This window comes from Nocardia brasiliensis, assembly GCF_042691675.1.
GTDB classification, from domain to species: domain Bacteria; phylum Actinomycetota; class Actinomycetes; order Mycobacteriales; family Mycobacteriaceae; genus Nocardia; species Nocardia brasiliensis_D.
Window position 1 is genome coordinate 1932364 of record NZ_CP170507.1, and the last position, 113600, is coordinate 2045963.

Below are 113600 nucleotides of genomic sequence, written 5' to 3' on the forward strand. Positions count from 1 at the left end.
AGCCCGGTGTGCATCGACCCCATCACCACGCGATTGCGCAAGGAGGTGAAGCCGAGATCTAGCGGTTCGAACAGATGGGGAAAGGAACTCATGCCCGTGCCTCGCTGACGCTCGGCTTCGGCATGCGTTCCGCACGCTGGCACATGATTCGCTCACTCATGGGCGCGTCTCACCTTTCTCCGATACTCAATCCGCGCGCGGGGCTGTCGCAGGCGGGTGCAGGGCGTGTAGAACTTCGTCGCACCACTCGATGAACCCCGACTCCACGCGGACGCCCGCGCGCAAGACGAGGTACTGGTGCAGAGCCGTACCGGAGAGCTGATCCGGTGCCGGGAAGTCGCGTTTCTCGATGAGGCGATAGACGTCGAGGCGCTGGGCGTGTTCGTCGCGATGCCGGGCGACCTCGGTGCGCAGCGCGTTGATATCGCCGTAGGCGGCGGCGCGGATCTTGACCGCGAGCTCGTTGCGCGGCGTGCCGGTGTCCGAGGGCTCGGCGATCCAGCGGGCCAATTCGGCGCGCCCCGCCTCGCTCACCGCGTACACCTTCTTGTCCGGCCTGCCCTCCTGCGTCACCGACTCGCTGTTCAGCCAGCCGGACTCCTCCATCCGCTTGAGCACGCGGTAGATCTGCTGATGCGTCGCGCTCCAGAAGTACCCGATGGACTTGTCGAAGCGGCGCGCCAGCTCATATCCGGAGCCGGCGCGCTCGGTCAGCGATACCAGCAGCGCATGCTCGAGGGCCATGCCGCAAGATTAACCGTAACACCCAGTACTATGCAACTGGGTGCATACGCTCAGCCCTGGCGCCACTTCTCGTCGGTGAGAATCCCGCTGGCCTGCGGACCCATCAGCAGCATGCCGCCGTCGACGACATACGACGCCCCGGTCACATAGCTGGCGGCCGGGGTGGCCAGGAAGGCGACCACCGCGGCGACTTCGCCCGCGTGTCCGGGGCGGCCCAGCGGGAAGCCGGGGCGGGGCTGCGTGCGCGGGTCGACATCCTCCTGGCCGGTGATCGGCGTCGAGATCTCACCGGGCGCCACCGAATTCACCGTGATGTCGTGCTCGGCCAGTTCCAGCGCGAGCACCTTGGTCAGCGCGCCCAAGCCCGCCTTCGCGGCACAGTACGGCGCTGAGCCGACGCGAGGCGCGTGCTCGTGCACGCTGGTGATGTTGATGATCCTGCCCCCCTTGCCCGCCTCGATCATCCGCTTGGCGGCCCGCTGCGCGCAGAGGAACGCGCCGTCGAGATCGACCGAGATGACATGGCGCCAGGTGTCGAAATCCATGTCCATGGCCTTCTGTGCGGAGCCGACGCCCGCGCAATTGACCAAGACGTCGATGCCGCCGAGTTCGTCGGCCAGTTCATCGACAGCCGCTGTGGCGGTGGGCAGATCACCCAGATCCAGTCGGCGGATCGCCGCTTGGGCACCGCGCTCGCGCACTTGCCGAGCCGTGTCCTCGGCGCCCTGTTCATCGCTGTGGAAGGTGATGCCGACATCGACGCCGCCGCCCGCCAATGCCACGGCTATCGCCTTGCCGATGCCGGAGTCGGAACCGGTCACCACCGCGCGCAGCGGCGCGCCGGCCCGGTCTTGCGGTAATGGAGCGGTAGTAGCCATGTTGGCCGACTACCCGGGTGCACCAGGCCGAATCAGCGGTGCGGTACGTGTGTGGCCCACTCGTGGCGGTCCGGCGGTTAGGCTGCGCGGCATGAGCGAGGTGGACGCGCGGGCGACCGTCGGGCAGGCCGCCGGGCGCGGGCAAGTGCTGGCGTGGGGGTTCTGGGACTGGGGATCGGCGGCGTTCCACGCGGTGATCCTGACCTTCGTGTTCTCGGTGTATCTCACCGACAAAGTCGGTGACGATCTGCCCGGCGGGATCTCGGCGAGTGCGTGGCTCGGCTGGTCGCTCGGCATCGGTGGCCTGGTGGTCGCGGTCACCGCGCCGATCTTCGGGCAATGGTTCGACGCCACCGCGAAACGCAAACGCTCCCTTGCCGTGCTCACCGGACTCACCGTGCTGTCGATGGCCGGGATGTTCTTCGTCCACGACGACTACCGGGACCTGTGGCTCGGCTTGGTGTTGCTTGCCCTCGGTGCGGCGTTCTTCGAGCTGGCCAACGTGCCGTACAACGCGATGCTGCGTCAGGTCTCGACCCCCGCCACCGTTGGCCGGGTCTCCGGATTCGGCTGGGCCATGGGGTATTTCGGCGGCATCTTGCTGCTGCTGATCTGCTACTTCGGCTTCATCTCCGGTGACGGCGACAATCGCGGTCTGCTCGGTGTGCCTACCGATGACGGGTTGAACATACGGTTGGTCGCGGTGGTCGCCGCGGTATGGTTCGCGACTTTCGCGCTGCCGGTGTTGTTCTCGGTGCCCGAATTGCCGCGCACCGACGCTGATCCCGGCGCGGCGAACGCCGGGTTCTTCGGGTCGTATCGGGTGCTGTGGCGTGACCTGCGTGAACTGTGGGTCGTCGACCGGCGTGCCGTCGGTTTTCTATTGGCGAGTGCGGTCTTTCGTGACGGGCTCGCCGGGGTGTTCACCTTCGGTGCCGTGCTCGCGGTTCGGGTGTACGGCATCGCCGACTCGGACGTGCTGCTCTTCGGTATCGCGGCCAATGTCGTTGCGGCCCTTGGCGCGGTGGTTGCGGGCCGGTTCGACGATCGCGGTGGACCCAAGATCGTCATCGTGGTCTCATTGGCCTCGATGATCGTCTGCGGCGTCGTGTTGCTGCTGGTCTCCGGCCCGTTGATGTTCTGGATATTCGGCCTCCTGCTGACCATTTTCGTCGGCCCGGCCCAGTCCGCGGCCCGCTCGTTCCTCACCCGCCTGGCCCCACCCGGTCGCGAAGGGCAATTCTTCGGCCTCTACACCACCACCGGTCGCGCCGTAACCTTCCTAGCCCCCACCCTTTTCGGCCTTTTCGTCTGGCTCTTCGATGCCGACCGCGCCGGTATCGTCGGCCTTCTGGTGGTGCTGGCCCTCGGCCTGCTCGTCCTGCTTCCGGTGCGCTCGCCCGACCCGACGGAGGTTGTCTCGGCGCCTCGGAAGCCCGCCGAGTAGCAGGCGTCCACTACGAAAGCGCCTGTCTAGCATCGGTCCATGACGCTTTCCTATGTAGTAACCGGTGGTGGCCGGGGGATCGGGCGGGCGATCGTGGAGCGGTTGCTCGGCGACGAGAATGTTGTTGTGGCCGTTGAACGAGATGCCGAGGCGCTGGCGTGGGCGGGCGGCCGGGTGATTCCGGTGATCGGTGATGCCGCCGCTGAGGAGATTGCCGAAGAGGCCGCTGATTTCGCGGAGCGGGCGGGGACATTGGCGGGGTGGGTGAATAATGCGGCGGTATTTCGGGACGCCTCAGTGCATTCCGCGTCGGCGACTCGCGTCGTCGAATTGATTACCGCGAATCTGGCACCCGCGGTCGTCGGCTGCACCACCGCGGTCCGACGCTTCTCGAGTACCGAAACTGCTGGCGCGATCGTCAATATTACGTCGCACCAAGCGCAACGAGCGGTGCCCGGTGCGCTGCCCTACAGCACGGCGAAAGCCGCGATCGAGGGCCTGACGCGGGCGCTCGCGGTGGAGTACGGCGCGCGGAATATTCGGGTGAACGCCGTCGCGCCCGGGTCGGTGGCCACCGAGCGGTATGCCGAATTCCTTGCGAGCCTTGATCCTTCGGCGGCGGAACGGGTCGAGCGGCAAATGGCGGACCTGCATCCGATCGGCCGGGTGGCGACCGCCGCCGAAGTGGCGGCGGCGGTGGCGTATCTGCTCTCGGCGGACGCGAGCTTCGTCAACGGTGCGGTGCTGCCGGTGGATGGGGGCCGCTCGGTGCTGGCGTTCGATCCGGAGGCTCGTTAGTAGCAGGATCATGCTATCCGCCTGGCGAAACCAACTCTTCGGCCTGTTCGGCCGGGTCTCGGCAGCGACCGCGCAGGCATCGTCGGCCTCCCACTGGCCCTGTCCTCGGTCCTGCCATGATGCTGCTGCGCTCGCCCGCTCCGACGTAGGTCGTATCAGGCGGTGCTCTGCCTGCCGGATGAGGACACCTGTCCCGGATAACCAGGCGATATCCCTACTCGACAACGCCGCGCTGGATCGGCATTCACCGTACTGCCGGACGCTTCGGTGAATTCATGCTAAACGCATAAATGCGCCAACTCGCAAACGCTCGGCGATCGCAGACACCTCGGTTTGTTTTCCGTTGTGGCGCACCATAATCGACATCGCACTCTTGACTCCGCCGCGGGTGCGGTCGTATGGTCATCCCACGGCCTTATACGGTCGCAGGAGGGTCGGTGGGGATACCAATACCCCCTCCATTGCGGGTACAAACACACGTCCGTTGGCAGCTGTGTCAACAAAGATGAGCGCGACGCCGATTCGAGCCTTCGCCACGAGTCGGCGCATAAAGTCGAGTCAGCACGTATTCATAATTGGACAACCCTTTGGGGGGTAGTATGACAACGTCGGTAGCAATCGGCCAAAATCTATCGGCCATCGTTCAAGAAATCCAATTCGGCTCCGCGCGGGCCATTCACGATCAGTTCAGCGGCGACGCTGCTGCCGAGTCGGCGAACATGCTGAGATCGGCCGCCGAGGAGACTGTCGAGCGGGCACGCAAAGGCTCTACCGGCGCCTTGACCGAGTTGCATCTCGCACTGGAGGCTATTCACCGGTCGTATTTCGCGAAGCCGCGTCCCAACGAGTCATGGTGCAACCGGAAGGGAATTCTCGATCCGGTGCAGGCCATCCTCGAGGATTTCGTCATCGAGTACGAAGACCAGTGGATGGATGAGGGAGAGATTCCGTTCACCGACGATCCTGATCAGTTCGTCCAGCAATTGAAGGAAGCGGTCCGCGCCCACCCCGCCAACCGGCATCCCTTTTATATCGACTTTCTGCCGTTCAAAGCCGGCATCGCCGATATTCGATACTATCTCGCCCAGGAAACCGCCCTGGATCCGCGGTTCGACGATTTCATCGCATTGATGCAATTGGGTTGCGACAGCCAGCAGAAGTTGGAGTTGGCCGGCAACTACTGGGACGAGATGGGCAACGGCAACCCCGACCAGGTCCATACATCGATGTTCGAGAACGCGATGCGTGAGGTCGGGGCGGATCCCGAGTTCGTCCGCACGCATCGGTTGGTGGAGACGCTCATCTGCGGGAACCTCTCGGCGACGCTGGCGGTGAATCCCCGCTTCTACTACCGGTCCATCGGCAGCTTCGCGGTGACGGAGTTCTTGTTCCCGCGTCGCTGCGCCCAACTCCTCGAGGCGTGGCGGCGGAACAACCTCTCCGAGCGCAACGGCGACTACCACAAGGAGCACATCGGTATCGACGCCCGGCATGCGAGCGGCTTCTTCAGGAACGTCATCAAGCCCGAGATTCGCAAAGATCCGAGTGCCACCGGTGATATCTACTGGGGAGCGATAGCGCGGATGAACTCTTCGCAACGCTATCTCGATGCGCTGCTGAACGAGCTCGTCTCATGCTGATCGAGGTCGATGACAACACGCTGGCGGTCCGGAAGGGTGAGACCAGCGTCGAGTCCGCCGCGTTCCATGCCTGGTGCCTGTCCATAAATATGCAGACCACCGAGCTACGCGTATCGGCTACCGCGGCGGATCTCGACGACAACGAAAGAGAACTCGTCGTCGCCATCACCGAACTGTCCGATGTGTTCGACGTTCCGTGCACCATCACCGTGCCGCCGTCGTGTGCACAACTGATCAACCAACTACCGCTCGAAACCGACTTCGTCACCGTGCGTATTTCCGGCTGACCGAGCTATATAACCAGCCCCCGACGAGCGGGCTGCACACTGAAAGGAAAGACCTGTGTCCGAACTGCAAGATCGTGGATTCAAGTTTGTCACCCTGCCACCGATCGGTGACGACGTACTGGCCAGCTACGAAGAAATCGAGCTGGACCCGTACATGGCACACGGCACCAGGTACAAGCGGTTCTCGCAGTACCGGCTGACCTTCTCCGGCGACGAGGGATGGCAGTTCGAATTGTTGCCGCACCGGGCTTACTCGGCATTCAAGAAATTCAATAACGTCGCAGGCGGCATCCTTCGTGAGTACACGCCGATTGCCGTGGATTTCGTCAGCACGATCAAACACATCATCGACCAGGAGCGTTTCCTCGACGAGACCGTCGATTGGCAGATCAACGTTCACCAGAACCGCAGCAAGACCACGACCGAAAAGTCGGCGGAGCTCACCCCGGAGGGGATCCACCAGGACGGGCACGAGTTCGTGATCATCTCGATTTTGAGCAGGAACAACGTGCGGGGCGGCGAAATGCGGCTGTGGCCCGCGAAAGACGCCGACCCGATCTGGCGCGGCACACTCGGTGCCGGTGACGCGGTAATCCTCGATGATCAGCGCGTCTATCACGATGTGACGCCGATCGAACCGGACGGTTCGACGACCGGCACCCGCGACATCCTCATCGTCTCCTTCTCCCGGTGGGACGAACGCTGGTACGGCGAGGAACACGAACGCGCGGTCCTCTCCGATGTCGGCTGAATCCGGTGACGTCGCCGCCGCCGACCCGGTTCGGTCGCCGATAAGGCTGGTCCACGGTGCCTGTCCACTGGATTGCCCCGACGGCTGCAGTTGGACAGTCACCGTCGACGGCGACGAGCCGGTGAAGCTGGCCGGGCGTAAGGACCACCCGTTCACCGCGGGGGCTCTTTGCGTCAAGGTCAACCAGTACCTCGAACAGGCCCGGTCACCGTCGCGGCTGCTGAATCCGAAACGGCGCGTGGGACCGAAGGGGTCGGGGATATTCGAAGATGTCGATTGGCCGACGGCGATCGACATGATCACCGACCGGCTCGAGAACGCGATCAATCGGTGGGGTGGGGAATCGATCTGGCCGTACCAAGGCACGGGGAACCTCGGCTACATCCAGGGCTTGCAGGGCAAGGCGGGTCGACGGCTGTGGAATGCGATCGGCGCGTCGCGCCATGACATGACGATCTGCTCGATCGCCGGTCAGGAAGGACTCGCGCAGTCCACCGGTACCTCGTTGGGGATCGACCCCGAATCGTTGGCTGCGTCTCGGCTGGTGCTCATGTGGGGTGTCAATACGCTGACCTCGGGGCACCATCTCTGGAAATTCGTTCTGCGCGCGCGTGCTCAGGGTGCGTGGATCGTCGCGATCGACCCGATCAGGACCCGGACGGCCAGGCTCGCCGACGAGCACATCGCGCCCCGTCCCGGCACCGACGCTCATCTCATTCTCGGCCTGATCCACGAGTTGGTCGCGCACGAGGCGATCGACGTCGATTACCTCGAGACGATGACCAACGGGTGGCCTGATTTCCGCGGCCGCCTGCCCGAATTCGCGCCTGCCGCAGTCGAAAAGACAACCGGCGTACCCGCATCGGTGATCACTCGCCTTGCCGCGCGGATCGCGTCGTCGCCACCGGTCGGTATCCGCGCGGGGATGGGGTTGCAACGCCATGCCGGTGGCGGCAATGTGCTGCGATTGCTGGCGTGTCTGTCGGCGGCCACCGGCGACTGGGGCCGCTACGGCGGTGGCGTGTCCTATTCGACCGACGGCTATTTCGGGCTCAACCGGGCCGCCCTCGACCGCGACGACCTGCGGACACGGCCGGTACGGGGACTATCCATGACCCGGCTCGGTGACACGCTCAACGATCCGAACCTGTCGCCGCCGGTCAAGGTGCTGTTCGTCTATGGCGCCAATCCCGTAGCCAGTGCGCCCGGCCAGGCCAACATCATCAGTGGGTTGTCGCGCGAAGATCTCTTCACTGTGGTTGTCGACCATTTTCAGACCGACACCTGCGATTATGCCGACCTTGTTCTGCCCGCGACGATGCAGACAGAGCACCTCGACATTCACGACGGCTACGGCCACATGTACATCGCATGGAACGAACCCGCGGTTGCCCCGGCGGGCCAGGCGCTGTCGACGACCGAAATATTCCGTCGAATCGCCGCCGGGCTACGGTTGCGCGAACCGTGCCTCTACGACAGCGATCTCGAAATAGCTCGGCAGCTGATGGACTCTACGCATCCGTCGCTGGATGGCATCACCATAGAATCATTGCGTGAGCGCGGATGGCAACGTCTGAATTACCCGGACGAGTTCATCCCCTTCGCCGATGGGTTTCGCACCGCGAGCGGAAAGTTCGAATTCCCGACGAATGCCGACTTCAGTGCAGAGGTCGGCGCGGAAACGTCGGGAAGAGACGGCCGGTACCCGCTGTCGCTGCTGGCGACAGCATCGCATTACACACTCAACTCGACGTTTCTCAACAATGAATTGCTGGCCGGTAAGTCGAGTGGGACTGCGGTCACCCTGAACCCCGCGGATGCCGACTCGCGCGGAATCGGTTCCGGGGCCCGGGTCCGGGTCTTCAACAGCCGAGGTGAATTCAGTACCTGCGCCGAGATCAGTGATGCGGTCCCACCAGGGGTGGTCGCGATGACAAAGGGAAGCTGGCCTAAGATCGTCGGCGGCCCGACCGTGAACGCAACGGTCGAGGAACGCGATGCCGACCTGGGCGGCGGAGCCGTATTCCACGACAACAATGTCGATGTTCAGCTACTCGACCGACAGGATACCGATGATTGACTGGAATTTGTTCTGGCCGTTCATGCTCGCCGCGGTCGTACTGGTGGTCATACCCGGCCCGGATATGATCTTGATTGTCACGCTCGGCACGCGGCACGGCAAAGCCGCTGGGGTGGCGGCGGCCGCGGGGGTGGCGGCCGGGCTCGCGGTCCATATCGTCATCACGGTGCTGGGCTTGTCCGCACTGGTGCACAAGTTTCCCGCTGTGTATCAGGGGTTGAAATGGCTCGGCGTCATCTACCTTGTCTACCTTGCGATCTCGTCGTTCCGAGCCGACCCAGAGCCACCGCTCGATGAGATATCCGACACGAAGATACTTCGTAAGCCGGTGTTGGCATCCTTTCGGAGCGCTGCCATTACCAACGTGTTGAATCCCAAAGTGATTCTTTTCAACCTTGCCTTTCTGCCCCAGTTCACCAACCCTGGTCTGGGGCACGTGCCGCAGCAGCTCGCCATTCTGGGACTTGTCCTCGTCATCGTCGATTTTGTCATCGACGGCCCCATCGGTTACCTGTCCGGAATGTTCGGTAACCGAATCGCCGAAACCAGCAACAACTACGGTCGCCGCATCAATAACGTCGCCGGGACGATATTCCTCTGCCTGGCGGGCTGGCTGGCAACCACGTGAACCCGGAGTGAAAACTGATGGTCCCATTCACCAAGATGCAGGCACTGGGTAACGATTATCTCGTGGTCGAACCCGACCGGCTCGAGCGTCCGATGGACGGCGCACTCGTCCGGCACTTATGCGACCGGCACTTCGGTATCGGAGCGGACGGAGTACTCCTCGGTCCGACCGAACGGATAGGCGAGAGCGGCGCCGAAACATCGATCGGCCTGCAAATTTTCAATTCTGACGGTTCCGAGTGCGAAAAGAGCGGTAACGGACTGCGTATGTTCGCCGCGTACCTGCGCCGCAACTATCTGCGCTCCGATAAATTCGTGCTCGAGGTCCTGGCGGGCGACTGCCCGGTCGAGATCATCAGCACGGATCCGTGGGAGGTGTCGGTGGATATGGGGATGGCGGAGTCCCTGGGTGATATGGAATTGGAAACCCCCGAGGGCGCGGTTATCACCTTCAATCGCGTCGACATCGGAAATCCGCACGCCGTCGCCTTCGTTCCGGACGCCACCGAGGAATTGGCGCGAAGTGTCGGTGCCTGGGCTGCCCATCACCCTGTATTCGGTCCACACGGCACCAACGTTCAGCTCTGCACTGCCGTCGACAGGCAAACGTTGAAACTTCAGATTTGGGAACGCGGCGCGGGCTATACGCTGGCATCGGGAAGCAGCAGCTGCGCGGCCGCGTACAGTGCTTTCCGCGCCGGATACGTCGACCGGTCGGTCACGGTTACCATGCCGGGCGGCGACGTAACCGTGCTCATCGACAACGACCGGATTCATTTGCAGGGGCGCTGTGAGTTCGTCGCCCACGGCAGCACGTTTGACAGCTAGCGCGCAAGGTGATCATCTGGGTGACGGCAACGTCGCCGTAGCGAAGGGACGCTCAGATTTCGGATACCGGTGGGGTTTCGGTGGCAAGCGAGATGAAGCTGTATGTCGTGATCAACCGGGTGCTTCGCGATGACCCCGGACGGGCGATCAACGTCGCGGCTCATGCGATGGCGGGACTCGTCGCCAAGGCGGCCTGCAAGGCGCCCGACTTGCTCCAAGCGATGGAATTCATCGACTACCCCGACGCGTCGGGGACCTCGCACGACTTCATCTCCGCCCACGGCCTGATCGTGCTGTCGGCCAAAACCGGCCAGCTGAAGACACTTCGGCGCACGTTCGCCGAGCAGGATGTCCACTCGATCGACTTCTGTGACGGCATGCTCGACGGATCGACCGAAGAACAACTTGCCCGTGTCGCCGCAACTTCCGCGGAAGACATCATCCCGCTCTGTGTCGCGGCGTTCGGACCGGTGGACACCATCGACCCGCACACCCGCCGACTGTCACTGTGGCGATAGCGCGGGCCGTGCCGGTCCAACAGTCCTGACCGTCAACGTTCTTTCGGCGGCCACCACGCGCCCATGCCCAGCGCGATCAGTCTGACCTGTTGCACCGTGCGATCGATGATGACGTCCTGCTCGCGCGACGGCGCCGAAATGTAGGCGGCGATGCCGTCGGTGACCGTCGCGACCAGCAGGTCGGCGGCGATCTCCAGATCCGGTGGCGTCCAGGAGTCCAGCGCGGGAACGCGGGAGAGATCCGCGACGAGCTCGCGAACGATCAGCTGGAGTTCCAGCGCGATCGACTTCCGCAGCGCCGCCGAGCCGCCGTGCCGTTCCCTGGTCAAGAATCCGAACAGTTCCCGCTTCGGCCCGACTTGCGCGAACACGAAACGCACCGTGTCGGACAGGCTGGCGTCCGGTTTGCGGCGCACCTCACGCAGCGCGAGCCGCAGCGCCGTGATGCCGTCGTCGACCAGTGTCGCGCCGAGGTCGTCCAGCGAGGCGAAGTGCCGATAGAAGGCGGTCGGCACAATGCCCGCCGAGCGGGCGATTTCCCGCAGACTCAGCGCGGCGAAACCGCGCTCGGCCGCCAGCGCCAGGGTGCCGTCCAGTAGCGCCTGTCTCGTGCGCTCCTTGCGCTCGCCTCGGGTTGCCGCCTGCTCGCTCATCACGGTGAGCATACATCCGTTCACCATTCGCCTAATCCCAATGTGTTGTTCGCGTCACATGTTTTGCCGGTTGACACCGGGGCCCTGCTATCAGTCACACTAGTTGAGTGTACAGACGTGCACTGAAATTGGAACGCAACGTCGCGGCTCCTGCAAGTCGATCAGCCCCGACAAGAGGCACGGAGTAACGAATGGTGGATCTCATCAACCTGGTGCAGACCCTGACCTCGCCGCATCCGCTGGACCGGTATCTGGAACTCGTGCGCCCCACCCTCACCGCGCGGGAGATGCGCGCCGAGATCATCCACGTCGACCGCTCGGTGCCGGGATCGGTGACGCTCACCCTGCGCCCGACCCGACAATGGAAAGGCCACGCCGCCGGGCAGTACGTCCAGATCGGCGTGGTGATCAACGGTGTCCGGCACGCCCGCTGCTATTCGCCGGTCGACCCGGCGGGCCGGGGTAGGCAGTTCCAGCTCACCGTCAAGGCGCACCCGGACGGCTTGGTATCGCAGTACCTCTACCGCAATGCCGAGCCCGGCATGGTGGTCGACCTCGAGCCGGCCGCCGGGGTATTCCGGCTGCCCGACCCGCGCCCGGAACGGGTGCTGCTGATCAGCGGCGGCAGCGGCATCACGCCGGTGCTGTCGATGCTGCGCACCCTGGCCGACGAGGACTACCCGGGTGATGTGGTCTTCCTGCACTACGCGAAATCGCCCGAGGTGGTTCCGCACCGTGCGGAACTCGACGCGATCACCGAGCGGCACAAGAACTTTCGTATCGAGCTGCGTCATCCGTGGCGGGCCGACACCACCCGCGTCGACCCGGCCGCACCGTGGATCGATGTGGCGCCGGCGAAGACCAGCGGGTACTTCGACTACGACGAACTGGAGCGGGTGGCACCGTGGTTCGCCGACGCGCACACCTTCGTCTGCGGCCCCCAGTCGCTGATGGACGCGGTGCGCAAGATCTTCGAGGCCGAACAGCTCGACGACCGGCTGCACACCGAGGAATTCACGCTGTCCCTCACGCCCGTCGACGCCGACGAGGCATTCGGCACGGTGCGCTTCTCGGCCAGCGGCGTCAGCGCGGACAACAACGGCGCGCCCCTGCTGGAACAGGCCGAATCCGCCGGGCTCACCCCGGAATACGGCTGCCGGATGGGAATCTGCTTCTCCTGCACCGCGGTTCGCCGTACCGGTTGCACCCGCAACCTGCGGACCGGGGAGACCGACAGTGACCCGGATCAGCCCATCCAGCTCTGCATCAACGCGCCCGTGGGCGACGTCGACATCGACATCTGATCAAGCAAAGGATTAATCGAATGACAATCCTGACCGAAACCAAAGACGGCCCGCTGGTACTGAGCCCGGACCAGATCGAAGAATTGGGCAAGGCGCTCGACGAGCTGCGTGCCAGGATCGTCGCCGACCTGGGCGACCGAGACCGCGAATACTTGTACTCGATCATCAAGGCACAGCGTGGTTTCGAGGTCGCCGGGCGCGGCCTGATGTACCTCGGCTTCCTGCCACCGGTCTGGCTGGCCGCCGTCGCCGCGCTGAGCGTGTCGAAGATCCTGGACAACATGGAGATCGGCCACAACGTCATGCACGGCCAGTACGACTGGATGCGTGAGCCCGGCCTGAATTCCCGTGTCTTCGAATGGGATACGGTCTGCCCGGCGGACCAGTGGAAGCACTCGCACAACTACCTGCACCACACCTACACCAACATCCACAACAAGGACCGCGACATCGGTTACAGCATCCTGCGGATGGATGAGAGCCAGTCGTGGAACGTGCTGCGCCTCGGCCAGCCGCTGTATGCCTTCGCGCTGATGATGCTGTTCGAGTGGGGCGTGATGGGCCACGACCTCGAGATCGAGAACGTGCTGAGCGGCAAGCGGAAATGGTCCGACGTCAAGCGATTGGTGCGTGGCCAGCTCCGCAAGGCTGGCAAGCAGGCGCTCAAGGACTACCTGGTGTTCCCGGCACTGACCGGTCCGCTGTTCTTCAGCACCCTCGCGGGCAATGTCACCGCCAACCTGGTCCGCAACGTGTGGGCCTACTCGATCATCTTCTGCGGTCACTTCCCCACCGGCGTACAGACGTTCACCGAGGAGGAGACCGCCGACGAGACCCGTGGCGAGTGGTACATCCGGCAGATGCTCGGCTCGGCCAATATCAGCGGCAGCCGGCTGTTCCACATCATGTCCGGCAATTTGTCGCACCAGATCGAACACCACCTGTTCCCGGACATCCCGGCGGCCCGCTACCCGGAGATCGCACCGGAGGTTCGGGCATTGTGTGAAAAGTACGGGCTGCCGTACAACACGGGCCCGTTGAGCAAGCAGATCGGCTCGGTGTGGTGGAAGATTTGCAAGCTCGCACTGCCGCCGAGCTTGGTCAAGAGCGAATCGTCTCCCGGTGTTATTGTGATGCGTCAGCGAAAGGCAAGCGAAGTGGGCGTGTGAATGATCGGGAAATTCGAAAGTAACAAGGACCTCATTCAGGAATTGACGTCTTCCGGCGCGAAGCATGTCGGCAATATCGCCGGCATCATCGCGGGCACCGTCGCGGAGGTCACCAAGGAGATCGGTGAATGGTTCACCGACGCGATCGAGATGAACGAGGCCGCCGCGGCCGCCCGGCGTGATGCGGAGGCGCGGCGGGCGGCAGATCTCGAGCACGACGAGCACGAACCGCCGGCACCGAAGCCGACGGTCGCCGATCCGGTGACCACCGAGACGTCGTTCGTCGACGCCGAGGTGGTCGAGCCGGGAGTCGACGAGACCCGCTGATCACCACACCGGCAGCCGGCGGCGGTGCTCGGCGACATCGGTAATGAGGTCCCGGTAGCCGTCGGTCAGTTCGGCGAGCCTGCACCACTGCAGGTGGGCTTCCCCGTCCACCTGCACGGTGTGTGCCTGCCGCCGTGGCGTCTTTCGCAAAGCCCGTTGTGCGGCAACCCATTTCGCGGCCAGCCGGTCGATCACCGCGCCGAGCGTCTCGGTATGCAGCGAGGCGCCGCCGCGGTGCTCGATATTGTCGGCCACCCACGCGTCGATCCGCCCGATGAGTTCGGCCCGATCTCGATCGATGTCCTCGACCAATTTGCTGCACGCCGCGACCCGCCCGCTGAGTGCGTCCGGCGCGTGCGCCGCTTCGACCGTCTTGTGCCGTCGCTCATGGCATTCGACGAGTTCGCGCGCCGCCCGCAGCACGATGTGCTTGTGCCGATCCGGATCGTCGCGGAAGGCGCGCAATAGTTCCATGGGTGATGGCAGCTCTTCGGTCCCGATACGGACTGCTGCGAATTCGGTCGGCATATGCGCACACCCCTGCGGTAACGATCCATTGGATGCGCCAGGGCCGAGGGGGATTTCGGGGAGGGGCACCCCTCGGCTCCGGCGCAGCCCCGAGCTCGGACGTCGCCCCCCACAGTCCACCAGCACGGCAAAGAAACCGGGAAATCCGCGACGATGCGATGAGGAAGACGCCCCGAGAAATCGGGACTCTTTCAGGAAAGCGCGGTTGCCTAATCGGCGCAATAGTATGGTGTACGAATCCGAAAGCCGCTTGTAAATTGTTATGATCCGTCACGGATCGGTCACATCAGTGCACCGTCGCCGAGGCCGACATGAAGGCATGAGCGCATGGGCAGCAACCGATTCGGCGCGGTGGCTGCGCGGCGTCGTTGGATAGGCTAACCTCGATGTTCGTGCCCGCCTACGTGTCTTCACCCGAGCTGACATTCGGGTTCATGTTCGCGCTAGAAGACCCCGAGCGAATCGGCGAGGTGGTCCGCACCCTCATCGTGCGCAAGACCGTATCGGTCTTCCGCCTGGCCAGACTCTCCGACGATGACGGGCCGCCCGAGCGCTATGTGGTGAACTGGGCCGCCATACCCCAGATTTCGATCACCACCGCCGTCCCCGAGACCGACGAGCTGCAGGCGCAACGGATCATGCTGGTCAACGCGTTCCTCAGCGAGGATGGCGAAGTGAGCCTGTACTCGGCGCAGGGGAGTGGGCCGGGCTAGTCGGCCTGCCATTCCGGAACACCGAAGAGCGCCATGGTGATCTGGTACAGATGTGCACTCAGCGTCGGCAGTGCCTGGGGTCCGGGACCCTCCAGGCAATCGCGGATGCGATCGTCCACGGCGCCGATGAGCGCGTCGAAGATGTCCGCCGGAATGTCCACCGGAATATCGCCCGCGGCGCGGCCGATCCGGAAGGCCGCGCGCATCCGGTTCGCCAGCAGTGTCTTCATTTGACGGCGTTGTTCGGCGACGATCGGGCCGGCCACCAGGCACTCGATATGCAGCGCGCGGGCGTAGATGCCGTTGTCGGCCAGCACCTGCAGATAGGTCTGCAGCGTTGTGCGAATAAGCGCCCGCCACTCGGAGCGCGGCGTGGCCTGCACGCTGGTGTCCAACTCGCCGAGCACCAGGCCGACCGCGGCTTCGAAGGCCTCGGCGAAGCAGTCGTCCCGGCCGCGGAACAACTCGTAGAAGGTGCGCCGCGAGACGGTGGCGCGGGCCACGATATCGCCGACCGTCGTTGCCGCGTAGCCGCGTTCGGCGACCGCCTCCAACACCCCCAGATACATCCGCATGCGCTGCGAATGAGCGACCGCCTCCGGCGCCATGCCGTGGGTGCCGCGGGGCAGGCGACCGCGATCGACACCGGCTTCTAGTCCCATTCCCCGAGGATAGCCACCGCTCGGCGGTGACCAGATTCATACTTGCCCGCTTGCTGTGGTCCCCGTTACTCTCGCGTCCACCATAGGTACGGCAGTGTTTTTAAGTGGTGCGGCAGAGAGGTCGAGGTCGATGAGGACAGTGCGCCGGGGGTTGAGCCGCGTTGCGGTGCTGGTGGTCATCATGGCCATGACCGCGTTGTGGGTCGTGCCGAGCACCGCTGTGGCGGAGTCGGCGCCGGATGGTGGTGAACTCGCGAAGGCGTGGACCGCAGCGCACGATGGCCCGGCGAAGTACCCCGGCCCGGTGCACATCGACTTCGACGTGCCGATCACCATGACCGACGGAACGGTGCTGAAGGCCAACATCTATCGACCGGTCGACGCGGCCGGGCGGATCGTGGAAGAACCGCTGCCCACCATCATCAACCTGACCCCGTACACGAAATTCGTGGCGCTGCTGGCGGATCTGGCCCTCAACATCCCGGTGCTGTCGGACGCGCTGATCCAGCTGGTCGACCGGTTCGACTTCGCGGGCACGCCGTTCGACTCGATCACCGATCTGACCAAGGCGCTCAGCGGCGGCGCCGCGCGCACCTTCGGCGCGGACCGGAAGCTGGTGCAGCAGGGTTACACCTACATCGTCGCCGACGTGCGCGGCACCGGATATTCGCACGGCGCCTGGCAGTTCCTGCAGAGCAGGGAAACCCAGGACACCCTGGAAATGATCGACTGGGCGAGCAAGCAGCCGTGGTCGGACGGCAAGATCGGCATGTCCGGCATCTCGTACTCGGGCATCAATCAATTCAAGGCGGCCGAACAGAATCCGCCCGCGCTCGAGGCGATTTTTCCCGTCGAGGGCAGTACCGACACGCTGACCGATGTCGCTTTCCCCGGCGGCGGATTGGGTTTGTTCGGACCGCTCTATATCGCGGGGGTCGACCTGATCTCCAATTTCCCCGACCCGGTCGGCATAGCGCTCGGTCACCTGGACCTGAAATGGCTGCTGGACCGCGTGGCCACGCCGCTGGAATTCTTCGATTACATCCTGATGGCCTTGGCGCTCAATGTGGATTCGGTACCGGAACCGCTGAAGCAGCAGCTCCTGCCGGGTAGCCCGCTGCGCTCGGCGTTCACCGACAGCCACCCGGAGCGGATTCGAGTACCAACGTTCGTCTACGGCGGTTGGCAGGACATCTTCGCCTCGTCCAGTGCTCGCTCGTTCGCCGACATTCCGTTGCCGCCGGACCGCAAAAAGCTGATCATGGGCGACACCTACCACTTCAATCCCGGCTCCGGCCTGGGTAGTCCGGGCCGACCGCCGCGGCTGGACGTGCTGCAGCAGGCCTGGTTCGACAAATGGCTCAAGGGCATCGACAACGGCATCGACGAGTACGGGCCGGTCGCGCTGTGGCAGCAGGGCGGCGGCTGGACCACCACGTCGGCCTTCCCGCGTCCCGGCATGGACTACCAGCGCATGTACCTCTCGCCCACGCCGAGCGGCACCGCGACCAGCGTCTACGACGGCTCGCTCACCGCGCGAACCCCCGAGGGCGCGGCACGATTGACGGTCTCGCCGGTCACCGGGATCACCTCGCTGTGCTCCCGCGACGCCGCGGTCGAGTCCGCCGGCGTCATCGGCTTGGCCAATCTCTGCGGCCGCGACGACCGCATCCACGAGCTGGGTGGCCTCACCTTCACCGCGGCGCCGGTCGATGAGCCCACCGTGCTGTCCGGCCCGATCACCGTGCACCTCAACACCGTGTACGACAACATCGAGGGCTACTGGGCGGTCAGCGTGAATGACGTTGCGCCGAATGGACAGTCGACGGTGCTGGCCAGCGGCCAACTGGCCGCCTCACTGCGTGCGGTAGACGAGGCCAGGAGCGCGAAGGACGCCGACGGGGACTACACGCACACCGTCTACAAGCTGACTCTCGCCGATCGCCAGACCCTGGTGCCGGGACAGCCGACCACCCTCGACGTCGCCGTCAACCCGCTGGACGCGGTGCTGCAACCGGGACATCGGTTGCGCGTCAACGTCTTCGCCAGCAACTTCCCGCGCGGCTTCCTCGCGCCACCGATGCTGTTCGACGGCGGAATTCTGAATGCCCTTGCACCGCAACACCTTATTCTCGACTCCGCCACGCCGAGCTTTGTGAACGTGCCGTTGAGCAGGCCGCTGAACTGACGGCACCGCCGAAGCCGGTGCGCATCGCCGGTCCGGCGGTGCCGAGGGCCTGGCCCGGCGGGCCGAGGTCGCGCCGCCGGTGATGCGGCGAGGTCGACGCCGGGCTCGATGACGGCGGAGTTTGCGACATGCCATTTCGGCGGCGGCTATTCGTTTGGCGTGTCGGTGCCCGATCGTGGCTCGGCAAGCGGCCGAGTACGCGACAATCAGGATATTCCGCACCTGGTTTGTGGCGTGGATCGACAGCATCTGAAAGGAGCATCGATCATGGAACCCGAAAATCCTGACAAAGCCGCCGAGTTGGCCTATCCGGTCAATCCTGTTCGGGTCCGAGGGGATCTGGATCCCGCGCTGTCCCGATGGATGTGGCTGGTCAAGTGGCTGCTGGCCATTCCGCATTACATCGTACTGTTGTTTTTGCACATCGCCTACTTCGTCCTCACGGTGATCGCGTTCTTCGCGATTCTGTTCACCGGCAAATACCCGCGGGCATTGTTCGACTTCAATGTCGGTGTCATGCGCTGGACTTGGCGGGTCGAGTTCTACGCGCTGGCCGTGCTCGGCACCGACAAGTACCCGCCGTTCAGCCTGAAGTCGAACGCGGAGTACGCGGCCGATCTCGAGGTCGACTATCCGGAGCGGTTGCATCGTGGTCTGGTGCTGGTGAAGTGGTGGCTGCTGGCCATTCCGCACTATCTGATCCTGGCCGCGATGTCGAGCGGCGGCATGACGCTCGTCATGTACAGCGACGACGATTGGTCAGGCGTCGGCCAAATTCCGTTGATCAGCATCCTGGTGTTCATCGCGCTGATCGGGCTGCTGTTCACCGCGCGCTACCCCCAGGGCTTGTACGACTTCGTCCTCGGAATCAGCCGCTGGGCCATTCGGGTGCAGGCATACGCCACCCTGATGCGCGACGAGTACCCGCCGTTCCGGCTCGACCAGGGTGCCCGCGAGCTCGAAACACGGTGAACCACAGCGCAATCCGAATCCGCCCGCGGAATCAGCGGGCGGATTCGTATATTCGGCGGACCACGTCCTCGATCTCCGGTTCCTCGATGGACAGATCGCGCACCTCGGCGCGGTCGGACACCGCGGCGAGCAGCTGTGCGGCGGTGGTCTTTTCCGGATCGAAGGCCAGCCGCTGTCGCATCCCACCGGCCTCGGTCTCCAGTAGTTGCGCGCACGGCAGGTCATCGATGTCCGGCGTCGGCTCGGCCAGATCGACGACGAGAACACGCCGCGCGCCGACGGTGGCCGCCAACCCGGTCAGCGACCCGTCATAGACCAGGCGGCCGTGATCCACCACGAGCACACGGCCGCAAAGCCTTTCGATGTCGCCCATATCGTGCGTCGTGAGCAGCAGGGTGGTGCCGCGGTCGGCGCGCTCGGCGCGCAGGAATTCGCGCAAGCGTTGTTTCGACAGCACGTCCAAGCCGATGGTGGGTTCGTCGAGGATCACCAGCTCGGGGGAATGCAGCAGTGCCGCGGCGACTTCCGCGCGCATGCGCTGACCGAGTGAGAGCTGACGAACCGGGGTGTCGAGGGTGTCGGCCATTTCCAACTGCTCGATCAGTTCGTGCCTGCGCTTGCGTGCGACGTCCGGCTCCAGCCGATGGATGGCCGCGAGGATCGAAAACGATTCGCGCAGCGGCAGATCCCACCAGAGCTGGGAGCGCTGCCCGAACACCACCCCGATCCGCGCGGCGAGTTCGCGCCGTTGCCGGACCGGTTCCAGCCCGCAGGTGCGCACGCTGCCGGAGGTCGGCACCAGGATGCCGGTGAGCATTTTGATGGTGGTGGACTTGCCTGCGCCGTTGGCGCCGATGTAGCCGACCGCCGTGCCGGGTTCGATCCGGAAGGACATCCGGTCCACCGCGGTCAGTGTTTCGCGCCGCCGCCGCCAGCGGCGGCCGTCCGTGCGCGACAGGGTGAATTGCCTCGTCAGATCCTCGATCTGGATGATCGCCTGCGATGAGCTGGAATTCGCCACGTTATCCGCCCCCTCCCTGATAGTGCCGAGTACCGAACCGCCAGAAACTCAGTGCGAGCAGCCATACCCAGAGTGCCGCGAGCGGGCTCAACCAGGCCAGCCACGCGGGCAACAGCGCCGGGCCGGGCAGCCGCAGCAACTCGATGGTCGGCAGATACGCGGTGAAAGCGACCGGGATGGCGAAGCCGAACAGCAGCCGCAGCGGTGTCGGAAAGACCGTGGCCGGTTGGACCGCGGCGAAGGACCCGCCGTAGGTGAAGCTGTTGGTGAGCTCGGCGCCGTCGATCAGATAGAACTGCAAACCGGCCGCGCACACGAAAATGCCGCCGAACAGGGCAATACCGCTGAGCATCGTGAGTAGCACCAGCGCGACGGTGGCCGGACCCCAGTCGATGTCGTTGCGCAGGAAACCCAGGGCGAGCACCACCAGCGCGACCGACGCGCGGGCGAAGCGCCGCAGCGAGATATCGCTGGTGATGAGCTGGAGCAGCAGCGGCTGCGGGCGCAGGTGATACGCGTCGAGCTGACCCATCCGAATCAGCGTCGGCAAGGTGTCGAGATGGCCGAAGAGAACCTGGGCCAGTGCGAAGGTCGACTGACCGAACCCGAACAGCAGCAGTGCGGCATTCAGGTCGAGGCCGCCGAGCACCCGTACGTTGTGGAAGATCACCCACACTTCAGCGAACTCGACGAGGCCGATCAGGAAGGCGCCGAAAACCTCGCTGGCGAAGGACAGCCGGTAAGCCCGCTGGGCGCGGATCCGGGAGCGCAGTACCGCCGCGTACGGGGTGAACCAGGTCCCGGCCCGTGCCGTGCTCGGCTCAACCACCCTGCACCTCCAGTTTCCGCCGCCCCGCCGCCAGCAGAATTCGGCCCGTCGCGCCGATCGCGAGCACCCAGAACACCTGGACCGCAACCACGCTCACCGCCTCCGCGCCGGTGATCCGACCGGACAGGACATCGATCGGCGCTTGCAGGATCGAGGGGAACGGAGTCGCCATGGCGATGGTGCGCAGCCACTCGGGAAACATGTGCACCGGCACAAAGAGTCCGGCGAGGAAGGTCCCCGTGACCTGATACAGCACCCGGATGCCGCGGGTCTCGACCACCCAGAAGCCGATCAGCGCGACGGCGAACAGGCACAGGAACGAGATGGCAACGGCGAGCACCACACTCACCGTCCCGAGCAGATAGGGGCCGGGTGTGGTCGGCATGGCGAGCCCGAAGGTCAGCAGGCCGACCAGCACACTGGGCACCCCGCGCGGCAGGATGGTGCACGCGGCGCGGCCGAGATCGGCGGCGAGGTAACCGAGTTGGACGTCGACCGGACGCAGGAAGTCGATCGCGATGTCGCCGTTCTTGACGCGATCGGCCAGGTCCAAGGGCGGTCCCATGAACTGCATCGCGCCGAGCAGCCCTTGCGAGAGCCACACATAGGCGCCGATGGAACCTTCGGTGTACCCGCCGAAATCGCCCGCGGCGCGCACCGCCGCGAGCATCACCGCGGCGCGCACGAACCCGAATACGCAGTTGGTGAACAGCCCGGCGAACATGGCCAGCCGATACTGCGATTGGCGGCGAAATCCCGCTCGCGCGAGCTGCCCGTACACCATGATCACCCGCAGCGGATGCGCTGCCGCGGCGACCCGTCCGTCCCCCACCGCTCTGTCGCGCACAAAGAGTCGAGCCTAATGCCGACCGGGAGGCATGCGGAAGCCCTCCGGGGAATCTTTGGAAAAGTGCTACATCTGTCACCGGTCCCGGGTGGCGCGCACGACCAGCACATGACACGACGCGCATCGGTTGCCATACTCAGGCGGCACGGACTAGCGACGATCGGGCGCAGGGTGTCCAGGTCGCGCAGTAGGCTTGTCATCGAATCATGTCGCGGTAGCGAAAGACTGGGAACCCGGGAGGGGAACGGTGGACACGCTGAACCTGGATCCGGCGGCGGTGGCCGCTTACACCGCGATCGCGGACGCGGTTTCCCAACAGCTGGCCTCGGCGGCGGCCGTCGCGTCCGGGGCGGTGGATCCGGACCAACTGACCACCGATCTCGGTCTGGTCGGCGCCGATTTCGCGGCCCGATTCGCCGCCGCGGTTTCCGAACACGCCCAGGCGTTGTCGACCGCCGGGCAACTCGTCGGCACCTACGGTGAGATCCTGCGCGGCTACAGCACGGACATGCAGGGCGTCGATGCCGACACCGCGGGCGCCATCACCCGGACCGGGGAGACGCTGACATGAGAAGCCTTTCCGGACTACGCAGGCGGCCCGCGGCTGCCCCGGCCCGCAATGAAGCCGCCCCGGCCCGCAATGAAACTGTCGCGCCGCCGACCAGCTACCTCGACCCGACCGTAGATCCGCCGATCGTGGCCGCGCTGGTGCGCCCGCTGCTGCAGTTGCGGTCCAGCCTCGGCACCGGCGTCGGCGTCCCGAACCAGACCGCGACCAATGCGCTGTCGGCGGCGTCCACCCAGGCCGCCGATGTGGAGGGACCGCACCGCGACGGTCTGCACGCACTGGAGTCGACCTGGACTTCCCGCGGGGCCGACGCCGCGGTGCCCGCGCTGCGCACCACCCAGACCGAGATCGGCGAAATCTCCGACCGCGGACCGGCTTACCTCGGCGTGCTCGGCGACGCGCACGCCACCAGTGCCCGCGCCGCCCGGACCGTGGACCAGATCATCGCGGACTTCCGGCGCGACGCGCGCCAGATCCTCGGCAACGCGACCGCGGCCCCCGACACCGATGCCGTGATCGCGCGGGCCACCCAGGCGTTGCGCGATGCGCTGACCACGGTCACCACCGCGCGTACCGAGATGGACGACCACAGCAGGCGATTGGACGCGATGGGCCCACTCACGGTCACCCAGCCGTCCGGCGTCACCACGGCGCAGGCCGGGACGGGCCAGTTCGTCCCCGGCGGCACAAGCCAATTCGTCCCGGGCAGCACGGTCCCCGGTATCGGCGGGACGACGACGGGGCAGCCGGTGGATCCGGCGCTGGCCGCCCAACTCCAGCTGCAGCAACAGCTCATCTCGGCAGGTGTGCAGATCGGTACCGCCGCCATCAACGCGGGCGTCGACATCGGCACGAACATCATCGACAAGATCGCCGGTGTCGGCACGCATATCGTCGACAAGGTCGCCGAGGTCGGCACGCACGCCATCGACACCGTCGCGGCCTCGGCGGACAAGAACATCCAAGAGGCGATCCGCCCCGGCAGCACGAGTGCCGATCAACCGAGCGGCTCGCCCAATTCCAGCAACTCGCCGAAGCTGTTCGACTTCGGCGCCGGAGCCAGGCCGTCCGTCCCGTCGCCACCGACCGGTCCCGGCACGGTGATCCCGCCCGCGCAGAACGGGTCCGCGCCCATGGTGAAAGAGGACGCACCGAAACCCGAATCCAGGCCCGCGCCCGTGCAGACGCCGCCGCCACCGGCGCCGGCGGACGTGCCGTCGCGGTCTGTCAACCCGGACCAGCCGAGCCATCCCGGGCCGACCGGTGGTGTGGCGATGCCACCGCCGCCGCGCGCGGACGATGAGGAACACAAGCCTCGGGACGGTCAGCTCGGTGTCACCGTTCCGACCGCGACGGTCGCCGTGACCCCTGTTCTCGGCGACTACGACGATGACACCCTCTGAGCCGAACTCTCCGAGTCGGCAAGAGGGGCAGGGTAATCCGTTCGACACGGGTCTGCCCATGCTGCGCACACCCACCGGCAAGGCACGGAAGCGGCGGCGTCCGTCCGTCCGCCGCGGCCCGGGGCGGCGCCGAGATCCGGAGGTCGCCGTGCCCGAGTCGCCAAACCCGGATCGGCCCAGACGGCTGACGGGGGATTGGGAACAATGGCTCGATCCGCCGCGCGCGGCCGATCCACTGCCGGAGCCGCCGGTGGCACCGGACCGGCGCCGGACCCGCACCGACGAGTTCGAGCCGGAAGGTTACGACGAGAAGGCCGCCCCGCCGCCCGCGATCATCAATCGGTCCGGCATCCACCCCGGCACGCCACTGCGTCATCCCACCCGCCGCCGCGAGCAGCAGCCGCGCGGCAACAAGGTGCTCGCGGTACTGATCGTGCTCGGTGTCGGGATCGCGGTCGTCTCGATCCTGCTCGCCGCCGTGAACGGGTTCGGCGAACGCACGCCGTCCGTCGCGGCCACCCGAACGGCCACCGTGCCTGCCCGCAGTTCCGCCGAAATCGCCTCGGCGACAACAACATCACCCGCCCAGCCCGCGGCGATCGCGACCCAGGGCTGTGAACAGAAGCGCACCGCCGACATCGTCTCCGGCACCGATCCCGGCGGCACCGCCACCGGCCCCGACGCCATCCTCGCCTTCGAATACGCCTACTACGTGGAGCGTTCCGGCTATCGGGCCCGCGCGGTCGTCGCCGACAACGCCATCGTCTCGCCCGCCGAGCAGATCCAACGCGGCATCAATCAGATCCCCGTCGGCACCCGGTACTGCGTGCTGATCACCCGAGCCCGCGACGGCAACGACGGCCTCGCGCACTGGGAAGTCAAACTCACCCAGCAATACCCCGGCGAGCAACCCCGGACATTCACTCAGCTCATCACGACCCGCACCATCGCCTCCCGCACCCTCATCACCGCCATCGCCTCCGCCTGACTCGCGACATACCGGCACCCGTTTGTGTGAGTTCCGTCCCGGTCTGCTTCAGTGCAGGTAGAGGGGGTATTGCGGCCTAATGGCCACCACTTTGAAGCGGGCTGTGAGCACACCCCTGCTGTATTTCTTCATCTTGGGCGACGTCCTCGGGGCGGGGGTGTATGTGCTGGTCGGCTCGGTCGCCCAGGAGTCCGGTGGCGCGGTGTGGCTGCCGCTGACGCTCGCGCTCGGCCTCGCCACGCTGACCGCGGGTTCCTACGCCGAGCTGGCCACCAAGTATCCGCGAGCGGGTGGCTCGTCCCATTACGCCACCGCGGCGTTCGGTCCGGCGGCCGGTTCGCTCGTCGGGTTCTGCATGCTCGCCGCCGGGGTCGTCTCGGTGGGCGCGCTGGCCAGGGCCTTCGCCGGGGACTATCTACAGGAGTTGGTTTCGCTGCCGACCCTCGCGGTCGTGGTGGTATTCCTGGTCGCGTTGGCGCTGCTCAATATTCGTGGCATCAAGGAATCGCTCGGTGCCAACGCGGTGGCCACCCTGATCGAACTCAGTGGACTCGTCCTGATCATCGGCCTCGGCGCGTGGGTGATCGTTCGCGGTGACGCCGACCTGGACCGGCTGACCGAGGTGGGCACCGCCGAGCACGGCGTCATCGGCGCGACTCTGGCCGGTACGGTGCTCGCCTTCTACTCCTTCGCCGGGTTCGAGACCTCGGTGAACCTCGCCGAGGAGGTCAAGGATCCGCGTCGGTCCTACCCCCGGGCGTTGTTCGGGGCGCTGCTCACTGCCGGTGTGGTGTACGTGCTGATCGGGGTGGTCGCCAGTGCGGCGGTACCCACCGACGAGCTGGCGCGGTCCAGTGGGCCGCTGCTGGAGGTGGTGCGGCTGGCCGGTGGTGTGCCGGAGGGGCTGTTCAGCGTGTTCGCGTTGGTCGCGGTGGCGAACGGCGCCCTGCTCACCGGCATCATGTCGTCCCGGCTGGCCTACGGCATGGCCAACGACGGGCTGCTGCCGCCGGTGCTCGCCCGCGTGCTGGCCGGTCGCCGGACCCCGTGGGTGGCCATCCTCGCGACCGGGGCGGTCTCGCTGATCTTGGCGTTGACGGGGGAGGTCGCCTCGTTGGCCGAGACGATGGTGTTGTTGCTGCTGGTCGTCTTCTCCTCGGTCAACGCCGCCGTGCTCGTTTTGCGCCGCGACGAGGGCGAGCCGGACCACTTCCGGATACCGACTGTCGTGCCCTGGCTGGGACTGGCGTCCTGCCTGTTCCTGTTCACCCAGATCGGCGGCGATATCTGGCTGCGCGGCCTGATCCTGGTGGGCCTGGGGATCGTCCTCGCGGCCGTGAATGCGATCCGCGCGCGCCGCACCGCTCGGGAAACGGTTTCGTCGAACGCCGGGTGAGCGCCGATTCGGCCGTCCCCCATAGTGTGGGCACGAAAAGTCTTGGCTGGGAGCGTCCTTCGGGTGTCGATACCGTTCTGCGTGGAGAGAAGAGGAACAGGCATGCGTATCGACAAACAAACGGTGGCCGAAATCGCGGTGGTGGTCGCGTTCATCCTGTCCGCGGTGCTGGCTTCGCCACCGGCGCACGCCGAGCCCGTGATCGGCCCGAGTTCGGGCGGTGCGCAGTTGCAATCGATACCGGAGTACAGGCTTACCGTGGATTCATGACGTTGATCGGTAATCCCGCTGATTGGGTGCCTGACTCGTGCACCCTGCCCACTGTCGAACAACCACTGCGGAACGCGGAGTTCGACAGATTCTTCGCCGAGTCGGTATTGCGAACGCGCCGTCCATTGCGGACCCAACTGGACCTGGTCCTCGCCCCGGACGCCGAACCGGTAGGCCAGGACCTGGCGGCCCGCGAAGTGGAATGCTGTTCGTTCTTCGGCTTCACCTTCACCTCGGTCGACGATGCGGTGATCATGCGGATCACCGTCCCCGAAGGCCAGGTCGATGTCCTGGACGCGCTCGCGGCCCGGGTGGAGGTCGAACGCCATGAGTGACAAAGGATTACGGACGGGACAGGTGGCCGCGGCGGCCGGGGTGAACGTGCAGACCCTGCGCTACTACGAGCGTCGGGGATTGCTCCACGATCCTGATCGATCGCTGGGCGGCCACCGGCTGTATCCACCGGAAACGGTGACAATGCTGCGCGTTATCAAAACCGCCCAGCGCCTCGGTTTCACGCTCGAGGAAGTCGCCGACCTACTCGAGATCACCCGATTCCGCGGCCGTCGTACCCATGCCGGATTGCAGGCGCGTGCGACGGCGAAACTGGCCGAGGTCGACGCGAAACTGGCCGAACTGACGGCGATCCGAAAGACGCTGACCGCGGCACTGGATGCAGGCTGCGACGATTTGCTCGTCTGTGCTGAAAGCCCGCACTGTCCAATGCCTTTCACGCCACCTGAGCTCGACAGGTAGGCACTGCGGGCCCGGCGTGGTCCGCAACCGCAAAGAAATACAAGACCGTGCGGTATCCGGCATACTGCTGATCGGACGCAGTAACGGTTCGCCGGGGTGCCGGCCCCACCCATCGGTCGCTGCTCCGGGCAACGGAAGGCGGACCCATGGCGCACGACGAGCACCTCGACGCGACCGGTCCGATCGAGCGCCGCACCATCGAAGTGATCCCCGACGCCGAACGGCACGGCACGCCGCGCAGCCAGTTCACCCTTTGGTTCGGGGCGAACATGCAGATCACCGCGATCGTGGACGGCGCGCTCGCGGTGGTATTCGGCGCCGACGCGCTGTGGGCGATCATCGGCCTGCTCATCGGCAACATCCTCGGCGGCATCGTCATGGCCCTGCATTCGGCGCAGGGTCCTCGGCTGGGGTTGCCCCAAATGATTTCCAGCCGAGCGCAATTCGGTGTCCTGGGCGCGGTGCTGCCGCTGCTACTCGTCATCGTGATGTATCTCGGGTTCGCGGCGACGGGCACGGTGCTCGCCGGTCAGGCGGTGAACAAGATTGTGCACATCGACAACCCGACCGTCGGCATTCTCGTGTTCGGTGCGCTCACCGCTGTTATCGCGGTGACCGGCTATCGGCTGATCCATCGAATCGGCCGGATCGCCACCGTGGTCGGCATCATCGGCTTCACCTATCTGGGTGTCCGGCTCTTCACCGGATACGACGTCAGCGCCTATATCGGGGTCAAGCCGTTCGATATGGCGACCTTTGTGCTCGCGATCTCGCTCAGTGCGGGTTGGCAGCTGACCTTCGGGCCCTATGTCGCCGACTACTCGCGCTATCTGCCCCGCTCGACCAGCGACCGGACCACCTTCTGGGCGACCTTCGCGGGCAGCGTGCTCGGCTCGCAATGGTCGATGACATTCGGCGCGTTGGTGGCAGCGGTCGCGGGTAAAGCCTTCCTCGGCAATCAAGTCGGCTTTATCGGCGATCTCGCGGGGCCATCGGTGCTCGCGCTGCTGATCTACCTGGTGATCGTGGTCGGCAAGCTGACGGTGAACTGTCTCAACGCCTATGGCGGGTTCATGTCGATTCTGACCTCGGTCACCGCCTGCAACGGACAGTCGCGCACAACACCGTTCGCACGGGCCGCCTACATCGTCGGGTTCACCGCGGTGTCGATGCTGATCGCGATCGGGGCGAGCGCCGATTTCCTCGGCAATTTCAAGAATTTCGTGCTCACCCTGCTCATGGTGTTCACGCCATGGAGCGCGATCAACTTGATCGACTACTACCTGATCTCCCGCGAGCGCATCGATATTCCGGCCCTCTACGACCTGAACGGCCGGTACGGCCGCTGGAATCCCACCGCGCTGGTCTGCTACACCTTGGGCGTCCTGGCTCAGATCCCGTTCCTGGCGCAGCAGCTCTATACCGGGCCGATCACCGAGAAGCTGGGCGGAGCGGACATTTCCTGGATCGTCGGCATCGCCTTCACCGCCGCGATCTACTACCCCCTCGCGCGCCGGACCAGCAATCCACCGGATCAAATGATCTATCCCGCGGGCACCGTGGCGACCATCGCCCGCGTGTAAGACCAGCTGTCACCGACGAATGCCCTGCGGGGTAGCCGCTGCCCGATGTCAGTGCGTATTTCAGCTCAACCGAAGATCGGACAGCCCGAGCAGTTCGGTTACCTGCTCGGCGGGCATGGGGTAGTGGAAGTGCCAGCCCTGGGCGGTATCGCAGCCGAGGTCGCGGAGTTGGTCGGCCTGATGGCGGGTTTCGACGCATTCGGCGGTGACGGTGAAGCCGAGCGCGTGGGTGAGGTCGATGATCGTCTCGAGCAGCAGCAGGTCGGTGGGGCTGGCGGTATCCGGGGTGCGGATGCGTTGGATGAACGGGCCCGCGAGCTTGACCACGTGCAACGGCAGCTGGCCGAGGTAAGCGAGGTTCGAGTAGCCGGTGCCGAAGTCATCGATGGCGATGCGCACGCCCGCGTCGGCCAAGGTGTGCAGGGCGCGCAGCGGCCGCCCGGTGGTTTGCATGAATGCCCGCTCGGTCAGCTCCAGTTGCAGCAGGCTCGCGTCGATGCCGGTCTCCGCGATGATCTGCTGGACGTAGTCCAGCCAGGCCGGATCGGCCACTTCGGCGGCGGAGACGTTGACGCTGACGGTCGGCGTGTGCGGGTAGCGGTCGTGCCACTCCCGGCTGGCGCGGCAGGCCGTCTCCAGGACCACGGCGCCGAGCGCGCCGATGTAACCGTTGTCCTCGGCGAGCTCGACGAATCGAGCCGGGCTGAGGATGCCGAGCTCCGGATGTCGCCAGCGCACCAGCGCTTCGACGGCCACCGTCTGCCCGTCCGCGAGCGAGACGATCGGCTGGTAGTCGAGGAAGAATTCGCCGTGCCGTAGGGCGGACGGCATGGCCGCCGACAGTTCGGCGCTGGTGTGCTCGCGGCGGCCACGGTCGGCGTCGAAGATCGCGTATCGGCTACGCCCCGCGGCCTTGGCCCAGTACATGCTGGTGTCGGCCGCCTGCACGAATTCGCCGGTGGACAGGCGGTCGGCGCGGGCCTCCATCACGCCGATGCTGGCGGTGACGGTCAGGTGGTGTTCGTGCACGTAGAAGGCTTGAGCCAGCGCGTGCAGCACCGTCTCGGCCACGCCCGCCATTTCCTCGACACCGCTGGAATGCGGGACCAGCACGACGAATTCGTCGCCGCCCATCCGCGCGACGAGCTGGTCGGGCCGGGTGACGCAGGCATTGAGCCGGGCGGCGACCTGCGCGAGCAGTTCGTCGCCGACCGCGTGGCCGAAGGTGTCGTTGACGGTCTTGAAGTGGTCCAGATCGATGTAGCAGAGCCCGACTCTGGTGCAGTCGGCGAAGGCCGCGGTGAGCGCGTCGAAGAAGCGGGAACGGTTCGGTAGACCGGTCAGTTGGTCGTGGTTCGCGCGGTAGTGCAATCGTTCGCGCAGGGCGCGCCGCTCGGAGACGTCCTCCACCAGCACCAGCGTGTACTGCGGCCGACCCTGCTCGTCGCGGATGAGCGAGACGTTGATGTTGGTCCACACCGTGCCGCCGTCACGGTGCCGGTAGGCCTTCTCCAGTTGCACGTTGTCGTATTTGCCCGCGAGCACACCCGCGTACTTCTGCCACATAGCGGGACTGTCATCCGGGTGCGTCAGATCGGTGACCGACAGCTGACACATCTCCTCGGGCCGGTAGCCGAGCATGGCGGCGAAGGCGTTGTTGACCTCGATGATCCGTCCGGTCATATCGGAAAGTCCGGTGCCGATTCCGGCCTGCGAGAAAACCGCCCGCAGCCGTGCCTCGCTGGCGCGCAGTTGTTGTTCGACCACCCGCCGGGCGGCGATATCGGCGGCCCGAACGCTTTCCTGCTCGGCAAGCAGCCAGGCGCGGAAGGCACGCAGATAACCGGTGGCAAAGGCGGCCAGCAACTGATCGGCTCGATCGGCCGGTACCTCGCACGCTCCGACCAGGTACGCGTTGAGTACGGCGAGACTCCGGCCGAGTACCTCGTCGCCGACAAAATGGGATCGGGCCAGCTCAGCGCCGAGTTCCGCGACCCGATCGGCGGAGTCGTCGGTGCAGGCGGCGGCGACGAATTCGCGGGCCAATTCGGTCAGCAAATTGCGGGTTTCGGTGGAGCTCATGGGCACGACGTGATTTCGCGGCCCGCCACCGAGTGCGGCCGCCCATTGCCCGGCCAGTTCCGCGTGCGGTCCGCCAGGATCAGAACCGCTCCCGGCATCCCACGCCATAAGGCTGATCGTAGTCCGGTTCGCGGACGTCCGCCCAACTGCGGGCACTCGCGAACCCCGCTACGATGGCGGTGCTTTCGCCGCTGGCGTGCGATGTTTCGAGAAGGGTTGGCGATCGATGACCAGACCGAGTTGGGCTCCCGAAGGTATCGATCTGGATCGCCCGAGCGCCTCCCGTGTCTACGACTACTTCGTCGGCGGCATGCACAACTTCGAAATCGACCGGACGCTGGCGCGGCAGATCGAGGCATTCACGCCCAACGTCGCGGAGACCATGCGCGCCAATCGGGATTTGCTGCGCCGATGCGTGCGCTTTCTCGTCGACGCCGGCATCCACCAGTTCCTCGACATCGGCTCCGGCATCCCGACCGTCGGCAACGTGCACGAAGTGGCGCAAGCCGTAAACCCTTCGGCCCGTGTGGTTTACGTCGATATCGACCCGGTCGCCGTCGCGCACAGCCGCGCCATCCTCGACGGCAACCCCGCCGCCGCCGTCATCCAAGCCGATATCGCGCACCCGGAAACCATCCTGGCCGACCCGCAGGTGACGGCGCTGCTCGACTTCGACCAGCCGGTCGCTGTCCTCCTGCTCGGCGTGCTGCATTTCGTGCCCGACGACGCCGACCCCGTGGGCTGCGTCGCCCGTCTGCGCGATGCCGTCGCCCCCGGCAGCTACCTTGCGATCACCCACGCCACCGCCGACGGGCAACCGGCCGAAGTCCTGGAAGCGCAAAAGCTTTCCGGCCGCACCTCCACCGAAATCGTGCTGCGCGCCAAGCCCGAGATCGCCGAATTCTTCCAGGGCTGGACCATGCTCGACCCCGGCCTGGTCCACCTGCCCCTATGGCGCCCGGACAACCCCGCCGACATCGGCGATCACCCCGAACGGTCCGGCGCCTACGGCGGAATCGCCCGCAAGGACTGACTGCTCGGGTGAAGATCGACTCGGCGGAAGGGATCTCGCGCCGGGGAACCTCAGGATAGGTCGCTGACTGTTCAGGCGATCGCGGTGCGCAGCGCGAACCAGCCGGTGTCGGGGTCGGCGAAGCCGTGGTAGGTGAGGCGGATTCGTTGGTCGACGCCGAAGTGGCGGTAGACCGCGAGCATGGCGCGGCGCATTGCCTCCGCTTGGAAGTCTTCGGTGCGGCGGAAACCGATCGGGCGTTCGGGGAGCAGGGCCAGGCGGGTCATTTCGGCGGGGTCGTCGATATCCAGGCCGACCGGTGCGGTGTCGGTGATGTGGCGGTCGTGCAGGATCGCCCGGATCTGGCCGGGATCCGGCAGACCGGAAACGAACGTTCTGAATTCGGTGCGCACCAGCGGTCCCGACTGGGTGGAGTCGTCTTGCACCAGGTCGACCAGTTCGGTGTCGGGACGGGGCGCGCCGCTGTTCTCGGCGAGTGGTGCCTGTTCGATGAGGTGCAGGATGCTGCCGCCGGGAATCAGTGGCTCGGGGGCGAGGAACAGGGTGACGGTGGGGCAGGTGCAGCCCCGGCCGAGCAGACAGATCTTCAGGTGGGATGGATCGGGCATTCCGCCTCCTCCATAAGCGGGCCGAATGCTCGGCCCTGGGTGGATCGGGACTTCGCTTCCTGCCGATCGCTGAATTGCCGTGGCGCTCCTACGGTCGACCGTGCCGCAATTACCCAGTGTAGGAGCCACGCCAGGCCTGCGTACAGGCTTCCGCGACGCGGAGTCGGCGGACCGTCAGCGCACCGGGAAGTCGAAATAGGTCTTCGGGAAGGGCTCGTCCTTCAGGGTGAAATGCCACCATTCTTCGGCCAGGTTGGTGAAGCCGTGTTCTTCCATCAGCTCTGCCAGCAGGGCGCGGACCGCTCGCTGGGTGCCGCCGACGGCCGGGTTGGCGGTGTGCGAGGCCGTGTCGAAGCAGTCGTAGCCGGTGCCGAAGTCGAGAATGTTGTCGCGGAACCGCTGATCGGCGGGGAGGAAGCATTCGCGCAGCGGATCGCCGTCGCGATACGGTTCGGGTTCGGCCGCGGGTAGCGCGACGATGGCGAGATCCACTGTACTGCCGCGACTATGCCCCGACTTCTCGGCAATATAGCCGTCGCGGAACAGATTCGCCTTGTCCACCGTGGGGTAGAACTCCTTTTTCATCTTCTGATCGCCGAGATCCTTTGCCCAGGAGACGAAGTGGTCGACGGCGCGCTGCGGCCGGTAACAGTCGTAGGTCTTGAGCGTGAGGTTCATCGGCCGCAACTCCTGCTGCACTCGCGCAAGCGCGGTCGCTGCCTGCTCGGTCAGCAGACACTTGGGCGCCTCGTAACCGGCGACCCGGGTGCCGAGGAAATTGTGCTCCCCGAAGTAGCGAGCTTCGACAACGATCGTCGGATCGATATCGGTGACGGAAACGAACGCCGTCTCATCGGCAACAGGTGCACTGCTCGTGACTGCCGTTGTCGCGGGTGCATCGGCCCGGCGATCCCCGCACGCCGCGATGCTCACCACCACAGCGCAGGCCAGCGCCGGTGCGCCGAGACGCCGTGACCAAGGAACCGAGCTCATGGCTCTCCTCACGATTCAGTTTGGGCGCAACCACTTTCGCCGCTGGCTGATCCTGACGGACATGAGCATGGCACAACGAGCCGGACGGGTCACGTCTCGCGAGCTCACTGCGTGGTACTACCCAGCGTGGTGTTCATCGCGGCGACCGAAATGTCGATGAATTGCGCGAAGAGGGTTTCCTTGGGCGTGTCGAGGGCACCGTCGACCCACGCAAGCATGGATTCGAGCAGTCCGCCGACGATGGTGAATGCCGCGAGTTCGACGGAACCGTCGGTGGGGGCGTGGTCGGCGCCCCCCTTGACCGCGGCGGCGAGGACGGCCGCTCCGGAGTGCAGCGTTTCCACTCGGCGTCGCATCAGCGCCTCGCTGCCCCACGCCTCGACCAGTGCCACGCGCATCGAGCGAGGGTCGTCCAGGGTGCGTGCGAAGGCGGCCACGAACGCGGTGAGCGTCTTGCGGACGTCGCCGTCGGTGGGCAGCTCGGTGAAGGCGCGGGCCAGGAATTGCTCCATGACGTGGTCGAATACGGCGACCTGGAGTTCGTCGATGTTGGCGAAGCTTTCGTAGAAGTAACGCTGACTGAGGCCGGCCTTCTGGAACACCGCGCGCACGGTCATCGCGTGCGCGCCCTCGGTGCCGAGTAGATCGAACCCGGCTTCGATGAGCGCCGCTCGCCGCGCGGCCTTGCGCTCGTGCGCGAGCTGTCCCGCGTACGGCCGTTCGATGGTCACAGCGTTCATCTTGACAAACCCTTCCAGGGGTCTGATTCTGGATATCAGTGTATCCAGAGAGTATGCACGTACCCAGATAAGGGGCGATCATGACCGCGTCAACGTCGACGGCAACAACCCACCCAGCTCTGCGGCCCGCGCATGAGGTGCCCGAGGAGGTCACTCTGCGCGTGACCGGGCAGCTTCCGCGGGAGCTGCGCGGCACGCTCTACCGCAACGGACCCGGCCGATGGGAGGGTGGCGGCTTCGTCGCCCGGCACGCGTTCGACGGTGACGGCCTGGTGTCGAAGTTCGTGATCGACGGGGGAGCGGTGCGGTTCCAGAGCCGGTATGTCCGGACACCGAAGTTCCTGGCCGAAGAAGCCGGGCGCGGCACCGGGGTTCGCGGCATGGGCAATCAGCGCCCGGGTGGTGTGCTCGGCAACGTGGGACGCTATCCGGCGGACAGTGCCAACACCCACGCGATCGTGCAGGCGGATCGGTTGCTCGCGTTGTCCGATGTGGGTCGTCCATGGGACATCGATCTCGACGATCTGACCACCCGCGGCAGCTGCGATTTCGACGGCACATTGCCGATGCTGTCCCGTTTTTCGCCGCACCCACGGCTCGATCCGGTGACCGGCGAGTGGTTCAACTTCGGCGTCGACCTGGCGCCGCGTCTTGCGGCCGCGCTGCCGATCGGCCTGCGGTGCTACCGGGTGGACCGGGCCGGGCGCCTGCACATCGAGGCGACGGTTCCCCTGGCACATGCCCACATTCAGCACGACTTCGCCATTACCGAGCGCTATTTCGTCTTCGTCCTGGCGCCCATCGTTCTCGATCCGATCAAGGCCATGCTGGGCCTCAGCACGGCGGAGGGCGCGACCACCTATCGGCCGGATATCGGCACCAAGATCGTGCTGGTACCCCGGCACGGCGGCAAACGCCGCGAAATCGACTGCCCGCCATTGATGTACGTGCATATCAACAATGCCTTCGAGGACCGCGGCGACGTCGTGGTGGACCTGGTGCGGTACGACGATTATCGCGAGTTCTTCGATCCCGCCCGCGATTTCCGTACCCCGTCCATCGTCGGCGGATACGCGTCGCGACTGCGCGTCGGCCGTGCCGACAAGGTGACCATCGCCGACTTCAGCGAGCAGCGGACCGAAATGCCACAACATGATCAGCGCCGCACCGCGAGCCCGTACCGCTACGGCTACCACGCCACGCTCGATTCGCGCCCCGACTCGTCGAACCGAATCAGCAAGATAGACACCGAGACCGGTCGGCATTGGGAGCACGTCTTCGAACCGGGTGACGCCGTCGGCGAGCCGATCTTCGTGCCCCGCTCGGCCACGGCAGCCGAGGACGATGGATGGCTGCTGACAGCGGTCTACTTCGCCGCCGAAAACCGTTCCGCGCTAGTCGTTCTCGACGCCCGCGACCCCTCGCGCGCGCCCATTGCCGTCGCCAGGACGGACCACCACTTCTTTCCCGGCTTTCACGGCAGCTTCACCGACCGCGTCGCGGTAGCACGGCATTGACCGATAGTCTCCGTGCGGCTGATCGTGGGTATGTCCGCGATCGCCGCACACCTCGGCGCCGAGGGGACGGAAATGGCGGCGATCCGAGCCCGCGACCGCCGCTTGTACCGGCGGTATCGCCTAATTTCTGGGTCGGGTTCCGAAGTGGGAACGTTTCGGCGGATACTGAGCGGGTGACGCTGGGCGACGAGATTTCACCGGAGGCGGTGACCGCGATGGAGGAGACCATCGGCATCGACGCGTGCGCCGAGCCCGGGTGGTTTCGATTCTGGTTCGCCGACCAGCGCTGGGAATGGTCCGACGAGCTCGCCACGATGTACGGCTACGCGCCGGGCACGGTAGAGCCGACGACCGACCTGTTGTTGTCCCACAAACACCCCGACGACCGGGAACATGTCGCCAGCTGCATTGCCGCGGCCGCCGAAACCGGCCAGCCGTTCTGCGGTCGGCACCGGATCATCGACACCGAGGGGGAGGTGCGGGAGGTGGTCGTCGTCGGCGACCTCATGGTCGATGCGGACGGCACCGTCACCGGGACCGCGGGCTACTACGTCGACGTGAGCGAACGGCTCGAGGAGCAGCGGCAGGAGGTGCTCGAGGAGATCCTGCCCGAGGTGATCGAGTCGCGGGCGCTGATCGAGCAGGCCAAGGGCGCGCTGATCCTCGCTTACGGGGTGAACGCGGAGCAGGCGTTCCGGGTGCTGCGCTGGCGTTCCCAGGAGACCAACACGAAGCTGCGCGACCTCGCCGCGCAGTTCGTGCACGAGCTCAGGACGATCAGCAACGAGACCGCGGGGTTCCGCACCCGCTTCGATCATCTGTTGCTCACCGTCCACGAACGCGTCGACGCTTCCTGACCTCACCGCCCGGTGGGCAGCCCACCGGTAGCCAGCGCGAGCAGCAGCGGCAACGACACGAGCGTCAGACAGGTGACGGCGTTGGTCCATTTGTAGGCGACCACGATCGCGACGAACTCGCGCAGGATCGCGCTCGGCAGATAGTAGAAGGCCGTGCGGGCGCCGGTGACCTCCGCGTCCAGCTTCAGTCTGCGAGCCAGAATCGCCGTGCGCAGGACGTGGAAGTTGCTGGTCACCAGCACCATTCGGGTGGTCATCCCGCGGTCGCCGAGCAGGCGTTTGATGAACAGCAGGTTCTCCCGGGTGGTGGTCGACCGTTCCTCCCGCGCCACGCTCTCCTCGGGTACGCCTCTGGCGATGAGATAGTCCGCCATCGCGGCGGCTTCCGACACCGCTTCATCCGAGCCCTTGCCGCCGCTGGTGATGATCACCGGTCTCCGGCCTTCCGCGACCTCCGCCCAGTAGATCCGGATCGCTCGATCCAACCGGCTCGCCAGCAACGGCGGCACCCGCGCGCCGACCAGCCCGGAGCCGTGGACGACGATCGCATCCATGCCCGGCCGGTACGGCAGCCACCCGTAGAGCAGCGAGTACAGCACGAAGCTGGTGAACACGAACCCGAAGTAGCTCACCGCCATGATCAGCGACGCCAGCAGAACCGACCGGAGGCTGCCGGTCGCGATGGCGACACCGAGCAGCACATAGGGCACCAGCAGGACGATCCCCGGGCCGATCGAGAGCAGGTTCGCGATCCGGACGCCCTCACGCCGCACCATCTGCATGCCGTTGGCGATCAACAGGCCGGCCAGCACGAGCACCACCAGCGGGGAGAGCACCACCAAGAGCCCGAGTAGCACGCGGGTCAGATTGGCCTGGTCGCCGGAGCCGATCGCCCCCACCGCGGTGATCGCCGCGCCTAGCAAAAGATAGATTCCGTTGCTCAGCCGCCGGCGATCCAAGTGGAACCGCAGTGCGAACACACCCAACAGAACCAGGCCGACCGTGAGCAGGATCACCCGCGCACCGTAGCGGGCAGGCGGCGCCCGTTCGCATCGGGGCCTGCCTTGTCGTATCGATCGCGGACGGATTGTCCGATACGTCCCAACGGCTTTCGTCCGGTTCGGAACCGGGGGCGGGGGATCGGTGCTGGTCAGTGCTCGGGGGTCGGCCCTTTGTGCGGGTCGGTGTGGGTGTGCGCGATGTGCAGCAGATAGTCGACTTTCGCGCGTAACTCCGGCGGAGCGAGGTCGAGCGCGGGAAGTTCGGCGATCAATTGCGCGGCCAGCGCGCGGAGCTTGGTGTTGGTCGCCTGCGAGCGGCGGCGCAGCATGCGGAACGCCTGCTCGGCATCGACGCCGTAGACCAGCATCAACGCGCCCTTGGCCTGCTCGATCACCGCCCGTGCCGCGAGTAGTTCGGGGGAGGCACGCCCGAGGGACGGCTGGCCTCGTTCCTCGAATGCATCGCTCATACCGGCGGACTACCCAGCGAACCGGTTGTTATGGGGTGCTCGGCCCCTTCATTATCCGGAGCCGGTAGGCGGCTACGCCTCGACGCGTTCCAGGAGCCAACCGGGGCCGACAGTGGTTGCCCCGAGCGCCTCGACGCGGCCGCGGAGTCCACGGTCCGCGGTCACGACGGTCATCGCGCGCGCGTTGTCTTCGTCGACGGCCGCCGCTACGACGCCGACGATCGCGTCATCGCCGGAACCGTCCGCCAAAACCACGCGGACACCGTGCATTTCCGGATCCGCCGTCGCGTCGACCGCGGCTTTCGCCGCTCCCTCGAGCACGACAACCACCTCAACCGGTTGCTCCAGGCGGTCCGTCAGCGTCGTCACCTGGTGGAGCAGCCGTCGAGCGGCACCGGCACGATCGCGCCACCAGCCGTTCGGCCGCGAGCCGACGACATTCGCGGCATCCACCACGATGAGCGGAACCTGGTTACCCGTCACGCTGCCAGTCTCCTCCCCACGATGACCGCTCTTCGGTTGTTCAAGCGTCTACGCGTACGGGTCGGTGATCTCGCGGAGCTCGGTGAGCGCCGCGCGCAGCTCCCGCATCCGCCGTGCGCCGAGATGTGCGGCCCACTCGGCTTCGAGTGGCTACTTGCTGGCGTGGGATCAAACGGTTAGCTATCTATACGATCGATCGCTCTCATTGTATAGTCGGAGTGGTAGCACACCTGACGCACGCAGATCGTTCAGCGCGGCGCCCGAATCGAACGGAGTGACCATGCCTACGCTGCTTCCCAGCTATCACGTCGGAATCGTCGTCGCGGACCTCGCGCGCGCCATGGCCGAGTTCGGCAAGCTCGGCGTGGAGTGGCACGCGCCGGTCAAACAGAACAGCGATGTGTTCGTCGACGGTGCGACCGTCACCATCACGCCCTGGATGGTCTACTCCAAGCAGGGGCCGCCCTATCTGGAACTGCTGGAACAAGTCCCGGGCACCATTTGGGCCGAGACCGGGCTGCACCACCTCGGTCTCTGGGCCGATAACGTGCCCCAGGAGTCCCAGCGCTTGTCCGACGAGGGCCTGCCCCTGCTGGTCTCGGCACACGAAAACACCGCCGACGCGCCATTCTGCTACCACCTGACCGCTGACGGTGTTCGTCTGGAGTTGATCGACATCGGCCGAGCAGGGCCGGGAAATGCCGTCTACCTCAGCGGTGCCGCCGACGAATACCTCGCCGACGCCGCGCAAGCCTATTTGAACGGTGTTGCCGCGCAAGCTGTCTCGGGTGCAACCCGTACGTGACAACGGGCGTCAGCTGAGCAGGCAGAACTCATTTCCTTCCGGATCGGCGAGTGCGACATGTTCCGGATGCTCGGTCAACACCCGAGCACCCAAGCCGACCAGCCGTTCGACCTCTGCCGCCGGGTCATCGCTCGCCAGATCCAGGTGCAGCCGGTTCTTGACCACTTTGGTCTCGGGGACGAGTTGGAAGAACAGGCGTGGTCGAATGCCCGGGCCTGCCTCGACCAGCACCGTGGGATCGTCCTCCGGATCGTCGATCCCGACGGTGCGCAGACGTGCGAGTTCGGCCTCGTCATATGCGGCAACGTCGTAGCCGTCCAGCGCGGCCGCCCAGAACCGGGCAAGTGATGCGGGGTGGCGGCAGTCGAATACCAAATCACGGATAACGGACACAAACCAATGGTGTAGCCGAGCCGCCCGTCTTGCCACCGTTCGCAGACCGCTACGCGTGGTTGAACGCCGTATCCAGTTGGTCAGAATGGGCCAGCATTCCCGGCCCTGAGACCGGTCAGGAATCGAGAAGCGCCAGTGTCCGAACCGGACCTAGAGTGACCGCCATGAACACAAAATTGCAGGTGAGCGTCATTATGCTCGGCGTCGAAGACGTGGACCGCGCGAAGAAGTTCTATGTCGAAGGTCTGGGTTGCGAGATCGATCAGGACTTCCCCGGTTTCGTCAGGTGCAGTCTGGGCGAGGGGTCGTCGTCACTGGCGCTCTACGAATGGGACGCGGTCGCACAGGAAGCCGGTGTCTCCGCGTCGGGCTCCGGGTTCCGCGGCTCCTCGTTCCACTTCATCACCGACTCCCGGGACGCGGTGGACGAGGTCATGCGGACCGCGGCGGCCGCGGGCGGCACTGTGGTCAAGGCGGCGGCCCCGGCCGAGTGGGGCGGGTACTTCGGCTACTTCAGCGACCCCGACGGTCATCTGTGGAAGGTCGCGACCACCGCCTGACCACCGGCGTCACGCAGGGGGCCGGGGCTGCGCTGCTGCCATCGGCGGGCAGCCCGCGGTCATGCGGGTATTGCCTCGATGAGGCTGAACGGAGCGGCCTCGGCCAGCGGGGTCACCGAGACCAGGGACAAACCCGCTCTGCGGCACAATTCCGCGAAGTCGGCGCGCGTCCGTTCCCTGCCGCCCACATTCACCATCATGTTGAGGTCGCTGAGGTAGGTGGTTCCGGCGGTTTCGGTGTCGACGACCTCGGGCAGAACGGGCTCCACGATCAGGACGCGTCCCGTGGGCGGCAGCACCGCGCGGCAGTGGGTCAGGATTGTCACTGCCTGCTCGTCCGTCCAGTCGTGCAGGACGCTCTTGATCAGGTAGAGGTCGGAACCTGCGGGCACCGAGCGGAAGAAGTCTCCCGCCACCAAGGAGCAGCGCGTCGTGAGCCCGTGTCGCTCGAGGGTCGTCGGCGCCTGGGCCAAGCCCTCCTCGGTGTCGTAGACGACCCCGGTGAGGGTCGGATGTTCGCGGAGTACACCGCTGAGCACGGTGCCGTTACCGCCGCCGACATCGGTGACCGTGCTGAACCGACCGAAGTCGAAGGCGTGCGGCAGCGCGGCGGCCGTCTCCTCGGCGGCCTGGCTCATGGCGGCGTTGAACTCCGCGGACAGGTCGGGGAGTTCCTCGAGGTGGCTGAAGAAGTCCTTCCCGAAGATCTTGTCGAAGGCGATGTCGCCGGTTCGGACACTGTCGTCCAACTGCTCCCAGGCACGCAGGATCACCGGTTCGGTGAACATCCGTACCAGTGCGCTGAGCGAGTCGGGCCGCTTGGAGTCCAGCAGGGCGCCCGCGGGGGTCACCGAGAAGGAGCCCGCGGTGTGTTCACGTAGCAGGCCGAGGCTTGCCAGAGCGCGCAGCAGCCTCGTCATGGACTGTGGTTCGGCTCCGGTATCGGCGGCCACGTCGACCGCTGCCCGCTCCTCGTCGCCGATCAGTTCTATTACTCGTAACCGGATGGCCGCGCGAACGGTCTGCGCGGCCATGCTGCCGAATATGAGTCGCTCGATCAGATCACGGGCGTCCTGGGTGTTCGTCACGTCGTTGGCTGTCATGGTGCTGCCCCTTCGGTCTCGGCGGGCGCCGTATGTGTCACGGCGCGTGCCCAACTTTCGCCGGAGTCCGCAGCGGTTGTCTTGGACGAATGTTCCCGACGTGCTGTCATCGATTTGCCTGCGGTGCTAGGGGAGTGGCCTTGTCGCTGTGCGGATCTGAGCCCGGGCCCACCGCCCCAGCGGTGTGCGACGCCCACAAACGCCGCGAGAGTTGGCCCGCCAGGCAGGCACCGGCCGCGTTCAACAGCACGTCGTCGACGGATGAGTGACGGCCGATGCCGAGGGCGAACTGCACAGCTTCCACCGTGACCGAAGCTGCCGCGCCGACCAACAGGATGCGGTACCAGCGAGCGAACCAGGATCGGCGCACCGGTAACAGAAGACCGAGCGCGGCGAAAACCAGCAGATTCCCGCCGATCTGCTCGATCACCCGCCCGTCGGCCAGTTGCGCCGCCAGATCACGCAGCGGCACCAGATTCACCGAACGCCCAATTCCATTCGGCGTGAGGATCATCCACACCCACGGCGCCGTACCCGTCACCATCCCCACATCGCACAGCGCGACCCGCCACCCCCACCACCGAGCGACCCACCAGGCCACCACACCCGCAACCGGTATAGCACCGATCGCGACAACCACAACCCCACCCCACATCTCCCATGTCCCGTCCACCCCGCCAGTCTCCCCCAAACCCCTTGCGCCACAGCCCGGCTCCACAAATCATCCCCAAAACCCGTACCGCACGAGCGCATCCGTTATCGCTCGGCCGCCAACAGGGGCATGCCCATGTCTACCTCTTTGTGAACTGATCGCCCGGTCCGATCGACCCATCCAGTCGGGTCGGCCGCAACGAATGTTGTCCGGGTGACCGATTGTCCGGACGGCGAGAAAGGGTGGTCTGTAATGAGGGTAACGGCTTTTCGCATTATGGTGGTGTCCGCGGGAATTGTGTTGGCTGCAGCGTTTCCGCAGGTAGCGGGGGCTGCGGGGCCTGGGTTGCCCAGCGGCCCGGTCAAAACTGCCAAACCGGACAAGGACAAAGGCGCTAGGTATCAATCCATCCTCGTCCAAATCCCTGGAGTGAAATTTCCAGAGGCCAGGAGCTTGATCACACCGAACCAGATGTACTACGTCGGCGAGGCGATGTGCACCAATGATGATGTGGGCCAGGGAGTTCGCGACGATCTGAACAAGGAACTGAAGAACTTCTACATCGAATTCGGCGATCCGGCACGTCCGGACGACATCGTGGGGAAGATTTGGAAAGAGGTATTCGGGGAAAGTAAATACACCGAGAAGGTGCGGCATGGTATTTGTGCGGTTGTCGGCGACGACGAGAAATACGCGGACTATGTCGCCACCGCCAAGAAGATCGTTTCAGGCTATGGCGAGAACGTCCGGGTACAACCGAAGTATGCGGGGGAGGAGGGTGCGGACGACAGGCGCGACTTCTGGGCCGAAAAACTCGGTACATTCGGCACCGCTCTGAAACCCTGGCTCGCGATTGATCTCAAGGCGGCATAGCAATCACACTCCTACCGCCGACGGTCAGGTGACGAGTGCGCAGTTGATGTAAGCGCTAAGTCAGCTCGCGTCGAACAGCGGAAGCTGTTGTGCGTCAATGTTGTTCCCGCCAAGTCGGCGCAGGCACCGGGCACAGGTGATCTCGGCGCGGGTCGGCTCCAACGCCGTGGGCGACCACCCGGACACACCGGTGTGACACACCAGCTCCGGTACCTCTTCGTCGCCGACCCATTGCCCGAGGCTGACCGCGTGCACGGTGCGCCCGGCCCGGACGACGGCGTGCACGCCAGGGTCGCCGAACGCCGCCCGGGTAGATGCGGCCAGCGGAGCGATGTCGGTCATGTGTCCAACCATACGATCGCCCACCGACAGCGGAGCATCACTGGATGCCCGTCCGGCTTATTCAATCGGACTGTTCGGGCAGGAAGAACATCAAGGCCCACATTACGATCAAGATGCCGCCGACCCACCAGAGCACGCCGGTGAACGCGTCACGGTTGAGCGCCCCGTCCGGTGATCCGCCGGTGGCGGCGAAGAACACGAGCCCGGTCAGGGCGACGCCCAAGGCGGCGCCCAGCTGTAAGGCGGTGTTGAACAGGCCCGAGGCCGAACCGGCGCTGTCGTGCGGGACCTTCGCCAGAGTCAGGTCCGCGATCGGTCCGCCGATCATGCCAAGACCGAACCCGAGCAGCAGAACGGGGACCGCCATCGCGAGCAGGGTCAGGTCGGACCGCCCGCCGCTGATTTGGAACCCGTAGGCCATCATCGCGGCGAGGGCGATCAGGGCTCCGGTCTGCGGCAGGCGCCGCGCGAAGCGCCCGGCGGTCTTCGTCGCGGTCATCGCACCGGCCAGTTCGCCGAGCGAGAGCAGCACGAACGCCATGGCTGCCATCAGCGGGCTCATGCCGAGGCCGCGCTGCAGGTACAGCGTCCAGGTCAGGAAGAACAGGCCGCACAGCAGGCCCACCATCAGCTGCGCGGACAAACCACCGGAGAACTGCTTGCCCTTGAACAGCGACAGCACCACCAGCGGGGCATCGTTCTTGCGGCGCTGCTGGTGACGGAGGAAGACGCCGAGCATGAGCAGTCCGCCGACGAACATGGCGAAACTCCACAGCGGCCAGCCGTTGGCGTGGCCCTCGGTGAGCGGGAACACGATCAGCACCATCGCGATCGCGGACAGCAGCACGCCCGCGAGGTCGAGACGGTCGGCCTTCGCCGCGGTCGACTCGGTGATGAACTTGCGTCCGAGGATGATCACGGCGAGCCCGATGGGCACGTTGATCAGGAAGATCGGCCGCCAGGACAGTCCGAACAGGTCGGCTTCGGTGAGCACGCCGCCCAGAACCGGACCCAGGACGTTGGCCATCGCCAGGACCGCTCCGAAGAGGCCGAAGGCCCTGCTGCGGTTCTCGCCGTCGAAAGTGACGTGAAAGGTAGCCAGGACCTGCGGGATCATTACCGCGGCTGCACCGCCTTGGAGCACGCGGGCGGCGATCAGCATGCCGGGGTCGGCCGCGATGCCGCACAGCAGCGAGGCGAGGGTGAACCCGGCGGTGCCGAGCAGGAAGATCTTGCGTCGGCCGTAGATGTCGCCGAGCCTGCCACCGGTGATCAGCCCGAGGGCGAAGGTCAGCGCGTAGCCCGCGGTCAGCCACTGCACCGCGGCCGGTCCGGCGCCGAGCGATCGTTGGAGAGTCGGGATGGCGGTGAGGACGACCGAATCGTCGAGGATGTTCATGAGTTCGCCGGTCAGCAGGACCGCGAGGGCGATCCTGGCGGCCGTTGTCATCTTCGACGACGCGGCGGACGGGGTATGAGCCGAGGGCTCGGGGGTTTGCTCGGACTCGTTGTCGAGCGCGGGGGAATTCACGGTAGGACTCCTGGTTCAGGAATCGGGGAACTCGCCGTCCGCCGCACGGAAACACGAAACCCGGGGCAGTCGGCAGAGCTGCACCCGGAAAGGACAGAAAGCAAGATTGGGTGACGCAACTCAGGCCAGCGCGGCGTCCGCCCCCGGACACGTTCAGAAATCAGGACGTGGGGGCACACGGACGGCTACATGGCCTGGGATATAAGTCACCACCTCGAATCCATTACCGAAAGAACTAGGGAGTCCGTACTGCCGCCGAAGGAATCTTCGGTGCAGGGACTCGACCACGGTACGCCACTCCCTGGGCCCGGCGCACGCCAGATATGCGGATGTCCTCCGCGAGGAGACCGGCGAGCAGAACCCCGAAGGGGGACATACGGAGGCACGCATCGGCCATGCGCGGGCTGTTGGGAATGCCATACGAATCGACCCCCGACTGTGACCTGTCCCGCATATGGCGGCGCTACACCCGTTCTCGCGTCCACACCGCTTAACGTCGCCAAGGCACGACAGTTGGTAGGGAAGGTGGCGGCGAGCGTGGTAGATACCCAGGCGAAGCTCGATGAATTGGTCAAGATCCTGGCGATCGCTGCGGAACCGGCAGGTGAGGCCGGTATTGCCAAGCGAGCGAAGAAGGGCGTTCCGAGCGTCCGCGAGCGGGTGAACATGCTGCTCGACCGCGGGACGTTCATCGAGACCAGTGCCCTGGCTCGTCAGCCCGACCAACCTGACGCTCTCTACGGAGACGGCCTCGTCACCGGTCGAGGGTTGATCGGTGGCCGTCCGGTGGTGGTGATCGCCCACGATCAGACCGTGTACGGCGGGTCGGTCGGTGTCACCTCCGCCCGAAAGTTCATGCGGGCACTGCAGTTCGCGTTCGACAACGCGTGCCCGGTGGTGACGATCAATGATTCCGGGGGTGCGCGGATCCAGGACGCGGTGGGCTCGATCGCCTCGTTCGGTGATATTTCCCGAGTGCTGGAAAGACTTTCCGGCTATGTGCCGCAGGTGTCGATCATTCTCGGCAAGTGCGCCGCGGGTTCGGTCTATGGCCCGATCAACACCGACGTGCTCATCGGCACCCGGGATTCCTACATGTTCGTGACCGGGCCAGAGGTGATCAAAGCCGTCAACGGCGAGGACATCACGGCTGAGGAGCTAGGTGGCGCCGAGGTTCAGGCCAAACGCGGCACCCTGCACCACGTGGCAGACAACGAGCAAGAAGCCTATGACTGGGCCCGCAAGTACCTGAGCTACATGCCGACCAGCTGCCTCGAGCAGCCGCCGGTCGTGAACCCTGGCCTGGAGCCGGAGATCACGGCTAGCGATCGGCAACTCGACGCGATCATCCCGGATTCCGATCGCGCCGGGTACGACATGCACGAGATCCTGCTGCGGATCTTCGACGACGGTGAATTCCACGAGGTCCGCGCCGCGTTCGCGCCGAACCTGATCACCGGATTCGCTCGGGTCGATGGATATCCGGTCGGTGTGATCGCGAATCAACCGCTGGTGCTGGGTGGTTCCATCGATGCCGCCTGCTCGGACAAGTCGACCTACTTCATCCGGCTCTGCGACGCGTTCAACATTCCGCTGGTGTTCGTCGTCGACACCCCGGGCGTGCTGCCGGGCCTCGAGCAGGAAGCCAACGGCGTGATCATCCGCGGCGGCCGGGTCCCGCGCGCGATCATCGAGGCCACCGTGCCGATCATCAACCTTGTCGTGCGCAAGTCATACGGCGGCGCTTACGGCATGATGGCGGCCCGGCAGGTGGGTGCCGATATCAGTTTCGCCTGGCCGACGGCCCGGATCGCGGTGATCGGCGCCGAAAGCGCGGTCGACCTCATCGGTAAGCGGCAATTGGCGGCGGTACCGCGAGAGCAGCGGGCAGCCGCGCGCGAGTTCATGGTCAACCACTACAACGAAACGATCGCCACCCCGTGGATCGCCGCCGAGCGCGGCTACATCGACGCCGTCATCGAACCCGCGCGCACCCGCCTGGAGATCCGGCACGCCCTGCGCTTGTTGCGCGACAAGCCCCCGGTCAAACCGGGATTCAATCCCCGCAAGCACCCGGTGTACCCGATGTGAGAATGGTCGCGTGCGGTTGTCACGCTGGGTTTTCGGGGTCGGCGGACGGCCAGATGGCGCGTAGTGGGCGCATGCCGTCCTCGACGTAGTCGGCGATGGGGCGGTTGCCGCCGTCGAGGTACCACTGTTCGAGGGCGGCGAAGTAGCCGAAGACCAGGGCGTTGGTGGCGACGCGTGCCTGTGTTTCGGTGAGCTGTCCGGTCGACGCGATCAGTGGGGTGAGCCGTTGGCTCGTGCGGTCGGCCGAGGCGCAGGCGGCCATCCGCACCGATGGTTCGGTGAAGTGGTAGCGGACCCGACGCCACGGGCCGCTGTTGACCGGCGTGCCTTCGGCTGCGTCCGAGGTGCGCCCGGGTGCGGATTCGTCGGCGCGGACGGAGCGGATCAGGCTGCCGATGGGATCGCGCGGGTCCACGATTTCTTCGATTTCTTCCGCGTTCAAGGTGTCGAACTCGTCAGCGACGATGATCCCTTCCTTCGTGCCGAAGAGGCGGTAGACCGTCGAGGGTGAAACCTCGGCCGCGGCCGCGATCTCCTCGATGGTGACGGCGCCGAACCCCTTCGCGTCGAACAGGTCCAGGGCACGTTCCTGAATGGTGTGCATGGCCTTGAGCCGCCAGCGCTCGCGAAGTCCGGTCATGGCTGCAGATTATCAGGAAGTTACTTCCTGAAGAGCGCTGCTGTCGTTTAGGCATTGACTGTCTGTAACTGCTCTCGTACAGTCGCTGTCTACAGAGAGTGACTTTCTCAATCGACGCTTACTCCTGAGCGCGGCGGCGTACTGGCCTCCCCGATCACCCGACCGAACTCACCCGGAAGGACTCGTGGCATGCGAACGAACCACGGCCGTCTCGGCAGACCAGACCGAGCCGACCTGTCCGAGACGAGAGCGCGATGACCACGACCGACATCGCCGAGACGAGGGAACGATCCGCCCCGCCGGATACCGTCCCCGACGCGGAACAGAGTTTCGCAGCGCTCCTACGCCCCCACGCCAGCGGTTTCGCCACCGTGGTCGTCCTCCAAATAATCGGCGCCGTAGCAGGTTTGGCGCCGTTGTTGGCGGTGGTCGAGTTGGGACGCGCGTTGCTGTCGAGCGGCCCGATCGATCACGGTCGGGTCTGGTTCACGGTGATCCTGGGTGCGGTCGGCCTGTTGGTCCGGCTCCTGTTCACGGCCGCTTCGTCCGGGCTCGGGCACATGCTCGACGGCCGAGTGCAACTGTCGTTCCGGCGGCAGTTGGCCGTGCGACTGGGGCGCGTGCCGATCGGCTGGTTCTCCCAGCGCCGGACAGGTGAGCTGGCCAAGGTGGTGAGCGACGACGTGAGTGCGTTGCACCCGTTCATCGCGCACGCGCCCGGCGAGCTGGTGTCGGCGTTCGTGGTGCCGCTGGTGTCGCTGGTCTACTTGTTCACCGTCGACTGGCGGCTCACGCTGATCACGCTGGTTCCGGTAGTGCTGGCGGTAGCGTTGGTCCCGTTGATGATGACCTCGGCCCGGCAGCGCGAGCAGAGCGAATTCGATGCGGCGATGGGGCGGATCGCCGATTCGGTCGTCGAGTTCGTCCAGGGCATCGCGGTGGTCAAGGCGTTCGGCGGCGGCGACCGCGCGCACCGCCGGTTCCGCACGGCGGTAGACGATTTCGCCGACACGTTCCTGCGCTGGGCGCGCGGCCTTTCGCCGATCGCCGCCGGGATGCAGCTGGCGCTGTCGCCGCCGTTCGTGCTGCTGATCGTGCTGCTCGGTGGCGCGGCCCGGATAACCAGTGGTGGAATGGCTGCCGCCGATCTGCTGCCGTTCCTGCTGCTCGGGCTGGGGCTGACCGCTCCGGTCGCGGCGCTCGGCCATGGTTTCGACGACATGCAGGCCGCCGGGCGCGCGGTCGGCAGGATTCGGGACGTGCTCGACGTCGAGCCGCTGCCCGAACCCGCCCGCCCTGTCCCGCCGCGAGGACATCGGGTGGAGCTGCGTGAGGTCCGGTTCGGTTACGACGCGGACCGCGAGGTGCTGCGCGGGATCGATCTGGTGTTGGAGCCGGGCACAGTCACCGCGCTCGTCGGACCGTCCGGAAGCGGCAAATCCACACTCGTCCAGCTACTTCCGCGGTTCTTCGACCCGACGCACGGCACGATCACCCTGGGCGGTGTCGACCTGCGGGAGATCGGCAGTCGGCAGCTCTACCAACTGGTTTCGTTCGTCTTCCAGGACGTTCGCCTGCTGCGTGCGTCGGTGGCCGACAACATCGCCCTGGCGGTCCCGCGTGCCGATCACGAGCAGTTGGTCCGCGCCGCCACGCTGGCGGGCATTCACCGCCGGATCCTGGAGCTGCCGCACGGCTACGACACGGTGCTCGGCGACGAGGCCGGACTGTCGGGCGGTGAGGCACAGCGCCTCGCGCTCGCCCGCGCCCTCTTGGCCGACACCCCCGTTCTGGTGCTGGACGAGGCGACCGCGTTCGCCGACCCGCAGACCGAACAGGCAGTGCGGCACGCCTTGGCGAGCCTGCGCGGTGACCGGACGATTCTCGTCATCGCACACCGGCTGGAGACCATCGCCGATGCCGACACCGTCGTCATGGTGGAAGACGGGGTGATCACGGAGCGCGGCGCACCCGCGCAGTTGCTGGCCGGGCAGGGCAGGTTCGCCGCGTTCTGGCGGTCCCATCGAGGAGACGAGTTGTCATGATCCGAATGCTGTTGCGCGTGCTGGGCGATCAGTACGCCGGACCAGTGCGGCGCACCGTCGCCCTGATGACCACCACCGCGGTCCTGGAGGGCCTGTCCTACGCGCTGCTGGTCCCGGTGCTCCGGGAACTGTTCGGCAGCAATCCCGCGGACGCTTGGCCGTGGCTGATCGCGTTCGCCGCCGCGGTCGCGGTCTACGCGGCGCTGCGCTACGTCAGCGACCTGACCGGTTTCCGCGCCGGAACCACGCTGCTGCGCGGCACCTATCACCGGCTCGGCGACCACCTGGCCCGGCTGCCCATCGGCTGGTACGGCCCCGACCGCGTCGGCGAAGTGTCGGTGCTCGCCAGCCGGGGCGTGCTGGAAGCGATGAGCGTGATCGCGCACCTGCTCGCACCATTCGTCGCCGCCTCGGTGACTCCGCTGACGATTGTTGTTGTGCTGCTGGCGTTCAACTGGAAGCTGGGGCTGGCCGCACTGGTCGCCGTCCCACTGGTGGCGGCGATCCAGGTCTGGACGGGACGCGCGATGGCCACCGCCGATGCCGAACGCCACGACCGCGACCAGGATGCCGCCGGTCGGGTCATCGAATACCTGCAAGCCCAGCCGGTGCTGCGGGCCGGTGGCCGCACCGTCGAACGTTTCGATCTGCTAGACGATTCGCTATGTGGAATCCAGCGCGCCGCCCGTCGATCGGCGCTCTCGGCCCTACCCGGCATCGTCGGCCTGACACTCACCGTGCAGGCGGTCTTCACCGTGCTGCTGGCCATGGGTGCCTACCTCGCGCTGGGTGGGCGCATCGGCGCGGCCGAGGTCCTGGCGATCCTGGTGCTGGCGGCCCGCTGCGCCGAACCCCTGCTGTCGCTGGCCGACATCGGCGGCCAACTCCGCAGCGCGCGAGCCCAATTGACCCGACTGGACACCCTGCTGCGCACCGAGCCGCTGCCCGAGCCGGCCGACCCGATCCAGCCGCACCACCACGACCTGGAGTTCGACGCCGTCACCTTCCGGCACGGCGACCGCACGGTAATCGACGATCTGACCCTGACGGTTCCGCAAGGCCAGCGCTTGGCGATCGTCGGCCCCTCCGGCGCGGGCAAGAGCACCCTGCTCCAGCTACTCGCGCGGTTCCACGATGTGAGCGCGGGTGCGGTCCGAGTGGGCGGCGTCGACGTCCGCGACATCGATACCAGCACCCTGATGGCGCAGATCGCCATCGTCTTCCAGAACGTCTACCTCTTCGACGGCACGATCGAGGACAACATCCGCCTCGGCCGCCCCGACGCCACCGCCGCCGAAGTCCGCGCCGCGGCGACAGCGGCACGCCTGGACGAGGTGATCGAACGACTCCCCGGCGGCTGGACCGCCGACGTCGGCGAAGGCGGCGCACTGCTGTCGGGCGGTGAACGCCAACGCGTTTCCATCGCCCGCGCCCTCCTGAAGAACGCTCCCATCGTCCTGCTCGACGAGGTCACCTCCGCCCTGGACCCGGTCAACGAAGCCGCTGTCCACCAGGGCATCGAACGCCTGATGGCGGGCCGCACCGTGGTGCTGGTGGCGCATCGCATGCACACCGTCCGAACCGCCGACCGCGTCGTCTTCCTCGACAACGGCCGGATCGTCGAAGACGGCACACACCATGACCTGCTGGACCGAGGCGGCCGCTACGCCGACTTCTGGAACATCTCCGCCGTCAGCAGTGGACACGCAAATCGAACCTGACGGGCCCGGCCTCGACCCGTCCGGCAACCGGCCATGTCGTTCCCGTGCCGGTCGGCGGGCTGATCCAGCACTGAGGCGCGAGGGCCGTACAAGACACGCCGAACGTATGCGACTCGAGGAGGCGGAAGTTGTTCGCGCCGTGCGGGACACGCTGCGTACACGAGGGCACCGACCGGGTGTTCGGTGCCCTCGAATACGGCGTCTGCCTCAGTCCTCGACCGGGACTTACGCGGGCTTGGCGGGTTGGGCGGTGGCGGGTGCGGAGTTCAGGCAGAAGTGGGCGAGCATGGCCAGGGTGATGTGGCGGTACCAGCTCGGCCATTGGCGGACCTCGTAGGCGTCCAGGCCTACTGATTCGCAGGCGGCGGCGAGGGTGCGTGCCGCGGAGCCGCCGTTGAGGGCTACGGCGACCAAGGTTTCCAGGTCGGTGTGCTCCGGGCCGAAGCATCGGTAGGTGCGGAGTTTGTCGGATCGGCGGGGGAGCACGCGTTCGACCAGTAGCCAGCGGCGCATGGGCCGGACCTCGGAATCCGGTATTCGGATACGCAGCCACTGACTGTGTACGGCACCCTTTTCCACCCATTGGGTCCACGACGGCCGGGTCAGCAGATCCATACCGACACCGGCCATTCGGAGCTGCTGGTAGCAATTGGGCTGTTGCAGGACATACGGTATCCCGTCGTGTTCGAGACTCGTGGCGAGTAGTTTTCCGTCGAGCGGTTCGGTGCACACGAACCAGTCGTCGGAATACCAGCGAATCTGCTTGATGCGCCGCATCATCGCCATGATGGATTCTTCTTTGCTCCGATATCTGACGGTGTGTGGAATCTTTGTTCGGCAACATTTCAGCTTGTCTTTCAGCCAAAATTCCGGCAAATGCAATTCACGGTCGGCAATCAGGTCCGCACCGTTTCCGGTTTGCACGACGAAGAGCCCGGTTTGGCAGTTCTCCAGACGTCCGGTTCTCGTCGAATACTGCGGCCCGACACCGACCGAGCTGGCACCCTTCTTGATGAAGTTGTACTCCGCAGCGCCGAAGACCCGAACATGACCGGCTGACCCCCCGAGTAAGTGGGCTTGTAGCGCGTCACGCACGGCATCCGCGTCCCACGCCGCGGAACTCAGCATTCGCTGCAGCCCGTCCGCCCGCTTCTCGCCGAGGGAGTTCGCTATCCCGTTGGCGGTTTTCCGCACCTCGGGATCGGCCAGTGCGCGAACATACTGCAATGCGCGATTTCGTGGCTCCGGGCGGGTGAAGTGCGAGGCGGTAATATCGGCCACTTTATGAAAGTTAAGTTCAAAGGTATCCAAACGGTGATCATCTGCCCCCATGTTTCTACCTTACGGACGGTCGGGTCGTAGCGGCCCGGAAAAGTGCGGTAGTCGAGGTGAACTCTGGGGGCATGCAACAGGTTGGCAGTCGGTCGCGACGGCTTGACAGGACGACTTTTTCAATTCCCGAAACGATCTTCGAAATGATCTTTCGGCATCGCGTACCGCGATGTTTGCCCCCGGCGTGCCTGCGGCCGAGGTGGCGCGACAGCCGCCTTTCCGCGGTGGCCGGGGAAGCAAGGTCAGGCTTTCGCGGGCGTGGTTTCGGGCACCTCGTCGGCCGACCCCGCGGTGGGGGCGGGCAGACGAGACGGCCACCATGTCCAGTCGCCTGCCAACAGCGTCAGTGCGGGCACCAGCACGGTGCGTACCAGCAACGTGTCGAGCAGGACGCCGAATGCGACGGCGAAACCGACCTGTACCAATCCGACCAACGGGGTCGTCGTCAGCACGGCGAACGTCGCCGCCAAAGCCACACCGGCGGAGGTGATCACGCCGCCGGTCACGGCGAGACTACGCAGCACGCCGGTTCTTGTCCCGAATCGCCGGGCCTCCTCTCGGGCCCTGGTCATCAGGAAGATGTTGTAGTCGACGCCGAGCGCGACCAGGAAAAGGAATGTCATGAGGAGGAACGCGGGCTCGAGACCGCGGAATCCGAAGAGGTGCTCGAATATCCAGACGCTGGCCCCGATGGCCGAACCGAACGAGGCAACCACCGTGAGCACCAACGCGATCGGTGCGAGGATCGACCGCAGCAACAACCCCAGGATCAGCGTCACCACCGCGAGCACCAGCGGTATCACCACTCGTTCGTCGCGACGCGATGCCTCCTCGGAATCCAGTGTCGCCGCGCTCGGCCCGCCGACGACCGCGCCCTCGGCGACGGTGGGCAGGTCGGCCCGCAGGCGCTGAATCGTCGCTCGCTCACCGGCCGATCCCGGTGGATCGGTTGGGACAGCGATGATTTCACTGAATTCCGCGCCGGATCGGCCCGGTGCGACCATGGCGACGCCGCGGTCGGACCGCACCGCGTCGAGCACCCGATCCCGCGTCTCGCTGGGCGTCGCAATCGTCATCGGCACCCCGGCATGTTGTGGAAAGTGCTGGGCGACAAGGGCTTGCGCGGTTACCGATTCGGGTGTGTCGACAAATCGATCGGCCGGGTCGAGTGGGTCGGTCCGGCCGAACAAGCCCGCGGCGAACGCGCCGAGCACAACGAGCGCACCGACGGTCGCCGCGACGCGATGGCGGGCGACCAGATCGCCGACCCGGTGCCAGATGGTCGAGCCGGTCACCCGCTCGGTTCCCGCCCGCGGTATCCACGGCCAGAACACCTTGCGCCCCAAAAGGATCAGAAGCGCGGGGAAGAACGTGAGCATCGCGGCCAGCGTGCAGGTGATGCCCGCGGCGGCCACCGGCCCCATGGCCGCCATATTGTTCATATCCGCGGCGAGCAGGCACAGCAGGGCGAACACCACGGTGGCCGCCGATGCCGCGATGGCCGGGGCCGCCCGGCGCAGTGCCGTCATCATCGCCGTGGCGACGTCGGTTTCGCGATGCAGCTCTTCCCGATAGCGTGCGACGAGCAATAGTGCGTAGTCGGTGCCGACACCGAACACCAGCACCAGCAGGATGGACGCGTTCTGATCGTTCACGGTGATGTCGAAGATCTTCACCAGCGCGTACACCACGCCGAGCGACACGGCATACGAGGCGCCGACGGCCAGCAGCGGCACCAGCCAGAGCACCGGACTGCGGTAGGTGAGCAGCAGGATCACCATCACCACCAGCGTGGTCGCGACGAGCAGCTGAACGTCCACGCCCGCAAAGGCATTCCGGAAATCGGCGCTCAACGCGCCGGGTCCGGTCACCTGGACGGTCGCGCCGTCCGGTCGGTCGGCGAGCTGCGCGCGCAGGTCGGCGATGTAGTCCGCCGGATTGCCCCGGTCCGCTGGCACCGACAGCGTGTACTGCAGTGCGGCGCCGTCCGTCGAGGCGAGGATCGGCATCGCCGGTCCGTACTTGTCGACGAGGGTCGCTCGCTGTTGTTCGGCGACCGCGCGGTCCGCCGACGTGAGACCGCCCTGGCGGACATACACCACCAGGAAGACGTTCTCGGTCCCGCCCGGCAGTTGTGCCTCGATGTTCTTGACCGCCGTCGATTGTGCTGTCTCCGGCAGGAAGTCGATCTCCCGATTCGACTTCACATCGTTCAAGCCGACGAGCCACGGCGCGGCAAGGACCACCAGGACCAGCCACGCTCCGATTACCAGCAGTGCTCGAATCCGCATCGGCGTGCTCCTGCCCGAATAGGTCCCCAGTGACATCGCGACACCGTTGTCGCGCCGGTGACCGGGGTGCAGCCGCGGCACCTCCTCGCGGGACGTGCCGGGCGAGTCTCAGCACAGGTGGTGGAACTTCGCGCCGAGCCGGACCCCGGACAGCCTCAATTATATGACCTAACGGTAGGTCGGGTGGTCGAGTTGTGCGGAAGTTGTACCGGAAATTCGCGGACACCTTGGCTCGAGCCCGGTACCGGGGCACAGTCGGCAGGGTGAGAGCAGAACGACATGGCGCTGTGGTCGTGACCGGTGGTACCAGTGGCATCGGCCGCGCCTGCGCGAGCGAGCTGGTCGAGGTCTTTCGCGGCGAGGTCATCATCACCGGGACCGACGAGCGCCGGACCGCGGCCGCCGCGCGGGACATCCGCGCCGAACCCGCCGTGCTGGATCTGCGTTCGTTCGAGTCCATCCGGGAGTTCGCGCAACAGCTGCGATCGCGGCCGATCCGGGCCCTGGTCTGCAACGCGGGCGTGCAACTCAATCACCGCAGGTATACGGCGGACGGTATCGAGGAATCCTTCGCGATCAACTATCTCGGCCATTTCGCCCTCATCCAGTTGCTGCTCGATCAGCTGGCCCGGCCGTCCCGGATCGTCCTGGTGACCTCCGGTGCGCACGACCCGAGGGTGTGGACCGGTATCGCGGAGCCGCGCCTGTCCGCTATAGCCGACCTGGCCTTTCCGGTCGAGGCCAACGAACCCGAGCAGCGGGCCGCGCAGCGCAGCTACACCACCGCCAAGCTGTGTACCGTCATGGCCGCCTATGCGCTGTCGCGCAGGTACGCCGAGGATGGAATATCCATCAACGCGTTCGACCCGGGTCTGGTCCCGGCGACGAATGCGGCACGCGACGCGACGGCTACCGTCCGGCTGTTGTGGAATACCTTGTACCGCTTGCTCACTCCGCTGCCCGGGGTCTGGACGGTGGCCGACGCGGGTGGCAATCTCGCGCGGTTGATCACCGACCCCGAGCTCGCCGGCGTCAGCGGATGCTATTTCTCCGGGCGTCATCCGCGCGCTTCCTCGCTCGACAGCTACAACACCACGTATCAGCGCGACGTCTGGGAGCAGAGTCTCGAACTGTTGCGCAAGTACGGGATCGGTGTGTGACGGTCAGTCGACCGGCTGGACACGGAATACCGGCGTTCGACCGGCGAGTGCCTCGAATTCCGCAGGGGTCCCGTCGCGAACCACGCCCGCCTTGATCATTATCCGCACTCCCGCCGGCACCAATTGCGGGAATGCCCGCAGGATCGGCTTGCTCTCCTCGGCTGGAAGTTCGATGAGCCGGACGGTCCGCTTGCGTCGTCCGTTGGCGAGCACGGCGGTATCCGCCGCGCGAACATTGCGGACCCATGCGGCGCCGGGGAAACCGCCGAGGATGTATTGACTGCCCTGGTACGTGAATTGGGTGACCGGTGTGGTCCGCGGTTGTCCCGACTTTCGTCCGACAACGGTCAGTACGGTGAATGTGTTGCCCATGCGCAGACCCAATTTTTGTAGCCCGATGACGATTCGATTCATCGGCCGGAAGCCACGCGGAATGTGCAAGCCATTGTTCTTCGACATCATGCTGCGATTCCCCTCTCGCGCTGGGTGATCGAGATCTGCCCGGCACCGGTCGCGGTGCCGCGATGACTAGAGTCTACTTGCCCGACCGAACGTTAGGTAGTACCATATTTTCTATGGCTGACATGCGGAGATCATCCGCTCGGAAGGGTCGAGGAGAGGTACCCAAGCGCGAAGAGATCTTGAACGTCGCCGAAGCGCACCTGACCAGGCTCGGTTACCGCGGCGTCTCGTTGCATGCGATCGCCAGCGAGGTCGGGCTCTCCAAACCAAGCCTCTACCACCATTTTCCGGATGGGAAAGAGGAACTGTTCGTCGCGATTCTGGATCGTTCACTGACCGCGGCGCGCACCGCGTTGGAATCGGTGATCAGCGCCCAGGAATCGCCGACCGAACAATTACACGTGGCAGTGCATTGGCTGATGCACGAGCCGGCCCGCGGCCGGGGCATCGAGCTGATGCACGATGTGACCAGGTTCGTCGATGCCAAATATCACGCGACCGTCGCCGAGGCGTACCTGAACGCGCATTATCGGCCGATCCACAAAGTCGTTGCGGCGGGCGTGGAATCGGGCGAGTTCCGGGCCGTGGATCCGGTGTTCGTCACCTGGTCGATCCTCGGTCTCATCGGCGGGTTGATGGAGGTGAATCTGCTGTCGCCGACCACGCCGGCGCCACGGATCGACGGCGGCGAATCGCAGCTGGCCGAAGAGGCGCTGGATTTGTTGCTGCACGGAATTGCGACATAGTCGTCCGCGTGCCACCGGGGGACGGGTAGGCATGGTCGTTCGGTGACTGCCGGATCGGCGGAAAGCGATGGGAGCAACTGTGACGCTCGAGTACATCGAGACCGCGGAACTTCACCTGGCGTTCGAGGCGCGGGGGCCTGCCGCGGGCACACCGGTCCTGATGATTCACGGCCTCCCTGACGACGCGCGATCCTGGGCCGGGGTCGCCGAAGTGATTGCCGCGCTGGGTTATCGGACGATCTGCCCGTATCTGCGGGGGATCGGTGCGACTCGGTTCCGGACAGCGGATGCCGCCCGCTGCGGCCCGCTCGGGGTGCACGTCGCCGACATGATCGAGGCGATCGACCTGCTCGACCTGGACGCCGTGATCCTGATCGGTCACGGCTACGGCGCGTCGATCGCACAGGGGATCGCGGTGCTGTGCCCACATCGGGTGGCCCGCCTGATCAGCCTCGGCAGCTACGCACTCGGCGGCTCGGCCGCGTCGCCGGAGGTCATGCGGGCCCAGTGGTACCGATGGCTGTTGCAGACCGACGAGGGCCTGGACATCGTCTCCCGCGAGCCGGAGGAGTTCTGTGCCTACCTGTGGCAGCTCTGGTCGCCCTCGTGGCGCGAGCGCGGGCGCGCGTTCGACGGCATGCGATCCTCCCTGCGCAACCCGGATTTTCCGGCACTGATGTGCTCGGCCTACCGCAGCAGCGTGGCCTGTGGCAATCCGGCCGCCGCGCGGATCGAGGCGCGAATCACGCACGCGCGCATCATCGTTCCCGCGGTCGTGCTGGTCGGGGTCGATGACGCCAGCGGGCGGACCGCCGACGACGACCTGCGCGACGACCGCTACTTCGCGCGGTTGACCGACCGCAGGGCGCTGGTCGGCGTCGGGCATTTCGTACACCGGGAGAGCCCGGACTCGGTGGTCCGGGCTCTGCTGGGGACGACCGACCGCTCAGCGCCCGACTGCCGCCGACGGGCGCGATGAGCGCAACGCCTCGATGATGCCGGTCGCGGCGCGCCTGGCATCGCGGACGCAGTCGTTGACGCCGACGCCGAAGTAGGAATTTCCCGCCATGTGCAGCCCGCCCAGCTGGGCGACCGAGTCGAGCAACTCGCGGAACAGGGGCCGGTGGCCCACCGGGTAGGTCGGGATCGGCCTGCGCCACAGGTGTTCGTGGCAGAAGACCGGAGTCCCCTTCAGGCCGAAGGCATTCCGCAAATCGTGGTGGATCAGCTCGACCGCGCGTTCCTTGCTGTGCGTCAGGATCGGTGCGTCCGGCAGCCCGCCGGCCAGCACCCTGATCATGATCTGATCGGACGGGGCCTGCTCGGGGAAGATCGTCGATGCGTGGATCGCGCCGAGCAGATCCGACGGGAGCCCCGGAGTGGCGATGAAGCCGATACCGCGCGGCGGACGCGCCACATCCGCCTTGCGGTAGGCGAGTGCGACAACCCGGATGTCCGGATGCGGCAGTACCGAAAGGGCATCGGCGATCGGCGCGTGGTGTGGCCGGACGAGTTGCACGGCGGCGTCGGTGGGGAGGGCGATCAGCGCATGGTCGGCGTCGTAGGCCGGTCCGTCGTCGGTCAGCACGCGCCACCGCCCTTCGGCGGTGTGTTCCAGCGCGCGCACCGCTGTCCCTAGGTGAATCCGCTCGCCGAGCACGGTCGCCAGCGTGTCGACCAGATGCTGCATGCCGCTGCCGCGGAAGGTCTTGAGGCGGTTGCCGAACTCGCGGAAGCTGGGGATCCGCGGTGACACGGGGTCGAGGCGGTGCCGTTGCTGCTGATTGCGTACCGCACCGATGAGCACGCTGCCGTACTTTCGCTCCAGTTCTTTGATCAGCGGGAATTCGCCTTCGATACTGAAATTGTCCGCGTCGCCGCCGACCACGCCACGTACCGCAGGCACGGCGAACTTCTCGGCGACCTCGCGGCCGAATCGGCGGGTCACGAAATCGATCACCGAGTCCTCTTCGTGCCGTGGTGGAACAAATACTTCGGAAAGCAATCTCGCCTTGCCCTGCGCGCTCAGCAGTGGCGTGCGCAGCAATTGACCGAGGGTTCCCGGAATTTGATAGATACGGTTGTCCTTCAGCAGCGATATCTTCGCTGCCTCCTTCGTTGCCGGTATGAGATCGCCGCTGATGCCGAGTCGATCTATCAGCAGTCTGGTATCCGACCCGTTGTCGATGAATCCGTGCGGTCCGATATCGACGACGTATCGGTCCGTGGTCACCGCGCCCACGATTCCGCCGACGCGATCGGTCGCCTCCAGCACCGCGACCGAGGCATCCGGCCTGGTCCTGATGATCTCGTAGGCTGCGGTCAACCCGGTGATCCCGCCGCCGATCACAACAACATCTCGTCTGTCCACCACGGCACAACCTCTTTCGACTTTCGCGAAGACTGTTCTCGGGCCATGCAACTCCGGTGGCGGCCGTGCTGGCAAACATCCCACGTTCACTTCCGCACTTCGACCGCGAATCTGCGGAAGTAGCGCGGTACCGGCGCGCAGTTCTTGCTCCGCTGCCGAGCAGCCGGTATCCCTTGGTTAGTCACTCCGCTATCAGCCGAAATCACAGGCTACGAATGGGTGAAAGAATGACAATCGTAAATGTCGAGATCAGTTTCAGAACCGCGTCGGCGGACCGGCTAGAATTATTCGCCGGCGCTGCGCAAAAAATAGATGACCACCTGTCCTCACTAATTCGCGGCCCCGCGGTCGATGAGGCGGTTGTACTCGCGACGTGCAATCGGGTCGAAATTTATGCCAGTGCGAATTCCGCGCCCGCCGCGGCCGAGGCGGTACTCGACTGCACGGCGGCGGCCGCCGGGCTGCCTGTCGCCGAGGTGCGCGACTGTGCGCGGGTGCGGCGCGACGCACCCGCGGTCGAGCATCTGTTCTCGGTGGCCTGCGGCCTCGAATCGATGGCGCTCGGCGAGAACCAGATCGTCGCGCAGATGCGCCGGGCGGTACGCAACGCACAGCAGGCCGTCGTCATTGGCACCGAGCTGCACGATCTGTTCGACGCGGCGCTGCGCGCGAGCAAACTGGTGCGCAGCAAGACCAGCATCGGCGGTGCCGGAATCTCGCTCGTGCACTCCGGTCTGGAGCTGGCCGCATCGTGTCTCGGTGGCCTGCAAGGTCGTACCGCGCTGCTCATCGGTTCCGGCACCATCGGCAGCCTGTCCGGGCGACTGCTGCGTGCCGCCGAGGTCGGTGACCTGCTGGTGTACGGACGCACGCCGGCCAAGGCCGCACGCCTGGCGGAAACCGTTGCGGGTCGGTCTATTTCGCTCGACGAGTTGCCCGAGGCTTTGGCCGCGGCGGAGGTGATCGTCAGCTCCACCTCCGCGAAGGGCGAGGTGATCACCGCCGATCAACTCGGTGCAGCCCGGGCGCGGGCCGGGTGGCGTCCACAGATCGTCCTCGACCTGGCGATGCCACGCGATGTCGATCCCGCGTGTGCCCGGATCGAGGGCGTCACCGTCGCGGATGTGCACGCGGTGGGCGCGCACCTGGCGGCGCAGGACGTCGCGATCGATGTCGAGAAGTCCAGGCAGATCGTCGCCGAGGAGGTCGCCAATTTCCTGGCCGAGGTCAGGGAGAAGACCGCGGCCCCGCTCATCTCGGCGCTGCATCGCCGGGTCAGGGCCGATATCGACGAAGAACTCGACCGGCTCTATCGCCGGGTGCCCTCGCTCGACGCGCAGGCACGGGCGGCCACCTCCGCCGCGGTGCATCGGCTGGCCGGGCGCTTTCTGCACGGACCGACAACCCGAACCAAGGAGATGTCCCGAACACCGGAGGGCTTGATGTGCCTGGACGTGTTCACCCGCATCTTCGATCTCGAACAGATGGAGGTCGGCTCATGAAATACACCGACGAGAAGATCCGGCTCGGCACCCGCGGCAGCAAACTCGCTGTCTGCCAATCGATGTGGGTCGCTGACCGGTTCACCCGAGCCACCGGCGTCGACGTCCATCTGGTCACGGTGTCCACCGAGGGAGATGAATCGGCGCGGCCGATCGAGCAGCTGGGCAGCACCGGCGTCTTCGTCACCGCGCTGCGACACGCACTGTTGCGTGGCGACATCGACTTCGTCGTGCACTCCTACAAGGACCTGCCCTCGCAGCCGGAGCCCGAGCTGTGTATTCCGGCGATCCCGACGCGCGAGGATCCGCGTGACGCACTCGTGTGGCCGGGTGGGGCGCCCGGCGCGGCGACGCTCGAAAATCTGCCTGCCGACACGCGTGTCGGCACCGGGTCGCCACGACGCGTCGCCCAGCTGCACGCCGTGCGACCCGATGTGCCCGCGATACCCATCCGCGGCAACCTCGATACCCGGCTGCGCAAGGCCTCCGACGGCACGGTCGACGCGGTGATCCTGGCCATGGCCGGTTTGTCGCGACTCGGCAGGCTCGACGCATTCACCTCGCCGCTGCCCGCGACAGTGCTGCTGCCCGCCCCGGCCCAGGGCGCCCTCGCGCTCGAGTGCCGTGCCGACGATGCCAGGACCCGCGAGCTGCTGAGCACACTGGACGACCCCGCGACGCGCGCCGTCGTCACCGCTGAGCGGGAATTCCTCCGCATTCTCGATGCGGGATGCTCCAAACCTGTTGCCGCACTGGGGCAACTCGCGCCCAAAGGGGACCGGCTCCGGATCGACGGCATGGTCGCGGACACCGCCGGGACGCGCATTCTGCGCGGCCACCTCGACGGTGCGCGTGGTACCGCCGCGGAACTGGGTCGCCGCCTCGCCGAGCAGCTGCTCGACCAGGGCGCGAGGGAACTGTTGACCGATCGAACCGAAGGAGCCACCCATGCACGATGACCCGCTCACCCGGGAGCGAATCCGGCCACGGCGGTCCCGCGTCAATCCCGCCGTCCGCAGGCTCACCGCGGAAACCTCGGTGCGGGCAGCGGACCTGGTGCTGCCTGTGTTCGTCCGCGAGAACATCGCCGAGCCGGTGCCGATCGCGTCGCTGCCCGGCGTGGTGCAGCACAGCCTGCACTCGGTTCGGAAGGCGGCGGTCGAGGCCGCCGAGGCCGGGGTAGCGGGAATCATGCTGTTCGGCATACCGGACGACCAGCGCAAGGACGATATCGGTTCGGCGGCAACCGATCCCGATGGCATCCTGACCGCCGCTATCCGGGCCGTGATCGACGAGGTCGGCGACGGCTTGGTCGTCATGTCCGATCTGTGTCTCGACGAATTCACCGCGCACGGGCACTGCGGAGTCCTCGACTCCGCGGGCCGGGTCGACAACGACGCCACCCTGCTGCGCTACGCCGAGATGGCGGCGCTGCACGCGGCGGCCGGTGTCCACATGGTGGGGCTGAGCGGAATGATGGACAACCAGGTGTCCGCCGTTCGCGACGCACTCGACAGCGCCGGTTCGCCCGACGTCTCGATTCTCGCCTACGCGGCGAAATACTCCTCGGCGCTGTACGGCCCGTTCCGGGAAGCGGTCAACTCTTCCTTGCAGGGTGATCGCCGGACCTACCAAATGGATTACGCCAACGCCGTCGAGGCGCGGCGGGAGATTCTGACCGATATCGCGCAGGGGGCGGATGTCGTGATGATCAAACCGGCCTCGCTGTATCTGGACATCGTCCGGCAGGCCGCCGACCTCGCCGACGTTCCTGTTGCGGCATACCAGGTTTCGGGCGAGTACGCGATGATCGAGGCCGCCGCGCAGCGTGGCTGGATCGACCGCGAATCGGCAATTCGAGAATCCCTGACCTGCATCAGACGGGCCGGCGCCGACATCGTCTTCACCTACTGGGCGATGGCGGCGGCGACCGGGCCGAGTTCACACACGGGTCGATGAATCGGCCGAATCGAAGGAGAACACAATGAGCACCACGACCACGGATCGTGCGCCCCGGCCGGAGAAGACCGCGCCGGAGAGCCTGTTCCTGCGCGCCGCGCGGGGCGAATCCACCGCGCGAGCGCCGATCTGGCTGATGCGCCAAGCCGGCCGGTACCTGCCGGAATATCAGAAGATCAAGCGGCAGCACGACTTCTGGACCATGTGCAGCACGCCGGAGTTGGCCGCCGAGGTCACGCTCCAGCCGGTGCACCGGTACGGGATGGATGCGGCGGTGATCTTCACCGACATCATGGTGCCCGCGATCGCCATGGGGGTTCCGGTGGATTTCACGCCGGGCCCGGTGATTTCGCCCATCCGCTCCGACGAGCAGGTGGCCGCGCTACGGGTGCCCAGCGAGAACGAGGTCGCGCCGAGCCTGTTCGAGGCCATTCGACTCACCGCGAAGGAGACGGCGGTTCCGGTGATCGGGCATGCGGGCGCACCGCTGACCTTCGCCGCGTACCTGGTGACCGGGCGCAAGTCGACCGACCATGTGGACTTCCGAACATGGTTGTCCGACAACCCGTCTCGTGCGCACGCGCTGCTCGACAAGGTCGCCGAGACCAGCACGAGCAGTCTGCGCATGCAGGTCGCCGCGGGGGCGCGGCTGGTTCAACTGTTCGACAGCTGGGTCGGCATTCACGACCGGGCCACCTATCTCGAATTCGGGCTGCCGTATGCCAAGCGGATCATGCAGAACCTCGCCGATCTCGGGGTGCCGCGGGCGTACTTCACGCCGCAGGCGGCGCATCTGTACGACCTGGTCGCGACCGTCCCGGCCGAGGTGCTGAGCGTGGACTGGCGGACCCCGCTGAGCCGGAGCCGAGAATTCTTCGGCGACCGTGCCCTGCAGGGCAACCTGGATCCCGCGGTGCTGCTCGCCGAGCCCGAGACGGTGGTCAAGGCCGCAGAAACGATCCTGCGCGACGGCCTGGGCGGCCCCCATATCTTCAATCTCGGACACGGGGTACTTCCCGAAACGCCACCCGACAACGTTGCGCGCCTGGTCGATGTGGTGCGCGACTTCGACCGAACCACCAGCGACAGTTGAGGCGATAATGGACAAGAGCGCGGAAATCGCCGAGCGTTTGTACAACGAACAGAACGAGATCACCACGGCGATGCAGGAATTGGAGGGCGGCGAGTTCCGCCACTCCGAGTGGCAGCACGAGGGTGTCGGCGGCGGCCGGACCCATATCATCGAGGGCGGCAAGGTTTTCGAACGCGCCGCGATCAACGTATCCCTGGTGCGCGGCGAGGAAACCCCGTCGGCCATCACCGAGGGGCACGACCGCATCGACCGGTCCGGAAAGCCGTTCCGCGCCACGGGTTTATCGATGATCGTGCATCCGCGGAATCCGTACGCCCCGAGCTTCCACGCCAACTTTCGGTACTTCGAGGTCGGCGAGGACGAGTGGTGGTTCGGCGGCGGCTTGGATCTGACCCCGATGTACGGATTCGACGAGGATGCCGTGCACTTCCACACGACCCTGAAGTCGTGGTGCGACCAGCATGCCGTCGCGGACTATCCGAGCTGGAAGAAGGCGTGTGACGAGTACTTCTATCTGAAGCACCGGGGCGAGATGCGTGGGGTGGGTGGGGTGTTTTTCGACTACCTGACCACGGACGCACCGGAGCTGGACGAGCAGGCGGCCTGCGTCTACCAGGGCGCGGCGACGATCGTGCCTGCGTACCTGCCGATCGTCGCCCGGCGGTCGCTGCTGCCCTATGGCGATGCCGAACGGCAGTGGCAGCTGTTGCGGCGCGGCCGCTACGTCGAATTCAACCTGATCTACGACCGGGGCACCCTGTTCGGTCTGCAGACCGGGGTCGCGATCGACTCCGTCCTCATGTCCATGCCGCCGATGGCGCGTTGGTCCTATGACGTCCAGCCCGCCGAGGGCAGTCCGGAGCGCGATGTCGTGCGATTCCTGCAGCCCACCGATTGGGTCGGCGCCGACGCCGACCTGCACTGAAACTTCTTCGACCGAAAGGACTTCCGACATGTCCGAGACAATTCTGGTAACGGGAGCAACGAGCAAGAACGGGGCGGCGGCGCTGCGTCACCTCGGGGGGAGCGGCCATGCATTGCGGGCCGCCACCAGGGAACCTGAGCAGATCAACCAGCCGAATGTGCGAGCGGTGCGGTTCGATTGGCAGGATCCGACGACCTACGACGACGCCGTCGCGGGCGTGACCGCCGCCTATGTGGTCATTCCCGAGGAGATGTTCGACGGGCCGGACCGCGCACGGGAGTTCGTCGAACGGGCCGCCGCGGCAGGCGTGCGACGGATCGTCGCACTGTCCGCGCGTGGCGTGGATGCCTTTCCCGGACATCCGCTGCAAGGGGTCGAAACCGTGGTCCAGGCGTCGGACCTGGAATGGGTCATCCTGCGGCCGAACTGGTTCATGCAGAACTTCACCGAGGGGATCTTCCGTCCTAATCTGTTCGAGGCAGGCGAGATTCGGTGCCCCGGCGGCGATGCGAAGATCAGTTTCGTCGACGTCGACGATATCGGCGCCGTGGCGGCCGCGGCCTTGACCGGCCGGGTCGACGCGGGCACCGCGGTCGACCTGACCGGCCCGGAAGCGCTCACCTTCGGTGCCGTCGCGGCACTGTTCACCGAGGCGTTCGGCCGCGAGATCCGTTATGTGCCCCTCACTTTCGACGATCCAGAACTCGGGGCGAAAATGGGGCTCGGCCCGTTGCCGCCGCAGGCGGTGCAGGCGCTGTTCGGTCGGGTGGTCGGCGGCCACGAGGCATCGATCAGCGAGGACATCCCGCGCATCCTCGGTCGCCCGGCCGGCAGCTTCGCTCGGTTCGCGGCACAGGTCGCGCAGCAGCCGACGGCGGGTGTGTCGTGAAAGTGTTGGTGATCGGTGGCGGCCTGGCCGGCTTGACGCTGGCCGGGCGGCTGTCCCGGCTCGGCGCCAGTCCGCATGTGGTCGAACGCAATCCGGTCTACACCGACGCCGGTTACGGCATCGGGCTGTACCGGCCCGGCAGCGGTGTCTTCCGAGCATTCGGGTGCTATGACGAATTCCTCACGCGCGGCAGCGAAATCGACGCCTACACGATCGCCGACTACCGCGGCAGGCGGCTCGCCTCGGTGAAGTTCTCGGCGATCAGCGAAGAGGTGCGCCCCTTCGTCATGGCGCCGCGGGCCGACCTGATCGATCTGCTGCGCGGCGCCTGCCCGGACGTGCCGATCACGATGGGTACCCAGGTGGTCGAGGTGCGTCCGCACATCGACCGGGTCGAGGCCTTCTTCGACAACGGGACGAGCGACGACTTCGACGTCGTCGCCTGCTGTGACGGCCGGAACTCCCTGGGGCGCAGCTGGATTCCGCATGGCGTCAAGACCGTCGACACGAAGTGGGTCTACTGGACCTGGTGGGGTCCCGGCTCGGTCTTCGACCCCGACGCGCTGGTGGAACACTGCGCACCCGGCTGGTTCCTCGGCGCCTATCCGGTCCCCGGCAAATGCATGTACGGGCTGGGGGTGCCCGTCGAGCTGGCGCCACCGGCCGATGCGCCCACCGAGCAGGTGCGGGAGTACCTCACCGCGACACTGGAGCCGCTGACGCGCACCAGCCCCGCCGTGGCGGGCCTGGTGGCCGAGGTGCCGAATTTCTATCGGTGGTCGATGCGGGACAGCCGGGCCCGCAAATGGCATCACGGCCGGATCGTGCTGTGCGGCGATGCCGCCGCGACGGCGCTGCCGACCGCGGGCGTCGGCGCTTCGCACGCGATCCATTCGGCCGGCGTGCTCGCCGAAGAGCTCGGCCGGGTCGGGCGCGCGGACGTTCCGGCCGCACTGTCCCGCTACGCCGCGCGGTGCCAGCGGTTCGTAGAGATGAATGTCCGCAAGGCTCGGTTCACCGCCCGCTACTCGTTCACCCGCACGGTGCCGACCACCTGGCTGCGCGATCGCGTGCTGGAGCGGTATCCGACCGAGCGAATCCTCGACCAGCTGACCAAGAGCGTCAGCCATGCCTATTGATCTGGTGTCGCCATGAAACTGTCATCCGAATCCGAGCGACTGTTCAAACGGGCAGTCACGATGATCCCCGGCGGAGTCAATTCTCCGGTCCGCGCGTTCACCGCGGTCGGCGGTGTCCCGCGCTTCATGTCCCGCGGTGCCGGGCCGCACCTTTGGGACGTCGACGGCAACCGTTACGTCGATCTGATCGCCTCCTGGGGTCCGTTGATCCTGGGGCACGCTCATCCCGACGTGCTCGCCGCCGTCGCCGATGCGGCGCGCTTCGGTCTGTCGTTCGGTGCGCCGACCCCGCTCGAGCTCGACTTGGTCGACGAAGTGCAACGCCGGGTGCCCCCGGTGGAGCAGCTGCGGCTGGTCAATTCGGGGACCGAGGCGGCGATGAGTGCGATCCGGCTCGCCCGCGGCGCCACCGGCCGCGCGAAGGTGATCAAGTTCGCCGGGCACTACCACGGTCACACCGATTCCCTGCTGGCGCAGGCGGGGTCCGGCATCGCGACCCTCGGCACGCCCTCCAGCGCCGGGGTCACCGAGGCGCAGACCGCGCACACCATCGTCGTCCCGTACAACGACCCCGCCGCGGTGCGCGCGGCCTTCGCCGAACACGGTGCCGATATCGCCTGCGTGATCACCGAAGCCGCGCCGGGCAACATGGGCGTCGTCCCGCCCGCGCCGGGTTTCACCGCCACCCTGCGCCAACTGTGCGACGACCACGGCGCGCTGCTGATCAGCGACGAGGTCATGACGGGATTCCGGCTGTCGCCGGGCGGCTGGTTCGGTCTCGAGGGCATCGCCCCGGACCTGTTCGTCTTCGGCAAGGTGATGGCGGGCGGCATGCCCGCCGCGGCGTTCGGCGGCCGAGCGGAGGTGATGGCCGAACTCGCGCCGGTCGGGTCGGTCTACCAGGCGGGCACCCTGTCCGGGAATCCGGTGGCGGTCAGCGCGGGCCTGGCCACTCTCCGCGCGGCGCACGACGGCGTCTACACGACGCTGGACGAAAACGCGGCCAGGCTGTGCCAACTGATGGACGCCGCCCTCACCCGACACGGCGTCCCGCATCGGATACCCACCGCGGGAAGCATGTTCAGCGTCTTTTTCACCACGGACCCGGTGCCGGACTTCGCCGCCGCCCGTGCCACCCAAACCTGGCGCTACCCGCCGTTCTTCCATGCCCTCCTGACCAACGGCGTCTACGCCCCGCCGAGTCCCTTCGAATCCTGGTTCGTCAACGCCGCGATGACCGACGAAGACTTCACCACCATCGAAGCCGCCATGGACCACGCGGCCCGCCGAGCCGCCGAAGCCACCCCGCCACCCCAGTCCTGAACCCGAAGGCCCCCGTCGTCTAGTGGCCCAGGACACCGGCCCCTCACGCCGGAAGCGCGGGTTCGAATCCCGCCGGGGGTACCAATGCGGCAGCCGCACTTGGTTTTCCAACACGTCGTTGGTGTCCGGTGTTGTTGTCCGGTGTCAACGCGCCGGGCAAGCCAGCGGTGCGGAGTCGACGACAACCGTGTGGCGTCGGGTCCACACGATCAGGCGGTGTGCGTCGCGGTGGGTTGGGCGGCGGGCCGGGTGCCTTTGTCGTGCGACTTGCCTTGCGGCACCAGGAAAGTGGCGAGCACGGTTGCGATCGCGACGACGAAGCAGGCGATGGTGTACCAGAGGTTGCCGATGGGGTCGCCATTGGGCGTGTGCCCGTCCGTGGCGTCGAAGTAGTCGGGTAGGGCGGTGGCCCAGAGCAGGGCCAGCACGGCCAGGTAGGCGAGCGCGTACCACTGCACCAGCCGGTTGCGGTACCCGTTCACTCCGGCGGACCCCGAACGCAGTGCCGACCACTGCCGGTACATCAGCACCGCCGCGACCACCGAGAGCACGAGAAGCTCTGCCGCGTAGAGGAATCCGCGGACGGTGTCGCTACCCATGCCGAAGACGGTCGCAGGCAGCGGCAGGACGAAGGTACCGACCGAGGCCAGCAAGCCGATCCCGACCGTACGCGAAACCAGCTGCGGCCCGGTGAAATTCGTGCCCGCATCGACGTGGCGGCCGACAAAGTACTGCACGCACAGCGCCAGCGACATCGGCCACAACGCGGCGAAGACGACGACGCTGGGCAGCGGCACCGAATCGAACATCGGCTGGTTGATCGGATTGTCCACCGACCATTCCCACCAGCGCAGCTGCGGACCGATCTGATCGAAGATCTCGTAGAAGGCATGGTGTACGAAGCCGACGCACGCCGCGCCGAGCAGCAGGCCGTGGCGCCGGAAGATGTCGAGCATGCGCACGATTTCGAAGGCCAGCGTCGCCATCAGCGGATAGATCGCGATGATGTAGAGCGGCAGCCTGCCCCACAGGAAGTCCACGGTGAACAGGTTGTGCGCGAACATCGTGTCTACATGTTCGGCGATCCCGAAGGCCGACGGGAAATACAGTGGCGGTTCGATCACGAACAGGTAGGCGGTGGCGCCGAACCACAGCACCAGATTGGTCGGGTCACCGTGCTTGCGCAGTCGCAGGACCGCGTAGATCAGGGCGAGTACCGAGCCCAGCACGATGGTCACTTCGAGGACCGGTAGCGTCCAGTTCTCCAGCGCGGCCGGATTGCGGAACTCGACGAGGCCACCTGCTTCGTCGCAGGAAAAGCCCAGTCGCACAGCAAGATCGGCGAAGGTGGGCGTGCACAGATCGCTCATCGGTGCACCGCCGCCATCGGCTCACCCTGGCTCTGGGCCGCGGTGTACCAGCGGGTGCAGTCGTAGCCCGCGTCGTAGCGCTCGAACCACCTATCTGCCAGCTCGGGCAGCTTCTCGTGCGTCGGATCGTGCTCGGGCAGCTGGCTGCGGACGACGCCGGCGAGCGCGTTGAGCTGCTCGCGGCGCGAGAGTCCGTCGAACGCGCGCGGCATCGGGCCCTTGGTCAAATAGGGCGCGAAGAATTCCAGCACCTTCTGCTTGGCGCGGTGGGTGGCGAACATCGACAGCGAGTCGACCTGCCGATCGGCGAGCGGGACGTGCTGGTTGAAGCCGGCGCACGCGACCCGGAGCACCTTCATCACGTGCGCGAAGATCGACGGCGCCATGCGCATCCGGTAAAGCTCGTCTCCGACAACGGAATTGAAGATGATCAGCGCGGAACTGCGATGCTCGACCTCCTCCACGAAATGCCAGATGAACAGCGAGGCGACCCGGTCGTCGCCCGGGCGGAACAGTGTTGCCTCGTTGTCGAGCATCAGTTTGAACACCGGTGTGAAGGTGGCTTCCAGGTCGGCGGTGTAAGCGAGCCGGTATTCGCGCGAGGTGGCCTCGGTGAGCAGGTCGAACTGGCCGATCACGGCGTCGAGGGTGTTCTGAAGTCCTGGATATTGTTTGATGAGCGCCTTGACGTGCTGGCGATGCGCGGTCGAATGGTGTCCTTCCTGCCGCATGAACGCTATGGCTTCCTGCGATACCTCCGGATCGGTGATCAGCGGCTTGAGCTGCATGATCAGCTTCACGATCATTTTCTCGAAGCCGATCGCCAGAAATGAGACCGCGTTGGACATGCTCGACCACGCCGGGTTCTGCGGGTTCCACAGGAACGGGACATCGGCGTCGTCGAATCCGAAGTCCATCTTTCGGGGCTGCAAATTGGTCACAGTGCGTTACCTCGCATTGGTGAGAGTGGTCGTTCGTGTGCTGTGCGGGAGAAGCACACTGGAGGTAACCATACACAACTGCGTAGGTGTGTATGATTACTTTCCGCGGGGTCGCCCGCGTACCACCGCCGCGGTGGTAACGTCCGGCCAGTGGCGCGCAGACGCGGGTGGGGCGGGAGTCCGCCGAAGGATGACGAGGAAGCGCATCGTCGGATCGTCGCTACCGCAGTCGAGTTGATCGGGCGGACCGGCAAGGCGATCAGCATCGCCGACGTCGCGGATGCTCTCGGCGTCATCCGCCAGACCGTGTACCGCTACTTTCCCAGCTCCGAGGCGCTGATGGCGGCGGCCGCGATCGCCTCGGTCGACGGTTTTCTCGATCGGTTGACCGCGCACGTGGCGGGCCTCGAGGATCCGGTCGAGGCGATGACCGAGGGCGTGGTCTACACCCTCGCCGAGGTGCGCCGCACCCCGCACCTGGGCATCCTGCTGTCGAGCTCGTACTCGAACGTCGACCCCGACAGCCTCACCTCCGCGCAGGCCAAGGCATTCGGCATGACGATGATCCACCGCTTCGACGTCGATTGGAACCGCCACGGTTACGACGAAGCGGCCCTGCGTGAACTGGTCGAATACGTCCTGCGAACGATGCACTCGTTCTTCGTCTCCCCCGGCAACCCGCCGCGCACCGAAGACGAACTACGCGCCTACCTGCGTCGCTGGATGGGTGCCGCGATCGCTGCCCAAGGGGATACCTCGAGCTCGATCGAGAACGAGAACCGCCGATGAGGCCGACGTCGCGCTGACGTGCCTCATCTCGTCCTGGCGGGCAGCGGAGATCCCGTAATCCCCTGGACGCCACCGTCATTGCGATACCGGCCCTCTTGTGAGTGTCTATCTCAGATAAGTGCCTCTTTTGAGGAGGGTGCATGTTGCGGGTTGTCCAGTGGACTACCTGCAGGAACCGAACTCGGTACCAATACGGCAGCCGCACTTGGTTTTCCAACACGCTGTCCGGTGTCGATGCGCCGGGCCAGCGGCTAGTGGTTGCGCGCTTATCGGCGATACGCAGCGCACTAGAGAAATGTGGCACAGATCACTGTCGGCGGAGCGGAACTAATTACTGTGCGGCGCGGGTCGAGCTGCCTCGACAGCGCCCGCTCCCAGCGGCCGCGCCCAGGGCGGGAAGCTATCCGAATTCGGCGTTTAGAGGGCCAATCGCGCGGCTACTCTAAGCGCAAAGCTGCGAACCCGCTGTTTCAGCGAGTCGCAGCTCTGCGCTGGCGCCCCCGGCAGGAATCGAACCTGCGACCTAGGGATTAGAAGGCCCTTGCTCTATCCAACTGAGCTACGGAGGCAGTGGGTTCCACCATGGCCGACATTGGTCGTGCTGTCCAGCGCGCCAATTATAGCGACCGACCAGATGGCTAGGGGTCGAGCGTGACGGCGAGTATCAGCATTGCGGCCATGATCACCTCGAGCACCAGGTAGAACCAGACGGGGAAGAAAGCGGAGGGGCTTTCGTCGAAGGCCGACCAGATCCGGCCGACCGCCATGCCGCCGAGGGCGGCCGCGACCGCGATGCAGGCCCCGAATCTCAGGTCACCGACATCGGCGGCGGCCAACCCGAGGACCACCGCGACGGCGATGCCGAAGCCGCCGTAGACGGCCCGCACCTCGGCTCTGGCGTCCGCCCGGTCGGCGAGCAGCCCCAGTGGGTCGACGAGTTGGCTGGGCCGCAGCAGCCCGTAAACACCCATGGCGGCGAAGAACAACGCCACCAAGGCAATCAACACGATCGACACGATCGACATTGCACCTCCGTGATCCGCCGCCCACCCTATCGGCCCAAACCCGACGCGGCCACGCGACAACAATCGAACTACGCTCAGTCGTATGTCGTCAGCGCAGGACCCGTCTGCTTCACCTGATCTGGAGGTCACTCGGTCGGCGGCGACATACGCGGTGGTGATCGCCCTGGCCGGGGCGATCGCGGCGGTGGTTGCCGCGCTGGTGGTCGCGTTGTCCGCGGCTCAGGCGTTGAGTTTGCTCGGTATTCCGGATCCCGGTTCACTGACCACGTACGGCTTGCCCGCGGTGCGTGCGCTCGCCGATCTGTCGGCGGCGCTGACGGTCGGTTCGTTGTTGTTCGCCGCCTTCCTGGTGCCGCCGCAATCGAATGGCCTGCTGGATGTCGGCGGGTATCGCGCCGTCCGCCGTGCCTCCAACTTCGCCCTCATCTGGGCGTGTTGCGCGGCGCTGCTCATTCCGCTGACCGTGTCCGACACCACGGGCCAGCCGGTCGGTGACACCTTGCGCCCGGATGCCCTGTGGCGCGCCATCGATCAGATCGAGCTGGCCGGTGCCTGGCGCACCACGGTGGTGTTCGCCTTGATCGTCGCGGTCGGTGCCCGGCTCGCCTTGCGTTGGGGCTGGACCCCGGTGCTGTTCGGCGCGTCCGTCGTGACGATGATGCCGCTCGCGCTGACCGGCCACTCGTCCTCGGGTGGTGCGCACGACGTCGCCACCAACAGCTTGATCCTGCACCTGGTTTCGGCCGCGGTGTGGGTCGGCGGCTTGTTCGCGCTGCTGGCGCACGCGCGCCGTGGCGGCGCGCACACCGACCTCGCCGCGCGGCGTTTCTCGCTGACCGCCACCATCGCCTTCGTCACCATCGGTGCCAGCGGGGTGATCAACTCATGGGTCCGGGTGCCGTGGGACGAGCTGTTCACCTCCACCTACGGCAAGCTGGTGCTGGCCAAGGCGGGTGCGCTGGTGATCCTCGGCTTCATCGGTTACACCCAGCGGCGCGCCGCGCTGCCCGCACTCGCCGCGAACCCGAAGGATCGCGGCGCGCTGATCCGGTTCGCCGGGGTCGAGGTGCTGGTCTTCGCGGCGACCATCGGCCTCGCGGTCGGTCTCGGCCGCACCCCGCCGCCGCCACCGACCTCCATACCGACACCGGCCGAGGTCGAACTCGGCTACAACCTGGCCGGGCCGCCGACCGTCGCTCGCTTGCTGTTCGACTGGCGCTTCGACCTGATCTTCGGGACGCTGTCGATCGTGCTCGCGGTGCTGTATCTGCTTGGCGTGCGCAGACTTCGGGCGCGCGGTGACGCGTGGCCGGTCGGGCGGACCATCGCCTGGCTGTCCGGTTGTGTGGTGCTGCTGATCGCCACCTCGTCCGGCGTCGGCCGGTATTCGCCCGCGATGTTCAGCGTGCATATGGGAGCGCACATGGCGCTGTCCATGCTGGCGCCGATCCTGTTCGCGCTGGGCGGCGCGGTGACGCTGGCGTTGCGGGCGCTGCCGCCGGCCGGGCGCACCGGCGCGCCGGGACCCCGCGAGTGGATTCTGGCGGCGGTGCACAATCCGGTGTCGCGCTTCCTGACCCATCCGATCGTGGCGTCGGTCATTTTCGTCGGCGGGTTCTACGCGCTGTACCTCGGCGGGATCTTCGACACGTACGCGGATTCCCATGCGGCGCACCTGATGATGAACGCGCACTTCCTGCTCAGCGGCTATCTGTTCTACTGGGTCGTCATCGGCATCGATCCCAAGCCGCGTCGTGTGGAACCGTTGACCAAGCTGGGCATGGTGTTCGGTTCGCTGCCCTTCCACGCCTTCTTCGGCATCGCGCTGATGAGTATGACGACGGTTCTCGGCGGCTGGTTCTACCGTGGCCTCGGCCTCGGCTGGAACGGCGACCTGCTCGGTGACCAGCGCACCGGCGGTAGCCTGGCCTGGGCGAGCGGTGAGGTGCCGTTGGTGGTGGTGATGCTGGCTCTGCTCATCCAATGGTCGCGCAGCGATCGACGGCTGGCGCAGCGCACCGATCGGGCCGCCGACCGGGACCACGATGCCGCTCTCGCCGCGCATAACGCGATGTTCGCGGAACTGGCTCAACGTGACCGAGGGGAACGCAAGTGAGTGAGCGACCCGGCGGCACAGGGTCTTTTCTCGACACCGGGTCGTCGGTCGCGTAGTTGTCGGTCATGGTGGAGTCGAGTGTGGTCAAGGTGTGGTTGTGAACGAGCGGTCGATGGTTTTCTCCGAGCACAGACCGATCGACCGGATCGACCGATCCGATGTGCGGGCCGCGCGTAGGCGGCTGGCCGGGCGGATCCGCAAGACGCCGGTCTTCCATACGTCCGTCGCGGGCCCGAGTGGTCCGGTGCCGGTCACGTTGAAACTCGAATACCTCCAGTTCGGCGGCACTTTCAAGGTGCGGGGGAGCCTCAACGCATTGCTGTCGGCCGCGACCGGTACCGACCAGGTGGTCATCGCCTCCGGCGGCAACGCGGGCATCGCCGCCGCCTTGGCTGCCGCGCAGCTCGGAAAGTCGTGCACCGTGGTGGTTCCGGAGTCGGCTCCGCACACCAAGGTCGCCGCGATGTGGTCGCATGGTGCCGAAGTGCTTTGGTATGGCACAACTTACGCCGAGGCACTCGACTACGCGAACGAACTCGCCGAAGAACGCGACGCTCTGCAACTGCACGCCTACGACCTACCTGCCATCGTCGCTGGGGCGGGCGTGCTCGGTTTGGAAATCGAGGAGCAGGTGCGCGGCAGGCCGCCGGTGCTGGCCGCGGTCGGCGGTGGCGGGCTGGTCGCGGGTATCGCGGCCGCGATCGGGCGTCGTCAGCAGGTGATCGGCGTCGAGCCGGAGGGCATTCCGACCCTGCGCGCCGCGCTGACCGCGAATAGGCCGGTCGAGGTGACGGTGTCCAGCATCGCGGCGGAATCCTTGGGCGCCACCAGGATCGGCGATATCGCGATGGACATCGCGCGCCGCTACGCGGTGCGTTCGCTGCTGGTGACCGACGACGCCATCGCGACCGCGCGGGAGTATCTGTGGCGCGAATTCCGCATCGTCGTCGAGCTGGCCGGTGCCGCCGCCTTGGCCGCGGTGCAGAGCGGCGTCTACCTGCCCGCCGCCGACGAGCGCCCGGTTATCGTCCTCTGCGGCGCCAATACCGACCTCTCGGCGCTGTAACGGCGCTTCGCCCGCGCAAAGAAGCACCGGATATCCACATTCGAGAAAGTTGTACACATTCTCGGATCGAGGCGCCCAACCGCGTTCCGGATCGGTGAGGCTGGAGATGTCCTCCTCGAGGGGAGAAAGTCACCGGGCAACCGCCACGGGCCGAATGCGAAGGGGCGTAATCATGTACGAGGCGAACGCGACCGTGATCGGCACCATTGTCAACATTCCGGTCAAGCGGGAGCTGCCGAACGGCGAGCAGGTGCTGACCTTCCGGATGGCGAGCAACTCGCGCCGACTGGACCACACGACGGGGGAGTGGACGGACAACGGGACCTTGTTCCTCACCGTGAGCTGCTGGCGCAGATTGGGGGCAGGCGTGGACTCCTCATTGCGGCGCGGCGACCCGATCATCGCCCACGGCCAGTTGCGTTCGCACGAATACCGCACCAGGGACGGGGTGGAACGGCGCGACCTGGAGATGCGGGCCAGCGCCGTCGGCCCCGACCTCGGTCGCTGCACCGCCCAGGTCACCCGGTGGTCGGAGGCGCGGAATACTTCGGACGGCTTCGGCGCTGAATCTCACGTGCCGGTAGGCGACGTGCTGGGGGAGAATGTCGCAGCCGCCTCTGCGGCGCCGCCCCGAACGACCCAGCCCGAGCACGCCGACGCCTGACCCGGCGCGCCGGACTTTTGGCCGAGTGTTGCAAGGGGTATCCGCCGGTTCAACTCACCGTTTCCGACACCGATAGGCTTCCTCCTTATGGCTGAGTACATCTACACGATGAAGAAGGTTCGCAAGGCGCACGGTGACAAAGTCGTACTCGACGATGTCAACTTGAACTTTCTTCCCGGCGCCAAGATCGGTGTCGTCGGCCCGAACGGCGCCGGTAAATCCAGCGTGCTGAAGATCATGGCCGGATTGGACCAGCCGAACAACGGCGACGCCTTTCTCGCGAACGGCGCGACGGTCGGCATCCTGCTGCAGGAGCCGCCACTGAACGAGGAGAAGACCGTCCGCGGCAATGTCGAGGAGGGCCTCGGCGAGGTGAAGGTGAAGCTGGATCGCTTCAACGAGATCGCCGAGCTGATGGCCACCGACTACTCCGACGAGCTCATGGACGAGATGGGCAAGTTGCAGGAGTACCTGGACCACGCCGACGCGTGGGACGTCGACTCCCAACTGGAGCAGGCCATGGACGCGCTGCGCTGCCCGCCGCCGGAAGAGCCGGTCACCAACCTCTCCGGTGGTGAGCGCCGCCGCGTCGCGCTGTGCAAGCTGCTGCTGAGCAAGCCCGACCTGCTACTGCTCGACGAGCCGACCAACCACCTCGACGCCGAGAGCGTGCTCTGGCTCGAACAGCACCTGGCCGCGTACTCCGGTGCCGTGCTCGCCGTCACCCACGACCGGTACTTCCTCGACAATGTCGCCGAGTGGATCCTCGAACTCGACCGCGGCCACGCCTACCCGTACGAGGGCAACTACTCCACCTACCTGGAGAAGAAGGCCCAGCGACTCGAGGTCCAGGGCAAGAAGGATCAGAAGCTGCAGAAGCGGCTCAAGGACGAGCTCGCCTGGGTGCGCTCGGGCGCCAAGGCCCGCCAGGCCAAGAACAAGGCCCGCCTGGGCCGGTACGAGGAGATGGCGGCCGAGGCCGACAAGCACAGGAAGTTGGACTTCGAGGAGATCCAGATCCCGGCTGGTCCCCGCCTGGGCAACGTGGTCGTCGAGGTGCAGAACCTGGACAAGGGCTTCGGCGACCGCCAGCTCATCAAGGATCTGTCGTTCACCTTGCCGCGCAACGGCATTGTCGGCGTCATCGGCCCGAACGGTGTCGGTAAGACCACGCTGTTCAAGACCATCGTCGGGCTGGAAGAGCCGGACAGCGGCATCGTGCGGGTCGGTGAGACGGTCAAACTGAGCTACGTCGACCAGAACCGGGCAGGCATCGACCCGAAGAAGAATGTCTGGCAGGTCGTCTCCGAAGGCCTCGACTTCATTCAGGTCGGCAATCAGGAGATGCCGTCGCGCGCCTACGTCAGCGCGTTCGGCTTCAAGGGCCCGGATCAGCAGAAGCCGGCCGGTGTGCTCTCCGGTGGTGAGCGGAACCGGCTGAACCTGGCGCTCACCCTCAAACAGGGCGGCAACCTGATCCTGCTCGATGAGCCGACCAACGACCTCGACGTGGAAACCCTCGGTTCGCTGGAGAACGCGCTCGAACAGTTCCCCGGCTGCGCCGTGGTCATCTCCCACGATCGCTGGTTCCTCGACCGCACCTGCACCCACATCCTGGCATGGGAGGGCGACTCCGACAATGACGCCAAGTGGTTCTGGTTCGAGGGCAACTTCGAGGCGTACGAGGCCAACAAGATCGAGCGCCTCGGCCCGGAAGCGGCCCGCCCGCACCGGGTTACGCACCGCAAGCTGACTCGCGACTGATTCGTCATCAGGCCGGGGCCGGTGCGTTGCGTACCGGCCCTGGCCTGTCGTGTCTCGGATCCGGCACAGCGGGGCCGGACCGGCTCCCACGGCCCGCCCGAATCTCGCTAGGGTGGGACCCGTGAATGCGCAGGCGCAGTTCGAGCAATCGGCGGTCCCCACCGCCGACTTGGTGGCCGAGCTGATTCGAGGTGCTTCGGCCCCGCTGCCGCCGCAGAAAGTTCCTGTCGCGCACACCTGACGTCCGTGAGTCCGAACGATGCTGTGCCGAGATCATCCATCTGAGCTTGGCAATCGCGTGGCGAACACGGCGGTTGTGGTGAACACCCCAGGATTGGAAGGGATTTCACCCCCGCGTCTTCGACGCACAGCTACTCTCGGACCGGCGTCGCTTTGTTACGGAACCGAATCCGAGGAGTTGGCGAAAAATGACGGTCTCGTCCGAATTGTCCAGTGCGGCGTGGGCCGCGAGTTTGCCGCAGGTACTGCGTGGCGAACTCGCGACCCTCGAGGAGGCGTATTTCCGCCACGTCGACGCGGGCGATGTGGACTGCGCGATCACCGGCATCACCCAGATCTTCCGGCGGCACATGGAGTTGGCCATGCACCGTCCGGCGGGCCGGGCGTTGGTCCGGGTGTACCACCCGGACGACGGCTCCGGCCTCGGCGCGGCGGTGCAGGTGGTCACCGACGACATGCCGCTGCTCGTCGAATCGATCACCTCGTCGCTGAGCAGGCTCGGCGTCAGCGTGAGCGAGGTGATCCACCCGATCTTCGAGGTCGAGCGCGACGCGGACGGGCGGCTGATGCATGCCGCCCCGCACGAAGTGGACGGCAACGGCGCGACCGCGCTGCGCGAGTCGTGGATGCACCTGCAGCTGCACCCGGCCACCAGCCGGGCCCTACTGAGCCGGATCGAGTCCGGCTTGCCGAATGTGGTCGCGGACGTGCGTCAGGTCATCGGTGACACCGAGGCCATCAAGGACGTGCAGAGCAGGCTGGCCGACGATCTGGAACTGGCCGCGAAGTCGGGCACCGCACCGTTCCCCGAGATTGATCTGGTCGATACCGCGAACCTGTTGCGCTGGTTGGCCAGCGGCAACTTCACGGTGTTGGGCTATGCCCGCTACCAGTTGAGCTCCGAGCAAGGGCAGGAGAACTCCAACCCGCTGCCGGGCAGTTGCCTCGGTGTGTTGCGGCCCGACGTCGGCACCGATTTCCGGGTGCCGATCAACGCCACCGACCGCCCGCTGCTGATGCTCACCCAGGGGCTGGTGCCCGCGACGGTGCACCGCTCGGTCTACCCCTACTTCATCGGTGTCGCCGACTTCGACGAGGCGGGCACCATCGTCGGTGAGCATTTGTTCATCGGCGTCTTCACGGTCACCGCGGTGCACGAGAACGTGCTGGACATCCCGGTGATCGAGCGCCGGGTCCGCTCGGTGATCGAGGAGAGCGGTTTCGACCTGGAATCGTTCTCCGGGCAGGCGATGCTCGAGGTCATCCAGTCCTTCCCGCGCACCGAACTTTTCTCCTCCGATGCCGAGACGATGCGCCGGACCGCCCTCGCGGTGCTGAATATCGGGCTGCGTCGGCAGGTCCGGCTGTTCCTGCGTGGCGACGGCTACGGCCGATTCGTCGCCTGCATGGTCTACCTGCCCCGCGACCGCTACACCACTCGGGTGCGGTTGGAGATGCAGGAGATCCTGGTCCGCGAACTGGGCGGCGTTTCCATCGACTATTCCGCCAGGGTCGGCGAAAGCGACTTGGCCAGCGTGTATTTCACGGTACGCATGCCGGAGGCCGAGTTCGGCGCGCCGCGCTACGCGGCACCGCCCGCGGACACCTCCGAGGCCAACCGGCTGCGCATCCAGGGCCTGCTCGCCGAGGCCAGCCGTACCTGGGAAGACCACCTGAACGACGAGGTCAGCACCTCGACGATGCTCGACCCCGCGGTGGTGCAGCGCTACGCCGAGGCGTTCCCGGACGCCTACAAGGAGGACTTCCAGGCCGACCGCGCGCTCGCCGACATCGTCCGCCTCGAACGTCTGCGGGACGGCGGCATCGACCAGTACCTGTACCGCAACGCCGATTCCGACCCCGGTTCCTGGCGGTTCTCCCTCTACGTCGCCGGTCCCGGCATCTCGCTGAGCCAGGTGCTTCCGGTCCTGCAGAGCCTCGGTGTCGAGGTGGTCGACGAGCGGCCGTACCAGCTCGAGCTGGAACCCCAGCCCGGCGGCGACCCCAGCACCGGCGGGGAACGCTGGATCTACGACTTCGGCCTGTTGGCTCGGGCGGAGTTGTTGCGCAGTGCGCTCGACCGCGATCTCGACGCCGAGCTGCTGGAGTCGTCCAAGCGTGCCGCCGTGCTGGAGGCGGAGGTTCGCGGCCTGCGGGAGCGGTTCACCGAAGCCTTCGAGGCGGCCTGGTACGGCCGCGCGGAAGCGGACGGACTGAACGAACTGGTGCTGCGCGCCCGCCTGCCGTGGCGTGCGGTGTCGATCCTGCGCACATACGCGAAGTACCTGCAGCAGGCCGGTTTTCCGTACAGCCAGGCCAACATCTCCCGGGTGCTGCTCACCTACCCGGACGTGGCGCGACTGTTCGTCGACCTGTTCGCGGCCCGGTTCGACCCGGACACCGTCTCGGCCGAGCACGCCGCCGAACTGGAGATCCAGGTGCGCGGCCGGATCGACGAGGTGGTCAGCCTCGACGCGGACCGCATCCTGCGCGCCATTCTCAACCTGATCCGGGCGACGCTGCGCACCAACTACTACGTCACCGACGCCGAGGGCATGCCCCGCGACTACGTCTCGGTGAAGGTCGAGCCCCGCGAGATCAACGAATTGCCCAAGCCGAGGCCCCAATTCGAGATCTTCGTGTACTCACCGCGGGTCGAGGGTGTGCACCTGAGGTTCGGGCCGGTGGCTCGCGGCGGGTTGCGCTGGTCGGACCGACTGGAGGACTTCCGCACCGAGGTGCTGGGCCTGGTCAAGGCGCAAGCGGTGAAGAACGCGGTCATCGTCCCGGTCGGCGCCAAGGGCGGCTTCGTCGTGAAGCAGCCGCCCGCGGCCAGCGGCGATCCCGTCGCGGACCGGCAGGCACTCGGCGCCGAGGGCGTCGCCTGCTACCGCACCTTCATCTCCGGCCTGCTCGATGTCACCGACAACGTCGACCGCGCGACCGGCAAGGTGCTGCCGCCCGACCGGGTGGTCCGCCGCGACGGCGACGACACCTACCTGGTGGTGGCCGCGGACAAGGGCACCGCCACGTTCTCCGACATCGCCAACGATGTGGCTCAGCGCTACGGTTTCTGGCTCGGCGACGCCTTTGCCTCGGGCGGCTCGGCGGGCTACGACCACAAGGCGATGGGCATTACCGCCAAGGGTGCCTGGGAAAGCGTAAAACGCCACTTCCAGGAAATGGACATCGACACCCAGACCCAGGATTTCACCGTCGTCGGCATCGGTGACATGAGCGGTGACGTCTTCGGCAACGGCATGCTGCTGTCCGAGCACATCCGGCTGATCGCGGCGTTCGACCACCGCCACATCTTCCTGGATCCGAACCCCGATACCGCCGCGTCCTACGCGGAGCGGCAGCGGATGTTCCAGCTGCCCCGTTCCTCGTGGGCCGACTACGACGCCACGCTGATCAGCAAGGGCGGCGGGGTCTGGGACCGCACGGTCAAGTCGGTGCCGATCAGTCCGCAGGCTCGAAAGGCGTTGGGGCTGGCCGACGATGTCGAATCGCTGTCCCCGCCCGAACTGGTCCGCGCCATCCTGCTCGCGCCCGCGCAGCTGCTGTGGAACGGCGGCATCGGCACCTACATCAAGGCGAGCACCGAATCCAATGCCGAGGTGGGCGACAAGTCCAACGACCCGGTTCGGGTCAACGGAAACCAGTTGCGCGTCAAGGTGATCGGCGAAGGCGGCAACCTGGGCGCGACGGCGCTCGGCCGGATCGAGTTCTGCCGCAACGGCGGCAAGATGAACACCGACGCGCTCGATAATTCCGCGGGCGTCGACTGCTCCGACCACGAGGTCAACATCAAGGTGCTGCTCGACACCGTCGTCTCCAGCGGCGAACTCGCCGAGGCCGAACGCAACCCGCTGCTCGCCTCGATGACCGATGAGGTCGCGCGGATGGTGCTGGAAGACAATGTCGCGCAGAACTTCCTGATGGGCATGTCGCGCACCGACGCAGCGGAGATGCTCAACGTGCACATGCGGCTCATCGAGGATCTCGAACAGCGCCGCGGCCTGGATCGGGAACTGGAGGCATTGCCGTCGGAGCCGCAGCTCAAGCGAATGCTGGAAGACGGCGTGGGCCTGACTTCACCGGAACTGGCCAATCTCATGGCGCACGTGAAGCTTTCGCTCAAGGCCGATCTGCTCGACACCGATCTGCCGGACAGCCCGTTCTTCGTCACCAGGCTGCCGGAGTACTTCCCGACCCCGCTGCGTGACCGGTTCGGTGTCGCCATCAAGAAGCACCGGCTGCGCCGGGAAATCCTCACCACGATGATCGTGAACGAGATGGTCGACTACGGCGGCATCACCTACGCGCACCGGCTGAGCGAGGAGACCGGCGCCACCGCCACCGACGCGGTGCGCGCGTTCGCCGCGGCCACCGAGATCTTCGGACTGCCGGAAATGTGGGCCCGCATCCGCGCGGCCGACGCCGCCACCTCGGTGCGTGACCTGCTGGAACTGGAAACCAAACGGACACTGGACCGGGCGTCGCGCTGGTTCCTCAGCAATCGCCCGCAGCCGATCGCGGTCGGCGCGGAGATCAACCGGTACTGCCGCGACGTGCAGGAGTTGGCGCCGAAGGTGCCGGGCTGGCTGCGCGGACATCACGTCGCCACGCTCACCGATCAGTCGGCCGAGCTCATTGCCCGCGGTGCGCCGACCGAACTGGCCACCGAGGTGTTCGGGCTGCTCAACCTGTTCCCGCTGCTGGACATCGTGGACATCGCCGACATCACCGATCGGGACGGCGACGAGGTCGGCGCGCTCTACTACGCGTTGAACGAACACCTCAAGATCGACTGGCTGCTCCAGGCGGTGAGCCACCTCGAGCGCGGCGACCGCTGGCACTCGCTGGCCCGGCTCGCGCTGCGCGACGACATGTATTCCTCGCTGCGCTCGCTGACCCTCGATGTGCTCTCCGCCGGTGACCCGGAAGAGAGCGCGGACGAGAAGATTGCATACTGGGAGTCGAAGAACCAGTCCCGGCTCGGTCGCGCCCGAGCCGCGCTGTCGGAATTGTTCGAGTCCGGAACCCACGATCTCGCCACGCTGTCGGTTGCAGCGCGGCAAGTGCGAAGCATGGTGAGCGGGGTGGGCGCGCAATCGGAGGTACCACGTTGACGAGCTCGTTGAACGGTAACGGGAAGGCGCAGGGCAGCAATGTCGTGCTGCCCAAGCGTTTTCACACCCAAGTAGATGTCAGGTGGTCGGACATGGATGCTTTCCAGCATGTGAACCATGCCCGCATGGTGACGTTGCTGGAGGAGGCGCGCATCCCGTGGCTGTTCGAGGGTGACCGCCCGACCGCCGCGCTGCGGACCGGCTGTGTCCTCGCCGACCTGCGGGTGCGGTACCGCGGCCAGCTGCGGCACGAGGACACGCCGCTCGATATCGCCATGTGGACCGAGCAACTGCGGGCAGTCGACTTCACCATCGGCTACGAGGTGCGCGCAGCCGGTGCGGCGCCGGACTCGCCGCCCGCGGTGATCGCCTCTACCCAGATCGCCGCGTTCGACATGACGGCCCAGCGGTTGCGCAGGCTCAGCGAGGCCGAGCGCGACTACCTGGCCCAGTGGTTGGACTGATCCACATCGGTGATCGCCGGCTGAGAACGGCAGCACAGCCGTGATGGCAGAACAACGCGTGTTGCACGTGTCCGATCCGGCGGAGCGAGAGAACCTCGCGACGTTCCTGACTCGGGCGGTGCGGCTGGACCCCGCGGCGGTGGTACGTATCCGCCGCCGCGGGGAGCGGTACGTCTCCGCCTGGGTAGCAACGGGTTTCGAGGCGCTCGCGGTCCGCACCGTGGTCGGCGAACTCGGCGTCGACGATGTCACCGTCGGCGCCGACATGGTGCTGGCCGGCCTCGGCTCCGGCCTCCCCATCGACCTCGGCTACTCGATGGACTCCGCGTGGCGCGGCGCACTACCCCCGCCGGACGGTTTCGCGCACATCGATGACGTACCCGCCCGCACCCTCGTCGAACTCGCCGAGCAGGGCGCACAACTGGCGAAGGAACACGGCAGCAGCCACGGCCCGCCTGCCTCACTCCTCGACCAAACCGTGCTCACCGTCTCCGGCGCCGACACCCAGGTGCAGGTACCGATGCGAGTCGTCTTCGCCCTCACCGCAATGGATTTCATCCCCCACTCCGGTGACAAAGCCGACTCCCGCCGCATCCTCCCCACCGAAATAGTCCGCGTCCGAGCCAGCAAAACCTGGCTACGCATAGACGCCCGCTACGGCTCGGTAGCCCGCCGCCGAGGCGCCAACATCTCCCTATCCCCAACCTGACCCCCCGCGCTTACGTTCATGATCAACGGGACACAACGGCGCGCTTACTCGAACAATGCCACCACGACGTCCCGTTGATCATGGTTCCCCTCGGGTGCGACGGATCGCTCATGATCGAACGGGACGTGACGGTGGGCCCACTCGAACAATGCCGCCGTCATGTCCCGTTGATCATGGTTGCGCTGGGTAGGTCGTGGCGTTGGTGGCGAGTGGGACGTGGTGGTGGACCTTCTCGCACGATGCCGCCGTCATGTCCCGTTGATCATGGTTGCGCTGGGTAGGCCCGTGGCGTTGGTGGCGAACGGGACGTGGTGGTGGGCTTACTCGCACAATGCCTCCACCACGTCCCGTTGATCATGAATCCCAATCCTCCCAACCTTCCTGACCGCCGAAAATGACGCTCGAAAACAGCACCACAGCCAGTCGACCACGCCGGTACCCGAGCTCCAATCCCCAAGCCGCGGAAGAGAAAGCCGGGAACCCCACCTCACGCGCCCAGCATTAATCCGGGCATCCCACGCAGGGTCGCCAACCGTTGGGCAGCACACCCCGAGGAATCCCTAAGCACTCAACCCTGGGCGAGTATCCCGCGCACGGTATTTTCGCCGCGCACCAAACAGCTAGCCAACTCGTACGCCGGAGGCGAACATGCGCGCGGGCGGGGATGCGCGCGGGCGGGGATGCGCGCGGGAGGCGAACATGCGCGCGGGCGGGGATGCGCGCGTGAGGCGGGGATGCGCGCGTGGGCGGGATGCGCGCTGTCCTGGGTGGGTACGCCAGAGACTCCCGTAAAGGTGCACCTACCACGGGGTTACTGAGCAGTGCTGGGCACGTCGTGTGCCGTACCCGGCTTTCTTTACCGGTCAGGTGCGCGGGGTGGAGGTTCCAGCGTGGTCATCTGGCTGTGGTTGCGTGTCGGGGGCTTTCGGAAAAGTGGTTAGGTGGCGGTTTGGGAGGTCGATCAGAGCGGCAGTTGGGCTCTTGCCATGGATCGCAAAGAGTTTCGCGGGTGCTCACAGAGCTCCCTACGGTTCACAACGGTTGTAAACCCTGTAGGCCGTTTGCGACTTCTGTGAGATCACAGCCGGTCGGGGTGGGTGCCGGAAACGGTTCGGCGGGGGTGGTATCTGCGGTCAACCCACGCCGAGGAGGCGGAGTAGGGCGGTGGTTGTGGCGGCGGCGAGGATTACGACCAGGATGGGTTGTTTGCGCCAAGCCAACAGGGCGGCGACGAGAACTCCTGCGGGGAGGGCGAAGCCGAAGTTGCCGGAGCCGGTGGGTAGGGCGGTGACGGCGACGAGGGCGGCGAGTAGGACTACGGCGCCGACCTCGAGTAGGCGAACTACGCGGGTGGGGAAGCGGATACGCTCGCGCAATGCCGGACCGGCCCAGCGGAACGCGTAGGTTCCCACGGCAAGTGCGATCATTCCCGCGGCCAACATCATTCGGCACCTGACTCACATGTAGTGCGATCGGATTTCGAAACTGGCTCAGAGCTTTCCGGTACAACGGCGTCACCCCTGCACTGGTCGCTTCCACGTCCCGCCACCAGCAAGCCCGAAAGCGCAACCAGCACAGGCATTCCCGCAGGTAAGAACGGCGCGCTGGCGACAGCAACCGCGGCACCGACCAAAGCCGCACGCAGCGTTGCCTTTTCCCGCAACGCCGGAACGATCAACGCGAGCAGCACCGCCGGAAACACCGCATCCAGCCCGAACGCCGCGGTATCCGGAACGAACGTCCCGATCAACACTCCGAGCGCAGCACCCCCTGGCCAGGCCAGCAACACCCCGAACCCACAAGCCCAATAGGCGGCCCGTTTGCGCTCAACGTCGGGCTGGGCCAGCGCCATCGCCACCGACTCGTCGTTCATCAGATGCACGCCGAGCGACCGTCGCCACCCGCTGCCGACTACATCCGGCACCGAAAGCCCGTACGGCAGATGCCGGGCATTGACCACCAGCCCGGCCAGCACCGCCGCGATCGGGCTGCCACCTGCCGCGACGATCCCGATGAACAGGAACTCCGCACCCCCGGCGAGCACCACCACCCCCAGCACGATCGGCAGCCACGGGGGAAGACCGCTTGTCACGGCGGTCGCACCGTAGGACACCCCGATGACGCCGACCGCCAGGCATACCGCCGCGATCCCCGCCGCTGTGTCCCGGCCGAGTGTTCGCCATATCGAACGCATGTAGCTTATAGTGAACATGGTAGGCCGGTTCGTCAATATGGTTTTCTGTTGAGTGGTTCACCACCCCGATGGGAGAGCAAGTGGCACTGCAGGACTCGACGACGGCGACACCGCAGGCGGTGATCGCCGCCGCGCTGCGCCGCGAACGCACCCGCGCCGGGCTTTCGCTCACCGAGGTCGCGCACCGCGCGGGCATCGCGAAATCCACGCTCTCGCAATTGGAATCGGGCACCGGCAATCCCAGCCTGGAAACCCTATGGGCATTGTGTGTCGCCTTGGAGATGCCGTTCTCCCGGCTGCTCGACCCGCCGCGACCGAATGTCCAGGTGATCCGGGCGGGGGAGGGTCCCGTGGTCGTCGCGGAACGGTCGGACTATCGCGCCACGTTGCTGGCCGCCAGCCCGCCCAACGCGCGCCGGGACATCTTCCGGATCACCGCCGAACCAGGACATGCCCGCAAATCCGACCCGCACATCCCGGGCGCGGTGGAACACGTGCTGATCGCGACCGGCCGCGCCCTCGTCGGCCTCACCGACGCGCCCCTCGACCTGTCGCCGGGCGACTACATCTCCTACCCGGCCGACGTCCCGCACGTCTTCGAAGCCCTGGCACCCGGCACCACGGCGACACTGATCGTCGAATACACCTGACCGCGGGTCAGGCAGCGCCCTCGCCGAGATACTGCAACCACACCGGGTCCAGGTCCGCCGTCGTCGACAGCAGCCGCCAGTGCGGTCCCTTCGGCGAGACCAGCGGCGAACGCAGCGTCCAGCCCAGTTCGCTCAGCATTTTGTCGGCCTTGCGATGGTTACACGGTGCGCAGCTGGCGACGCAGTTCTCCCAGGAGTGTTCGCCGCCGCGACTGCGCGGAATGACATGGTCTATGGTCTCCGCCTTGGCACCGCAGTAGCCGCAGCGATAGCGGTCGCGGTGCATGAGTGCGGCACGGGTCATCGGGACGCGAGCCCGATACGGCACGTGGACGTAGCTGCGCAGGCGGATCACCGAGGGAATGGCGACGGCGGCTTCGGCGGAATGGACTACCGGGCCTTCGGCATCGTGGTGAACGGTGTCGGCTTTATCGCAGATGAGCAAGACGATCGCACGGCGCGCGGACAGAGCGGTGAGCGGCTCGTAGGTGGCGTTCAGAAGCAGCACCCGGCGCTTCAACCAGCTCGGACTCTCACTGGGCGGCGGTGCGGAGCGGTGCGCATGATCGGCGTGGCCGTGATGCGCGCCCGGATAATGATCGGACAGGATGTGCAGCGGAGTAGCCCCCGACCCACGATTGTGGACGTCGGCGGGCTGGAGTTGTCGGTGGATGCGCGCCTCGCGTGATCTGGCGCTGTGCCGCTGCTTCATCTGGACCTCAATTTCATGATTGGCAGGATCATGCTGTTTAGCTCGGCAGAGATTGCCACCCAGTTGACCATGGAACGACGGCTATTGCACGGTGATTTTCAACAATGTCCGGTTAACTGTGGCTGAAGAGCCGCCAGGTCGCGATTCCGCGCTGTCTCGAGCCGTCGTGTGGGCTGCCGATGCCGAGCGCGTCACCGAGACGGGGGCAAGGGTGACCGTAGTCCCAGGAGGCCGCACAATGGACTACGGCGCATCCAGCGAATCGAGAGGGTCTATGACTTCGGGCGAGCAAACAGGAGCGGCTTCGGCAGAGCAGACGGCGGCGTCGTTCTACGAGGCGGTCGGCGGGGCGGATACGTTCCGGCGGATCGTCGCGGCGTTCTATCGCGAGGTGGCCACCGACGAGGTGCTGCGCCCGCTCTATCCCGAGGAGGACCTGGGCCCGGCGGAACGCAGGCTGCGCATGTTCCTCGAGCAGTACTGGGGCGGCCCGCGCACCTACGGCGAGGAGCGAGGTCATCCGAGGCTGCGGATGCGGCACCATCCGTTCACGATCGGGCCGTTGGAGCGCGACGCGTGGTTGCGTTGTATGCGAATCGCCGTAGCGGAGATCGAGCCCGAGCTACTCGATGACGAGCACCGCAAGGCGCTGCTGGACTATCTGGAGATGGCGGCGAATTCGCTGATGAACGCCCCCTGGTGAGGGCGTTTCGGTCGAGAGCCCGGACGGCCCGAGGGTTTTCGCCGCGTCCGGTCGGACGCTGGAGATTTGCCGGAAGTCGAGATTGCTGCTCCGCCTAAGGGTTTTTGCCGCAAAACTTTGGCACTATTACGTCTGTGACTGATACACCAGCCGTACCGGCGCCGGTGGATCGCACCACGCAACCATGGTGGCGGTCGGCCGTGTTCTACCAGGTTTATCCCAGATCCTTCGCGGATTCCGACGGTGACGGGGTCGGCGACCTCGGGGGAGTCCGCGACAAGCTCGGCTATCTGGAACTGCTCGGCGTCGACGCACTGTGGGTGTGTCCGGTGATGCGGTCGCCGATGGCCGACGGCGGCTACGACGTCGCCGATCCCCGCGATATCGACCCGCTGTTCGGCGGACTCGCCGCGATGGACGAACTGATCGCCGAGGCGCACTTCCGCCATATCAAGATCACGATGGACCTGGTGCCTAACCACACCAGCAACGAACATCCCTGGTTCCTCGCGGCGCTCGAAGCCGGGCCGGGCAGCCCGGAACGCGCCCGCTACCTCTTCCGCGACGGCCGCGGCCCCGGCGGCGACGCCCCGCCGAACAACTGGCCGAGTATTTTCGGCGGTCCCGCGTGGACCAGGGTCACCGAGCCCGACGGCACGCCCGGCCAGTGGTACCTGCACCTCTTCGCGCCCGAGCAACCCGACCTGAACTGGGAAAATCCGGAGGTCGCCGCCGATTTCGAGAAGACCCTGCGGTTCTGGCTGGACCGCGGCGTCGACGGCTTCCGCCTCGACGTGGCACACGGCATGGCGAAACCGGTGGGGCTGCCGGACATGACGGTGGTCAAGTCCGCCCTGCTCGCCAACGATGACGACGACCTGCGCTTCAACAACCCCGAGGTGCACGAGATCCACCGCCGCATCCGCAAGGTGCTCGACGACTACCCGGACGCGGTGTCGATCGGCGAGGTGTGGGTGAACGACAACACCCGCTTCGGCGAGTACGTGCGTGCCGACGAGCTGCACTTGGCCTTCAATTTCCGGCTGGCGCAGACCGAGTTCGACGCCGACGACATCCGCTCGGCGATCGACAATTCGCTCGCCGCGGTCGCGCCGGTCGCCGCGTCGCCGACCTGGACGCTGTCCAATCACGACATCAAGCGGGAGGTCACCCGCTACGGCGGCGGCGCGGTGGGGGAGGCGAGGGCACGCGCGATGATCCTGCTCGAGCTCGCCCTCCCCGGCGCGGTGTTCATCTACAACGGTGCCGAACTCGGTCTGCCGAACGTGGACGACCTACCCGACGAGGTACTGCAAGACCCGGCATGGGAGCGATCCGGGCATACCGAACGCGGCCGCGACGGCTGCCGGGTGCCGATTCCGTGGGAGGGCACCGCACCGCCGTTCGGTTTCACCACCGGACAACCCTGGCTGCCGATGCCGCCGGAGTGGACCGGACGCACCGTGGAGGCACAGCTCGAGGAACTCGGCTCGACCCTCTCGCTGTATCGGATGGCCATCGAATTGCGCGGTCTGCGACCGGAATTCAGCGGTGACCGAATCGAGTGGTACGGCAGTCCGCCCGGTTGCCTGGCCTTCCGCCGCCAAGGCGGTCTTGTGTGTGTGCTGAACGCCTCGAACACCCCCACCCAGCTGCCGCCCGGCGACGTGCTGCTGGCCAGCGCCGCGCTGGACGGCGGTCAGCTGCCGCCGAACACGACGGCCTGGCTGGTTTAGCGGTCGGCGAGGAAGTCGAGCACGACCTCCGCCCACTCGTCGGGTCGTTCGTCGGCGAGCGCGTGTCCGGAGTCGAGCTCGACATACTTCGCGCCGGGGATGCCCGCCAGCAACTCCCGCGAGTGCGCGGGTGACACCACCTGATCGTGTGCCGCCGCGACGACCAACGTCGGCACCCTGATCGCGCCGAGGTCCGCGCGGACATCGATCCGAGTCAGCAGATCGAGCTGGTCGTCGGCGCCGGCGGGCAACGCGGACGCGATGGCCTCGATGAGCGAATCGAGCTCAGCCGTCGACCGCTCATCGAGCCACTTCGCGCTCCAGCCGATCAGCACCAGATAGGCCGCGAGACTGCGCGGGTCACCGGCGGCGGCGAGGGCACGCCAGGTCTCGACGACGAGTCACAGCCGGGGGTTCGGCCGAGCGAGACCGGCGGAGAGAGCGAGCGCGGTGACCCGATCCGGATGCCGGGTCGCCGTCCGCACCGCGATCGGCGAGCCCGTCGAGAACCCGAGCACGGCAAAGGTATCCAGCCCGGCCCGGTCGGCGGCGGCCACCAGCTGGTCGGCGAGTTCGTCCGCGGTGAGCGGCTTTTCGGCCCGCGGCGTCGCACCGGAGCCGGGATAGTCCGGCCCGACGACGGTGTGTTCGCGGGCGAGCCGAGCGACCAACGGCCCGAAACTGTCCTGGATATCGCTGCTCGCCCCGTGTGCGAGCAGCAAGCCGGGACCGGTACCGCGAACAACGGCGGTGAGAGCTGAAGTAGTCATGCGGCGAACGCTAAAGTCTCACATAAGTGTGAATGTCAACCCTGGTGTGAGGCGGCTCGCGTGCGAATCGGTGAACTGGCGGCGCGGACCGGCGTGCACCCGCGCCTGCTGCGCTATTACGAAGAGCAGGGCCTGATTTCGCCCGATCGCGACACCAATGGCTATCGCAACTACAGCGCCGACGTGCCCGGCGTGGTGACCCAGATCCGCGCACTGCTCGGCGCGGGCCTGTCGACCGAGGTGATCCGCGACATCCTGCCCTGCGCGCACGGCCCGGCGCCGGAGCTGGAACCGCACCCGGACATGCTCGCGGTGCTCGGCCGGGAACTCGCGGCCATCGAGGCCAAGATCGACTGTCTCGCCGAGACCAGAGACATCCTCACCTGCTACCTGAACGCGACCCGGGCGAAGCTGGCTACGCAGGACCGATAGCCGTCGCGGCTCGACACGAAACAGCCGCGATGCCACCAGAAGAAGAACTACTACACAGCATCGTCTACCGTTGGACCGTGAGCATTCTCGAGACAGTGCTGATCTTCGTCGGCATCCCGCTGGTGATCTACGGCGCGATCGCCGGATTGTCGTATCTCGGTAAGCCGCTGCCCGGTGAGAAGCCGGTCCACTACGACCTCGGTCAGCAGTGGACGTCGGCTCCGGTGCTTTGGAGTGCGACCGACGAGGTGACCTCGGCGTTTCATCACGAACGGGCCGAGGAGTCGCATGGCCATCATGCGGAGACGTCGCATGGCCACCATGCGGCAATCGAAGCGCCCAAGGCGGAGCTGATCGGAGGCCGGGCAAGTGGCAAATTCTAAGTGGCCCGCGGTGGTCGAGTCCGACCTGCCGCGCGGGTATGTGGTCACCAGCAGCGGACGCGTCTCTGGCGTGCACGAGGCGGGTGACGTGTTCAAGGAGGCCCCGTTCAGCGATGAAGAGCGGCTGGCCATGGACAACGTGCTCACCGAGGCGACCCGCGCGACCAAGGTGCGCTTCAACGTCTACATCGGCGACCTGGGCACCGATCCGGCCGCGGGTGCGGACGCGATCTTCCCCGGCACGCCCGACGCGACCCGGTCGGTGCTGATCGCCGTCTCGCCCAACGACAAGGCGATCGAGGTCCGCTCCGGCCGCGAGGTCGCCGACCGCGCGAACGATCGGGTCTGCCAACTCGGCGTCACCGCCGCGCTCAGCTCGTTCCGGCAGGGCCAGCTGATCGACGGCCTGGTCTCCGCGGTCCGGGTGATGGCCGCCGCCATCGGCCGCTGACACCGAGCCGCCGCTGACACCGAGCCCATCGCCGCTGAGGCGGGAGCCCCCGCTGATACCGAGCCGCCGCCGTTGAGGCGGGAGCCGCCGCTGATATCGAGCCGCCGCCGTTGAGGCGGGGCTGCCGCTGTTAAGGCGGGCTACAGGGTGTTGAAGCCGAGCCGCCGCTGAGGCGGAGTCGAGAGCATGCTTCCGGCGCGCTCACCCTTGCCGGGTGAGCGCGCCGTTGGCGTCGGGTGGGGCGGTATTCGCGCCGCCGCAGACACGATTTTTTCGGGATCGGGTAGCACCACAATTGGGGGTTGCTGCTCCTTGCGCGGTCCGCGCACCGTGGTCAGATGAAGATTCTTGTGACAGGAGCCACCGGCAATATCGGCCGCAAGGTCGTCGATCACCTTCTCGCGGGCGGAGCGGACGATGTCCGGGCATTGACCAACCATCCCGACCGGGCCGCGCTACCCGCGGGCGTCGAGGTCGCCGAGGGCTATCTGGGCCGGGTGTCGTCACTACCGGCCGCGTTCGAAGGCGTCGAGCGGATGTATCTCGCGCCCGTGCTCGAGACCATCGATGAGGTTGTCGCGCTGGCGAAGAAGGCGGGCATCCGGCACATCGTCGACCTCTCCGGCGAGGCGCACTGGACGCCGATCGCGCAAGCTGTCGAGGGCTCCGGCGTCGACTGGACCCATCTGTTCGCCGGTGAATTCACCGAGAACTCCGCCATCTGGGCCGATCAGATCCGCGCGTCCGACCAGATCCGCGACCCCGCCCCCGAGGCCGCGACCGCACCCCTCACCATGGACGACATCGCCCGCGTCGCCGCGAAGGTCCTGCTCTCCGACGGCCACGCCGGACAAACCTACGAACTCACCGGCCCGGAAACCCTCACCAGAGCCGACCGCATCCACCACATCGGCACCGCTCTCGGCCGACCCCTCACCATGGTGAAAGTCCCACGCGAGGAAGCCATTCAGATCTTCGCGAAAACCATGGGCGACGGCGCCGAATGGTACGTAGACATCACCACTTCCCTCATCGGCACCCCCCAACCCCCCACCACAACCATCGCCGACCTAACCGGCACCCCCGCCACCCCATTCGCCCAATGGGCCGCCACCAACACCCACCTCTTCACCTAGCCGATCAACGGGACATGACAGTGCCGCTACTCGCACAATGCCGCCGTCATGTCCCGTTGATCATGGCCCGTTACCTGGCGTCGAAGGCGCGGGCGCGGAGGGCGCGTTCTACGCCTGCCTTGCCCTCGACCACCAGGCGGCGCAGGGCGGGTGGGTGGTCACCGGCGAGGAACTTGTCGGCGACGGCGACGGCAGCGTCACTGATCGCCCACCCGGGGTAGAGACCGACGACCACGGTCTGCGCCACCTCGCTGGAGCGCCGCTCCCAGACGCCGGGGATTTCGGCGAAGTAGCGATCGACATACGGGGCGAGCAACTCGCCCTGGCCCGCGGGAGCAAACCCGGTGACGATCGCACGGGCGGTGATGTTGGAGACGGAGTCGTCGTCCATCACTGTCGCCCAGGCCTTTTCCTTCACCGCGGCGATCGGGCGGGCGGTGGCCGCGGTCGCGGCATGCCGCTTGCCCGCCGCCGTCGGATCGTTGGCGAGTTCCTGATCGATGAACGGGGTGTCGAGCCCGTCGGTGTCGATCTCGCCCGCCGCCGCCAGCGCGATCACGATGCGCCAGCGCAGGTCGGTGTCGACCACCAGCCCGGTCAGGCCGACCTTGGCCGGGTCGCCGTCGAGCAGCTCGCGCAGCACCTCGGTGTGCCAGGCGGCCAGTTTGGCACTGGTGAGCGCGTTGACGAAGGCCAGCTGGTGGTCCGAGCCCGCCTCTGCCTCGCGGGCCAGCTCGAGCAGCCGGTTCGCGTACTCGGTCCAGCCGGTGGTCGCCGCCCACTCCGGCTCGGCGTAGCTGCGCAGCGCCAGGTTCGCCTGCATCAGCAACCGTTGCACCACACCGATTTCCGATTCCGCGCCGACACCACGCTGCACCAGGGCAAGGAAGTCGCGGGCCCGGAACTCGGCCTGGCGGGTCATCTCCCAGGCCGCCGACCAGGCGAGGGTGCGCGGCAGCGGTTCGGCGATATCGGCGATCCGGTTGACCAGCACATCCAGCGATTCCGCGTCGAGACGCACCGAGCAGTAGGTCAGGTCGTCGTCGTTGATCAGCACGAACTGCCCACTCGGCACCCCGACCAGCTCGGGCACCTCGGTGCGCTCGGCGGCGTCGAGATCGAGCTCGACCCGCTTGGTGCGCACCAGCTTTCCGTCCTGGTCGTCGTAGATGCCGACGGCGAGGCGATGCACGCGGCGCTCACCCGCACCGGGCGCCGCGCCGCCCTGCAGGACGGCGAACGAGGTGAACTTGCCGTCAGCGTCCACCGCGAAGTCCGGGCGCAGCGTGTTCAGGCCGGTGGTCTTGAGCCACTGCTCGCCCCACGAGGAAAGGTCACGGCCGGAGGACTTTTCGAGCGCGGCGAGCAGATCGTCGAAGGTCGCGTTGCCGTAGGCGTGTTCGGCGAAGTAGGCGCGCAGCCCCGCCAGGAACGGCTCCAAGCCGACGTAGGCGACCAGCTGCTTGAGCACCGAAGCGCCCTTGGCGTAGGTGATTCCGTCGAAGTTCACCTCGACCGCCGCCAGGTCGGGAATGTCGGCCGCGATCGGGTGCGTGGACGGCAGCTGGTCCTGCTGGTACGCCCAGGACTTCTCGACATTCGCGAAAGTGGTCCAGGCGCTGGTGTACTCGGTCGCCTCGGCCTGGCACAGCACGGAGGCGAAGGTGGCGAACGACTCGTTCAACCACAGGTCGTCCCACCACTTCATGGTGACCAGGTCGCCGAACCACATGTGCGCCATCTCGTGCAGCACGGTCTCGGCGCGGCGCTCGTAGGCCGCCCGGGTCACCTTGGAACGGAAGACGTAGTCCTCCAGGAAGGTCACCGCGCCCGCGTTCTCCATCGCGCCCGCATTGAACTCCGGCACGAACAGCTGGTCGTACTTGCCGAACGCGTACGGAACCCCGAAGTTCTTGTGGTAGAAGCCGAATCCCTGCTTCGTCTCGGTGAACAGCCGCTCGGCGTCCATGTACTCGGCAAGCGAAGCGCGGCAGTAGATCCCGAGCGGGATGCTGCCGTAGTCGTCGGTGTAGACATCGGTCCACTGCGCGTAGGGGCCCGCGATGAGCGCGACCAGATACGTGCTCATCTTCGGCGTCGTCCGGAAAACGTGCTTACCCGGTTCCGCCGCAACGGTTTCCACGACCGCACCGTTGGAGATGACCTTCCAATCCGGCGCCGCGGTCACGCTGACGTCGAATGTGGCCTTCAGATCCGGCTGGTCGAAGCAGGCGAACATCCGCTTGGCATCGGCGGTTTCGAACTGCGAGTACAGGTAGACGGCGTCGTCGGTGGGGTCGACGAAGCGGTGCAGGCCCTCGCCGGTATGCGAGTACTCGCAGTCGGCCTCGACGACCAGTTCATTGGTTGCGGCAAGTCCGGTCAGCGCGATGCCGGTGGACTCGTCGTAGTCGGAGACGTCGAGCGCGGTGCCGTTCAGCACCGCCGAGCGGACGCCGCGGGCCACGAGGTCGATGTAGGTGCTCGCACCCGGCGTCGCGGAGAAGGTGACCGTGCTGCGGGAGAAGAAGGTTTGCTCGCCCGGTTTGCCCGCACCGTCGGTCAGGTCGAGGTCGATGCGGTAGTTATCGACCGACACTGTCGACGCGCGTTCGATCGCCTGGTCGCGAGTCAGGTTGGGTGCGGACATAGGGCTCCTTCGGGTTCGAAGAACTAGCTCGGGCGTTCCCCACGATGCCACCTCGGTAAGGTTGCCCGCGCGGGACTTTTTACCAGAACCCTATCGACCAGGATCGGAGCTGCGGAGTGAAGCATGTGCACGCCGGCAAGGTGCGCGACCTCTACGAGGACGGCGATACCCTGCTGCTCGTCGCGTCCGATCGGGTTTCGGTCTACGACGTGGTGCTGCCGACGCCGATCCCGGACAAGGGCGCGCTGCTGACCCAGCTCTCGAACTGGTGGTTCGACTACTTCACCGACGTGCCGAACCATGTGGTTTCCGCCACCGACGTGCCCGTCGAGTTCGCGGGCCGCGCGATCCGGGTGAAGCCGCTGAAGATGGTGCAGGTCGAATGCATCGCCCGCGGTTACCTGGTCGGCTCGGGGCTGAAGGAGTATCAGCAGCTGGGTTCGGTCTCCGGTGTCGCGCTGCCGCCCGGCCTGCGCGAGGGCGACAAGTTGCCCGAACCGATCTTCACGCCGACGACCAAGGCGTCCGAGGGCCATGACGAGTCCATCACCTTCGCGGACGTGGTGAACCAGGAGGGCCGCGAGGTCGCCGAGAAACTGCGCGACCTGACCCTGCACATCTACACCCGCGGCGCCGCGCACGCCGCCGAGCGCGGCGTCATCGTCGCCGACACCAAGGTCGAATTCGGCTGGGACGGTGAAACTCTCACCCTCGGCGACGAAGTCCTCACTTCCGACTCGTCCCGCTTCTGGCCCGCCGCCGAATGGGAGCCCGGCCGCGCCCAGCGCTCCTTCGACAAACAGTTCGTCCGCGACTGGGCCACCTCCACCGGCTGGGACAAGGAACCCCCCGGCCCCGAGATCCCCGCCGACATCGTCGAGGCCACCCGCCAGAAGTACATGGAGGCATACGAACTCGTCACCGGCCGCAGGTGGACCGGAGTGCCGCGGTAGGTCGCCGCACGCGAGACAGCTGTGCGGCGCCGTAGGCCAGGTCTCGCGCCGTGGGCGACGGCGAGCTGCGCTATTCGCCGGTCTGCGTGAGGTAATCGTTCAGTCGGTCCAGGTACGGCCGTTGGCCCGTGCTCAATTTGTCGTGCGCCGTGGCCAGGTCGAACCAGTCGGCCCGGTCGATCTCGGGGAAGCTGGCCATCCGGCCGGAGCGCGGCGGCCACTCCATCTCGAAGGTTCCGGGGACCACGTCGGCCGGATTCAGATCGCCCTCGACGGCCCAGACGGTCAGGTTCTTCTTCCCCTTACCGCTGCTGTACCGCACGTCACCGAGCGGAATCCAGTCCCCGGCCGGAACGAACAGCCCGAGTTCCTCATGGAACTCTCGACTGGCGGCCGCTCGCGCATCCTCCAGCTCCGGCTCATACTCGCCCTTGGGAATAGACCAGGCCCCATTGTCCTTTCGCGCGAAATACGGGCCTCCCATATGCCCGACCAACACCTCGACACCGCCAGCCCCCCGCCGGAACAACAAAACCCCCGCGCTGTACTTGTCCGTCACCCCACGCAGTCTGCCGCACGCCTTTCTGTCGACGTCAGCGGCACACAGCTGCGGCCGACATCGAGAAGGCCACACCGCGGTGTGCCGCTCACGCACGCTCTCCGTGGCGGAGGCGGGCGGCGCGGAGGGTGAGGTAGTGGTTTTCCGGGGCGCTAGGGGTACGGCTCGCGGCGGTCGTGTAGCAGGCGATGGCGGCGGGGAAGTCGCCTGCCATTTCGTGCAGGTGGGCGCGGACGGCGTCGAGGCGGTGATTGCCTGCTAGCTGGTCGTCCAGGGTCGAGGCGAGTTCCAGTCCGGCGGCGGGTCCGTGCACCATCGCGACCGCGACGGCGCGGTTGAGCGTCACGATCGGGTTGTCGGAGAGCTTTTCGAGCAGGTCGTACAGCGTGAGAATCTTGGGCCAGTCGGTTTCCTCGGCGCTGGCCGCCTGCGCGTGCAGCACGGCGATGGCCGCTTGGATCTGGTACGGACCGGTAAGCCCTTGCGCCAGTGTGCTCGTCGTCAATGTGACGCCCTCGGTGATCTGCTCCCGATCCCACCGCGCACGGTCCTGCTCGGCCAGCGGTATCAGCGCGCCATTGGCGTCGGTGCGGGCCGCGCGTCGGGAATCGGTGAGCAGCATGAGCGCGAGCAACCCGGTGACTTCGGTGTCGTCGGGCAACAGCCGATGTACGGCGCGCGCGAGCCGGATCGCCTCACTGGACAGCTCCGCGCGCTGCAATGACGGACCGGACGTGCTGGTATTGCCCTCGTTGAAGATCAGATACAGCACATGCAGCACGGTCTCGAGCCGAGCACGCCACTCTGCTGAATCCGGGGTCGCTTCGCTCCTGCCCGTCGGCGCGTCACCGGGTCGCGCGAACGGCCGGTCCACTGTCGCCAGCTTCTTCTTCGCCCGTGTGATCCGTTGCGCCATGGTTGCTTCGGGCAGCAGGAAGGCGTGCGCGATCTCCGCGGTCGTGAGCCCGCCCACCGCGCGCAACGTCAATGCGATGGCGCTGGCCGAGGACAGTGCGGGATGGCAGCAGAGGAAGAACATGGCGAGCGTGTCGTCGTAGTCGACCGGCATCGCGTCGGCCACCTCGCGGTCGAATGCCGTAGTCTCCCTGCGCCGCCGGGCCACCTCGGCGCGCACCGCGTCGGCCATCCGGCGCTGCGCCACCTGGATCAGCCAGCCGCGCGGATTTTCCGGCAGGCCATCGACGGGCCACTGGGTCGCCGCCGCCAGCATGGCCTCCTGTAGCGCATCCTCCGCGGTGTCGAAATCGCCGAACCGGCGGACCAATGCACCGAGGACCTGTGGCGCCAACTCGCGCAACAGGTCCTCGGCCCTCGCCGGGAGCGGTGTGTCGTCGGGCACCACTCGCCGGTTGGTCACTGTTCGGTGGCCGGGACGCTCATTACCGGTCGCACCTCGATGTATTCGCCGATCGGTTTGCCACCCGGCCCCGGTGCCGCCGAGGCGTGCGCGGCGATCTCGTAGGCCCGTTCCGGGCTGTCCACGTCGACGAGCCAATACCCGGCCAGGAACTCTTTCGTCTCCGGGAACGGTCCATCGGTCACCACCGGCGCCGAGCGGCCGTCGGAGCTGACGATGCGGGCCTCGGTCGGACCGGTGAGCCCTTGCGCGTCTACCAGCTCGCCCGACTTGGCCAATTGCTCGCCGAGGGCGCGCTGGAAGTCTATGTGCGCCTGGATTTCTTGGGGGGACCACTCGTTGATCGGTGTGTCGCAGAACGCGGCGGGGGCGTAGGTCTTGAGCAGCATGTATTTCATCAGGTCCTCTTTTCCGGCGGTCGCCGATCGGTGCGCCCGAATGGCGCTTGCACGGTGAAGTCGGAACCGAGCATGCCGTTTCGACGTATCCCGTCGGAGATCGAAGTGAGCTGCATCACAGTGGCTTCGAGGTGTCGGCCAAGGCGTCTGGATCGACCGGTTCACCGGACAGGATCAGCTCCTTGATCCGGTCGGTCACGTCCCACACGTTCACGTTCATCCCCGCGAGCACCCGGTTGTCCGAGTCGAGCCAGAACGCGACGAACTCGCGAGCCGCCACATCGCCGCGAGTCACCACCCGGTCGTATTCGCCGGGTGCCGCGTAGCCGGTGTACTCCATGCCCAGGTCGTACTGGTCGGTGAAGAAGTAGGGCAGTCGGTCGTAGCTGGCTTCCTTGCCGAGCATCGTCGCCGCCGCGACGGCGGGCTGGTTGAGCGCGTTTGCCCAGTGCTCCACCCGAATTCGGCGGTCGAGCACCGGATGCTGCTGTTCGGCGATGTCGCCGACGGCGACGATGTCCGGATCGCTGGTGGTCAGATGTTCGTCGACGAGCACCCCGTCGTCGACGTCGAGTCCGGCGTCGGCGGCCAGCTCGATATTGGGGCGGGCACCCACCGCGATCAGCACGGCCTCGGCCTCGATGACGCTGTCGTCGTCCAGCTTCACCCCGTTCGCGAGCGAGGTGGCGATCGCCTCCTCCGTGGTGATCTCGGCGACCTGGGCGCCCAACCGCAGATCGACACCATGCGACCGATGCAGTTCGGCGAACACCTCGCCCATCTCCGGCCCGAGCGCCCCGAGCAGCGGCTGTTCCGCGGTCTCGACGATGGTCACCTCGACCCCCGCGGCGCGCGCCGCCGCCGCGACCTCCAAGCCGATCCAGCCCGCCCCGATGATCACGATGCGCTGCGCGGCGCTCGCGAAGAACTCGATCAGGGTGTCGGAATCCTCGATGGTGCGCAGCGTGTACACGTTGGGCGCGTCCGCGCCGGGGATCGACAGGGTGCGCGGCGACGAACCGGTGGCCAGTGCCAGCTTGTCGTAGGAGACCGTGGAACCGTCCGGCAACGTGATCGTCTTCTCCGCCGGGTTCAGCGCCTCGACCGTCGTGCCGAGCCGGACCTCCACCCGATGGTCGCGGTACCACTGGCCCGGAGCGGTGGTGAAATCGACGAGCTGTTTCTTGCCCGCAAGATGCTCTTTGGACAACGGCGGCCGCTCGTAGGGTAGCCATTCCTCCGCGCCGAGCAGCAGCACCGTCCCGGGAAAGTCATTGGCGCGCAAGGCTTCCGCCAACTTGGCTGCGGCGAGCCCGCCGCCGACGATGACGAACCGCTGATCCGAACTCATGGCGGACTCCTGTCGAGAGGGAACCGGGACTCCTCGATAAACCCTAACTGGACCGATGGTCGGATCTCTGGAAAACGGCGGGCACGGGCGGGAACGAATCGGCGCGCGTCGTGGTTGCTTCGATAAAGCGGCGGGGTGTGCGCCGCGCGTCGAGCATGCGATTCGAGAGGACCCGCCGTGAGTGACAAAGGCTCCGCGAAAGATGTTGCCGATTTCTGGTTCGACCCGCTGTGCCCGTGGTGCTGGATCACCTCCCGTTGGATCCTCGAGGTCGAGCAGGTGCGCGACATCGAGGCCCGCTTCCACGTGATGAGCCTGTCGGTGCTGAACGAAAACAAAGAGGGCCTACCCCCGCAGTACGAGGAACTGCTGGCTACCGGCTGGGGCCCGGTGCGCGTGGCCATCGCCGCGGCGCAGGAGCACGGCGAGAAGGTGCTGCTGCCGCTCTACACCGCGATGGGCACCCGGATCCACAATCGGCGCGCCGAGTACGAGCGGGACTCGCGCAAGGAATCCCTGGCCGCGGTGATCGCCGATTCGCTCGCCGAGGTCGGCCTGCCCGCCGAGCTGGCGAACGCGGCCGACAGCACCGAGTACGACGAGGCGCTGCGCAAGAGCCACCACGAGGGCATGGACAAGGTCGGCCCCGACGTGGGCACGCCGACGATCCACATCAACGGCACCGCGTTCTTCGGCCCGGTACTGTCCCGGATCCCGCGCGGCGAACAGGCGGGCAAGCTGTGGGACGCCGCGGTGACGCTGGCCGACTACCCGCACTTCTACGAGCTCAAGCGCACCCGCACCGAGGACCCGGAGTTCGACTGAGCGCCCGCGAGTGCCGAGCGATCCTCGGCACTCGCACCACCCTTGCTACGGAACGGGTTTCGGCGGCAGCGCCGGAGTCTGCCCGTAAGTACTCGGATATCCGCCGGTAGGAGCCATCCCGGCAGCCGAGGGCGGGCTCGGCCGCCACCACAGCCTGCCGTGCCTGCTGCGATCGCGCAGCGCCCACATGCGCCAGGTCAGCACCGGGTGCGAGGACATGGCGTTGACCAACCAGACGAAGAACCCCTTCTCCATCGCCGCCCGATCGGCCATCTCGTCGAAGCCGACCAGGGTGTTCATGTATTTGCCCGCGGCCAGCGTTCCCATAGCCGCGGGCGCGCCGGTGTGGCGGTTGCAGAAGCCGTGGTTGTCGGCGGTGTACTCCTGCGCGCGGATCAGCGAGTTGCCGATGATCGGCAGGAACGGCACCAGAAACATGCCGAGCTGGCGCCAGTACGAGGCGTGACCCGCCGCGATATGACCGACCTCGTGGCCGATGATGAACGCCAGCGCATCGGGTTCCCGTGCCGCGCCGCCGATCTCGAACATGTCGCTGTACACCGCGACGTAGCGGCGGAAGCCGTGCCCGCTGGCGAACGCGTTGATCTGGCCGTTGCCGAGCACCACGTAGGCGTCCGGCACCTTGGCCATGCCGAACCGCGCGGCCGCCTCGACCACCATCCGGTGCCCCTCGGGGAACTGGGTCGGCGACATTTTCACGCCGTTCACCCGCTGCGTCGCATAGAGGACACCGCGGCCGAGCCAGATGAGCACCGGCGCGAACACCAGTAGCAGCACGTACTGGTCGAAGTTGCCCGTCGCCAAGAGCAGCAGCGCGATCGCGTACGCGAAGACGGTCAGCATGATGACCACGATGAGCATCGGGATCTCCCAGCTGTGCCGGGCGGGCATGCCGAACGGCGACAGTCCGCGTGGCTGCTGCCGCGGCGGCAGCGCGGGCGGGACCGGAGCGCCGGGATAGGGCCCATAGGACGGTGGAACCGGGTAGGGCGGCGGCGAGCCGTAGGGCGCGTCCTGCGCCTGCGCCCACCCGGCCGGGGCATACGGGTCGGCGTGCGGGCCCGTCTGAGGGGGCTGGGGTTCGTGCGGCTGCATGGAATGAACTCTATTCAGTCGCGGGGGAGGGGAGCGGCGGCTCCGGAGTCCGGCCTGACAGAATGCCTGCCATGCGCGTATACCTCGGTGCCGACCATGCCGGTTTCGAACTAAAGAATCACGTCAAAGACCATCTGGAAAAGGCGGGCCACGAGGTCGTCGATTGCGGCGCCCTCGAATACGACGCGCTCGACGACTACCCGGCCTTCTGCATCGAGGCGGCCCGCCGCACCGTCGCCGACCCGGGCAGCCTCGGGCTGGTCTTCGGCGGCAGCGGCAACGGTGAGCAGATCGCCGCGAACAAGGTGCCCGGCGCCCGCTGCGCCCTGACCTGGAGCGTGGAGACCGCCAAGCTGGCCCGCCAGCACAACAACGCCCAACTCGCCGGGATCGGCGGCCGCATGCACTCCACCGAGGAGGCGCTGGCCATCGTCGACGCGTTCGTCTCGACCCCGTGGTCGAACGAGGAGCGCCACCAGCGGCGCATCGACATCCTGGCGGAGTACGAGAAGACCGGCACCGCACCGGCTGTGCCCGCCTACTGAGTTACCAGAGGTCGTAACCCGCTGTGCCTGAAGGACCTACGCTGCACCGTCTCGCGAAGCTGCACCAGCGGCGGCTCGCGGGCGGTGTGGTGCGCGTGTACAGCCCGCAGGGCAAGTTCGCCGCCGGGGCCGCCCTGGTGGACGGACAGGTCCTGACCCGGGCCGAGGCGTTGGGCAAACATCTGCTGCACCACTACGAGTCGGGTCTGGTCGTGCACGTGCACCTCGGCCTGTACGGCAAGTTCTCCGAGTCGGAGCTGCCGATGGGCGAGCCGGTCGGGCAGGTGCGGATGCGGATGATCGGAATGCCGAACGGGCGGCCCGGCTTCGGCACCGATCTGCGCGGCCCGACGGCCTGCGAAGTTCTGCTCGAGCCAGAGGTTTTCGCGCTGACCGAACGTCTCGGTCCGGACCCGTTGCGGCGCGGCGCCGATCCCGATCGTGCCTGGCAGCGCATTCGCCGTTCGAGCAGGCCGATCGGCTCGCTGCTGATGGATCAGCGGGTGGTCGCCGGTGTCGGCAACATCTACCGCGCGGAAGTGCTTTTCCGGCACCAGATTTCGCCTTACCGGCCGGGCACCGCGGTCTCGGCCGACGAATGGGGCGAGATGTGGGCCGATCTGGTGGCGCTGATGAAAGTGAGCGTGCGGGTCGGCAAGATCGTCGTCATCCGGCCCGAGGACGACCACGGTGAGCCGTCCTACGCGCCGGATCGGCCCCGTACCTACGTGTACCGCCGACAGGGATCGCTGTGCCGCCTGTGCGGCACGCCCATCGCCTATGCCGTGATGGAGGCGCGAAACCTTTTCTGGTGCCCCACCTGTCAGCCGGACTAGGGGTGCGGGGCCGCCGTCGCAGCACTCAGCCCGCGACGGCCGTATCGATCTCCGGTTCGTCGGCCAGCGCGAACCGTCGCCCGCCCGCCGTCTTCGCCGAGTACATCGCGCGGTCGGCGCGGCGTAGCAGATCGCTGAAGTCGCACTCGCTGCCCGGCGGGCAGTAGGCGGTGCCGACGCTCGCCGAGACCGGCACCGGGCCCGCCGTCGACCACACCGGGTCGCGCAGCGCGGACACGATCCGATGGGCGAGATCGCCGAGCGTGTTGTGCGGCGGGTTCACCGCGAGCACGAATTCGTCGCCGCCGTACCGGCAGATCACCGTGTCGGGCGGGCACACCTCGCGCAGCCGGTTGGCCAGCTCGACGAGCACCTCGTCGCCGATCGCGTGCCCGTAGCCGTCGTTGATCTGCTTGAACCGGTCCAGGTCGATCAGCAGCAGGCCGACGCCGCGGTTCGGATCGGTCGACATCAGCCGCACCCGATCCTGCAGTAGCGTCCGGTTGGCCAGGTCGGTGAGCGCGTCGTGGGTGGCCTCGTGCCGCAGTCGGTGTTGCAGCGCGGCGATCTCCTGTACGCGGAGCGACACCTTGGCCGAAAGATTCTGCTCCTGCTGTGCCAGTGCGCGTTCCTGCAATGCCTGGGCATAGCTGTCGATCGCCTGGCTCGCGACGAACGGCCAGCGGGTGGCGACCAGTGAGCCGGGCGCGCCGGAGGGGAAGCCGAGCAGCCACCTGGTGGCCTGCGCCAGCATCCGGATGCGGTCGAACGGCGCCTCGGCGAGCCTGGCGCCGAGCATCCGGGCCTCGGGTACCGGGAACGGCTCGGACCTGGCCAGCGTGAGCAGGCGCTCGACGATTTCGATCAGTACCGGTTCCAGCTGATGGGGCGCCGCACCGGAACCCGGCTCGGCGCACACCGCGCGGGCCCAGGCGCGGGCCATCGCGGCGACGGGGGGCTCGATATCCATCGACATCGAACTCACCCGACGCAGGTGGCGTCGGTACCCAGAAGCCCTGTGCTGACACAGGTGCCGACGTCACCCCGATCGTTCGCACTGCTACGCGGTTGTGTCCACCTCGCTCGGCGCACGCTCACCGCCCCCTTTCCAGATACCCCCGTCCGGCAAAAAGGATCCTAGCAAGCCACCCGGCATCGAAAAACGCTGTTTTACAACGTGTTCTCGATCCCTCGCGAATGGCGATCGGGTATGTGATCGCTGCAATCGCGCTGGCGTTACACCAGGATTTCGTTCGCTGAGAAGTCGCGCCAGGACGCGCTGGCGACACGCTGCGACGGCGCGCCGGGCGGGTCCGCACGGCCACTCGCGATACCTCGGCGCCGTGGGGCCGTGCGGACGGGTCGAGGAGCCGCCTGCCTGGTCGCGGTGCCGAAGTAGCGGTGTGAGTAGCCGAGGATGCGCGCGTCTTCGGCCCAGTAGGGGTGTGGTGCCGGTTTTGCCTGCCCACAGCACGCCCGGCGGTCGGCGGCACAGCGCAAATTCTTGCTAGCGCTGTGGCGGCGAGTCGTGATGTCCCCATGGGTGGCATCCTCTCCGCGACCGGTCGGGCGTGACTGGTGGCCACCCCGTGGGCCACGGCTCCCCCCGACAGGAGTCGTCACGCGCTCCATATGCTCCCCGCTTCCAGTCCGACACGCCCGAGTATCCAGGAACAGAACCCTTTTAATTTCATTTAGTTCTGACTCGCGCGCCACGCCCTGACCGGGGCGGCTGGCATGCGAGACGCCCATTCGGGCATTGCGCTGACGACCGAACCACACCCGCGCTATCCCGCTGCGCGGGGGGCTGATTGGCATTTGCGAAGCAGGGTTCGGTACAGTCGGAACGCACACGACATCGTGGCGATCCCATCGATGTCGTATGCCTGCGGGTGTAGTTCAATGGTAGAACCTCAGCCTTCCAAGCTGATGGTGCGGGTTCGATTCCCGTCACCCGCTCCACACGGAATTCAGCCTCGGCGGCGGTCGATACCGCCGCGAGGAACAACGGGGTGTAGCGCAGCTTGGTAGCGCATCCGCTTTGGGAGCGGAGGGTCGCAGGTTCAAATCCTGTCACCCCGACAATGAACGGGCTCGGCTGGCGCAGGTCAGCGGGCTACAGTCCGGCGACTCCGGGCGGGAACAGGTGGTTGGCGCTGGAATCGGTCGGCGAGTTGGTGTGGCCACCTGGTTGCTGGATACCGACCAGTCGCTACCATTCGAACATGGGTTCGACAGACGGGCTGCCGCGGACTGAGGGCACGGAGCCGGAGCTGACGTATCCGAACGCGCTGGGCCACTACTACCGGACGGCCACCTATCCGCCGAAACCGGTGTGGGTTCGGTTGGATGCCATCGTGATTCGTGATCCCGGCACGCCGAAGCACACCAATGGAGCCGGCGTGATCATGCACGGCGAGCGGCCCGGGACGCTGACGCACTGGGTGCCGACGGTGGCGGGTGATTGGCTCGGCCGGGTGACCTTCAGCGTGCAGTACGCGGACGGCCGCCCGGATCTGCTGGTCCGGGACCAGTTGGTGCCTGCCTACGCGCTCCGCCCCCGAGCGGAGCGTGCGTAGCCCCTCGCTCAGCCCTCGGCGTCCAGCTGGGCTTCGGACAGGTAGGTGTCGACCGACTCGCCCTGCTCGTCCTCCATCGTCACCCGGTACCACGGGCTGTCGCGCACGTCCGGGTTGAGGCTGAGGTCGTTGGCGTCGTGCGCCGGTGAGTACTCCGCGTCGACACCGACGACGACGCCGTAGCGCCCGAGGGACACGTGGCGGACTCGATCGCCGATGCCGAATTTGGCTTCCGTCATGATTCACGCACCTTTCCGATACAGGTCACTGTATCTGGCTCGCGCGCAACAACATTTGATGAACGAATACCGAGCCTGACCCGCCCGGTGGCAGCGGCCGCCGCGAGGGAACGGCCACCATTATCGGCCGTCGACCGGGTCGGCGACCATCCCTATTCCTATGCGGCAACAATTCGGAGCGGCACCTGCCGTGGGTGCTGGCTATCTGACTACCCGGCACGGGAGTGCCGCAAACTGGGCGGTTTGGTTACGGCCCGCGAAACTCTCTGCCGCACCATTCCCGCCTTACAGTACAATCGTACTAAGTACGCGCGTACTGTTTACGAGGAGGGTTTCGCATGTGGGATCCGAAGAAGTATCTCGACTTCGCCGATCACCGAGCACGCCCGTTCTTCGAGCTCATCGCCCGCATCGACGCCGAGAAACCACGCCGCGTAGTCGATTTGGGCTGTGGGCCGGGCAATCTCACCGCCGTGCTCGCCGAACGATGGCCGAGTGCCCGACTGGACGCACTCGACTCTTCTCCGGAGATGGTGCGGGAAGCCCAGGAACGGGGCATCGACGCCCGAGTCCTCGACGTCCATGACTGGCAGCCGGACCCCGAAACCGATGTAGTCGTCTGCAACGCTGTCCTGCAATGGGTTCCGGACCACCTGGCGCTGCTCGCCGAATGGCTCCCCGCCCTACCCGCCGGCGCCTGGTTCGCCATGCAGGTGCCCGGCAACTTCGACGCACCGTCACACCGGGAAATCCGCGCGCTGGCCACCGAGCCACGCTGGCGGTCCGAGCTGGCCGAAATCGCGCTGCGCAGCGCCGACGCCGTTCCCGCGCCTGCCGAGTACGCGACGGTGCTCGCGGTCGACGACATCGCCGTCGACGTCTGGGAGACCACCTACCTGCAACGTCTCTCGGGGCCGGATCCCGTGCTGGAATGGGTGACCGGCACCGCGCTGCGGCCGATCCGTGCCGCCCTGGACGACGCGGACTGGCGCGAATTCCGCACCGAGCTCGCGCCCCGCCTGCGCGTCGCGTACCCGGCCAGGCCCGATGGCACCACCTGGTTCCCGTTCCGCCGCATTTTCGCGGTCGCCCACAAGCCTTCGGCCTGAGGTGAGGGTCAGGGTGGCGTAAGGAAACCCTCGACAATGCGACGCGCCCGGTGCATGGCTGCCTCGTCTCCGATGCGCAAGGCCGTATTGGTCGCACAGAGCACGGCGTCGATCTGGAAGGCGGCGAGTCCCGCGTCGAGTTCGGCGATTTCGCCTGCCGTCACCGCGTGCCGCAGCTCCCGTTCGAGCGTGTGCACCCACGCCCGCCGGTCGCGGAATACCGCATCGCGCACCGGCCCCGGCCTGCTGTCCTGCTCCGGCGCGTTCGCGACCCAGAAGCAGCCACCGGCGAACAGCGGACCCTCGGCATAGGCCAGCCAACTCTCGATCAGCGCCCGCAGCCGGGCCACTCCCCGCGGTGCGCACCGGGCCGGTTCGATCACCGCCTCGACGAACATCTCACGCGCATAGTCGATGGCAGCCAACTGCAGGGCTTCCTTCGTTTTGAACAGCGTCTGAATGCCCGCCTTGCTCAATCCCGCCTCGGTGGCGAGCCCGCCGAAGCTCAATCCCGCCAGCCCGTCGAGCGAGGCGATGTCGACCGCGTGCCGCAACACCGTCTGCCGTGTCTTCGCCCCGCGGAGCAGGCGTTTGTCGGTGATCTCGGCTGGCTGGCGCCGGGTGAGCAGCGCGGCGTCGGGATCACTTTCCATACGGTCGATCGTACTCAGGCTGGCGAGAAACGGTCACCGGTCCGCGCACAACCCCGCGGGCGGTGCGCGCGAACTCGACCCGAGGGCTGACGCCTCAGCCGACCGCGACGTCGAGCGAATCCGGCAGTCCGCCGGTATCTTTCACCCCTCTGGCGGCCCGCTGGGAGAGCGCGGCGAGCACCGGCAGCCGCGCATCGCCCAGTGACATCGCGTGGTTGCCGAGGTGATTGGTGACAAAGGCCACCGAAAGCCTGAGTCCTGGCATGGCGAGAGCGCCCGAACCGCCGATACCGAAGTGCCCCAACGCCCGCCGGGTCAGCCGGGTACCGACGATCCCGCGGTGGTAGCCGAGCGCGAAATGCGGTGCGGCGCCGAGCACATAGTCGAACCGGCCATTCGGCGGCATCTGAGCGATCAAGCGGGTGGTCTCCGGCCGCAGCAGGCGGCGATGACCGACCATGCCGTCGTTGGCGATCGCGCCGTACATCTTGGCCAGCGACCGCGCGGTGAACACACCGTTCCAACCAGGCATCATCGCGTCATAGGGCTGCTGACCGAGGGTCATATCGGCCCAGCCGTCATAGACCGCGCCGCGCGCCGAGTGCACCGCCCGCAACGAGGCGAACGGCGCGATCATCCGGTCGAACGGCACCCGCGCGATGCCGAGTCGCGGCGACAGCTTGGCCAGCCGGTGACGCTGGTGCGGTGCGACACCGAACCAGAAGTCGTTGTCGCCCAGCGGTTCCGCGAGCTCGGTCCGCACCACCTCGGGGAAGCCGCGCCCGGTCGCCCGCTGCGCGATCTCCGCGACGAGGGTGCCGAAGGTGAGCCCGTGATACCCGGAGGCGCGCAACCGCAGCGGATCGGGTGCGGAGGCGGCGATGGCGGCGGCCATGGCGTCGTGGTCGAGCAGGTCCGCCGGGTCGTCGAGCAGGCCGCGGGTGCGCTGCAGTCCGGCCCGATGGTTCAGCACGTCGCGAACGGTGATGTCCGCCTTGCCATTCGCCGCGAATTCGGGCCAGTAGGTCGCCACCGGTGCGTCGTAGTCGAGCACGCCGCGTTCGGCCAGCCGGTGCACGACCGTCGCGGCGACGCCCTTGCCGGTCGAATACGACAGCGCCATGGTGTCGGCCCGCCACCGTCGGTCGCTGTCCGCCCAACCCGCCCAGATGTCGAGCACCGGAGCGCCGTTCAAGTAGACCGCGAAGGCGCCGCCGCCCTGCCGCTTGCGCCGGAACATGGCGAAGAACTTCGCGGCCACGGCGGTGAAGCGGTCGTCGATGAGCATGTGCACGGCGCCGGGCGCGCCGTCTGAGCTCGCTAACGGCATGGTCAGACTCCTATGTCCAGAACGCCAAGCAAGCCGCTGCGGTAACAGTTGCAAGCAGCTTGCTAACACCCACGGTAACGTGTGTCAGTTACCGCGTGCAATGGGTCTGGGACAGTTGCCGTTGTCCGGAGTCGTGAGCTGTGCGGAGTTACAAATAGAACTTGCGGTGCCGGAAACTGGCCTGTATCCGCCCGACCAACACGCCGGTATGCAGCAGCCACTGCCCGCGCGGAATCCGATTCCTGGTCACCCGAATCCACGGGTTGTGCCGCACCACGATCGCGAATCGCGTCCAGGTCTCGCTCAGCGGCGGCCGCGGGCAGCCGAGCGGAGCGTGCTTGACGAACACATTGGTCGCGGCGTGCCCGTAGACCACCGCCTGCTTCCACACCGCCGGATAGGTCGAGCGCAAGCGATAGGCCATCATCGCGTCCGGCACGTGGCCGAGGGTCAGCCCCGCCTGCTGGACGCGCCACGAAATGTCCATGTCCTCGCCGGGATCGAGGCTTTCGTCGAAGCCGCCGATCTTCTCGAAGGCGGCGCGCCAGTAGCCCGCGTTGTTGCCGTGCGCGAACGGCAGATAGTGGGTGGGGAAGCCGATCTCCGGTGGCGGCACGGGCCGCCAGGTGGCGACCTCCGGGCTGTTCAGCGTCGTGTTCTCCAGCGCCCCGCCCACCGCGTCGTAGTCGGCGGCGGCCCGGACCAGTGCGCTGAGCCAGCCGGGGTGCGCGCGGTCGTCCTGGTCGGTGAAGACGAGGAAGTCACCCGACGCCGCTGCGGCGCCGTTGTTGCGGGCGTATGGCCCGCCCGGCCGGTCCGAACTGTCGAGGTAGCGCAGCCGCAGCCGCTCGCCGAAGGGGTGCTTCTCGATGTGCGCGCGCAGGGTGGCGCTCGGCTCGTTGTCGCTGATGATCACCTCGAACGGGCCTTGGTAGTCCTGCTCGGCCAGCCCGGCGAGCTGCACGTCCAGATCGGGCAGCCCGTGATAGACCGGAATGATCACCGAAACCAATTCAGGCGTTCTGATCGGTGAGTTGACAGCAGAGGCCGACATCGGCACTTCCCCCCAAGATGATGAATCGTGTTGGCGTCACCCTAAATGGTCGGATGACCAACAGGCAAGCGGAGTGCCGGGGTTGACTACCTGTCCTGCCTGGCGATGAGAATCGCACTGCCCCAGCTGATTTCGCTACCCACCAGTTCTGGGGGGAGGCCAGCCCCCGATCGGTGTGTGCGGCGTCACAATCGGGGGTCGACCGGCTCGGATTCCAGCGCGAGGACCGCGAAAACGGCTTCGTGGACCCGCCACAGCGGTTCGCCCGCGGCCAGTCGGTCCAGCGCCTCCAGGCCAAGGGCGTACTCGCGCAATGCCATCGATCGTTTGCGCCCGAGTCCACGGTTGCGCAGCCGGTTCAGGTTGGCCTCGCGCCGGTATTCCGGACCGTAGATGATCCGGAGATATTCGGGCCCACGGCATTTCACGCCGGGCTGCACCAGCCTGCCGGTCGCGCCCTCGGCCTTCGGCGTGCCCCGAACCAGGGCCTGCCGTGGCTTGACCACCATGCCCTCACCGCCCGCCGCGGTGAGCTCGGTCCACCACCTGGTGGCGGCGGCCGCCCCGGCCGGGTCGGTCAGATCGACGAACATGCGTCCGGTCGGGGCGCACAGCTCGGTGTCGGCCGCGACCAACCGATCGATCAACGCGAGGTGCCAATCATGCTCGCGGATCGCGTGATTCGACCCTTCGGCAGCCAGGATCTGGAACGGCGCGAGCCGAAGACCGGCCATGCCCTCGACCGGCCAGCAATAGCGGCCGTAGGCGGCCGTGAACGCCGCGGCGTCGTCCTTGCGCTCCCCGATGCGGCCCGACAGGTCGGCGACATCCAGTCCGCGTTCCGTCGCCGCCGCAAGCATTTCGGCGGTGGCGCCGAGCGCCGCCCGTGCCGCCGCGCCGACGGCGGCGTACTGGTTGCGCAACAGGCCGATCGCCTTCGCCGACCACGGCATCAACTCGGCGTCGAGCAGCAGCCAATCGCTGTGCAGTTCGTCGAACAGCCCCGCGGCGTCGGCCGCCGTGCGCAGCCGAGTCAGCAGGGTCTCGGTGTGCTCGGGATCGTCGAAGAACGGGCGTCCGGTGCGGGTGTAGATCACCCCGGTGCCGCCGTCCTCGACACCGAATCGGTCCTGAGCGGCCTGCGCGGACCTCGTCACCAGGACCACTGCCCGCGAGCCCATGTGCTTCTCCTCGCACACGAGCTGGTCGACACCCTCGGCGCGGTAATACGCGAACGCCTCCGCCGGGTGTTCCAGATATCCCGGCAGATCCGAGGTCGCACACGGCGCCATGGTCGGCGGCAGATACACCAGCCAGCGCGGATCGATCGCGAACCGGCTCATCACTTCCAGTGCGGCGCAAGCGTTTTCTTCCTGCACACCGACGCGCCCGTGATAGCGGGTTTCCACGACGCGGCGGCCGATCACGTCGTCCAGGTCGAGCACGCCGGGATCCCGGTGCACCACGCCCTCGGCGGTGCTGATGGTAGTGGCCGCCAACGGCCGCACCGGTTCGTACCACACCGTTTCCGCCGCCACCGAAACTGGCTCGCGCTCCGGATAACGCAGCGCGGAGAGCCTGCCGCCGAACACCACACCGGTGTCCAGGCACAGGGTGTTGTTCACCCACTGGAGGTCGAGCACCGGGGTGTGCCCGTACAGCACGGTCGCGCGGCCGCGATAGTCGTTGGCCCACGGATACCGCACCGGCAGCCCGTATTCGTCTGTCTCCCCGGTGGTTTCGCCATACATCGCGAAGGACCGCACCCGCCCCGACGCGCGGCCGTGGTACTCCTCCTTCAGTCCCGCGTGCGCGACGACGAGCTTGCCGCCATCCAGTACATAGTGGCTGACCAGGCCGCGGCAGAATTCGTGCGCCGCCTTACGGAAGACCTCGTCCTCGGCCGCCAGCTGGGCCAGCGACTCGGCCAGCCCGTGCGCCACCCGCACCTGCTTGCCGTCGAGGGCACGCACCAGCTTGTTCTCGTGATTTCCGGTGACGCAGAGGGCGGTTCCCGCCGCCACCATGCCCATCACCAGCCGCAGCACCCCCGGAGTGTCCGGACCGC

The 113600-nt window shown here is 66.5% G+C and carries 110 protein-coding genes and 4 tRNA genes (2 of these 114 only partly in view); 67 read left to right on the forward strand and 47 right to left on the reverse strand.

Going from position 1 to position 113600, the window contains the following annotated elements:
* The 3 genes from ACFK0J_RS08965 to ACFK0J_RS08975 all read right to left on the reverse strand — a co-directional run.
* Nucleotides 1–92, reverse strand: partial view of an FAD-dependent oxidoreductase gene (locus ACFK0J_RS08965; RefSeq protein WP_378738332.1) — the beginning only. The gene continues 1939 nt to the left of window position 1, outside the view; the window shows 92 of its 2031 coding nt (coding positions 1–92); the start codon lies at nt 90–92; the stop codon falls past the left edge of the window.
* A 94-nt stretch (nt 93–186) separates the two neighbouring features.
* A complete protein-coding gene (locus tag ACFK0J_RS08970) occupies nt 187–744 on the reverse strand; it encodes a PadR family transcriptional regulator (protein ID WP_378738333.1) in 558 nt (185 codons plus the stop codon).
* A gap of 50 nt (nt 745–794) precedes the next feature.
* Entirely contained in the window at nt 795–1622 is an 828-nt protein-coding gene (locus ACFK0J_RS08975; RefSeq protein ID WP_378738334.1) for an SDR family oxidoreductase, read from the reverse strand.
* A 91-nt stretch (nt 1623–1713) separates the two neighbouring features.
* Here ACFK0J_RS08975 and ACFK0J_RS08980 point away from each other — a divergent pair, with 91 nt between their 5' ends.
* The 9 genes from ACFK0J_RS08980 (at nt 1714) to ACFK0J_RS09020 (ending at nt 10598) form a co-directional block, all read left to right on the forward strand.
* Nucleotides 1714–3069, forward strand: a complete 1356-nt coding sequence (locus ACFK0J_RS08980) for an MFS transporter (protein ID WP_378738336.1) — start codon at nt 1714–1716, stop codon at nt 3067–3069.
* Between the two features lie 39 nt (nt 3070–3108).
* Nucleotides 3109–3867 (forward strand): SDR family NAD(P)-dependent oxidoreductase, encoded by a 759-nt coding sequence (locus ACFK0J_RS08985; RefSeq protein ID WP_378738338.1) that lies wholly within the window; start codon nt 3109–3111, stop codon nt 3865–3867.
* Nucleotides 3868–4466: 599 nt separating this feature from the next.
* Entirely contained in the window at nt 4467–5507 is a 1041-nt protein-coding gene (locus ACFK0J_RS08990; RefSeq protein ID WP_378738340.1) for an iron-containing redox enzyme family protein, read from the forward strand.
* Nucleotides 5501–5794: a hypothetical protein gene (locus ACFK0J_RS08995; RefSeq protein WP_378738342.1), complete on the forward strand. Its 294-nt coding sequence runs from the start codon at nt 5501–5503 to the stop codon at nt 5792–5794. Before ACFK0J_RS08990 ends, ACFK0J_RS08995 begins: the two co-directional genes overlap by 7 nt.
* A 55-nt stretch (nt 5795–5849) precedes the next feature.
* Nucleotides 5850–6545, forward strand: a complete 696-nt coding sequence (locus ACFK0J_RS09000) for a 2OG-Fe dioxygenase family protein (protein ID WP_378738344.1) — start codon at nt 5850–5852, stop codon at nt 6543–6545.
* On the forward strand, nt 6535–8625 hold the full coding sequence (locus tag ACFK0J_RS09005) for a molybdopterin-dependent oxidoreductase (RefSeq protein WP_378738346.1): 2091 nt from the start codon (nt 6535–6537) through the stop codon (nt 8623–8625). Before ACFK0J_RS09000 ends, ACFK0J_RS09005 begins: the two co-directional genes overlap by 11 nt.
* A complete protein-coding gene (locus tag ACFK0J_RS09010) occupies nt 8618–9253 on the forward strand; it encodes a LysE family translocator (protein ID WP_378738348.1) in 636 nt (211 codons plus the stop codon). Before ACFK0J_RS09005 ends, ACFK0J_RS09010 begins: the two co-directional genes overlap by 8 nt.
* A 17-nt stretch (nt 9254–9270) precedes the next feature.
* Nucleotides 9271–10080: a diaminopimelate epimerase gene (gene dapF / locus ACFK0J_RS09015; protein ID WP_378738350.1), complete on the forward strand. Its 810-nt coding sequence runs from the start codon at nt 9271–9273 to the stop codon at nt 10078–10080.
* Between the two features lie 80 nt (nt 10081–10160).
* The gene (locus tag ACFK0J_RS09020) at nt 10161–10598 is read left to right on the forward strand and encodes a DUF2000 domain-containing protein (RefSeq protein WP_378738352.1); all 438 of its coding nucleotides are present in this window, start codon (nt 10161–10163) and stop codon (nt 10596–10598) included.
* Between the two features lie 32 nt (nt 10599–10630).
* Here ACFK0J_RS09020 and ACFK0J_RS09025 read toward each other — a convergent pair whose 3' ends face one another.
* The gene (locus ACFK0J_RS09025; RefSeq protein WP_378738354.1) at nt 10631–11251 is read right to left on the reverse strand and encodes a TetR family transcriptional regulator; all 621 of its coding nucleotides are present in this window, start codon (nt 11249–11251) and stop codon (nt 10631–10633) included.
* A gap of 191 nt (nt 11252–11442) precedes the next feature.
* Between ACFK0J_RS09025 and ACFK0J_RS09030 the strand changes: the two genes are divergently transcribed.
* The 3 genes from ACFK0J_RS09030 to ACFK0J_RS09040 are packed head-to-tail and all read left to right on the forward strand — an operon-like array spanning nt 11443 to nt 14051.
* Nucleotides 11443–12555 carry a ferredoxin reductase gene (locus ACFK0J_RS09030; protein WP_378738356.1) on the forward strand — a complete coding sequence of 371 codons (1113 nt, stop codon included), beginning with the start codon at nt 11443–11445 and terminating at the stop codon, nt 12553–12555.
* A gap of 20 nt (nt 12556–12575) precedes the next feature.
* Nucleotides 12576–13724: a fatty acid desaturase family protein gene (locus tag ACFK0J_RS09035; protein ID WP_378738358.1), complete on the forward strand. Its 1149-nt coding sequence runs from the start codon at nt 12576–12578 to the stop codon at nt 13722–13724.
* Nucleotides 13725–14051, forward strand: a complete 327-nt coding sequence (locus tag ACFK0J_RS09040; protein WP_378738360.1) for a hypothetical protein — start codon at nt 13725–13727, stop codon at nt 14049–14051.
* On the opposite strand, the gene ACFK0J_RS09045 is transcribed toward ACFK0J_RS09040, so the two are convergent.
* Nucleotides 14052–14579, reverse strand: coding sequence for a DUF4254 domain-containing protein (locus ACFK0J_RS09045; RefSeq protein ID WP_378738363.1), 528 nt, complete (start codon nt 14577–14579; stop codon nt 14052–14054).
* Nucleotides 14580–14965: 386 nt separating this feature from the next.
* Between ACFK0J_RS09045 and ACFK0J_RS09050 the strand changes: the two genes are divergently transcribed.
* Entirely contained in the window at nt 14966–15292 is a 327-nt protein-coding gene (locus ACFK0J_RS09050) for a hypothetical protein (RefSeq protein WP_378738365.1), read from the forward strand.
* Here the strand turns inward: ACFK0J_RS09050 and ACFK0J_RS09055 are convergent.
* Complete coding sequence (locus ACFK0J_RS09055) at nt 15289–15954, reverse strand: TetR/AcrR family transcriptional regulator (protein WP_378738367.1); 666 nt, start codon at nt 15952–15954, stop codon at nt 15289–15291. The two genes, ACFK0J_RS09050 and ACFK0J_RS09055, sit on opposite strands and share 4 nt — an antisense overlap.
* A gap of 130 nt (nt 15955–16084) precedes the next feature.
* Between ACFK0J_RS09055 and ACFK0J_RS09060 the strand changes: the two genes are divergently transcribed.
* Together ACFK0J_RS09060 and ACFK0J_RS09065 are read left to right on the forward strand one after the other, a co-directional pair.
* Nucleotides 16085–18142, forward strand: a complete 2058-nt coding sequence (locus tag ACFK0J_RS09060; protein WP_378738368.1) for a CocE/NonD family hydrolase — start codon at nt 16085–16087, stop codon at nt 18140–18142.
* A 267-nt stretch (nt 18143–18409) separates the two neighbouring features.
* The gene (locus ACFK0J_RS09065) at nt 18410–19114 is read left to right on the forward strand and encodes a DUF4389 domain-containing protein (RefSeq protein ID WP_378738370.1); all 705 of its coding nucleotides are present in this window, start codon (nt 18410–18412) and stop codon (nt 19112–19114) included.
* Between the two features lie 31 nt (nt 19115–19145).
* Here ACFK0J_RS09065 and ACFK0J_RS09070 read toward each other — a convergent pair whose 3' ends face one another.
* The 3 genes from ACFK0J_RS09070 to ACFK0J_RS09080 are packed head-to-tail and all read right to left on the reverse strand — an operon-like array spanning nt 19146 to nt 21811.
* Nucleotides 19146–20135: an ATP-binding cassette domain-containing protein gene (locus tag ACFK0J_RS09070; protein WP_378738372.1), complete on the reverse strand. Its 990-nt coding sequence runs from the start codon at nt 20133–20135 to the stop codon at nt 19146–19148.
* Nucleotide 20136: 1 nt separating this feature from the next.
* Complete coding sequence (locus tag ACFK0J_RS09075; RefSeq protein WP_378738374.1) at nt 20137–20964, reverse strand: ABC transporter permease; 828 nt, start codon at nt 20962–20964, stop codon at nt 20137–20139.
* On the reverse strand, nt 20957–21811 hold the full coding sequence (locus tag ACFK0J_RS09080) for an ABC transporter permease (protein ID WP_378738376.1): 855 nt from the start codon (nt 21809–21811) through the stop codon (nt 20957–20959). The genes ACFK0J_RS09075 and ACFK0J_RS09080 overlap by 8 nt, the downstream gene beginning before the upstream one ends.
* Before the next feature lie 247 nt (nt 21812–22058).
* On the opposite strand from ACFK0J_RS09080, the gene ACFK0J_RS09085 reads away from it, so the two are divergent.
* The 8 genes from ACFK0J_RS09085 to ACFK0J_RS09120 all read left to right on the forward strand — a co-directional run bounded on the left by ACFK0J_RS09085 (nt 22059) and on the right by ACFK0J_RS09120 (nt 28775).
* Nucleotides 22059–22382: a hypothetical protein gene (locus tag ACFK0J_RS09085; protein WP_378738377.1), complete on the forward strand. Its 324-nt coding sequence runs from the start codon at nt 22059–22061 to the stop codon at nt 22380–22382.
* On the forward strand, nt 22379–23782 hold the full coding sequence (locus ACFK0J_RS09090) for a hypothetical protein (protein ID WP_378738379.1): 1404 nt from the start codon (nt 22379–22381) through the stop codon (nt 23780–23782). Before ACFK0J_RS09085 ends, ACFK0J_RS09090 begins: the two co-directional genes overlap by 4 nt.
* Before the next feature lie 148 nt (nt 23783–23930).
* Complete coding sequence (locus tag ACFK0J_RS09095; RefSeq protein ID WP_378738381.1) at nt 23931–24770, forward strand: hypothetical protein; 840 nt, start codon at nt 23931–23933, stop codon at nt 24768–24770.
* Nucleotides 24771–24873: 103 nt separating this feature from the next.
* Complete coding sequence (locus ACFK0J_RS09100) at nt 24874–26166, forward strand: APC family permease (protein ID WP_378738383.1); 1293 nt, start codon at nt 24874–24876, stop codon at nt 26164–26166.
* A 102-nt stretch (nt 26167–26268) separates the two neighbouring features.
* Nucleotides 26269–26436: a hypothetical protein gene (locus ACFK0J_RS09105; RefSeq protein WP_378738384.1), complete on the forward strand. Its 168-nt coding sequence runs from the start codon at nt 26269–26271 to the stop codon at nt 26434–26436.
* Entirely contained in the window at nt 26433–26771 is a 339-nt protein-coding gene (locus ACFK0J_RS09110; RefSeq protein ID WP_378738386.1) for a hypothetical protein, read from the forward strand. Before ACFK0J_RS09105 ends, ACFK0J_RS09110 begins: the two co-directional genes overlap by 4 nt.
* A gap of 22 nt (nt 26772–26793) precedes the next feature.
* Nucleotides 26794–27192, forward strand: coding sequence for a MerR family transcriptional regulator (locus ACFK0J_RS09115; RefSeq protein WP_378738388.1), 399 nt, complete (start codon nt 26794–26796; stop codon nt 27190–27192).
* Between the two features lie 146 nt (nt 27193–27338).
* Nucleotides 27339–28775, forward strand: a complete 1437-nt coding sequence (locus ACFK0J_RS09120; RefSeq protein WP_378738390.1) for a purine-cytosine permease family protein — start codon at nt 27339–27341, stop codon at nt 28773–28775.
* Between the two features lie 60 nt (nt 28776–28835).
* Here ACFK0J_RS09120 and ACFK0J_RS09125 read toward each other — a convergent pair whose 3' ends face one another.
* Nucleotides 28836–30965 (reverse strand): putative bifunctional diguanylate cyclase/phosphodiesterase, encoded by a 2130-nt coding sequence (locus ACFK0J_RS09125; protein WP_378738392.1) that lies wholly within the window; start codon nt 30963–30965, stop codon nt 28836–28838.
* A gap of 118 nt (nt 30966–31083) precedes the next feature.
* Between ACFK0J_RS09125 and ACFK0J_RS09130 the strand changes: the two genes are divergently transcribed.
* Complete coding sequence (locus ACFK0J_RS09130) at nt 31084–31890, forward strand: SAM-dependent methyltransferase (RefSeq protein WP_378738394.1); 807 nt, start codon at nt 31084–31086, stop codon at nt 31888–31890.
* Nucleotides 31891–31961: 71 nt separating this feature from the next.
* Here the strand turns inward: ACFK0J_RS09130 and ACFK0J_RS09135 are convergent, their stop codons facing one another.
* The 3 genes from ACFK0J_RS09135 to ACFK0J_RS09145 all read right to left on the reverse strand — a co-directional run bounded on the left by ACFK0J_RS09135 (nt 31962) and on the right by ACFK0J_RS09145 (nt 34231).
* A complete protein-coding gene (locus ACFK0J_RS09135) occupies nt 31962–32498 on the reverse strand; it encodes a hypothetical protein (protein WP_378738397.1) in 537 nt (178 codons plus the stop codon).
* A gap of 174 nt (nt 32499–32672) precedes the next feature.
* Nucleotides 32673–33491, reverse strand: a complete 819-nt coding sequence (locus ACFK0J_RS09140) for a M15 family metallopeptidase (RefSeq protein ID WP_378738399.1) — start codon at nt 33489–33491, stop codon at nt 32673–32675.
* 104 nt (nt 33492–33595) lie between these two features.
* Entirely contained in the window at nt 33596–34231 is a 636-nt protein-coding gene (locus ACFK0J_RS09145) for a TetR/AcrR family transcriptional regulator (RefSeq protein ID WP_378738401.1), read from the reverse strand.
* 80 nt (nt 34232–34311) lie between these two features.
* Between ACFK0J_RS09145 and ACFK0J_RS09150 the strand changes: the two genes are divergently transcribed.
* Both ACFK0J_RS09150 and ACFK0J_RS09155 read left to right on the forward strand, forming a co-directional pair.
* The gene (locus tag ACFK0J_RS09150) at nt 34312–35748 is read left to right on the forward strand and encodes a carotenoid oxygenase family protein (protein ID WP_378738403.1); all 1437 of its coding nucleotides are present in this window, start codon (nt 34312–34314) and stop codon (nt 35746–35748) included.
* A 173-nt stretch (nt 35749–35921) separates the two neighbouring features.
* The gene (locus tag ACFK0J_RS09155) at nt 35922–36605 is read left to right on the forward strand and encodes a PAS and ANTAR domain-containing protein (RefSeq protein ID WP_378738404.1); all 684 of its coding nucleotides are present in this window, start codon (nt 35922–35924) and stop codon (nt 36603–36605) included.
* 2 nt (nt 36606–36607) lie between these two features.
* Here the strand turns inward: ACFK0J_RS09155 and ACFK0J_RS09160 are convergent, their stop codons facing one another.
* The 3 genes from ACFK0J_RS09160 to ACFK0J_RS09170 form a co-directional block, all read right to left on the reverse strand.
* On the reverse strand, nt 36608–37621 hold the full coding sequence (locus ACFK0J_RS09160; RefSeq protein WP_378738406.1) for a YdcF family protein: 1014 nt from the start codon (nt 37619–37621) through the stop codon (nt 36608–36610).
* Between the two features lie 134 nt (nt 37622–37755).
* On the reverse strand, nt 37756–38076 hold the full coding sequence (locus tag ACFK0J_RS09165; protein ID WP_378738408.1) for an ANTAR domain-containing protein: 321 nt from the start codon (nt 38074–38076) through the stop codon (nt 37756–37758).
* Nucleotides 38077–38148: 72 nt separating this feature from the next.
* A complete protein-coding gene (locus tag ACFK0J_RS09170; protein ID WP_378738410.1) occupies nt 38149–38559 on the reverse strand; it encodes a hypothetical protein in 411 nt (136 codons plus the stop codon).
* A gap of 280 nt (nt 38560–38839) precedes the next feature.
* Here ACFK0J_RS09170 and ACFK0J_RS09175 point away from each other — a divergent pair, with 280 nt between their 5' ends.
* Complete coding sequence (locus ACFK0J_RS09175) at nt 38840–39364, forward strand: VOC family protein (protein WP_378738412.1); 525 nt, start codon at nt 38840–38842, stop codon at nt 39362–39364.
* Nucleotides 39365–39373: 9 nt separating this feature from the next.
* Here the strand turns inward: ACFK0J_RS09175 and ACFK0J_RS09180 are convergent, their stop codons facing one another.
* On the reverse strand, nt 39374–39757 hold the full coding sequence (locus ACFK0J_RS09180) for a VOC family protein (protein ID WP_378738414.1): 384 nt from the start codon (nt 39755–39757) through the stop codon (nt 39374–39376).
* A 164-nt stretch (nt 39758–39921) separates the two neighbouring features.
* Between ACFK0J_RS09180 and ACFK0J_RS09185 the strand changes: the two genes are divergently transcribed.
* Nucleotides 39922–40317, forward strand: a complete 396-nt coding sequence (locus ACFK0J_RS09185) for a VOC family protein (RefSeq protein ID WP_378738416.1) — start codon at nt 39922–39924, stop codon at nt 40315–40317.
* A gap of 59 nt (nt 40318–40376) precedes the next feature.
* On the opposite strand, the gene ACFK0J_RS09190 is transcribed toward ACFK0J_RS09185, so the two are convergent.
* Together ACFK0J_RS09190 and ACFK0J_RS09195 are read right to left on the reverse strand one after the other, a co-directional pair.
* Nucleotides 40377–41420: a methyltransferase gene (locus ACFK0J_RS09190; RefSeq protein ID WP_378738418.1), complete on the reverse strand. Its 1044-nt coding sequence runs from the start codon at nt 41418–41420 to the stop codon at nt 40377–40379.
* A gap of 106 nt (nt 41421–41526) precedes the next feature.
* Nucleotides 41527–42093, reverse strand: a complete 567-nt coding sequence (locus ACFK0J_RS09195; RefSeq protein WP_378738419.1) for a VanZ family protein — start codon at nt 42091–42093, stop codon at nt 41527–41529.
* 231 nt (nt 42094–42324) lie between these two features.
* On the opposite strand from ACFK0J_RS09195, the gene ACFK0J_RS09200 reads away from it, so the two are divergent.
* Nucleotides 42325–42945, forward strand: coding sequence for a hypothetical protein (locus ACFK0J_RS09200; protein WP_378738421.1), 621 nt, complete (start codon nt 42325–42327; stop codon nt 42943–42945).
* A gap of 60 nt (nt 42946–43005) precedes the next feature.
* Here ACFK0J_RS09200 and ACFK0J_RS09205 read toward each other — a convergent pair whose 3' ends face one another.
* The gene (locus ACFK0J_RS09205; protein WP_218475044.1) at nt 43006–43287 is read right to left on the reverse strand and encodes a hypothetical protein; all 282 of its coding nucleotides are present in this window, start codon (nt 43285–43287) and stop codon (nt 43006–43008) included.
* Nucleotides 43288–43348: 61 nt separating this feature from the next.
* Entirely contained in the window at nt 43349–44818 is a 1470-nt protein-coding gene (locus tag ACFK0J_RS09210) for an MFS transporter (protein ID WP_378738423.1), read from the reverse strand.
* A 537-nt stretch (nt 44819–45355) separates the two neighbouring features.
* Here ACFK0J_RS09210 and ACFK0J_RS09215 point away from each other — a divergent pair.
* A complete protein-coding gene (locus ACFK0J_RS09215) occupies nt 45356–46909 on the forward strand; it encodes an acyl-CoA carboxylase subunit beta (RefSeq protein WP_378738425.1) in 1554 nt (517 codons plus the stop codon).
* 19 nt (nt 46910–46928) lie between these two features.
* On the opposite strand, the gene ACFK0J_RS09220 is transcribed toward ACFK0J_RS09215, so the two are convergent.
* Nucleotides 46929–47549 carry a TetR/AcrR family transcriptional regulator gene (locus ACFK0J_RS09220; protein WP_378738427.1) on the reverse strand — a complete coding sequence of 207 codons (621 nt, stop codon included), beginning with the start codon at nt 47547–47549 and terminating at the stop codon, nt 46929–46931.
* Nucleotides 47550–47803: 254 nt separating this feature from the next.
* On the opposite strand from ACFK0J_RS09220, the gene ACFK0J_RS09225 reads away from it, so the two are divergent.
* Both ACFK0J_RS09225 and ACFK0J_RS09230 read left to right on the forward strand, forming a co-directional pair.
* A complete protein-coding gene (locus ACFK0J_RS09225; RefSeq protein ID WP_378738429.1) occupies nt 47804–49594 on the forward strand; it encodes an ABC transporter ATP-binding protein in 1791 nt (596 codons plus the stop codon).
* On the forward strand, nt 49591–51315 hold the full coding sequence (locus ACFK0J_RS09230; RefSeq protein WP_378738431.1) for an ABC transporter ATP-binding protein: 1725 nt from the start codon (nt 49591–49593) through the stop codon (nt 51313–51315). Before ACFK0J_RS09225 ends, ACFK0J_RS09230 begins: the two co-directional genes overlap by 4 nt.
* Nucleotides 51316–51540: 225 nt before the next feature.
* Here the strand turns inward: ACFK0J_RS09230 and ACFK0J_RS09235 are convergent, their stop codons facing one another.
* Together ACFK0J_RS09235 and ACFK0J_RS09240 are read right to left on the reverse strand one after the other, a co-directional pair.
* Nucleotides 51541–52596, reverse strand: a complete 1056-nt coding sequence (locus ACFK0J_RS09235; protein ID WP_378738433.1) for a transposase — start codon at nt 52594–52596, stop codon at nt 51541–51543.
* Nucleotides 52597–52889: 293 nt separating this feature from the next.
* Complete coding sequence (locus ACFK0J_RS09240) at nt 52890–54938, reverse strand: MMPL family transporter (protein ID WP_378738435.1); 2049 nt, start codon at nt 54936–54938, stop codon at nt 52890–52892.
* Nucleotides 54939–55201: 263 nt separating this feature from the next.
* Here ACFK0J_RS09240 and ACFK0J_RS09245 point away from each other — a divergent pair, with 263 nt between their 5' ends.
* Complete coding sequence (locus ACFK0J_RS09245) at nt 55202–56098, forward strand: SDR family NAD(P)-dependent oxidoreductase (RefSeq protein ID WP_378738437.1); 897 nt, start codon at nt 55202–55204, stop codon at nt 56096–56098.
* A 3-nt stretch (nt 56099–56101) separates the two neighbouring features.
* Here the strand turns inward: ACFK0J_RS09245 and ACFK0J_RS09250 are convergent, their stop codons facing one another.
* Nucleotides 56102–56557: a nitroreductase family deazaflavin-dependent oxidoreductase gene (locus ACFK0J_RS09250; RefSeq protein WP_378742713.1), complete on the reverse strand. Its 456-nt coding sequence runs from the start codon at nt 56555–56557 to the stop codon at nt 56102–56104.
* Nucleotides 56558–56673: 116 nt separating this feature from the next.
* On the opposite strand from ACFK0J_RS09250, the gene ACFK0J_RS09255 reads away from it, so the two are divergent.
* The gene (locus ACFK0J_RS09255) at nt 56674–57306 is read left to right on the forward strand and encodes a TetR/AcrR family transcriptional regulator (protein ID WP_378738439.1); all 633 of its coding nucleotides are present in this window, start codon (nt 56674–56676) and stop codon (nt 57304–57306) included.
* A gap of 79 nt (nt 57307–57385) precedes the next feature.
* Nucleotides 57386–58285, forward strand: coding sequence for an alpha/beta fold hydrolase (locus tag ACFK0J_RS09260; RefSeq protein ID WP_378738441.1), 900 nt, complete (start codon nt 57386–57388; stop codon nt 58283–58285).
* Here ACFK0J_RS09260 and hemG read toward each other — a convergent pair.
* On the reverse strand, nt 58253–59677 hold the full coding sequence (hemG, locus tag ACFK0J_RS09265; protein WP_378738443.1) for a protoporphyrinogen oxidase: 1425 nt from the start codon (nt 59675–59677) through the stop codon (nt 58253–58255). The two genes, ACFK0J_RS09260 and hemG, sit on opposite strands and share 33 nt — an antisense overlap.
* A gap of 227 nt (nt 59678–59904) precedes the next feature.
* Between hemG and hemA the strand changes: the two genes are divergently transcribed.
* The 9 genes from hemA to ACFK0J_RS09310 all read left to right on the forward strand — a co-directional run bounded on the left by hemA (nt 59905) and on the right by ACFK0J_RS09310 (nt 68591).
* Nucleotides 59905–61179: a glutamyl-tRNA reductase gene (gene hemA, locus ACFK0J_RS09270; protein WP_378738445.1), complete on the forward strand. Its 1275-nt coding sequence runs from the start codon at nt 59905–59907 to the stop codon at nt 61177–61179.
* Entirely contained in the window at nt 61176–62138 is a 963-nt protein-coding gene (gene hemC / locus ACFK0J_RS09275; RefSeq protein WP_378738447.1) for a hydroxymethylbilane synthase, read from the forward strand. The genes hemA and hemC overlap by 4 nt, the downstream gene beginning before the upstream one ends.
* Nucleotides 62128–63138 (forward strand): porphobilinogen synthase, encoded by a 1011-nt coding sequence (hemB, locus tag ACFK0J_RS09280; RefSeq protein ID WP_378738449.1) that lies wholly within the window; start codon nt 62128–62130, stop codon nt 63136–63138. Before hemC ends, hemB begins: the two co-directional genes overlap by 11 nt.
* Before the next feature lie 25 nt (nt 63139–63163).
* Nucleotides 63164–64231 carry a uroporphyrinogen decarboxylase gene (hemE, locus tag ACFK0J_RS09285; RefSeq protein WP_378738451.1) on the forward strand — a complete coding sequence of 356 codons (1068 nt, stop codon included), beginning with the start codon at nt 63164–63166 and terminating at the stop codon, nt 64229–64231.
* Nucleotides 64232–64238: 7 nt separating this feature from the next.
* A complete protein-coding gene (gene hemF, locus ACFK0J_RS09290) occupies nt 64239–65156 on the forward strand; it encodes an oxygen-dependent coproporphyrinogen oxidase (protein WP_378738453.1) in 918 nt (305 codons plus the stop codon).
* A gap of 28 nt (nt 65157–65184) precedes the next feature.
* A complete protein-coding gene (locus tag ACFK0J_RS09295; RefSeq protein WP_378738455.1) occupies nt 65185–66045 on the forward strand; it encodes an NAD(P)H-binding protein in 861 nt (286 codons plus the stop codon).
* Complete coding sequence (locus tag ACFK0J_RS09300) at nt 66042–67184, forward strand: FAD-dependent oxidoreductase (RefSeq protein ID WP_378738457.1); 1143 nt, start codon at nt 66042–66044, stop codon at nt 67182–67184. Before ACFK0J_RS09295 ends, ACFK0J_RS09300 begins: the two co-directional genes overlap by 4 nt.
* 12 nt (nt 67185–67196) lie before the next feature.
* Complete coding sequence (hemL, locus tag ACFK0J_RS09305) at nt 67197–68507, forward strand: glutamate-1-semialdehyde 2,1-aminomutase (protein ID WP_378738459.1); 1311 nt, start codon at nt 67197–67199, stop codon at nt 68505–68507.
* Between the two features lie 8 nt (nt 68508–68515).
* Nucleotides 68516–68591 (forward strand) — tRNA-Glu (locus ACFK0J_RS09310).
* Nucleotides 68592–68716: 125 nt separating this feature from the next.
* Here the strand turns inward: ACFK0J_RS09310 and ACFK0J_RS09315 are convergent.
* Nucleotides 68717–69877 (reverse strand): hypothetical protein, encoded by a 1161-nt coding sequence (locus ACFK0J_RS09315; RefSeq protein WP_378738461.1) that lies wholly within the window; start codon nt 69875–69877, stop codon nt 68717–68719.
* Entirely contained in the window at nt 69874–70818 is a 945-nt protein-coding gene (locus tag ACFK0J_RS09320) for a metal-dependent hydrolase (RefSeq protein WP_378738463.1), read from the reverse strand. The genes ACFK0J_RS09315 and ACFK0J_RS09320 overlap by 4 nt, the downstream gene beginning before the upstream one ends.
* A 150-nt stretch (nt 70819–70968) precedes the next feature.
* Here ACFK0J_RS09320 and ACFK0J_RS09325 point away from each other — a divergent pair, with 150 nt between their 5' ends.
* Complete coding sequence (locus ACFK0J_RS09325) at nt 70969–71607, forward strand: TetR/AcrR family transcriptional regulator (protein WP_378738465.1); 639 nt, start codon at nt 70969–70971, stop codon at nt 71605–71607.
* 492 nt (nt 71608–72099) lie between these two features.
* On the opposite strand, the gene ACFK0J_RS09330 is transcribed toward ACFK0J_RS09325, so the two are convergent.
* Together ACFK0J_RS09330 and ACFK0J_RS09335 are read right to left on the reverse strand one after the other, a co-directional pair.
* A tRNA-Arg gene (locus tag ACFK0J_RS09330) sits at nt 72100–72176 on the reverse strand.
* Between the two features lie 69 nt (nt 72177–72245).
* Nucleotides 72246–72632, reverse strand: coding sequence for a DUF4345 family protein (locus ACFK0J_RS09335; protein ID WP_246634421.1), 387 nt, complete (start codon nt 72630–72632; stop codon nt 72246–72248).
* A gap of 82 nt (nt 72633–72714) precedes the next feature.
* Here ACFK0J_RS09335 and ACFK0J_RS09340 point away from each other — a divergent pair, with 82 nt between their 5' ends.
* From ACFK0J_RS09340 to ACFK0J_RS09370, 7 genes are all read left to right on the forward strand, one after another.
* The gene (locus tag ACFK0J_RS09340; protein WP_378738468.1) at nt 72715–74748 is read left to right on the forward strand and encodes a cytochrome c oxidase assembly protein; all 2034 of its coding nucleotides are present in this window, start codon (nt 72715–72717) and stop codon (nt 74746–74748) included.
* A gap of 112 nt (nt 74749–74860) precedes the next feature.
* The gene (locus tag ACFK0J_RS09345) at nt 74861–75814 is read left to right on the forward strand and encodes a serine/threonine dehydratase (protein ID WP_378742715.1); all 954 of its coding nucleotides are present in this window, start codon (nt 74861–74863) and stop codon (nt 75812–75814) included.
* Between the two features lie 172 nt (nt 75815–75986).
* On the forward strand, nt 75987–76478 hold the full coding sequence (locus tag ACFK0J_RS09350) for a single-stranded DNA-binding protein (RefSeq protein WP_378738470.1): 492 nt from the start codon (nt 75987–75989) through the stop codon (nt 76476–76478).
* 87 nt (nt 76479–76565) lie between these two features.
* Nucleotides 76566–78242 carry an energy-dependent translational throttle protein EttA gene (ettA, locus tag ACFK0J_RS09355; RefSeq protein WP_378738472.1) on the forward strand — a complete coding sequence of 559 codons (1677 nt, stop codon included), beginning with the start codon at nt 76566–76568 and terminating at the stop codon, nt 78240–78242.
* A 428-nt stretch (nt 78243–78670) separates the two neighbouring features.
* Nucleotides 78671–83617, forward strand: coding sequence for an NAD-glutamate dehydrogenase (locus ACFK0J_RS09360; protein WP_378738475.1), 4947 nt, complete (start codon nt 78671–78673; stop codon nt 83615–83617).
* 8 nt (nt 83618–83625) lie between these two features.
* Nucleotides 83626–84081 (forward strand): acyl-CoA thioesterase, encoded by a 456-nt coding sequence (locus tag ACFK0J_RS09365; protein ID WP_378742717.1) that lies wholly within the window; start codon nt 83626–83628, stop codon nt 84079–84081.
* Between the two features lie 43 nt (nt 84082–84124).
* The gene (locus ACFK0J_RS09370) at nt 84125–84790 is read left to right on the forward strand and encodes a hypothetical protein (RefSeq protein ID WP_378738477.1); all 666 of its coding nucleotides are present in this window, start codon (nt 84125–84127) and stop codon (nt 84788–84790) included.
* Nucleotides 84791–85923: 1133 nt separating this feature from the next.
* On the opposite strand, the gene ACFK0J_RS09375 is transcribed toward ACFK0J_RS09370, so the two are convergent.
* Together ACFK0J_RS09375 and ACFK0J_RS09380 are read right to left on the reverse strand one after the other, a co-directional pair.
* Nucleotides 85924–86235, reverse strand: a complete 312-nt coding sequence (locus ACFK0J_RS09375) for an AzlD domain-containing protein (RefSeq protein ID WP_378738480.1) — start codon at nt 86233–86235, stop codon at nt 85924–85926.
* Nucleotides 86232–86984 (reverse strand): AzlC family ABC transporter permease, encoded by a 753-nt coding sequence (locus tag ACFK0J_RS09380; RefSeq protein WP_378742719.1) that lies wholly within the window; start codon nt 86982–86984, stop codon nt 86232–86234. Before ACFK0J_RS09380 ends, ACFK0J_RS09375 begins: the two co-directional genes overlap by 4 nt.
* A gap of 80 nt (nt 86985–87064) precedes the next feature.
* Between ACFK0J_RS09380 and ACFK0J_RS09385 the strand changes: the two genes are divergently transcribed.
* Nucleotides 87065–87634 carry a helix-turn-helix domain-containing protein gene (locus ACFK0J_RS09385; RefSeq protein ID WP_378738482.1) on the forward strand — a complete coding sequence of 190 codons (570 nt, stop codon included), beginning with the start codon at nt 87065–87067 and terminating at the stop codon, nt 87632–87634.
* Between the two features lie 7 nt (nt 87635–87641).
* Here the strand turns inward: ACFK0J_RS09385 and ACFK0J_RS09390 are convergent, their stop codons facing one another.
* Complete coding sequence (locus ACFK0J_RS09390; protein ID WP_378738484.1) at nt 87642–88346, reverse strand: HNH endonuclease; 705 nt, start codon at nt 88344–88346, stop codon at nt 87642–87644.
* A 274-nt stretch (nt 88347–88620) separates the two neighbouring features.
* Between ACFK0J_RS09390 and ACFK0J_RS09395 the strand changes: the two genes are divergently transcribed.
* Nucleotides 88621–89049, forward strand: a complete 429-nt coding sequence (locus ACFK0J_RS09395) for a globin (RefSeq protein ID WP_378738486.1) — start codon at nt 88621–88623, stop codon at nt 89047–89049.
* Nucleotides 89050–89183: 134 nt separating this feature from the next.
* Nucleotides 89184–90785: a glycoside hydrolase family 13 protein gene (locus tag ACFK0J_RS09400; protein ID WP_378738488.1), complete on the forward strand. Its 1602-nt coding sequence runs from the start codon at nt 89184–89186 to the stop codon at nt 90783–90785.
* On the opposite strand, the gene ACFK0J_RS09405 is transcribed toward ACFK0J_RS09400, so the two are convergent.
* Both ACFK0J_RS09405 and ACFK0J_RS09410 read right to left on the reverse strand, forming a co-directional pair.
* On the reverse strand, nt 90782–91120 hold the full coding sequence (locus ACFK0J_RS09405; RefSeq protein ID WP_378738490.1) for an alpha/beta fold hydrolase: 339 nt from the start codon (nt 91118–91120) through the stop codon (nt 90782–90784). The two genes, ACFK0J_RS09400 and ACFK0J_RS09405, sit on opposite strands and share 4 nt — an antisense overlap.
* A 66-nt stretch (nt 91121–91186) precedes the next feature.
* Nucleotides 91187–91555: an alpha/beta fold hydrolase gene (locus ACFK0J_RS09410; protein ID WP_378738492.1), complete on the reverse strand. Its 369-nt coding sequence runs from the start codon at nt 91553–91555 to the stop codon at nt 91187–91189.
* Between the two features lie 60 nt (nt 91556–91615).
* On the opposite strand from ACFK0J_RS09410, the gene ACFK0J_RS09415 reads away from it, so the two are divergent.
* The 4 genes from ACFK0J_RS09415 (at nt 91616) to ACFK0J_RS09430 (ending at nt 93957) form a co-directional block, all read left to right on the forward strand.
* A complete protein-coding gene (locus ACFK0J_RS09415) occupies nt 91616–91987 on the forward strand; it encodes a MerR family transcriptional regulator (protein ID WP_378738494.1) in 372 nt (123 codons plus the stop codon).
* A 77-nt stretch (nt 91988–92064) separates the two neighbouring features.
* Complete coding sequence (locus ACFK0J_RS09420) at nt 92065–92370, forward strand: hypothetical protein (protein WP_218475126.1); 306 nt, start codon at nt 92065–92067, stop codon at nt 92368–92370.
* On the forward strand, nt 92357–92821 hold the full coding sequence (locus ACFK0J_RS09425) for a DUF5130 domain-containing protein (RefSeq protein WP_378738496.1): 465 nt from the start codon (nt 92357–92359) through the stop codon (nt 92819–92821). The genes ACFK0J_RS09420 and ACFK0J_RS09425 overlap by 14 nt, the downstream gene beginning before the upstream one ends.
* 338 nt (nt 92822–93159) lie before the next feature.
* Nucleotides 93160–93957: an NAD(P)H-binding protein gene (locus ACFK0J_RS09430; protein WP_378738498.1), complete on the forward strand. Its 798-nt coding sequence runs from the start codon at nt 93160–93162 to the stop codon at nt 93955–93957.
* A 70-nt stretch (nt 93958–94027) separates the two neighbouring features.
* On the opposite strand, the gene pepN is transcribed toward ACFK0J_RS09430, so the two are convergent.
* Nucleotides 94028–96607, reverse strand: a complete 2580-nt coding sequence (gene pepN, locus ACFK0J_RS09435) for an aminopeptidase N (RefSeq protein ID WP_378738501.1) — start codon at nt 96605–96607, stop codon at nt 94028–94030.
* A gap of 116 nt (nt 96608–96723) precedes the next feature.
* Between pepN and ACFK0J_RS09440 the strand changes: the two genes are divergently transcribed.
* A complete protein-coding gene (locus tag ACFK0J_RS09440) occupies nt 96724–97560 on the forward strand; it encodes a phosphoribosylaminoimidazolesuccinocarboxamide synthase (protein ID WP_378738504.1) in 837 nt (278 codons plus the stop codon).
* Between the two features lie 70 nt (nt 97561–97630).
* Here ACFK0J_RS09440 and ACFK0J_RS09445 read toward each other — a convergent pair whose 3' ends face one another.
* From ACFK0J_RS09445 to ACFK0J_RS09460, 4 genes are all read right to left on the reverse strand, one after another.
* A complete protein-coding gene (locus tag ACFK0J_RS09445) occupies nt 97631–98119 on the reverse strand; it encodes an NUDIX domain-containing protein (RefSeq protein ID WP_378738506.1) in 489 nt (162 codons plus the stop codon).
* Between the two features lie 88 nt (nt 98120–98207).
* A complete protein-coding gene (locus tag ACFK0J_RS09450) occupies nt 98208–99497 on the reverse strand; it encodes an RNA polymerase sigma factor (protein ID WP_378738508.1) in 1290 nt (429 codons plus the stop codon).
* The gene (locus ACFK0J_RS09455) at nt 99494–99895 is read right to left on the reverse strand and encodes a YciI family protein (RefSeq protein ID WP_378738510.1); all 402 of its coding nucleotides are present in this window, start codon (nt 99893–99895) and stop codon (nt 99494–99496) included. Before ACFK0J_RS09455 ends, ACFK0J_RS09450 begins: the two co-directional genes overlap by 4 nt.
* Nucleotides 99896–100010: 115 nt before the next feature.
* Nucleotides 100011–101246: an NAD(P)/FAD-dependent oxidoreductase gene (locus tag ACFK0J_RS09460; protein WP_378738513.1), complete on the reverse strand. Its 1236-nt coding sequence runs from the start codon at nt 101244–101246 to the stop codon at nt 100011–100013.
* A 177-nt stretch (nt 101247–101423) separates the two neighbouring features.
* Between ACFK0J_RS09460 and ACFK0J_RS09465 the strand changes: the two genes are divergently transcribed.
* Nucleotides 101424–102071, forward strand: a complete 648-nt coding sequence (locus ACFK0J_RS09465) for a DsbA family protein (RefSeq protein WP_378738516.1) — start codon at nt 101424–101426, stop codon at nt 102069–102071.
* A 45-nt stretch (nt 102072–102116) separates the two neighbouring features.
* Here the strand turns inward: ACFK0J_RS09465 and ACFK0J_RS09470 are convergent, their stop codons facing one another.
* Complete coding sequence (locus ACFK0J_RS09470) at nt 102117–103187, reverse strand: M48 family metallopeptidase (RefSeq protein ID WP_378738518.1); 1071 nt, start codon at nt 103185–103187, stop codon at nt 102117–102119.
* A gap of 71 nt (nt 103188–103258) precedes the next feature.
* Between ACFK0J_RS09470 and ACFK0J_RS09475 the strand changes: the two genes are divergently transcribed.
* Nucleotides 103259–103732, forward strand: a complete 474-nt coding sequence (locus ACFK0J_RS09475) for a ribose-5-phosphate isomerase (protein WP_378738520.1) — start codon at nt 103259–103261, stop codon at nt 103730–103732.
* A gap of 23 nt (nt 103733–103755) precedes the next feature.
* Nucleotides 103756–104568: an Fpg/Nei family DNA glycosylase gene (locus ACFK0J_RS09480; RefSeq protein WP_218475143.1), complete on the forward strand. Its 813-nt coding sequence runs from the start codon at nt 103756–103758 to the stop codon at nt 104566–104568.
* 25 nt (nt 104569–104593) lie between these two features.
* On the opposite strand, the gene ACFK0J_RS09485 is transcribed toward ACFK0J_RS09480, so the two are convergent.
* Nucleotides 104594–105538, reverse strand: coding sequence for a diguanylate cyclase domain-containing protein (locus tag ACFK0J_RS09485; protein ID WP_378738522.1), 945 nt, complete (start codon nt 105536–105538; stop codon nt 104594–104596).
* 918 nt (nt 105539–106456) lie between these two features.
* Between ACFK0J_RS09485 and ACFK0J_RS09490 the strand changes: the two genes are divergently transcribed.
* From ACFK0J_RS09490 to ACFK0J_RS09500, 3 genes are all read left to right on the forward strand, one after another.
* A tRNA-Gly gene (locus ACFK0J_RS09490) sits at nt 106457–106530 on the forward strand.
* A gap of 46 nt (nt 106531–106576) precedes the next feature.
* Nucleotides 106577–106650: transfer RNA gene (locus ACFK0J_RS09495), tRNA-Pro, on the forward strand.
* Nucleotides 106651–106793: 143 nt separating this feature from the next.
* Nucleotides 106794–107147 carry a hypothetical protein gene (locus ACFK0J_RS09500; RefSeq protein ID WP_246634426.1) on the forward strand — a complete coding sequence of 118 codons (354 nt, stop codon included), beginning with the start codon at nt 106794–106796 and terminating at the stop codon, nt 107145–107147.
* A gap of 8 nt (nt 107148–107155) precedes the next feature.
* Here the strand turns inward: ACFK0J_RS09500 and hspQ are convergent, their stop codons facing one another.
* A complete protein-coding gene (gene hspQ / locus ACFK0J_RS09505; protein WP_378738524.1) occupies nt 107156–107386 on the reverse strand; it encodes a heat shock protein HspQ in 231 nt (76 codons plus the stop codon).
* Between the two features lie 338 nt (nt 107387–107724).
* On the opposite strand from hspQ, the gene ACFK0J_RS09510 reads away from it, so the two are divergent.
* Nucleotides 107725–108495 (forward strand): trans-aconitate 2-methyltransferase, encoded by a 771-nt coding sequence (locus ACFK0J_RS09510; RefSeq protein ID WP_378738526.1) that lies wholly within the window; start codon nt 107725–107727, stop codon nt 108493–108495.
* An 8-nt stretch (nt 108496–108503) separates the two neighbouring features.
* Here ACFK0J_RS09510 and ACFK0J_RS09515 read toward each other — a convergent pair whose 3' ends face one another.
* From ACFK0J_RS09515 to ACFK0J_RS09530, 4 genes are all read right to left on the reverse strand, one after another.
* Nucleotides 108504–109148 carry a TetR/AcrR family transcriptional regulator gene (locus tag ACFK0J_RS09515; protein WP_378738528.1) on the reverse strand — a complete coding sequence of 215 codons (645 nt, stop codon included), beginning with the start codon at nt 109146–109148 and terminating at the stop codon, nt 108504–108506.
* A 94-nt stretch (nt 109149–109242) separates the two neighbouring features.
* Nucleotides 109243–110478 carry a serine hydrolase domain-containing protein gene (locus ACFK0J_RS09520; RefSeq protein WP_378738530.1) on the reverse strand — a complete coding sequence of 412 codons (1236 nt, stop codon included), beginning with the start codon at nt 110476–110478 and terminating at the stop codon, nt 109243–109245.
* A gap of 148 nt (nt 110479–110626) precedes the next feature.
* Nucleotides 110627–111532, reverse strand: a complete 906-nt coding sequence (locus tag ACFK0J_RS09525; protein WP_378738532.1) for a glycosyltransferase — start codon at nt 111530–111532, stop codon at nt 110627–110629.
* A 185-nt stretch (nt 111533–111717) separates the two neighbouring features.
* Nucleotides 111718–113600, reverse strand: partial view of a polynucleotide kinase-phosphatase gene (locus tag ACFK0J_RS09530; RefSeq protein ID WP_378738533.1) — the 3' portion only. The gene runs 706 nt beyond the window's last position; the window shows 1883 of its 2589 coding nt (coding positions 707–2589); its start codon lies beyond the right edge, outside the window — the gene reads right to left on this strand; its stop codon occupies nt 111718–111720.

Bases quoted from the DNA above. Each gene is read 5' to 3' on its own strand.
- ACFK0J_RS09315 (WP_378738461.1), bottom strand. From the start codon at position 69,877: ATGAGCGATCTGTGCACGCCCACCTTCGCCGATCTTGCTGTGCGACTG.
- ACFK0J_RS09150 (WP_378738403.1), top strand. From the start codon at position 34,312: ATGACCGCGTCAACGTCGACGGCAACAACCCACCCAGCTCTGCGGCCC.
- ACFK0J_RS09475 (WP_378738520.1), top strand. From the start codon at position 103,259: ATGCGCGTATACCTCGGTGCCGACCATGCCGGTTTCGAACTAAAGAAT.
- ACFK0J_RS09040 (WP_378738360.1), top strand. From the start codon at position 13,725: ATGATCGGGAAATTCGAAAGTAACAAGGACCTCATTCAGGAATTGACG.
- hemF (WP_378738453.1), top strand. From the start codon at position 64,239: ATGGACAAGAGCGCGGAAATCGCCGAGCGTTTGTACAACGAACAGAAC.
- ACFK0J_RS09360 (WP_378738475.1), top strand. From the start codon at position 78,671: ATGACGGTCTCGTCCGAATTGTCCAGTGCGGCGTGGGCCGCGAGTTTG.
- ACFK0J_RS09055 (WP_378738367.1), bottom strand. From the start codon at position 15,954: ATGGGACTAGAAGCCGGTGTCGATCGCGGTCGCCTGCCCCGCGGCACC.
- ACFK0J_RS09060 (WP_378738368.1), top strand. From the start codon at position 16,085: ATGAGGACAGTGCGCCGGGGGTTGAGCCGCGTTGCGGTGCTGGTGGTC.
- ACFK0J_RS08970 (WP_378738333.1), bottom strand. From the start codon at position 744: ATGGCCCTCGAGCATGCGCTGCTGGTATCGCTGACCGAGCGCGCCGGC.
- ACFK0J_RS09410 (WP_378738492.1), bottom strand. From the start codon at position 91,555: ATGACTACTTCAGCTCTCACCGCCGTTGTTCGCGGTACCGGTCCCGGC.
- ACFK0J_RS09295 (WP_378738455.1), top strand. From the start codon at position 65,185: ATGTCCGAGACAATTCTGGTAACGGGAGCAACGAGCAAGAACGGGGCG.
- ACFK0J_RS09390 (WP_378738484.1), bottom strand. From the start codon at position 88,346: ATGAAGCAGCGGCACAGCGCCAGATCACGCGAGGCGCGCATCCACCGA.
- hemE (WP_378738451.1), top strand. From the start codon at position 63,164: ATGAGCACCACGACCACGGATCGTGCGCCCCGGCCGGAGAAGACCGCG.
- ACFK0J_RS09065 (WP_378738370.1), top strand. From the start codon at position 18,410: ATGGAACCCGAAAATCCTGACAAAGCCGCCGAGTTGGCCTATCCGGTC.
- ACFK0J_RS09145 (WP_378738401.1), bottom strand. From the start codon at position 34,231: ATGAACGCTGTGACCATCGAACGGCCGTACGCGGGACAGCTCGCGCAC.
- ACFK0J_RS09230 (WP_378738431.1), top strand. From the start codon at position 49,591: ATGATCCGAATGCTGTTGCGCGTGCTGGGCGATCAGTACGCCGGACCA.
- ACFK0J_RS09105 (WP_378738384.1), top strand. From the start codon at position 26,269: ATGCGTATCGACAAACAAACGGTGGCCGAAATCGCGGTGGTGGTCGCG.
- ACFK0J_RS08980 (WP_378738336.1), top strand. From the start codon at position 1,714: ATGAGCGAGGTGGACGCGCGGGCGACCGTCGGGCAGGCCGCCGGGCGC.
- ACFK0J_RS09140 (WP_378738399.1), bottom strand. From the start codon at position 33,491: ATGAGCTCGGTTCCTTGGTCACGGCGTCTCGGCGCACCGGCGCTGGCC.
- ACFK0J_RS09190 (WP_378738418.1), bottom strand. From the start codon at position 41,420: ATGACAGCCAACGACGTGACGAACACCCAGGACGCCCGTGATCTGATC.
- ettA (WP_378738472.1), top strand. From the start codon at position 76,566: ATGGCTGAGTACATCTACACGATGAAGAAGGTTCGCAAGGCGCACGGT.
- hemB (WP_378738449.1), top strand. From the start codon at position 62,128: ATGCACGATGACCCGCTCACCCGGGAGCGAATCCGGCCACGGCGGTCC.
- ACFK0J_RS09500 (WP_246634426.1), top strand. From the start codon at position 106,794: ATGGGTTCGACAGACGGGCTGCCGCGGACTGAGGGCACGGAGCCGGAG.
- pepN (WP_378738501.1), bottom strand. From the start codon at position 96,607: ATGTCCGCACCCAACCTGACTCGCGACCAGGCGATCGAACGCGCGTCG.
- ACFK0J_RS09255 (WP_378738439.1), top strand. From the start codon at position 56,674: ATGGCTGACATGCGGAGATCATCCGCTCGGAAGGGTCGAGGAGAGGTA.
- ACFK0J_RS09220 (WP_378738427.1), bottom strand. From the start codon at position 47,549: ATGACCGGACTTCGCGAGCGCTGGCGGCTCAAGGCCATGCACACCATT.
- ACFK0J_RS09395 (WP_378738486.1), top strand. From the start codon at position 88,621: ATGACTTCGGGCGAGCAAACAGGAGCGGCTTCGGCAGAGCAGACGGCG.
- ACFK0J_RS09240 (WP_378738435.1), bottom strand. From the start codon at position 54,938: ATGCGGATTCGAGCACTGCTGGTAATCGGAGCGTGGCTGGTCCTGGTG.
- ACFK0J_RS09335 (WP_246634421.1), bottom strand. From the start codon at position 72,632: ATGTCGATCGTGTCGATCGTGTTGATTGCCTTGGTGGCGTTGTTCTTC.
- ACFK0J_RS09430 (WP_378738498.1), top strand. From the start codon at position 93,160: ATGAAGATTCTTGTGACAGGAGCCACCGGCAATATCGGCCGCAAGGTC.
- ACFK0J_RS09345 (WP_378742715.1), top strand. From the start codon at position 74,861: ATGGTTTTCTCCGAGCACAGACCGATCGACCGGATCGACCGATCCGAT.
- ACFK0J_RS09025 (WP_378738354.1), bottom strand. From the start codon at position 11,251: ATGAGCGAGCAGGCGGCAACCCGAGGCGAGCGCAAGGAGCGCACGAGA.
- ACFK0J_RS09470 (WP_378738518.1), bottom strand. From the start codon at position 103,187: ATGCAGCCGCACGAACCCCAGCCCCCTCAGACGGGCCCGCACGCCGAC.
- ACFK0J_RS09370 (WP_378738477.1), top strand. From the start codon at position 84,125: ATGGCAGAACAACGCGTGTTGCACGTGTCCGATCCGGCGGAGCGAGAG.
- hemA (WP_378738445.1), top strand. From the start codon at position 59,905: ATGACAATCGTAAATGTCGAGATCAGTTTCAGAACCGCGTCGGCGGAC.
- ACFK0J_RS09110 (WP_378738386.1), top strand. From the start codon at position 26,433: ATGACGTTGATCGGTAATCCCGCTGATTGGGTGCCTGACTCGTGCACC.
- ACFK0J_RS09205 (WP_218475044.1), bottom strand. From the start codon at position 43,287: ATGACCGACATCGCTCCGCTGGCCGCATCTACCCGGGCGGCGTTCGGC.
- ACFK0J_RS09130 (WP_378738394.1), top strand. From the start codon at position 31,084: ATGACCAGACCGAGTTGGGCTCCCGAAGGTATCGATCTGGATCGCCCG.
- ACFK0J_RS09250 (WP_378742713.1), bottom strand. From the start codon at position 56,557: ATGTCGAAGAACAATGGCTTGCACATTCCGCGTGGCTTCCGGCCGATG.
- ACFK0J_RS09125 (WP_378738392.1), bottom strand. From the start codon at position 30,965: ATGGCGTGGGATGCCGGGAGCGGTTCTGATCCTGGCGGACCGCACGCG.
- ACFK0J_RS08975 (WP_378738334.1), bottom strand. From the start codon at position 1,622: ATGGCTACTACCGCTCCATTACCGCAAGACCGGGCCGGCGCGCCGCTG.
- ACFK0J_RS09515 (WP_378738528.1), bottom strand. From the start codon at position 109,148: ATGGAAAGTGATCCCGACGCCGCGCTGCTCACCCGGCGCCAGCCAGCC.
- dapF (WP_378738350.1), top strand. From the start codon at position 9,271: ATGGTCCCATTCACCAAGATGCAGGCACTGGGTAACGATTATCTCGTG.
- ACFK0J_RS09135 (WP_378738397.1), bottom strand. From the start codon at position 32,498: ATGCCCGATCCATCCCACCTGAAGATCTGTCTGCTCGGCCGGGGCTGC.
- ACFK0J_RS09520 (WP_378738530.1), bottom strand. From the start codon at position 110,478: ATGCCGTTAGCGAGCTCAGACGGCGCGCCCGGCGCCGTGCACATGCTC.
- ACFK0J_RS09200 (WP_378738421.1), top strand. From the start codon at position 42,325: ATGAGGGTAACGGCTTTTCGCATTATGGTGGTGTCCGCGGGAATTGTG.
- ACFK0J_RS09455 (WP_378738510.1), bottom strand. From the start codon at position 99,895: ATGAAATACATGCTGCTCAAGACCTACGCCCCCGCCGCGTTCTGCGAC.
- ACFK0J_RS08995 (WP_378738342.1), top strand. From the start codon at position 5,501: ATGCTGATCGAGGTCGATGACAACACGCTGGCGGTCCGGAAGGGTGAG.
- ACFK0J_RS09340 (WP_378738468.1), top strand. From the start codon at position 72,715: ATGTCGTCAGCGCAGGACCCGTCTGCTTCACCTGATCTGGAGGTCACT.
- ACFK0J_RS09045 (WP_378738363.1), bottom strand. From the start codon at position 14,579: ATGCCGACCGAATTCGCAGCAGTCCGTATCGGGACCGAAGAGCTGCCA.
- ACFK0J_RS09225 (WP_378738429.1), top strand. From the start codon at position 47,804: ATGACCACGACCGACATCGCCGAGACGAGGGAACGATCCGCCCCGCCG.
- ACFK0J_RS09165 (WP_378738408.1), bottom strand. From the start codon at position 38,076: ATGAGCGATGCATTCGAGGAACGAGGCCAGCCGTCCCTCGGGCGTGCC.
- ACFK0J_RS09525 (WP_378738532.1), bottom strand. From the start codon at position 111,532: ATGTCGGCCTCTGCTGTCAACTCACCGATCAGAACGCCTGAATTGGTT.
- ACFK0J_RS09510 (WP_378738526.1), top strand. From the start codon at position 107,725: ATGTGGGATCCGAAGAAGTATCTCGACTTCGCCGATCACCGAGCACGC.
- ACFK0J_RS09375 (WP_378738480.1), bottom strand. From the start codon at position 86,235: ATGATGTTGGCCGCGGGAATGATCGCACTTGCCGTGGGAACCTACGCG.
- ACFK0J_RS09090 (WP_378738379.1), top strand. From the start codon at position 22,379: ATGAGAAGCCTTTCCGGACTACGCAGGCGGCCCGCGGCTGCCCCGGCC.
- ACFK0J_RS09485 (WP_378738522.1), bottom strand. From the start codon at position 105,538: ATGGATATCGAGCCCCCCGTCGCCGCGATGGCCCGCGCCTGGGCCCGC.
- ACFK0J_RS09035 (WP_378738358.1), top strand. From the start codon at position 12,576: ATGACAATCCTGACCGAAACCAAAGACGGCCCGCTGGTACTGAGCCCG.
- ACFK0J_RS09010 (WP_378738348.1), top strand. From the start codon at position 8,618: ATGATTGACTGGAATTTGTTCTGGCCGTTCATGCTCGCCGCGGTCGTA.
- ACFK0J_RS09030 (WP_378738356.1), top strand. From the start codon at position 11,443: ATGGTGGATCTCATCAACCTGGTGCAGACCCTGACCTCGCCGCATCCG.
- ACFK0J_RS08990 (WP_378738340.1), top strand. From the start codon at position 4,467: ATGACAACGTCGGTAGCAATCGGCCAAAATCTATCGGCCATCGTTCAA.
- ACFK0J_RS09185 (WP_378738416.1), top strand. From the start codon at position 39,922: ATGAACACAAAATTGCAGGTGAGCGTCATTATGCTCGGCGTCGAAGAC.
- hspQ (WP_378738524.1), bottom strand. From the start codon at position 107,386: ATGACGGAAGCCAAATTCGGCATCGGCGATCGAGTCCGCCACGTGTCC.
- ACFK0J_RS09460 (WP_378738513.1), bottom strand. From the start codon at position 101,246: ATGAGTTCGGATCAGCGGTTCGTCATCGTCGGCGGCGGGCTCGCCGCA.
- ACFK0J_RS09050 (WP_378738365.1), top strand. From the start codon at position 14,966: ATGTTCGTGCCCGCCTACGTGTCTTCACCCGAGCTGACATTCGGGTTC.
- ACFK0J_RS09120 (WP_378738390.1), top strand. From the start codon at position 27,339: ATGGCGCACGACGAGCACCTCGACGCGACCGGTCCGATCGAGCGCCGC.
- ACFK0J_RS09350 (WP_378738470.1), top strand. From the start codon at position 75,987: ATGTACGAGGCGAACGCGACCGTGATCGGCACCATTGTCAACATTCCG.
- ACFK0J_RS08985 (WP_378738338.1), top strand. From the start codon at position 3,109: ATGACGCTTTCCTATGTAGTAACCGGTGGTGGCCGGGGGATCGGGCGG.
- hemC (WP_378738447.1), top strand. From the start codon at position 61,176: ATGAAATACACCGACGAGAAGATCCGGCTCGGCACCCGCGGCAGCAAA.
- hemL (WP_378738459.1), top strand. From the start codon at position 67,197: ATGAAACTGTCATCCGAATCCGAGCGACTGTTCAAACGGGCAGTCACG.
- ACFK0J_RS09005 (WP_378738346.1), top strand. From the start codon at position 6,535: ATGTCGGCTGAATCCGGTGACGTCGCCGCCGCCGACCCGGTTCGGTCG.
- ACFK0J_RS09175 (WP_378738412.1), top strand. From the start codon at position 38,840: ATGCCTACGCTGCTTCCCAGCTATCACGTCGGAATCGTCGTCGCGGAC.
- ACFK0J_RS09380 (WP_378742719.1), bottom strand. From the start codon at position 86,984: ATGCGTTCGATATGGCGAACACTCGGCCGGGACACAGCGGCGGGGATC.